The sequence below is a fragment of the Xanthobacter flavus genome (genome assembly GCF_017875275.1).
GTDB classification, from domain to species: Bacteria; Pseudomonadota; Alphaproteobacteria; order Rhizobiales; family Xanthobacteraceae; genus Xanthobacter; species Xanthobacter flavus_A.
The window spans coordinates 4,870,610-4,985,071 of sequence record NZ_JAGGML010000001.1 but is presented as its reverse complement, the minus strand read 5'-3'; the positions used below and the strand labels follow the sequence as shown (position 1 = coordinate 4,985,071).

The following is a 114,462-nucleotide window of genomic DNA, read 5'->3' as shown; positions in this document are numbered from 1 at the left end:
GATAATGTAGCCCTGGCCGAGGTTGGGGCTCACATTGTCGATCTGCGAGAGCGCCACGCCCGCGATGCCGGCGATGCCCGACCCGAGGCCGAAGGTGAGCGCATCGATGCGCCCGGTGCGGATGCCCATGGCGGCGGCCATGCGCCGGTTCTGCGTCACCGCCCGCACATAGAGGCCGAGCGGCGTTCGCCTGAGCACCAAAAGCAGGGTGAAGAACACGATCAGAGCGAAGCAGATGATCCAGAGCCGGTTGTAGGTGATGGACAATTGCCCGATCTGGAACGCGCCCGACATCCAGGAAGGGGCGCCCACCTCCTGGTTGGTGGGGCCGAACACGCTGCGCACCGCCTGCTGCAGGATGAGCGAGACGCCCCAGGTGGCGAGCAGGGTTTCCAGCGGACGACCGTAGAGGAAGCGGATCACCGTGCGCTCGATGAGGATGCCCACCAGCGCGGTGAACAGAAAGGCCAGCGGCAAGGCGATGGTGAGCGACCAGTCGAACAGATACGGCGCCTTCTGACGAATGAGTTCCTGCACCACGAAGGTGGTGTAGGCGCCCAGCATCACCATCTCGCCATGGGCCATGTTGATGACGCCCATGACGCCGAAGGTGATGGCGAGGCCGATGGCGGCCAGCAGCAGCACCGAGCCGAGGGAGAGGCCGTACCAGACGTTCTGCGCGATGCCCCAGAGCCTGAGGCTCTCCTCCGCTTTGGTGATGCCGGCCTCCGCGGCGGCCTTCAGGGCCGGAGGCGAGTTCGCGGGCAGGCTGCGCAGCAGGCTGATGGATTCCTGATCGCCACGGGCGGCGATGAGCTGGATCGCGGCGCGGCGCTCGGTTTCCGGGGCGTCGGCCATGCCGATGAGGATGGCGGCGCGGGCCTGCGCCAGCGCAGCCTTCACGGCCGGAACGGTTTCCTTGGCGATGGCCGCGTCCACCGTCGGCAACGCGGCGGCATCGCGCGACTTGAAGACGGCACCGGCGGCGTCGAGCCGCTTCGCGGGATCGGGATTGAGCAAAGTCAGCGCGCCGGCCGCGGCATCCAGGGCGCGACGCACCCGGTTGTTGGCGCGTACCGGCGAGAGCGGGGCGGGTGCGTTGCCGACGATGGTGCCGGTCGCCGCGTCGGCCATGCCGGCGGGGGTGCGGATGAACACCGCCTTGGTCGACGGATCATAGAGCAGATTGCCGGACGCAAGCGCCTCGACGACTGCGGCGGCCTGCGGGCTGCCCGAGGTGGCTAGCGCGGCGACCGCATCGGTCGTGTCGGAATAGCTGTCGTTGCCGAATTTGGCGACGATGCCGGAGATGTCCGGCTGGCTTTGCGCGCGGACGGGGGCCGAGGCGACGATCCCGGCCATCAGCACGGCCAGAAAAGAGAGAAACAACGTCCGCAGGGCGCGCAAAGGCGAGACGTGAACCGTCGGGACGAAAAGGGGCAGCCGCATCATTCAGATCATCCGCTCCGGCGCGGCCGGCCATGCCGGCGGCCCTTAATCGGGAGTGCAGCAGGGCTCCCCCTCCCCTTGCGGGGAGAGGGAGAGGCGCCCCGAAGGACGGTACGAGAGGTCGAGATGAAAACCTTAAGAGGCCTCGGAAAGGCCGCGGGGACCAACGATCCCCGCGCAATGACAGCCGCTTACTTGGCGGCGGCGCCCAGGCACTTGTTGGTGGTGGTGTCGTAATTGCCGCAGTTATACTTGACCCAGTCGGCAACAAGGTTCTTCGAGCCGTCCAGATACTTGGACCAGGCTTCGCCGGGGATCAGGTCCTTGGTCTTCCACACCACGTCGAACTGGCCGTTGTCCTTGATCTCGCCGATGAAGACCGGCTTGGTGATGTGGTGGTTCGGCAGCATCTCGGAGGTGCCGCCCGTGAGGTTGGCCTGCTTGATGCCGGGCAGCGTCGCGATCACCTTGTCCGGATCGGTCGTGCCGGCCTTCTCCACCGCCTTCACCCACATGTTGAAGCCGATGTAGTGGGCTTCCATCGGGTCGTTGGTGACGCGCTTCGGGTTCTTGGTGAAGGCGTGCCACTTCTCGATGAACGCCTTGTTCTCGGGCGTGTCGATGGACATGAAGTAGTTCCAGGCCGCGAGGTGGCCGAGGAGCGGCTTGGTGTCGATGCCGGCCAGCTCTTCCTCACCCACCGAGAAGGCGACGACCGGGATGTCGGTCGCCTTGATGCCCTGGTTGGCCAGCTCCTTGTAGAAGGGCACGTTGGCGTCGCCGTTGATGGTCGACACCACGGCGGTCTTCTTGCCGGCCGAACCGAACTTCTTGATGTCGGAAACGATGGTCTGCCAGTCGGAATGACCGAACGGCGTGTAGTTGATCATGATGTCCTCGGCCTTCACGCCGCGGGACTTCAGATAGGCCTCAAGGATCTTGTTGGTGGTGCGGGGATAGACGTAGTCGGTGCCCGCGAGCACCCAGCGCTGCACCTTCTCCTCGTTGGCGAGGTAGTCCACCGCCGGGATGGCCTGCTGGTTCGGCGCGGCGCCGGTGTAGAAGACGTTGCGCTCGCTCTCCTCGCCCTCGTACTGCACGGGGTAGAAGAGGATGTTGTTCAGCTCCTTGAACACCGGCAGCACGGACTTGCGCGACACCGAGGTCCAGCAGCCGAACACGGCCGAGACCTTGTCCTTGGTGATCAGCTCGCGCGCCTTCTCGGCGAACAGCGGCCAGTTGGAGGCCGGGTCCACGACCACCGCCTCGAGCTTCTTGCCGAGGAGGCCGCCCTTCTTGTTCTGCTCCTCGATGAGCATGAGCATCACGTCTTTCAGCGTGGTCTCGCTGATGGCCATGGTGCCCGACAGTGAATGCAGGATGCCGACCTTGATGGTCTCCTGCGCCTTCGCCGCGCCAACTCCCATCGTGCCCGCGACGACGGCGGCAGCGGCGAGCGCGCCGAATCCCCTCCTGGTCGTCCGTCCCAGCAATCCGAGCATGCGCTCTCTCCCTTATCCGACGGCCCCATCGGGCCGACCAGCGGAGAGTGAGCAAGGCGCGTGCCAAGGGCATGCGAGCCAGCGCTTACGGCAAAGCACAACAGCTCGACCTCACCCGCAACCGCCGGCAGGTAGAGAGATGAAAGCAAGCGATGAATTTTTGGGCACCGAAGAACGCCGACGCTGGGCAGTTTCTGGGCAGATCTGCCGGGCGACTGATGAAGGCGCCACAAAACGGACTTTGATACCTCCATTCTTAACCAAATCTTACCGCCTTAGCGAAGCTGTGCGATCTGACTGAGTGGCGCCAAATTAATCAGTCCCCGGCTCGCGACCGGCACGGCCCTGGGCACGGAGACAGCCAGAGCACGTTGAACAGGTCGAGCAGCAGGGCCGGACGGAACGCTCATGGCTCATCACAATGGGGGCGCGTTCCTGACCCCACACGGTTTCAAGCTGCTGTGCTGAGGACCTGCGGTCAGGACGCCGGCGATCCGCGCATGCTCTTGACTTGTTTGCCAAGCTCAGACTTCCGTTGCCCACCAAGCGCAGGGAGCGATCGCGTGGACGAACTGATCTCCGGCTACCAACGGTTTCGCGAAACGGCTTGGCCCGAACGCAAGTTGCTGTTCGAGCAACTTGCGGCGCGCGGCCAGAAGCCGGAAACCCTCGTGATCGCCTGCTCGGACAGCCGCGTCGACCCGCAGATGATCTTCGATGCGGGCCCAGGCGAGATGTTCGTCGTGCGCAACGTCGCCAATCTCGTCCCGCCCTTCATGCCGGACTCCAATTACCACGGCACCTCGGCGGCCATCGAGTTCGCGGTGCGGGTGCTCCGCGTGAAGGAGGTGGTGGTGCTGGGGCATGCCCAGTGCGGTGGCATCCATGCCCTTCTCGACGGCGCCCCTCCCGGCGCCCGTGACTTCGTGGCCGGGTGGATGAAGATCGCCGAGCCGGCGCGGCTGATGGCCGAGGACGCAAACCTCCCGCCCGACGAGCGCCAGCGCTTCTGCGAGCAGTGCTGTGTCAAGCTCTCGCTCGCCAACCTCGCCGGCTTCCCCTGGGTGGCGGAGCGGGTTGCGGAGGGCGACCTGAAACTCCAGGGCGCCTATTTCGGCGTCGCCACCGGGCGCCTGGAGATTCTCGGCGACGACGGCACCTTCTCGGCCGTCTGAGGCGTCTCGGCGCGCCTGCGGCCGGGTGACCCAAGGGCGTGCCGCGAGGTCAATGTGGCCGGTTGTCCCGGTCGCGTTTCATCCCCTTGTATTAAATGGCGATTATCCGATATGGGTCGGCTGGACCGGCACCTTGCATTCGACAGGGCCGTTTCTGCTTGAACATCCCTCAAACCGGGGACACCCATATGACCGACGCGGCACTCGCTTCGCGGCTCGGGCACGAGCACGTCGCTGACATCGTCGAATTTCTGAATGGCAAGACCGCCGAGGAAGCGATCGGCGTGGTCTCGCACATGCCGCTCAAATGGGCGGTGGAGGTGCTGGACCAGCCTCAGTTCCACGATGCCTGCGAGGTCATCGAAGCGCTGCCTCAGGAAAAGGCCGTGAGTATCCTTGAGGGCATGTCTGCCGACCGCGCGGCCGACGTGCTGCGCTGGATCGAGGAGCCGGCCAAGGGTCGGCTGCGGGATGCGCTCAATCCAGAGACGCGTACGGCGATCGACCACCTGCTGACCTATCCGGAGGGCACGGCCGGGGCGCTGATGACCACCGAGTTCGTCTCGGTGCCCTCAAACTGGACGGTGCAGCAGACCCTCGACCATATCCGCGAGGTGGAGCGCAGCCGCGAGACGGTCTATGCGATCTACGTGCTTTCCCCCGGCACCCGCCGTCTGGTGAACACGGTTTCGCTGCGCCGGCTGATCTCGGGCAATCCGGGCGATTCGATCCTGTCGGTGGCGAACCCCTACACCCCGATCACCGTGCCGCCGAATCTGCCGCAGGAGGAGGTGGCGCGGACCATCTCCAAATACGATTTCCTTGCCGTCCCCGTCGTGGACACCACGGGCCACGTTCTCGGCATCGTCACCGTCGACGACGTGATCGACGCGATGATCGAGGAGCAGACGGAAGACGTCCAGCGCATGGGCGGCATGGAGGCCATTGACGAGCCCTATCTGGAAATCTCCTTCAGGGAGATGATCAAGAAGCGCGCCGGCTGGCTGAGCATCCTGTTCATCTCCGAGATGTTCACGACGAGCGCGATGCAGTTCTTCTCCGACGAGCTGGAGAAGGCCATCGTGCTGGCCCTGTTCATCCCGCTGGTGATGAGCTCGGGCGGCAACTCGGGCTCGCAGGCCACCTCTCTCATCATCCGCGCCCTCGCGCTGCATCAGGTGCGGCTGCGCGACTGGTGGCGCGTCGCGCTGCGCGAGCTGCCCACCGGCCTCACGCTCGGCGCCATCCTCGGCGTCATCGGCGTCATCCGCATCATCGTGTGGCAGCAGGCGGGATTCTTCGACTATGGCGAGTACTGGAAGCTGCTCGCCGTCACCATCGGCGCCGCGCTGGTCGGTATCGTCACCTTCGGATCGCTCGCCGGCTCTCTGATGCCCTTCGTGCTCAAGCGCCTGGGCTTCGATCCGGCCTCCGCATCGGCGCCCTTCATCGCGACGCTGGTCGATGTGACCGGCATCGTGATTTATTTCTCGGTGGCATGGCTGTTCCTCCACGGCACCATTCTGTGACGCCTCAGGACTGCCGGACGAAGCGCATGAGCGCGCAATAGCCGTCCTCCTCCTCCGCGTCCGCCGGCGCCTGCGTGTCGCTGGCGGCGGCGGCGAGGTCGGATGAGGTCACCTCGAATCCTCGCGAGGCGAGGAACCGCACCGCATCGTCGGTGGAGGAAAACCCCTCCACCGCCTCCGCGAGCACGGCGCTGAGGCCGGTGTTGCCGGAGGCGTCTGCCTTCAGGCGCTCGATGTCCGCATTGGTCATTTCAGTCCCTCTCGGTGGATATGCGTTCTCAAGCGGAACACGGGACCCACCGCGAAGTTCCGCCCTCCCTCTCCATCGGTCGCTGCCGGCTTGCGTTCTGGACCGCTTTCCCGTCTTCTTGCGCCTGTTTCCGCAGAGTGATCCCCGACCCGCCATGGTTAAGCTTGCCTTCCTCCTAGTGGGAGCCCGTGCATTGCGCGACCGCTGGTGGGTTCTCACCTTGCTCTCGGCCGCGCTTTTCTTCGTCGCCACGCTGATTCTCCTTGACGCCATGGACGGCACCATGTCGGTGGCGACGCAGGTGTTCGGCGGGGTATTCCTGTTCGAGGGGCTGCTGGGGCTTGTCACCGCCTTCGCCTTTACGGGCGCGCGCAGCAAGGTGCTTGCGCTGGGACGGGCGGCCGCGCTGATCTTTTTCGGAACGTTCATTCTCGATTACCCCTCGCGGAACGGCATGGCGCTCTCGCTGCTGTTCGGGGCCGCCTTCTTCGTGGATGGGATCGCGCGCATCGTCACCTCGGCGGTGGTGCGGTTCCGGCTGTGGCGGTCGACCGTGGCGGTGGGCGTGATCGAGCTGTTCCTGGCCCTGTTTATCGGTAGCCATTGGCCACTGGCCCATGAACTCAAGGTGCCGCTGGCGGTGGCCCTGCTCACCCTGATGTCCGGATGGATCATGCTGCGGGTGAGCCTGATGCTCCGCGCCCACCTCGCCGAGGTCGCCATCCTGAGCCTGCCCATCTATGGCGGGCGTCAATGGTACGACAACGCGCCGGTCATCGTGGACGACAGCGGCCCCCTGCCCCCTTGGGAAGGCCCCATGATCGTCCATGTCTGGACCCCCACCGGATCGGCGGACGTGAAGGAGCACCGCCCGGTGATCGATCGCTACATCGCGGCGGTGGACCGCAGCGGGGCGATCTCCACCGGCCATGCCTCCCTCGAGCTGAAGCCCGATCTCTACATCAGCCATTATCCGGCGGATGAGATCGAGCGCCCGCCGGAGGAGTTCGCCCGCATCCTGCGTGCAACGCACGATAACGACGTGAAGGGCCGGTTCCAGCCCTCCTACGCCTATGAGTGCGCCAATTGGTGCGAGGCGGATCAGAAGGTGGAGTTCACCCGCTTCGACGTGCGGCGGCTGATGGCGTTCTGGGCCGGCTACCGGCAGGTGGACACCTACAACCTCACCGACCGCAATTGCTCAGTCGCTGTGGCGGCGGCGCTCGATTCAGCGCTGGAAGGAAGCCTTGCGAGCCGCATGCCCTGGGCGCGGGTGGCGACCCTGATGTTCAATCCCGACATCTGGGCCGCCGCCTACATCCGCTCCCGGGCGGAAGCGATGAGCTGGACCCCGGGCCTCGTCCTCGACTACGCCCGGACCATGAAGCGCATCATCGAGCCCGCGCCACCGCCCTTCGCCCACCGCCTGAGGGACTTCCTGCGCCAGTTGTCCCTGCACAAGGGCGGCGCGGCGTCCCCTTCCTCAGCCCCCGATTCCACCCGGCCGGCGGAGCCTGCGCGCCCGTGACCCACCAGCGCATCGAGCCGTCCCCAGCCGCGCCCACCGAAGCCTCGACCGTGCTGGCGCGGGGCGCGGTGATCGCGACCGCCATGGTCTTCGGGCTCACCTATTCCCTCAGCGCGCCCCTGATCGCCTTCGATCTTGCCGCGCGGGGCCTCAGCGAGGCGCTCATCGGCGCCAACGCCGCCATGCATGCGGTCGGCGTGCTGGTGACCGCCGTGGCGCTGCCGCGCATGGTGGCGACGCTGGGGCCGCGCCGTCTGATTCTCATGTCGATCGGCCTCTCCGCGCTGACGCTCGCAGCGTTTCCGGTGATGCCGGCCGTATGGCTGTGGTTCGTGCTGCGCCTGTTTCTCGGCATGGCGGCGGAGGCGCTGTTCGTCACCTCGGAGACGTGGATCAACGCGCTCTCCACAGAGAAAACCCGTGCAAGGTCCATGGCGGCCTATACGGCGGCGCTATCGGTGGGGCTTGCCCTCGGCCCGCTCATTCTGTCGCTGGTGGGCACCGAGGGCGCGGCACCCTATCTGCTGGGCGCCGGCGTCGCGCTGACGGCGGCCGTGTTCGTGGCGTCGCCGCGCGTCACCGCCCCGCATTTCGACGAGCCGACCATCGGCAATCCGGTCCATTTCGTTCGGCTCGCGCCCCTCGCTTTGTCCGCCACCATGCTGAATGCGGCCATCGAGACGGCGGGCCTGTCCTTCCTCGCGCTCTATGCCGTCGGGCTCGGCTGGGCGGAGGAACACGCCACGCGACTGATGTCGGTGATGATGATCGGCGCGATCCTGCTCCAGCTGCCGATTGGCTGGCTGGGCGACAACATGGACCGCCGCCGGCTGGTCATCCTGCTCGCCCTGGTCTCGGCGGTCGGCGCGGCCGTCTGGCCGCTGGCGCTCGGCAGCGCGATCGCGACCTATGCGCTACTGTTCGTCTGGGGCGGCGCCTTCGTCGGCATCTACACCATCATGATCACGCTGGTCGGTAGCCGCTTCAAGGGAGGCGACCTCGTGGGCATCTACGCCGTCTCCGGCCTGTTCTGGGGGCTCGGCGCCCTCGTCGGGCCGCTGGGGGCGGGATTCGCCATGCAGGTGCATCCCCACGGGCTTGCGGCGTTCGCAACCCTGGCCTGCGCGCTGTTCGCCGCCGCGGCCTGGCGGCTGCGCGGAAGTGCATGAGCCGGCCGTGAAATCAGAGGGCGGAAGGCGCTCCACAGTGGATCCGTGCCCACGCGCCATCCGCGCCGTTCCTTTACGGGCACTCAACGAATCCCGAGGCGTCCTATCCCCGCCAGGAAGCCCACCAGTTCGGCCTGACGGTGCATCCCCGACTTGCGGAGTACCGTCTTGAGATGAGTTCGCGCAGTTTCCACCGTAACACCACTTTCACCCGCAATCTCTTTTAGGCTGAGCCCCTGCGTCAGACGCTGCGCCAGCCGTGCCTCGGCGGGCGTCAAATCGAAGAGGGTATTCAGCATATCGAAGGGGGGCGCAGCGGGCGCCCGCACGGGCATGGCGATAACCAGAGCCGTGGCGGCCCGGAACAGATCGTGTGCCTGACGGCGCAAAGGCAAGACGTGAATGACCAATGCGTCGTGGTTCACGCCGGCAGGCATCGGGATGGAACGCGGCGCGGCATGTCCACGGGCAGCCTCGTCGATCGCTGATACCAGCAGCGCATTGGTCGGCCCGTGGGCAAGGGCCAATCTTCCAAAGGCGCGTGCGATCAGGGCCAGGGCGAGCCCGGAGAAGGACGCTCCTGACGCGAGCACCCTTTGGTCAGCCCCAACCACGGCGGCAGGCAGACCGATGGCATCAAGGCCCGATACGGTGCTTTTTAACTGCTCAAGATGAAGCCGCGCGGCCATGATTGCGGCCCGCGCCAGATGCGGCCGGGCCTGATCGAGCATCGCGACGACAGCTCCGGGTACAGGCCCACGACGGTAATCCTGCTCGAAACTGATGACGACCATTTCCCCGGTGTGGATCGGAACCGCCGTCCCCACCGAAGCGCCACAGCCACGCGGATACATGAATTCCCGATAGACGGGCTCGTTCGCGCGCTCCTCTTCGCTCAGGAAGTCCGAGTCGCGGGTGAAGCCGGGGTGATTGAGGGCAATTCCCTTGGAGATCCGGGGATTGCGCAGCATCCACCCCTCAGCGACGAATGCCGTGATCGTCTCGCGAAAATTGTCGGTTGCGGCCCACGCGTGTCTGTCGCGCGCGCCGACGAAGATCACCCCGCCAGTCGTTCCAGAAAGCGAATCGAGACGCGCCAGCGCCTGCGGCCACAATTCCGGCAGCAGAGCCGCCTCGTAGATCTGGTCCAAAACGTCGTCGAGCAAATCCACCTGGCCCCCCGGTGTTTTGCAAGCACGCGAAACCTTCGCCCCGCACGTCTTTCGTATCGCCGATGTGTCGGGGCATGAAGACAAAATTATGGGACGCAGGACCGGGTCGAAAACCCGAAATCATCTGGTCGGAGTGGCAGGATTTGAACCTGCGACCCCCACGTCCCGAACGTGGTGCGCTACCAGACTGCGCTACACTCCGATCCAGAGGCGCCGCATCTAGCATCCGCTCCGGGGGGATGCAAGGGGTACGACGCGGCAGCTTCGCTTGAACGGTGGATGGCCCCATGCCATAGGAAGCGCGCTCATGGTGCGTCTTCCGGCAGGACCATGGGTTTCAATGGCTTGAGCATGTGGAGTTGGGTCTATGGCGACGGACGGTTTCGCGAGCGGTCTTCTGAAGGGCAAGCGCGGGCTGATTCTCGGTGTCGCCAACAATCGATCCATCGCCTATGGAATCGCCAAGTCGGCCCGCGCCCACGGTGCCGAACTCGCCCTCACCTATCAGGGTGAAGCGCTGAAGAAGCGGGTGGAGCCACTGGCGGCCGAACTGGGCGGTCATCTGGTCGGCCATTGCGACGTGACCGAGCCGGAGACGCTGGATGCCATCTTCGCCGAGACCGAGCGCCTGTTCGGCACGCTGGATTTCGTGGTTCATTGCATCGCCTTCTCCAACAAGGACGAGCTGGACGGCCGCTACGTGGACACCACGGGCGACAATTTCACCAAGACCATGTTCATCTCCTGCTACTCCTTCACCGCCGTCGCGCAGCGGGCCGAGAAGCTGATGACCAATGGCGGCTCGCTCATCACGCTCACCTATTACGGTGCGGAGAAGTGGATGCCCCACTACAACGTCATGGGCGTGGCCAAGGCGGCGCTGGAGGCCAGCGTGCGCTATCTTGCCGCCGACCTCGGCCCCAAGGCGATCCGCGTGAACGCCATCTCCGCCGGTCCGATCAAGACGCTGGCCGCCTCGGGAATCGGTGATTTCCGCTACATCCTGAAGTGGAACGAGCTGAACTCGCCGCTGCGCCGCACCGTGACCACCGACGAGGTGGGCGACACCGGCGTTTATCTGCTCTCCGATTTGTCGCGCGGTGTGACCGGCGAGGTGCATCATGTGGATGCCGGGTACCATATTGTGGGCATGAAGCACCCCGACGCGCCGGACCTCGCCCTCGTCCGCGACTGAGACCGGCGCCCGCGCGCTCTAGGAGAACGACGATGACGGCGCTTAATCTCCAGGTGGCACGTCGCCCGCTTGCCGGCCTTGCCACCCTCGCCGTGGCCATATCGGCCGGAATGCTCCCGACGGCTGGCGGCGCGCTGGCGCAGAGCCCGCCCTCCTTCGAGCAGTATCCGCTGCGCGACCGCGTGTTCGGTCCCGGCGGCGCGGTTTTCCCGGACTATGTGACGCCGCCGGAATATGGCGTCAGCTTCATGATCGGCGGCGGCGGCAGCCGCAGCGCGCTCTTCGCTGCCGGCACGTCCGACTACAACTGCCAGCAGACGCAGATTCCCGCCATCCAGGTGCTCTCCGCGCCGCCCGGCGGCAAGGTCGGCATCCAGTATGGCCGCTTCGTCGCCACCGGCATCGACGGCGGGCACACGACCCGGTGCCTCGGCCAGCCAGCCAAGGGGCTCATCGTGAGCTTCAAGGGCAAGGCGGCGCCGGGCTCCACAATTGCGCTGCGCGTCACCTACCCGCCGCGCGGCGCCTGGTACGATCACGTAATCACCATTCCGCCGCGGTGACTGACGCCGCGCCCGAGGGGGCGGGCCGGAGAGCGATGACCACGCGACGCTTTTTCCTCGTCCGCCATGGCGAGACAGACTGGAACGTGGTGGGCCGGCTGCAGGGGCGCCGCGACGTGCCGCTGAACCCGCTCGGCCGGATTCAGGCGGGACAGGTGGGCCGCGTCCTGGCCCAGCTCGCTGGCGACACCCGCGCGCTGGCCTATGTCTCCAGCCCCCTGTCCCGGGCGGTGGAGACCATGCGCATCCTGCGCACCGGCCTCGATCTGCCGGTTGGTGACTTCAAGACCGACATCCGCTTCGCTGAGATATCCTTCGGCATCTGGGAGGGGCAGACCTGGCCCGAGTTGCGCCGCCGAGACTATGACGCGGTGCGCCGGCGCGATCTCGACCCCTGGAACTTCGCGCCCCCCGGTGGCGAGAGCTACCGCACCCTCTGCGAGCGCGTCAGCGCGGCCTGCACCGAGATCGATCAGGACACCGTCATCGTCACCCACGGCGGTGTCATCCGCGCCCTTCTGCATGTGAAGGCCGGGATGCCCGAGGCCGAGGCCTCAAACCTGCCGGTGCGCCAGGGCGCGGTCTACGTCGTCGCGCAGGGTGGGTTCGAGGTCGCGGACTGAGGCGCCGCGCCGCCCGCACCCGCCATTTCCCTTGGCATTTTTCTTGCTGTCTCAACCGGGTAGAGCCGGCGCCTGTGTCGTGAACGCGACGGGCGGCGTCTTTTCTTGACGCCTTTTCACCCGAGCCCGGGGGGACATTTCATGACCGACATGGCCGAATTGCAGAAGCGGAAGATGCCGCTCAACCTCGCCATCGTCCATGTGGATCCGGACGCCTTCATCGCCCACTACATGGGCTGGCTGGAAATCACCAAGTTCATCTCCGCCCTGCGCGCCGGGGATGCGAGCGTGCCGGCGGATGGCAAGACCCCCATCCTGACGGCGGCGGACCTCGCCAATGGCGGTGTCCACAATGTCGCGAACGACGCCATGTTCGCCTTCTGCATGACGGCCGCGCTGAAAGGCGACAAAGCCGCCGTGGACAAGGTGGAGGCGGCCTTCATCGAGGCGTGGGGCAAGGAGTATCCGGGCAATTTCGCCCTCTGGCATTTCCGCACCAACATCGAGACGCCCATCACGCTCGAGGATTTCGTGGGTCAGGCCGGCAAGAAGATGCTGCTGGGCGACATCCCGCCCCCGCCGCTGCGTGCCAAGGAGAACTGGAGCGCGGGCCTGCGCTTCTTCGAGAAGGCGCGCAAATCCAACTTCGTCCACGAGATCATGTACCCGCTGGCCCTGTGGCACCGCGCGAAGTGGACCGAGACGCTGGAAAAGGGAATCGCCTTCCTCAAGCACATCGAGGACACGGTGCCCGTGCTGCGGGACACGCTGGACGAGAAGCGCAACGACCAGCCCTTCATCGCCAACATCCTGCTGAAGAATGCCTTTGGCGTGGATATGGAGCTGACCGAGGAATACGAGGGCTTCCTGCGCTCCCTCGCCCGTCGGGATTGAAGCCAACAGGCGCGGGCGGGGCCTCAGCCCTGCCCGGCAACCTCCTGCCGGTGCAGGACGCGGGGTCGCGACACCAGTAGCTTGTCGATCCGGCGGCCGTCCATGTCGACGATCTCGAACCGCCAGCCGAGCGCGGTGAAGACCTCGCCTTCCTCCGGCAATTCCTTGAGGTGGGACAGCGCGAAGCCGGCGACCGTGTGATAGCCCTCGTCCGTGGGCAGGGCGACATCGAGCAGATCGCGCAGCTCGTCCACCGGCGTGTCGCCGGCCACGAGATAGCTGCCGTCGTGCCGCTGGACCACATGGCGCTCGACATGAACCTCGCCGGGCTCCGATCCGGCTTCCACCGAGCCGGTAATGGCGAGGAGGAGATCGTATCCGGTTACTACGCCAGCCATGTCGCCATACTCGTCCACCACGATGGCCATGGGCACCTCGGCCCCGCGCAGGATGCGCATGGCCTCCAGCGCCCCGACATTCTCCACGATGAAAGGCACGGTCTGCACGTACTGCCGCGGGTCCGGCCGCTCGCCCTTCAGATAGGCGTCGAGGATGCGCTTGGCCTGGATGACGCCGATGGTCTCCTCCGGCGAGCCGTCGCAGGCGGGCAGGCGCGAATGAGGCGTGGTGAGGAGGACATGGCGCACCTCTTCGGCGTCCTTGGAGATGTCCACCCATTCCACGTCGGGCCGCGGCGTCATGATGGCCGTCACCGGCCGGTCGGCCAGCCGCATGACACCAGAAATCATGCGGCGCTCGGCCGGATCGATGACGCCGGCGGTCTCCGCCTCGGTGATGATGGCGCGGATCTCCTCGTCGGTGACCGAACTGGAGCGATCGCCCCGCCGGCCAAGCAGCGCCAGCACGGCACGGGTCGAAGCGTCCAGCAGCCAGACGGCCGGGGCCGCGACCTTCGACAGGCCGATCATAAGCGGCGCGAGGACGGAGGCGAGCGGCTCGGCATTTTGGAGCGCCAGCCGCTTGGGGATGAGTTCGCCGATCACCAGCGAGACATAGGTGATGGCGGCCACCACCGCCGTATAGCCCAACGGATGGGCGACGCTGACTGGCAGGCCGGCCCCCTCCAGCGCCAGGCCGAGCTGGTCGCCCAGGCTTGCACCGGAAAAGGCACCGGCCAGGATGCCGATCAGCGTGATGCCGATCTGAACCGTGGACAGAAAACGCCCGGGGTCCTCACCCAGCTTGAGCGCTGCCTTCGCGCCCTTGTTGCCGCGGTCCGCAAGGGACTGCAGGCGGGCCGGCCGGGAGGAAACGATGGACAATTCCGCTGCTGCAAGAACCGCGTTGAGCAACACCAGAACGATGACGATCAGGATCTCGAGTAAGGGCATGGCGGGGAATGAGTGCTCCGTCGGCGCTCCTCATAGCACAGGATGGCCGTGCTGTGTGACGACCGGGCCACAATTGCGCCGTGAGTCGCAGGACGTTTCCTTGCTGCCCGTCCTCGTCTATTGAGCCGGGAGCATCTTTAGGACCCCAGGGCGCCATGTCGTTCAATACCTTCGGCCACATGTTCCGCGTCACCACCTTCGGCGAAAGCCACGGCGTCGCCATCGGCTGCGTGGTGGACGGCTGCCCGCCCAACGTGCGCTTCACCCTCGATGAGGTGCAGGCGGCCCTCGACCGGCGGCGGCCGGGCCAGTCGCGCTTCACCACCCAGCGCCGCGAGCCGGACGCGGTGAAGGTGCTCTCCGGCACCCTGCCCCATCCCGAGGGCGGCCTGGTCACCACCGGCACCCCCATCGCCCTGCTGATCGAGAACGTGGACCAGAGGTCGAAGGATTACGCCGACATCGCTGGCGCCTACCGGCCCGGCCATGCGGATTTCACCTACGACATCAAATACGGCATCCGCGACCATCGCGGCGGCGGCCGCTCCTCGGCGCGCGAGACGGCGACGCGGGTCGCAGCCGGCGCCATTGCCGCGAAGGTGCTGCCGGGCGTGACCGTGCGCGGCGCCGTGGTGCGCATCGGCGAAATCGAGATCGACCGCAGCCGCTGGGACTGGGATGAGGTGGGCAACAACCCCTTCTTCTGCCCGGACCCCGGCACCGTACCGCTGTTCGAGGACTATCTCGACGCCATCCGCAAGGCCGGCTCCTCGGTGGGGGCGGTGATCGAGCTTGTGGCGGAGGGCGTTCCGCCCGGCCTCGGCGCGCCGCTCTATGCCAAGCTCGACGGCGACCTCGCAGCGGCCCTCATGGGAATCAATGCCGCCAAAGGCGTCGAGATCGGCGAGGGCTTCAACGCCGCGCGGCTCACCGGCGAAGAGAATGCGGACGAGATGCGCCTCGGCAATGAGGGTCGGCCGCACTTCCTCGCCAACCATGCCGGCGGCATCCTCGGCGGCATCTCCACCGGCGCGCCCATCGTCGCGCGATTCGCGGTGAAGCCGACCTCCTCGATCCTCACCCCGCGCCAGACCGTGGACCGGACGGGGCAGGAAGCGGACATCTTCACCAAGGGCCGCCACGACCCGTGCGTCGGCATCCGCGCCGTGCCGGTGGGCGAGGCCATGGTGTGGTGCGTGCTGGCCGATCACCTGATCCGCCATCGCGGACAGGTGGGCCAGAGCCCGGCCTGGCCGTTCCCTGAAGGATGACGGCGGAGGCGGCATGACGCGGAGAGGCCACCTCCCTCGCCTCCTGCTGGCGGCGTCCCTGCTCCTCTGCGCGCCCGGCCCGGCGCTCGCCTGCGGGCCGGAGGCGCTGGGCACCGCGCGGGTGATGGAGATCGCCCCCAAGGGCCTGCGCGTCGGCAAGAAATCCTTCCCCGATACCTTGCCGCTGGCGCCGAAGGAGGTCGTGCTGACCTTCGACGACGGGCCATGGCCGACCACCACGGCCGCCGTGCTCGACGCGCTGAAGGCGGAATGCGTGCGCGCCACCTTCTTCCTCATCGGCGAAAATGCCCGTGCCCGGCCTCAATTGGTGAAGCGGGAACTGGCCGAGGGCCACACCGTCGCCCATCACACCATGACCCATCCGTCGGCGACGCTGGCGAAAATCCCCTTCGACGCCGCTGTGAAGGAGATCGAGCGTGGCTTGGCGGCGGACGATGCGGCCGCCTATGGCGCGGCCGGGACGGCGCCGCGCGTGCCCTTCTTCCGCTTCCCGGGATTCGCCTCGACGCCGCAGCTCTTGGAGTATCTCGACCGCAAGGGCATCGCCGTGTTCGGCGCAGACCTGTGGGCCAGCGACTGGAACGTGATGACGCCGGAGGCCGAGCTGGACCTCGTGATGAAGCGGCTTGAAGCGACGGGCGGCGGCATCGTGCTGTTCCACGACACCAAGCCCTATACCGCGTCAATGATTCCCGCCTTCCTCAAGGCCTTGAAGCAGAACGGCTACAGCGTCGTTCACATGGTGCCCAAGCCAGCCTCCTGATCGGCGATGCGCGGTGAAGGTTCGTCCTCTGTCGCAACGGCATCCAGCGTTTGAGGGAAGCGCTTGTGGCATCTGGGTGTGCATATCCCTCCGCACGAAATGCGGAGACGATGGCATGTCCGATGCACCGCCTGCCCTTATGGTCTTCGCAGGCACCTATGCGGCCATGGTCCTGGTGCCCGGCGCCAACTTCCTGGTGGTCAGCCGCGCCAGCCTCGCGGGCCGGCCCATCGGACTGGCGGCAGCGCTCGGTGTCTCGGCGGGTGCCACGGCCAATGTCACCGCGGTTGTCATCGGCCTCCTCTTCCTGAGCGGCATTAATCCATCGGGCGACCTGGGGTGGCTCCAGCTGGCGTTCTGCCTCCTTTACGCCGTGCTCCTCCTGCGGGCGGGAATCAGCTGCCTGCTTGAGGTCTGGAGCTCACGCGGCCACGCAGGGATGGCACCTCAGGCCGTGGTGCAGCGAACAGGGCGCGAAGCCTTCCGCCTCGGCTTCCTCACGGCAGCGACCAACCCTATGTCGCTGTCGTTCTTCCTGGCCTCGGGCGGACTGCTCGCCGCGGCGGCCGGACGGGAAGCGATGTTCGCCAGCCCCGTGCTGGTGTTTTCCGTGGCCGCCGGTTGGTTCGGTATTCTCGCCCTGCTCTTCTCGGCTCCGCCTGCCCGCCGCCTCTACCTGAAGATGCGCCTGGCGGCGGACACCTGCATCGGCGGCCTGCTCGCCGTCGCAGGCATCCTCGTGCTGCTGCGGGTGTTCTCCCGGCTCTGAGCGACAGATGCGGAAAACGAAAAAGGCCCTCGCCGAAAACCGGAGAGGGCCTTTTTCAAAAGCCAGATCAACCTGGTGCGGACGAGAGGACTCGAACCTCCACGGGTCTCCCCACTAGCACCTCAAGCTAGCGCGTCTACCAATTCCGCCACGACCGCAGTCAGGGATGGCACCGGCCTCAGGTTCCTCGGGAGAGGACCGCTTCCGGCCGGGGGCCATCGTCTAACAGATCGAATGTGCCGCCACAAGTGCCCGGCAAAGGTAAGCTGCACCACAGCGCCCGGCCTGTGGATGACGGTTCCGCGAACCCTGTGACGGCGGGGCTGGACCGGGCGCGCGGATGGATTAAAGCAGTTCGCATGAACGCCAGCGCCCCCCCAGCCGCCACCCGCGCCAGCCTAGAGACCGCCTTCCACCCCAGCGATTCCGCCGCGCCACCGGTGGAGTGGGTGGTGAGTGAGGGGCTCGTCGCCTATCCGGAGGCGCTTGCGGCCATGGAGGCGCGCGTCGCGGCCATCGCCGATGGTACGGCGGCCGAATGCGTCTGGCTGCTGGAGCACCCCCCGCTCTACACCGCCGGCACCAGCGCGCGGCCGGAGGACCTCGTGGACGCGCGATTCCCCGTCTACGAGACGGGCCGGGGCGGCCAGTTCACCTATCACGGTCCCGGCCAGCGGGTGGCCTATGTGATGCTCGACCTGAAGCGCCGGTCGCCGGACGTGCGGCGCTATGTGAGCGCGCTGGAGGCGTGGATCATCGGCACCCTATCCGCCTTCAACGTCACCGGCGAACGGCGTGAGGACCGGGTGGGCGTCTGGGTCAGGAGGAAGGGCGGCGGAGAGGACAAGATCGCCGCCATCGGCATCCGCGTGCGCCGGTGGGTGACCTTCCACGGCATCTCGCTGAACGTGGAGCCGGACCTTTCCCACTTCGGCGGCATCGTGCCCTGCGGCGTGAGGGAGCACGGCGTCACCAGCCTCGCCGACCTCGGCCTGCCGGTGACCATGGCCGAGGTGGATGCGGTGATGCGGGTGGCGTTCGAGGAGGTGTTTGGGGAAACGGTGCCAGGCAAGCCGCTCGGCTAAGGGCGGAAGCCATTCGGCCTCCCCTCTCCCCTTGGGGGAGAGGGGCCGGGGGTGAGGGGTAAGATTCTCTTCGCGCAAGCAACGCCGGCTCGTGGGGCACAATACCCCTCACCCCTACCCTCTCCCGCAAGGGGAGAGGGAGTTAGGGTCGCCCGGCGACAGCGCGCTTCTCCCCCTCTCTGAGAGAAGCGAAACCCCTCAGATCCCCAGCTTCGCCTTCAGGATATCGTTCAGCGCCTGGGGATTCGCCTTGCCGCCGGAGGCCTTCATGGCCTGGCCGACGAACCAGCCGAGCATGGTGGGCTTGGCCTGCACCTGGGCCACCTTGTCCGGATTGGCGGCGATGATCTCGTCCACCACCTTCTCGATGGCGCCGGTGTCGGTCACCTGCTTCATCCCGCGGGCCTCGACCACCACGCGCGGGTCGCCGCCCTCGGTGAAGACGATCTCGAACAGGTCCTTGGCGATCTTGGACGAGATGGTGCCCTCGGCGATGAGGTCCAGGATGGCGCCGATCTGGTGGGGCGTCACCGGCGAGGAGGTGATGTCCTTCCCCTCCTTGTTCAGCCGGCCGAACAGCTCGTTGATGACGAAGTTGGCCGCCGCCTTGCCGTCGCGCTTGGCGCCGCCGCCTTCCACCACCTGCTCGAAATAGTCGGCCGTCTCGCGCTCGGCCACCAGCACGCCGGCGTCGTAGGGCGAGAGGCCGTAGTCGGCGATGAAGCGGGCCTTCTTCTCGTCCGGCAGTTCGGGCAGGTCGGCCTTCAGCGCCTCCACCCACTCGGCCTTGATGTCGAGGGGCAGGAGATCCGGGTCAGGGAAATAGCGGTAGTCGTGCGCCTCTTCCTTGGAGCGCATGGACCGCGTCTCGCCCTTGCCGGGATCGAACAGGCGGGTTTCCTGGGCGATGGTGCCGCCGTCCTCGATGATCTCGATCTGCCGGCGGGCTTCCGCCTCCACCGCCTGGCCGATGAATCGGATGGAATTGACGTTCTTGATCTCGCAGCGGGTGCCGAGCGGGCCGCCGGGCCGGCGCACGGAGACGTTCACGTCGGCGCGGAGATTCCCTTTCTCCATGTCGCCGTCGCAGGTGCCGAGATAGCGCAGGATGGTGCGCAGCTTGGTCACATAGGCCTTCGCCTCGTCCGCCGAGCGCAGGTCGGGGCGGGAGACGATCTCCATCAGCGCCACGCCGGAGCGGTTGAGGTCCACGAAGGAGAGGGTCGGCGACAGATCGTGGATGGACTTGCCGGCGTCCTGTTCCAGATGCAGGCGCTCGATGCCCACGGTGAAGCTCTCGCCGTCCGGCAGGTCGACGATCACTTCGCCCTCCCCCACCACGGGCTGCTTGTACTGGCTGATCTGGTAGCCCTGCGGGAGGTCCGGATAGAAATAGTTCTTCCGGTCAAACACCGAATGCAGGTTGATCTCCGCCTTCAGCCCAAGGCCGGTGCGCACCGCCTGCGCCACGCACTCCTTGTTGATGACGGGCAGCATGCCCGGCATGGCCGCATCCACCAGCGACACATGGTCGTTCGGCTCGCCGCCGAAGGCGGTGGAGGCGCCGGAGAACAGCTTGGCATTGGAAGCGACCTGGGCATGCACTTCCATGCCGATCACCACCTCCCAATCGCCGGTGGCGCCGGAAATGAGCTTCTTGGCCTCCGAGGGCCGGGTGTGAAGGGTCATGGTCGTCCTATCGTCGTGCGCGGATGGCCTACGCTGCCTGATCCTTGCGGCAGCGCCGCAATCTGGTCGGTGTCGTACCCCTAGGCGACATAGCAGGCAACGGCCATGGGGTGCCGCAAGGTCAAGATACACTTTGTTACACTAAGTTATCGGCGCCTCATTTCACCCGCAAAACCGCCGCGCTCCCGCTCTCAGTATACCCAAATTCCGCTCTGCCCGCCTTTAGATTGGGCCCCGGGCTTGTAGGAGTAGGGCAGATGAGGCTGGCGGGGGTCTCCGTCGTCCGCGATGAAGCGGATATAATCGAAGCTTGGGTGCGTCATAATCTATTTTTCTTAGACCACCTTTACATTGTAGACGACGGGAGCACGGACCAGACCACTCGCATCCTCGACATCCTGGTCTCCGAAGGTCTTCCCGTATCGGTGACTTCTGAAAAGTCACTGGCGGCTTATCATCAGGGCGAGCGCACCACGGCCCTCATCGCCTACGCAATGGCAGCATCATCCTGGGACTTCGTTTTCCCGCTGGATGGCGATGAGTTCATTGTCGCCGAGGACCGTGCAGCCCTTGAGACGGACCTCGCAGCCATCGGTGGCTACCGGCTCGGCGGGCTGAACCCGCGTCACTACCTGATGACCGAGCAGGACGATCTCGAAGAGCCCTGCCCGCTCACCCGGCTGCGGCATGTGGCGGTGCATGAACCCTACATTTTCAAGGTGATCGTGCCGGGCGCGCTCGCCTGCGAGCGCGGCTTCGCCATCGTCGATGGCAACCACCGCGCCACCAAGTGGGATGTCACCCTGCCGACCACACTGCTTCCCAACGTCCAGCTCGCCCATTTCCCGGCCCGCTCGGAAGCGCAACTGGTGAGCAAGGGCATCGCCGGCTATCTCCGCTGGACCGCGCGGACGGACTTTTCCCATGGGGCGCCGGACCGGCTCCTCGAAGGGGTCGGCATCCTGAAGGAAGAGGACGACATCAAGGTGCGCGCCATCGGCCGACTGGCCGAGGCGCTGGGCGCCGACCGGGGCGGCCGCACGGCGCGGCTGCAGCCCTTCGTCGAACGCAGGGGCGAGGTGCGTTATCCCGAACTGGCGCGTATCTTCCCCTACCGCAGGGTGCTCTCGGCGACCGACGATCTCGTCCATGCCTTCAAGGCAGCGCTCGACGAGAACAGGGAACTGCGGCAGGGCGGCGCGACGTTCCAGTCCCGCCTCTTCGGGGCATTCTCACGGCATCAGAAGTCGCTGCGCAGACGCCTCACGGCGCTCCGCCACGGCCAGGATGTGCCCAAAGAACCGATTGGATACTATTGAGCCGAGCGGCTCCGGTGGCCCGCCTCAGAGCTTGGTCGCCCGCTTGAGCTGCTGCGGGCAGCTTTTCTCGAAACTGTCTTTGGCGCCAAGCGCCTGAGGACTGGGGGCGCCGATGCCGCGGTAACACGCGGGGCGGGGGATCTTTCGCGGGTGCGGAACCGGAGCAAGGCCCCGGTTCCGCTTGGAAGCGATCTCAGCTCTTCCACCACAGGTCTTCGACCGGGAAGCGGCCCGCCGCCTCCTCTATCACCTCGGCGAGGGAGAACAGCGTCTCTTCCTCGAACGGCCGGCCAATGAGCTGAAGGCCCAGCGGCAAACCATCGGCGGAAAGGCCGGCGGGAACGGAGATGCCCGGCAGGCCGGCCATGTTCACGGTTACGGTGAACACGTCGTTGAGATACATCTCGACCGGATCAGCCTTCAGCTTCTCGCCGATGCCGAAGGCGGGCGAGGGCGTCGCCGGGGTCAGCACGGCATCCACGCCCTGCGCGAAGGCGAGGTCGAAGTCGCGCTTGATGAGGCTGCGCACCTTCTGCGCGCGCAGGTAATAGGCATCGTAATAGCCGGCGGACAGCACATAGGTGCCGATCATGATGCGGCGGCGCACCTCCGGGCCGAAGCCGGCGGCGCGGGTGTTCTCGTACATCTCCACCACGTCCCTGCCCGGCACGCGGGCGCCGTAGCGCACGCCGTCGTAACGGGCGAGGTTGGACGAGGCTTCCGCCGGAGCGACGATGTAATAGGCCGGCAGGGCGTACTGCGTATGGGGCAGCGAGATGTCGACGATCTCGGCGCCGGCCTCTTCCAGCCACTTGGCGCCCTCGCGCCAGAGGGTGTCGATCTCGTCGGCCATGCCGTCCATGCGGTATTCGCGCGGAATGCCGATCTTCTTGCCCTTGATGGAGGCCCCGACCGCCTCTTCATAGTCCGGCACCGGCCGGTTGACGCAGGTGGAATCCTTCGGGTCGTAGCCGGCCATGGAGCGCAGCAGCACGGCCGCGTCGTTCACCGTGCGGGCGAAGGGGCCGGCCTGGTCGAGGGACGAGGCGAAGGCGACGATGCCCCAGCGCGAGCAGCGCCCATATGTGGGCTTGATGCCCACCGTGCCGGTGAAGGCGGCGGGCTGGCGGATGGAGCCGCCGGTGTCCGTCCCGGTCGCGCCCGCGCACAGGAAGGCCGCCACCGCCGCCGCCGAGCCGCCGGACGAGCCGCCGGGCACGATGGGAGTGTCGTCGCCGTCGCGGTGCCAGGGCGACACAACCGGCCCGAAGGCCGAGGTCTCGTTGGACGAGCCCATGGCGAACTCGTCGTTGTTCAGCTTGCCGAGCATCACCGCGCCGTCCCGCCACAAATGGGAGGTGACGGTGGACTCGTACTGCGGCACGAAGTTCTCGAGGATCTTCGAGCAGGCAGTGGTGCGCACGCCCTCGGTCGCGAACATGTCCTTGATGCCGAGGGGAATGCCCTCCAGCGGCCCGGTATCGCCGGAGGCGATGCGCTTGTCGCTCTCGCGCGCCATCTCCAGCGCGATGTCCGGCGTCTCCAGCACATAGGCGTTGAGGGGACGCGCCTCCTCCATGGCCTTCAGATAGGCCTCGGTGAGTTCCACGGAGGTGAACTCGCCCTGGGCCAGCCCCTCGCGCGCCTGGGTGAGGGTGAGCTTGGTGAGCTTGGTCATTCCACCACCTTCGGCACGGTAAAGAAGCCACCCTCGGCGTCGGGGGCGTTGGCGAGCACCTTCTCCGGGCAGTTTCCGTCGGTAACGGCATCCTCCCGCATGGGCAGCTCCACGGGAACGACGCTGGTCAGCGGCTCGACCCCGGAGACATCGAGATCCGCCAGTTGCTCGACGAAATCGAGGATGGCGTTGATCTCGTTCTGAAGATGGCCGAGTTCCTCCTCGCGCACCGCGATGCGCGCGAGATGGGCCACCCGGCGGACTGTCGCCTGATCGACGGACATGAGTACGCTCCCAAAAGCTGCCCGCCGCTATAGCAAGGGGTATGCCGCGGTGGAAGGGTTTGGCTTGGGGGGCCCGATCAGACCGGCGCAGCGCATGAGCGCATGCCGCATCGAATGATGCTACTATTCGTGCCTAGAGAACTCACCAAAGGCTAACTCCAAATGCGGACGACCCTCGCCATAGATGACGAGCTCCTCTCGCGGGCGCAGGCATTGACCGGAGTGACCGAAAAGTCCGCCCTGGTGCGCGAGGCGCTGAAGGCGCTGATCGCACGAGAGAGCGCATTGCGCCTCGCACGTCTCGGCGGGAGCGAGCCCCAGCTGACGCCGATCCGCCGACGCCGGCCCGACGAATGATTCTGGTCGATACCTCCGTCTGGATCGACCACTTTCGCCAGGGGGATATGAGGCTGCAGCAGGTGCTGGCGGCGGGCGCCGCGATATTGCACCCCTTCGTCATCGGCGAACTGGCACTTGGAAACCTGCGCCGGCGGGACGTCATCCTGGAAGCCCTCGCAGCATTGCCGCAGGCTACCGTTGCCGAAACGGAGGAAGTGCTCGGCCTGATAGCGGCCGAGGCTCTCTATGGTCGAGGGATTGGCTACGTAGATGCGCACTTGGTCGCTGCGGTCCGATTGACGCCCGGAGCGGTTCTTTGGACTCGCGACAAGCGATTGGCAGCCGTCGCAGAACGCCTGGGAATCGCGTTCCAAACGTGACCCCCTTGCCCCGCCCGCCAATTCCTCTAACCCTCGCGCATGGCAGATACGCCCCTCCCCGCCCCCGTCGGTCCGCTCTCGGACATCGCCGCCCTGCTGCCGCCGCGCGGGGCGCTGATAGGGCTTGATCTCGGCACCAAGACCATCGGCGTCGCCGGGTCCGACCCCGACCGGCGCATCGCTACCGTGATCGAGACGGTGAAGCGCACGAAATTTACCGCCGAGGCCCAGCGCCTCGTCGCGCTGGCTGATGAACGGCGGGCGGTGGCCTTCGTGCTCGGGCTGCCTTTGAACATGGACGGCAGCGAGGGGCCGCGCGCGCAGGCGAGTCGGGCCTTCGCCCGCAATTTCGCGCGGCTCGCGGGACGGCCCATCGCTTTGTGGGACGAGCGCCTGTCCACGGCCGCCGTGGAGCGGGCGCTGATCTCGGCCGATATGAGCCGCGCACGCCGGGCCGAGGTGGTGGACCAGCACGCGGCGGCCTTCATCCTCGACGGCGCCCTGGGCTTTCTCGCCCGTCTCGCGGAGAACGCGACAGGAACCGAGTTCGAGGACTGATTCGGTCCACTTCAGTTCCCCGCAGGTTCACATGGCGGCGCCGTGGCGTCCCGATTCGGGACGGTGACGCTTTCCTTCTCGCGGCCACGGGCCTAAAGCGATCGCGCGGCGCATTCCTACCGTCGCGGAGGAATAATTGCCTGCGGCCAAACCGCGGGCACGGTAAGCGTCTGCCCCATGAGCCTCATCATCACGGCCCTCGTGCCGGTCTTCCTCATCATCGCCCTCGGTGCCGTCCTGCGCCGCATCCTGCTGAAGGATCCGGCCCATTGGGCGGCGCTGGAGAAGCTCACCTATTTCGTGCTGTTTCCCGCGCTGCTGGTGGTCTCGGCGGTAAAAGCGGACCTGAGCACCGTGAACGTCATCGCGGTAGCCGGGGCGCTGATCGGCACGGTGGTACTGCTCTCGGTCCTCATCCTCATCCTGCACAAGCCGCTCATTGCAGCGCTGGCGGCGGACGGGCCGGGCTTCACCTCCCTGTTCCAGGGCGCGGTGCGGTGGAACACCTACATCGTGCTGGCGGTGGCCGGGGGCCTTTACGGCGCGGCGGGAATCACCATCGCCGCCATCGCGCTCGTCGCCATGATTCCCGTGGTGAATGTGATCTGCGTTCTGGTGCTCGCCTCCTTCTCGGGCCGCCATCCGCCGACCTTCGCCTATGTGGCGGAACAGCTGGCGCGCAATCCCTATATCTGGGCCTGCTCGGCGGGGGCGCTGCTGAACGCGACCGGGTTTCCCGTCCCGAAGGTGATTCTGGAGTTCGGCGACATCCTGGGCCGCGCCTCGCTGGCGCTGGGGCTGCTGGTGGTGGGCGGCGGCCTCATTCTCGACCGGCTGAAGCGGCTCCGGCCCATCGTGTTCGCCAGCCTCGCGCTGAAACTGCTGGTGAAGCCGGCGATCGGCCTCGCTTTGGCGCTGGCGTTCGGCCTCAGCGGCACGGAGTTGGTGGTGGTCGCGATCACTGCTGCCGTGCCGTCAGCGCCCAACGGCTATGTGCTCGCGCGGCAGATGGGCGGCGATGCGCCGCTTCTCGCGGAGATTTTGACCGTCCAGATCATCGGCGCCGCCATTACCCTGCCGCTGGTGGTGACCATCGCCAAGATGCTGGCGTAACGAATGGAAGGGGCGGCCGAAAACCGCCCCTGAGCCATTCAGCCGTTCCTCAGCAGGGGGAGAAATAGCCCTGCCCGCCGGGGCCGGTGGCGATCCAGCAGCTGCGCGGGCGCGGCGGCGGTGCGGGTTCCAGATAGACGCGCGGCGCGGGCTGGTAATAAACGACCGGCGGCTGCTCGTAATAGACGACCGGGGGCGGCGGGGGCGCGGCCGCTGCGCCGGCAATGGCCGCCGCACCCAGCACGCCGATGGCGACGCCGGCCCCCAGCGCAGCGCCGTTGCCGCAGTTCCAGCAGCCGCCGCGATAATAGCGGCCGCGATACCAGTAGCCGACATCGGTGGCGGTCGCGGCCTTGGCCGGAGCCATGGCCAGCGCGCCGGTGCCGATGGCTGCGGCATGGCCCGTGGCAACGCCACCGGTCAGCAGCACGGCGACGCCGAGCGCCATGAGGCTTGTCCGCTTGAGAATGGACATGACGAGTAACTCCCAACCTCCCGGGGCGACGGTCTTTGGGCTCGCAAAAGCCCCACCGGTCCGGCTGCGTAAAGGCTCCGCGAGACTTCGTTCCAAAGTGTGGCGACGCTGGGGAATCACGAGGACCGCCCTTCACGGATGGTGAACGGCCGGTAAATCACAGCGATCATGGACTTGCGGCGCCTGCTCCCTTGCCGGGGCGGCGCTTGGGGGATATGCCTCCCGCCTGCCATGCAAGATGCTTCCGCCTTCACGCTCTCCGGCCGAGACCTCATCGGCATGGAAGGGCTTTCCGCCGGCGAGATCACGGGTCTGCTCGACCTCGCCGAGGAGTTCGTCGAACTCAACCGGCAGATCGAGAAGAAGCGCACGACGCTGCGCGGACGCACCCAGATCAACCTGTTCTTCGAGGCCTCCACCCGCACCCAGTCCTCGTTCGAGATCGCGGGCAAGCGGCTCGGCGCCGACGTGATGAACATGTCGGTCGCCTCCTCTTCGGTGAAGAAGGGTGAGACGCTGATCGACACCGCGATCACGCTGAACGCCATGCACCCGGACATCCTCGTCGTCCGGCATCATGCCTCCGGCGCGGTGGCGCTGCTGGCCCGCAAGGTGGATTGCTGCGTGGTGAATGCCGGCGACGGCGCCCACGAGCACCCGACACAGGCGCTGCTCGATGCCCTCACCATCCGCCGCAACAAGGGGCGCATCCAGGGCCTGACGGTCGCCATCTGCGGGGATGTGCTGCACTCGCGCGTGGCACGCTCCAACATCGCGCTGCTCAACACCATGGGCGCCAAGGTGCGCGTGGTGGCGCCCTCCACCCTGCTGCCCTCGGGCGTGGAGACCCTCGGCGTCGAGGTGTTCCGCACCATGGAGGCGGGGCTGGAAGGGGCGGACATCGTGATGATGCTGCGGCTCCAGCGCGAGCGCATGGCGGGCTCCTTCATTCCCTCGGTGAAGGAGTATTTCCACTATTTCGGCCTCGACGAGGCCAAGCTGCGCTACGCCGCGCCCGACGCGCTGGTGATGCACCCCGGCCCCATGAACCGCGGCGTGGAGATCGATTCCGCCATCGCCGACGGGGCGCAGTCCCTCATTCGAGAGCAGGTGGAGATGGGCGTCGCCGTGCGCATGGCGGTGCTCGATTCCCTCGCGCGGAAGCTTCCCAATGCGTAACGGCCGCTCCCATTCCAACGAAACCCGGCCGCTGCTGCTCGCCAATGCGCGGGTCATCGACCCCTCGTGCGGCGCGGACTTCCATGGCGATGTCTTCCTCGCCGACGGCATGGTGAAGGACGCCGGCTTCGGCATCGCCGCCGCCGGCATTCCCGACGGCGCGGAGGTGGTGGACTGCGCCGGGGCGGTGGTCGCTCCCGGCCTCGTGGACATGCGCGCCTTCGTGGGCGAGCCTGGCGCCGAGCATCGCGAGACGCTGGCCTCGGCGAGCCACGCGGCGGCGGCAGGCGGCGTCACCACCATCATCTGCCAGCCGGATACGGACCCGGCGGTAGATGATCCGGCCATCGTGGACTTCATCCTGCGCCGGGCGCGGGACACGGCGGTGGTGCGCGTGCACCCCATGGCCGCCATCACCAAGGGCCTCGAAGGCCACGAGATGACCGAGATCGGCCTATTGCAGGCCGCCGGCGCGGTGGCCTTCACCGATGGCCACAAGTCGATCATGAACGCCCAGGTGCTGCGCCGCGCGCTCACCTATGCCCGCGACTTCGACGCCCTCCTCGTGCACCACACCGAGGACGCGTCCATGTCGCAGGGGGCGATGAACGAGGGCGCCTTCGCCTCCCGCCTCGGGCTCTCGGGCAATCCGAAGGCGGCCGAGACCATCATTCTGGAGCGCGACGTGCGGCTCGTGGGGGCGGCGCGCTCGCGCTATCACGCGGCGGCGCTCACCTGCGCCGAATCGCTGGAGGTGCTGGAGCGGGCCAAGGCGGCCGGGCTGCCGGTAACCGCCTCCGTCAGCATCAACCACCTCTCGTTCAACGAGCTGGATATCGGCGCCTACCGCACCTATTTCCGCCTTGCCCCGCCCCTGCGCGGGGAGGAGGACCGGCAGGCGCTGATCCGGGCGCTCGCCTCCGGCCTCGTGGATGTGGTCGTTTCCGATCATCTCCCGCAGGACGTGGAAGGCAAGCGCCTGCCCTTCTCGGAAGCCGAGCCCGGCGCCATCGGGCTGGAGACGCTGCTCTCCGCCGCCCTGCGCCTCGTCCATTCCGATCAGGTGGACCTCGTGAACCTGCTCGCCGCCCTTTCCACCCGGCCGGCGGAGATTCTGGGGCTCGATGCCGGCACGCTCCGGCCCGGCGCGGCGGCGGACGTCATCGTGTTCGATCCCGGCCTGCCCTACGTGCTCGATCCCGCCTCCCTCAAGTCGCGCTGCCGCAACACGCCGTTCGACGAGGCGCGCCTCGACGGTCGGGTTCTGCGTACCGTCGTTGCCGGGCGCACCGTCTACGAATACGTTTGACCGACCGTGACCTGAGCCGTCCCGCCGCGGCGGCGCGGCGAGACCGTTCGAGGTGCGCATGCCTGATACCCCGCCCGCGCTCGTGCTGCTGATCGCCCTCGCGTTCGGCTACCTGCTCGGCTCGGTCCCGTTCGGGCTCCTCCTGACCCGCTTCGCCGGCACCAAGGACCTGCGCTCCATCGGCTCCGGCAACATCGGCGCCACCAACGTGCTGCGCACGGGGCGCAAGGATCTCGCAGCGGCCACCCTTGTGCTCGATGCGCTGAAGGGCACCGTCGCGGTCCTCGTCGCCCGCCACTTCGCTGGCGAGACGGCCGCCATGGCGGCGGCGGTCGGCGCCTTCCTCGGCCACATCGCGCCGGTATGGCTGCGCTTCAAGGGCGGCAAGGGCGTCGCGACCTTCCTTGGCGTCACCATCGGCCTGTTCTGGCCCGCCGCCATCGCCTTCGCGGTGGTGTGGCTGGGGGCGGCCTATTACACGCGATATTCCTCCCTGTCCGCGCTCATGGCGTCGGTGGCCACCGTGGTTGCGGCCATGGCCCTCGGGAACAACAATCTGGCCGTTCTGCTCGCCGTGCTCGCCATCCTGCTGTGGCTGAAGCATCACGAGAACATCCGCCGGCTGCTGGAAGGCACCGAGGGCAAGATCGGCGCGAAGGGCTGATCCGCCATGGCGCGGGGGAAGGCACAGGGACCCGCCAAAGGCGAATTGCTGGGGCCGGAGCAGCGCCGCGACTGGCTGCGGCTGATCCGCACCGAGAATGTCGGCCCGCGCACCTTCCGCGCCCTCATCAACCAGTTCGGCGGTGCCGGCGCGGCGCTGGAGGCGCTGCCCTCCCTCGCCCGACGGGGCGGACGGCTGATGCCGCCGCACACCCCGACCCTCGCCGAGGTCGACGCCGAAATGGAGGCGCACGCCCGCATGGGCGCCCGGCTGGTTGCGCTCGGCGAGCGTGACTACCCGCCGGCCCTCGCCGCCCTCGACGACGCGCCGCCGCTGATTTCCGTGCGCGGACAGGCCGAGGTGCTGCGCCGGCCCATGGTCGGCATCGTGGGCGCCCGCAACGCCTCGGCCGCCGGCCGCACCTTCGCCGCCCGGCTCGCCCGCGATCTCGCGGCCGGGGGATGGGTGGTGGTGTCCGGCCTCGCGCGCGGCATCGATGCCGCTGCCCATGAGGCGAGCCTCGAGGGTGGCACCGTCGGTGTGTTCGCCGGGGGGCTCGCCAAGCCCTATCCGCCGGAAAACCTCGGCCTGATGGAAAAGGTGGCCGCGACGGGAGCGCTCGTCTCCGAGATGCCCGTCGGCTGGGAGCCGCGCGCCCGAGACTTCCCCCGGCGCAACCGTCTCGTGTCGGGCATGAGCCTGGGCGTGGTGGTGGTGGAGGCGGCGGAGCGCTCCGGCTCGCTGATTACCGCGCGGCTCGCAGCCGAGCAGGGACGCGAGGTTTTCGCCGTGCCCGGCTCACCGCTCGATCCCCGCGCGGGCGGCACCAACCGCCTGCTGAAGCGCGGGGCGACCCTCGTCACCGAAGCGGCGGACGTGATCGAGGTGCTCACCCCCATCGCCGGGCGGCGGGAGGATCCGGTGGTGGAAGCGGAAGCCCCCTTCGTCCCCTCCGGACCGGCAACGCCCGGCGACGATGCGCGCGCCCGCGTCGTCTCGCTCCTCGGACCGGTGCCGACACCCATCGACGATCTGGTCCGCCTCTCCGGCTGCACGGCGGCGGAGGTGCAGATCGTGCTGCTGGAGCTGGAACTGGCGGGGCGGCTGGATCGCCCGGGCACGGGGCGGGTTGCGCTCAAATAGGAGGAAGTGGCCTACCGTGGCCCGGCGTCGGCACTGCCTGGACCGCGCGAGGAGACGCTGTCAGCGAGGACGCGGGCCTCCTGGCGTGCCATGTCAAGCACATAGGCGAGGGTTGAAAAGCCATGGTTGCGGGCGAGACGCGCCAGCTCGGCGGTGATGGCCGCGACATAGGCGGCCGTCGCAGCCGCATCGCCCGCGACATCGGCGGGAGACCGTTCGGTCATGTCGTTTGCGAAGCCCCGTTTGGTATCTGAAATACCGTCTTAAAGATTGAATTTGATATTAAAACATACTCTGGGTTGTACTTTCATCAAAGGCGTTGCCGCGCCTTGGACGGGTGGACGATTTGACAGGCGACCCGACGCTCCCCATGTTGCGGCGCTCCCGGTGTCTTGGTCCGCTCATGCTGGGTGACGGATCTCGATCAGGCGCCGGGCGCCGGAGCCGGAGCGTCTTGCTTCGCCCGCCGGGGAGCCGATCGGAACTCCGGCTGCTCCCTCCCCTTTCCAAGGCCGCGCAATGGGGCGGCGGCCCTTGATTGAGACACGGTTCGTCATGCAGGTCGTCATCGTCGAATCGCCGGCCAAGGCGAAGACGATCAACAAATATCTCGGTCCCGGCTACGAGGTCATCGCCTCCTACGGCCACGTTCGCGACCTGCCGTCGAAGGACGGCTCGGTGGATCCGGACGCCGACTTCCGCATGCTGTGGGACGTGGACCCCAAGGCGCAGAAGCGGCTCAACGAGATCGCCGCCGCCGTGAAGGGGGCCGATGGCCTGATCCTCGCCACCGACCCGGATCGCGAAGGCGAGGCCATCTCCTGGCACGTGCTGGAGGTGCTGCGGCAGAAGAAGGCGCTCAAGGCCCAGAAGGTCGAGCGCGTCGTCTTCAACGCCATCACGAAGCAGGCGGTGCTGGAGGCCATGAAGGCGCCCCGCGCCATCGACACCGCGCTGGTGGACGCCTATCTCGCCCGCCGCGCCTTGGACTATCTCGTCGGCTTCACCCTCTCCCCCGTGCTGTGGCGCAAGCTGCCTGGCGCGCGGTCCGCCGGCCGGGTGCAGTCGGTGGCGCTGCGCCTCGTCTGCGACCGCGAGCGGGAGATCGAGACCTTCGTCCGGAAGGAATACTGGTCCATCCTCGCCAAGCTTGCGACGCCGCGGAGCGAGGAGTTCGAGGCGCGGCTTTCCGGCGCCGACGGCAAGAAGATCACCCGCCTCTCGGTAGGCACGGAGGAGGAGGCCAAGGCCTTCCGCGCGGCGCTGGACAGCGCGGCCTTCCGGGTGCGCTCGGTCGAAGCCAAGCCCATGAAGCGGCATCCCCAGCCGCCCTTCACCACCTCCACTTTGCAGCAGGAGGCGAGCCGCAAGCTCGGCCTTGCCCCCGCCCGCACCATGCAGATCGCCCAGCGCCTGTATGAAGGCGTGGACGTGGGCGGCGAGACGGTGGGTCTCATCACCTATATGCGAACCGATGGCGTGGACATGGCGCCGGAGGCGGTGGCCGCCACCCGCAGCGCCATCGGCAAGCAGTTCGGCCCGAAATACCTGCCCGGCGTGCCGCGCAAGTACACCACCAAGGCCAAGAACGCGCAGGAGGCCCACGAGGCCATCCGCCCCACCGACCCCTCGCGCCATCCCCGCGAGGTCGCCCGCTATCTCGATGGCGAGCAGGCCAAGCTCTATGAGCTGATCTGGATTCGCACGGTCGCGAGCCAGATGGAATCGGCCGAGCTGGAGCGCACCACGGCGGACATCGAGGCGAAAGCCGGTGCCCGCACGCTGGACCTCACCGCCACCGGCACCGTGGTCAAGTTCGACGGCTTCCTCACCCTCTACCGCGAGGGCAAGGACGACGAGGACGACGACGAGGAAGGCCGCCGCCTTCCGGCCATGAGCGCCAACGAGGCGCTGGCGAAGCGCGACATCTCCACCACCCAGCACTTCACCGAACCGCCGCCGCGCTATTCGGAAGCCTCGCTGGTGAAGCGGATGGAGGAGCTGGGCATCGGCCGGCCCTCCACCTATGCCGCCGTGCTCGCGGTGCTGCGCGACCGCGAATATGTGAAGCTCGAAAAGAAGAAGCTGGTACCCGAGGACAAGGGCCGGCTCGTCACCGCCTTCCTCGAAAGCTTCTTCAAGCGCTACGTGGAATACGATTTCACCGCCGACCTGGAAGAGAAGCTCGACGAAGTGTCGGCGGCGGAACTGGACTGGAAAGAGGTGCTGCGCGCCTTCTGGCAGGATTTCCACGCCGCCATCGAGGCCACCAAGGACCTGCGCGTGTCGCAGGTTCTGGATGCGCTCGATGAGATGCTCACCGCCCACATCTTCCCGCCCACCGAGGATGGGACCGACCCACGCCTGTGCCCCACCTGCGGCACCGGCCGGCTGTCGCTGAAGATGGGCAAGTTCGGCGCCTTCATCGGCTGCTCCAACTATCCCGAGTGCCGCCACACCCGTCCGCTCACCGGCGACAATGCGCAGGAAGGCGACGGCACCCGCGTGCTCGGCCTCGATCCGGATTCGGGCGAGGAAGTCACCATCCGCTCCGGCCGCTTCGGCACCTATCTCCAGCTCGGCGAGGGCAAGGAGGGGGAGAAGCCCAAGCGCTCGTCCCTGCCCAAGGGCCTCGCCCCGGCCGACGTGGATCTGGAAACGGCGTTGAAGCTGCTCGCCTTGCCACGGGAGATCGGGCTCCATCCGGAGGATCGCGAGCCCATCCTCGCCGGCATCGGGCGCTATGGCCCCTATGTCCAGCACGGACGCACCTACGCCAACATCGAGGACGGCGACGACATTCTCGCCATCGGCCTCAACCGGGCGGTGGCGCTGATCGCGGAGAAGCAGTCCAAGGGCCGTGGCGGCCGCGGCGGCACGCCGGCCGGGCGGGTCGTCGGCGATCATCCGACGCTGGGCGGGCCAATCACGGTGCGGCCAGGCCGCTTCGGGCCTTATGTGAACCACGGCAAGGTCAATGCGACCCTGCCCAAGTCCACCGATCCCGAAGCGCTGACGCTGGAACAGGCGGTGCAGCTCATCGACGCCAAGGCGGCGTCTTCGCCGGCCAAGCCCGCGCGGGGTGGCACTCGCAAAGCTGCCTCGGCGGACGGAGAGAAGGCCGCGCCGAAGAAGGCCGCCGCGAAGAAGACGGCCGCAAAGTCCACGGCGACCAAGAAACCCGCTGCCAAGAAGCCAGCCGCCAAAAAGGTCGCCGCAAGCAAGCCCGACGCGGCCGAATAGGCGCCGCGTCCTTCACGCCGGGGCAGCGTCACATGAGGCTGCCCTCGCCCTCGCTGGCGTGGACCGACGTGCGCAGCGGCCGCTCCGGCAGGAATGCCAGCGCCACGGCCGCCAGCGCAACCACCACCGTCATGGTGAGAAACACCCGGCTGAACGCGCTGGCGAGGCGCGCCGGGTCCGCGTTGCGCGCCAGGGTCTCGATATCCCCCGCCCCGCCTCCGGCCAGCACGGCCAGAAGCACGGCGCCCAGAACCGCCACCGAAAGCGCGCCGCCGAGCTGGCGGAAGAAGGTCATCACGCCCGTGGTGGTGCCCATGAGACGCGGCTGCACCGCGTTCTGGATCGACACGGTGCAGACCGGCAACGGCGTGCCCATGCCCACGCCGATCACGACGAACAGCGCCAGTGCCAGCGGCAGCGGCATGCCGGGGAACAGCGCGATCGCGAGGAGCCCGGCCGTCGCGAGCGTCAGCCCGGCGAGGGCCGGGCGCTTGTAACGGGCGAGGCGCGCCATGGACCGGCCGGAGAGCACCGCGCCCATCACCACGCCACCCATGAAGGGGATCAGCCCGAGCCCGGACTGGGTGGCCGAAAGCCCCCGCCCCGTCTCAAGATAGAGGGGCACGAAGATGGAAAGCCCGACCATGCCCCCGAAGGCGAGGAATGAGGCGATCATCCCCCAGCCCACCACCTTGTCCGCGAGGAGCCCGAGAGGCAAAAACGGCTCCTCCGCCTTCCGCATCCGCCAGATGAACAGGGCCACGAACGCCACCGCGCCGGCGAACAGGGCGAGGATGAGCGGCGAGCCCCAGGGATAGCGCACGCCGCCCCAGCCGAGGGCGAGCAGGAGAAGCAGGCTTGCCACCGCCATGAGCGCCGCGCCCAGATAGTCCATGGCGTGGCGACGCTCGTGGCGCGGCAGGTCGCGCAGCCGCCGCTCGGTGATGAGCAGAGCCGCGACGCCGATGGGCAGGTTGATCCAGAAGATCAGCGTCCAGTCGAGATATTGCGCGAACAACCCGCCCAGCACCGGCCCGGCGATGCTGGAGGCGGCGAACACGCCCGCGATCTGGGCCTGATAGCGCCCGCGCTCGCGGGGCGAGACCAGATCGGCGATGATGGTCTGGGACAGGGAGATCAGGCCCCCGCCGCCCAGCCCCTGCACCGCCCGCGCGATGATGAGCGCGAGCAGGTTCGGCGCCAGCGCGCAGGCCACCGAGGCGGCCGAGAACACCGCGACGGCGGTGAGCAGCATCACCCTCCGCCCGTGGATGTCGCTGAGCTTGCCGTAAAGCGGCGTCGCCACCGTCGCGGTGAGGAGATACGCCGTCACCACCCAGGAGAGGTTGGCGAAATCGCCGAACGCATCGCCGATGGTCGGCAGCGCGGTGGCGACGATGGTCTGGTCCAGCGCCCCCAGCAGCATCGCCAGCATCAGGCCGAAGATGATGCGGCGGATTTCGGCATGGTCCGGCGGTGCGGACGGGGCGCGGTTCGGCTGCGGATCGGTGTACTGCATGAGGGGAATCGGGAACCCGGCGGGAGACGCCCATGGGCACCCCACGGGCGGGCGAACGCAAGGACGCCGATGCGGAAGGGGACACGCCGCCCCCTTCCGCCAAGCTTCACGACTGCGTGAAGATATCAGGCCACCGCGGCGACCGGGCTGCCCTCGGGTGCGTCGGCGGCGTTTTCCCCGCGCCCCGGCGGCACCTCCTCGGGCACCGTGTCCGGCACCGGGTCCGCCTCTACCAACCGATGGGCCAGATTGTGGATGAAGCCGATCTTTTGGATCACGCCCGGCCCGAGGATGAACGGATAGGCGTCCGACATGCCGAGGCAGCGGTTGAGATTGTTGAGCGCGAACGAGATGGGCAGCCAGGAATCGACCATCTGCTGGATGGCGCAGGCGCGATAGGGATTGAAGTCCACCTCCGCGCCGAGTTCGCCCGTCCGATCGAGACGCGGCTGAACGCGCATGCCGAAGGCGGAGGCCATCTCCAGCGTGTCCACGATGTGGATGTAGTGCTTGAACGTCTCGGCGAAGTCTTCCCACGGGTGGGCGGTGGCATAGGCCGAGACGTAATTGACCTGCCAGTCGGGAATGGGACCATTGGCGTAATAGGCCTGAAGGGCCTCACCATAATCCGCGGTCTCGTCGCCGAACAGGGCACGGAACGCCTGCAGCCGGCCGGCGTCGCGCACCAGGCGGTTCCAGTAATAATGCCCGGTCTCGTGGCGGAAATGGCCGAGCAGGGTGCGATAGAGCTCGCCAAGCTCGCCCTTGCGATGCTCGCGCTCGGCGTCGTCAGCCTCGGCCAGGGCAATGGTGATGAGGCCCTCATCGTGGCCGGTCATGATCTTCGGCGTGGTGCCATCCGGATCATCGGCGAGGAAGTCGAAGCACAGGCCGCCCTCGCGGTCCTTGTTGCTCTCCAGCGGCAGGTTGAGGCGCAGCATTGAATAGATGAGCCGGTGCTTGGCGATCTCCACCTTCTGCCACTTGCGCAGGTTCTCCGGCACGGTCAGGTCCGGCACCATGCGGTTGTGGCGGCAGGCGAGGCAGAATTCCTCCTCCTGCTCCTCGGGCACGAGCCAGTTGCAGGCGTCCTGGGCGGCATTGGCGCAGAAGCGGTAGCGCTGCTCGTTCCGGCCGACGGGGCGCCACAGCCCGCTTTCCGGTTCCCCCTCGCGCTCCAGCGGAACGAGCGCGTTGGCCTCGGGAATGTAGCCAAGGTCGTGGCCGCACTTTTCGCAGCGACGGTTCTCGAAATACAGGAGCTGATCGCAGGCGGCGCAGCGAAACAGACGCATTGTGGGTTCTCCCCCGGGAAAACAAACTCATGCAGACGGCCGTCATGCGACGCCCGTCCGGGTGGCCTTTGAACCCGTTGGGCGCCGCACGGTTCCCCACAGATCGCTCGCCACCCCAAGAAAGTGGCCCTTTCCCGACGGCAAGTCCATTTCGCACCTGCGAATACCGCCGCGCGGGATGACGGGTCGCCCCGCAGGGGGCATGATCGCCTCCATGACCAGCCGCGCAGATACCGCCCTCTTCACCATCGGCTATGAGCAATCGACGCCCTCGGCCTTCCAGGCGGCGCTGGACGAGGCGAAGGTGGGCCTCCTGGTGGACGTGCGCGCCGTCGCGGCCTCACGCCGGCCGGGATTCTCCAAAACGGCGCTGGCGGCGGGTATCGCGGAGCATGGGGTCGCCTATGTCCACCTCAGGGCGCTGGGCACGCCCAAGGAGGGCCGGCTCGCCGCGCGCAGCGGCGACCATGATGCGCTGATGCGCATCTACGACGCCCACCTCGCCAGCGATCCGGCCAAGGCGGCGCTGGAGGAACTCGCCGAGCTGGCGCAGGGGCGGCGCATCTGCCTCATGTGCTTTGAGCGCCATGTGGAAGGGTGCCACCGCCTGCGGCTGGCCGAGTTCCTGTGCGAGCGGCTGGACCTCGGCGTCACGCACCTTCAGCCGGCACCGTTCTGAGCGTTTGCTCGCCCTTGCCGGCCGCCTCGCGCGCCTCGGCGAGGAGGCGCGGCGTGTCCACGTCGAGGAAAGCGCCCTCCTCCGCCGTCACCGGCACTTCGGCCACCAGCTCGGCGTTGGCGGCGAGGATGGCACGGGCGCCGACATCGCCCTCCAGCGCGGAAAGCTCCCCGAAGAAGCGGCGTGACCACAGCACCGGATGGCCGCGCTGCCCGCCCTCCACCGGCGCGGCGATGAGCCGGCCGGCGGCGGGCGCATGGGCATCCATCAGCCGGTCGAGCAGTCCGGGCGCGAGGAGCGGCATGTCGCCGAGCACCACCAGCGCCCCCGCCACGGTCTCCGGTACGGCGGCAATACCGGCGCGCAGAGAGGAGGCCATGCCCGTCGCATGGTCGGGATTGTGGACGAAGATCACGTCGAGTCCCGCCAGCGCCGCCTCCACGCGGGCGCGCTCATGCCCGGTGACCACGAGGACCGGCCGCGCCCGCGAGGCCAGCGCCGCTTCCGCCACCCGGCGGATCACCGGCCGTCCGCCCACCTCGGCGAGCAGCTTGTTGATGCCCTCTCCCATGCGCGAAGAGCGCCCGGCGGCGAGGATGACGGCGGCGAACCCCTCCTCCGCCTCGTCAGTTTCGGCACGGGGTTGGGGACGGGCGGCGATCTCCTGCAGCAGCCCGCCGGACCCGAGCCGGGCGATGTCGCGTGCGCTCACCTCCAGCCCGGCGAGGAGACGGTGGAGAATGAAGTCGAAGCCGTTCTCCTTGGGGCTGCGCGCGCACCCCGGCGCGCCCAGCACGGGCACGGGGCCGAGCCGCCCCAGCATCAGGAGGTTGCCGGGGTCCACGGGCATCCCCAGCCGCTCAACCTCGCCACCCGCCGCCATGAGGCCGGCGGGGATCACGTCGTTGCGGTCGGCGATGGCCGAGGCGCCGAAGACGATGACGAGTTCCGCCCCACTTGCCACCGCATCCTTGAGCGCGGCGGCGAGGGCGGCCGTGTCGTGGGGCAGGGTCCGCTCCAACGCCACCTCGGCGCCAGCCGGCGCGAGACGGGCGCGGGTGATGGCGAGCGTCTTCGCGACAACCTTGTCGGCGAGGCCCGGCAGCAACGTGGAGAGCACCGCCACGCGCTTCAGCCGGAACGGCGCGATGGAGATCACACCCCGTGCAGCGGAGGCGGCGGCTTCAACCAGTGCGCCCGGCACGGCATAAGGAATGATCTTGACCGTCCCCACCATGTCCCCGGCCGCCACCGAGCTGAAATCGCGCAAGGTGGCGAGGGTGATGGCCTCGTCCACCGCATTGAAGGCATCGAGCGCCGCATCCGAGATGCGCAGCACGCCGGCTGCCCCCGCATAAAGATTGGCCCGGCCGGTAAAGGCGGTGTCGGGCGTGACATGGGCGCCCGCGACCGCCTCCGCGAGACGACGCGCGGCGGCATCTTCCGGGACGTCCTCTGGCTCCATGCGCGCGGCGACCACCTCCGTGAGACCGGCGGCGGCCAGGCGGGCAATGTCGGCGGACGCGAGATGCGTGCCCTTCTTGATGGTGCCGCCGGGAAGCCGCACGGAATGGGCGGCGATGGCGCCTTCGGCCTCGGCGAGCGGCAGGGGGCCAAATTTCACGCGGCCGCTCCGGCCGTAGCGCTCGAGCCGGTGCGCAAGGCGCGGATCACCTCGGCCAGCACCGCGACGGCGATCTCGGCGGGGCTGGAGGCGCCGATGTCCATTCCGATGGGCGCGTGGATGCGCGCCAGGGCCTGCTGGGACAGCCCCGCCGCCGCCAGCCGCTCCACGCGCTTGGCATGCGTGCGGCGCGAGCCCAGCGCGCCCACGTAGAAGCACTCGGCCCGCAACGCGGCGGCGATGGCCGGCTCGTCGATCTTGGGATCGTGGGTGAGGGCCACCAGCGCGGTGAAGGGATCGAGCGCATAGGCCGGCAGCGCCTCGTCCGGCCATTCGGCGATCACCGGCACGTCGGGGAAGCGCTCGGGCGTCGCGAAAGCGGTGCGCGGATCGAGGATCGTCAGGTCGTATCCCGCGAGGCGCGCCATGGGGGCCAGCGCCTGCGAGATATGAACGGCACCGATCACCAGCATGCGCGGCGGCGGCGCATCCACCGCGAGGAAGACGCTGCCCTCCGCCGCCTTGCCGCTGCGCCGGGCGGCGAGCGCCGCCGCGATCTCCGCGCCGAGCGGATCGGTGGCGAGCGTCGCGGCGGTGGCGAGGCGCTGGGCGCCAGTGGCCAGCTCGGTCACGACGACCGCGGCGCGGCGGGCGGCGCGCTCCGCATTCAGGGCGGCGAGCAGGTCGAGACGCATGGTGGTCCTCCCTCAGGGAGCATCCGGATCATCTTCCCCACTGAATATAACGCCGCGCGCCCCGCGTCACGACGCGCGTCATTCAGTCCACCGGCTCCACATAGACGGCGATCTTGCCGCCGCAGGAGAGTCCGACCTTCCAGGCGGTCTCGTCGGCGACGCCGAATTCCAGCGTGCGCGGTGTTCCGGCCGCGATCACCTCCGCCGCCTCGCTCACCACGGCGCCTTCCACGCAGCCGCCGGAGACAGAGCCGAGGAAATTGCCCTCCGCATCGATGACGAGGCGGCTGCCCACCGGGCGCGGGGCCGAGCCCCATGTTTCCAGCACGGTGGCGATGGCGACCCCCCGCCCCTCGCGGCGCCAGCGCTCGGCGGCGGCGAGAACATCGCTGTCGGTCACGTCCATGGGCGGCTCCCGTGTTCATTTGGCAGGGCGGCTGGCTTCCCATATAGCTGTCGCGAAGCCGATGCCGAACCCTCTCACCAAACTTGTGTCCTTGGCCGCCCGCGATCAAGGGACGCTGCGCACCGCCGATGACCTCATCGGCGCTGGCCTTGCCGCGCCTGACGCGCGCCCGGTGTTGGAAGAGGTGGCCGCCCGTTATGCCGTGGCGGTCACGCCCACGCTGGCGGCCGCCATCGACCCGACGCACGAAACCGACCCCATCGCCCGCCAGTTCGTACCCGATCCGGCCGAGCTGAAGGTGCGTCCGGAGGAACTCGCTGATCCCATCGGCGATGACGCCCACAGCCCCGTGCCGGGCGTGGTGCATCGCTATTCCGACCGGGCGCTCTTGAAGATCGTGGGCGTCTGCGCCGTCTATTGCCGCTTCTGCTTCCGCCGCGAGATGGTGGGGCCGGGTGCGGCCTCCCTGCTCTCGGACGATGCGCTGGAGCAGGCGTTCGCCTATTTCGCCGCCCATCCGGAGATCTGGGAAGTCATCCTCACGGGCGGCGATCCCTTCATGCTCTCGCCCCGGCGCATGGGCGAGGTGGTGGGGCGGCTGGCCGCCATTCCCCATGTGAAGATCGTGCGCCACCATACCCGCGTGCCCATCGCCGCGCCGGAACGGGTGACGCCGGCCTTCGTCGCCGCGCTCAAGACGCCGGGCATCACGCCCTATGTGGCGGTGCATGTGAATCATGCGCGCGAACTCACCCCCGACGCCCGCGTCGCGCTGGCCCGGCTCGCCGATGCGGGCATCCCGCTGCTGTCGCAAACCGTGCTGCTGCGCGGGGTGAACGACAGCGCGCAGACGCTGGCCGAACTCTTCCGTGCGCTCGTGGAATGCCGCGTGAAGCCCTATTACCTGCACCATCCCGACCTTGCCCCCGGCACCGGCCATTTCCGCCTGCCCATCGCCGAGGGGCAGGCGATCGTGCGCGCGCTGCGCGGGCGCCTCTCCGGCATCGCCCAGCCCACCTACGTGCTCGATATCCCCGGCGGGGCCGGGAAAGTGCCGCTCACGCCGGGCCATCTGGCCGCGACCGGGGGCGGCTATCAGGTGAGCGACAATTGCGGCGGCCTGCACGCCTATGCCGATGAGGGAACGAATGGCTGAGCTTCGCCGCATCACCCAGCCCGGGCCGGTCGCGGCCGAGCGCATCGAGAGCGCAGTTGGCATGCTGAAGGTACTCGATTTCACGCTCCAGGCCGGCCTCACCATCAATGCCGCCATCTGCGGCCCGCTTCTGGAAGCCGGCATGGGCGCGGCGCAGGTGGAGATTTCCGGCGGCGCGTTCGGACCGTTCACCTATGTGATGCCCGCTGCCTCGCCGGATGCCACCCACGCCGCCTGGTACAGCCGCGCCTTCTCGCCGGAGGGCGTGACGAAGCTGGAGCGCGGCAATGTGACCTTCGGCCGGAAGGAGGGCGCGCCGTTCATCCATTGCCACGCCTTCTGGATCGAGCCGGACGGCAGCCGCCACGGCGGCCATGTGATGCCCCACGAAGCCGTGGTGGCCGAGCCCATCCGTGCCCGCGCCTATGGCGCCGCCGAGGTGGAGACCACCGCCGATTTCGACCCCGAGACCAATTTCCCCCTCTTCACCCCCCATGCGGTGAATGCCCCGGCCGATGGCCCGCGCATCGCCTTCGCGCGGGTGCGGCCGAACACGGAGCTGTTCGGCGCGGTGGAGGAGATCTGCCGCCGCCACGGCTTCAAGGGCGGGCGGCTGCGCGGAGGGGTCGGCAGCATCATCGGCGCGCGCTTCCATGATGCGCCGCCGGTGGAAGACTACGCCACCGAGGTGTTCGTGACCTCCGGCGTGATCGCCCCCGATGCGTCGGGCACGCTGGCGGCGGATATCTCCCTCTCCCTCGTCGGCCTCTCCGGCGTTCTGGCCGAGGGACGGCTGGTGCGGGGGGAAAACCCGGTTCTCATCACTTTCGAACTGGCGGTGGAAGAGACCACCGGCTGATGGGGCCGGACAAAGCCGCCACCAAGCTTTCGAGGCTTTTCAGATCGTGGACGGGGCGCATCTCGTCCACCTGCGGCAGCATGGCGGCGACGCCCTGCGCCTTCGGCTCGAACCCCTCGTAGCGCAGCAGCGGATTGAGCCAGACGAGCCGGCGGCAGGAGCGCTTCAGGCGCGCCATCTCGCCCGGCAGCGTGTCGTCCACCTCCCGCTCCAGCCCATCGGTGAAGAGCAGGACGACCGGGTTCTGCGCCGTCACTCGCCGCGACCACTCCACATTGAAGGCGCGCAGCGAGGCGGCGATGCGGGTGCCGCCCGCCCAGTCCCGCGCCGACGCGGACACCGCCGCCAGCGCCGCATCGGGATCGCGCCGCGCAAGTTGCCGCGTGACATTGGTCAGGCGCGTGCCGAACAGAAAGACGGACACCTTCCGCCGCGCCGCCAGCGCGTGAAGGAAGGACAGGATGGGCCGGGAATAGTCGGCCATGGAACCGGAGATATCCACCAGCGCGACCACCGGTGGCGGCTTCTCCCGCTCGCCGCGCCGCTTCAGCAGCACGAGATCGCCGCCGGTCGCCACCGCCGCGCGTAGCGAGGCGCGCAGATCGAGCCGGCGGCCCTTCGGGTCGGGGACGAGCCGGCGGGTGCGGGCGCGGTCGTCCGGCATCCGCAAATGCGCGATGCGGCGGCGCGCCTCGGCGAGTTCGGCCGCGGACATCTGCGCGAAATCCTTGGTGCGCAGCACGTCCTCGACGGAGGCGGAGAGGCGCGCCTCCACCTCCACGCGGGGCTTTTCCACCTGCCGCTCGGTGCCCACCCCGGCGAACAGGGCCTCCTCCACCCGCCGGAGCACGCTTTCGCGCTTCTGCTCGCGCTGCGGCACGGCCACCGGCGAGAGCATGGCAATCAGCCGTTCCTGATGCGCCCGGCGGCGCCAGAACAGGCGGAAGGCCTGGTCGAACACCACACTGTCCTCGTGGCGCGAGACGAAGAGGGCATGGAGGGTCCAGTAGAAATCCTCGCGCGCGCCGACGCCGGCCATCTCCACCGCCGCCACCGCGTCGAGGATGCGCCCCGGCCCCACCTTGAGGCCTGCGGCGCGCAGGGCGCGGCCGAACCAGGCGATGTTCTCGGCAAGCCGCCCGTCCTCAGCGGCGGTCGCGGTGGTCACATACGTGCCGATCACTCCGCCGCGCGCGAGGCCTGCCGCGCCTCCTCGATGAGGCGCTCGATGCGGGGCGCATCGGTGCGGGCGATGTCGTCCTGATACTTCAGCAGCACGCCCAGCGTGTCGCCGACGAGGCCGGGATCAAGCGATACCGCGTTCAGCTCCACCAGCGCGGAGGCCCAATCCAGCGTCTCGGCGACGCCGGGCACCTTGAACAGGTCTTCCTTCCTGAGCGCCTGCACGAAGGCCACCACCTCGGCGGACAGGCGCGCAGGCGCATCCGGCAGGCGGGCGCGCAATATCTCCATCTCGCGGGCGGCGTCGGGATAATCCACCCAGTGATAGAGGCAGCGCCGCTTGAGGGCGTCGTGGATTTCGCGCGTGCGGTTGGAAGTGAGGATCACGATGGGCGGGGCCGCCGCCTTGATGGTGCCCAGCTCCGGGATCGTCACCTGATGGTCGGAGAGCACTTCCAGCAGGAAGGCCTCGAACGCCTCGTCCGTGCGGTCCAGCTCGTCCACAAGCAGAACGGGCGGGCCTTCGGCGTGGGGCTCCAGCGCTTCCAGAAGGGGGCGGCGCAGCAGATAGCGGTCAGAAAAGATATCTGCCGCGATGGCGCCCTTTTCGCTCTCGCCGGCGGCTTCCGCGAGGCGGATGGCGATCATCTGGGCGGCGTGGTTCCACTCGTAGACGGCGGCCGAAAGGTCCAGCCCCTCATAGCATTGCAGGCGGATGAGCCGGCGGCCCAGCGCCGCCGCCAGCGTCTTCGCCACCTCCGTCTTGCCGACACCGGCCTCGCCTTCCAGCAGCAGCGGGCGGCCCATGCGCAGCGCCAGGAAGACGACGGTGGACAGCGCCCGATCGGCCACATAGCCCTGCCCGGCCAGCAGCCGGCCGGTGTCATCGATGGAGCCGGGCAAGGCGCCCCGTGTCGCGTCCGCGGTCATGGCGCGAGTAGAGCATGGGGGAAGGGATGGGCCAAGCGGGGGTGGCTCGGTCTCCTTTTCCCTAGCGGGAGCAGAGAGCCATGGCTCTAAAGCCCCTTCTTCTTCGCGAGGTCAGCCAGCTTCTTCAGCACGGTCAGAGTGCCCTTCAGCCGGTGCTCGGCGTTCGGCCAGTCGCGCAGGAAGACGACCTTGAAGTCGGGCCGCACCTTGGCCTGCGCGCCCTCGTTGGCGATCAGCTTCACGAGGCCCGAGGGGTCGGAGAACTCGTTGTTGCGGAAGGTGAGCACCACGCCCTTGGGGCCGGCATCCACCTTCTCCACATTGGCCTTGCGGGCGAGCGCCTTGATCTGGGTGAGCTTGAGCAGCTGGCCCACCTCCTCCGGCGTGGGGCCGAAGCGGTCCACCAGCTCGGCGCCGAAGGCGTCGATCTCGGCGTCGTCCTGGATGTCGGCGAGGCGGCGGTAGAGGGCGAGGCGGACATGCAGGTCGCCCACATAGTCCTCGGGGATCAGCACCGGCATGCCGATGGTGATGTTGGGCGACCACTTGTCGTCGACGTAATCCGTGATGCCGGCCTTGATGTGGGCGATCGCCTCCTGGAGCATCTCCTGGTACAGTTCGTAGCCCACTTCCTTGATGTGGCCGGACTGCTCGTCGCCCAGCAGATTGCCGGCGCCGCGGATGTCGAGGTCGTGGCTCGCCAGCTGGAAGCCGGCGCCCAGAGTCTCCAGCGATTGCAGCACTTTCAGCCGCCGCTCCGCCTGCACCGTCACGGGCTTGGTGGCCGGAACGGTGAAGATGGCGTAGGCGCGCGCCTTGGCCCGGCCCACCCGCCCGCGCAGCTGGTAGAGCTGGGCGAGGCCGAACATGTCGGCCCGGTGGACGATGAGGGTGTTGGCGTTGGGCACGTCGAGGCCCGATTCCACGATGGTGGTGGAGAGCAGCACGTCGTACTGCCCATCGTAGAAGGCGGTCATGATGTCTTCGAGGGCGCCGGCGGCAAGCTGGCCATGGGCCACCGCCACCTTCACCTCGGGCACGGACGCGGCCAAAAACTCGCGCACCTCGGCGAGATCCTCGATGCGCGGCACCACATAGAAGCTCTGGCCACCGCGATAGCGCTCGCGCAGCAGCGCCTCGCGCACCACCAGCGCGTCGAACGGCGTGATGAAGGTGCGCACCGCGAGGCGGTCCACCGGCGGGGTGGCAATGATGGAGAGTTCGCGCACGCCGGTCATGGCCAGTTGCAGGGTGCGCGGGATGGGGGTGGCGGTGAGGGTCAGCACATGCACCTCGGCGCGCAGCTGCTTCAGCCGCTCCTTGTGGGCGACGCCGAAATGCTGCTCCTCGTCCACGATGACGAGGCCGAGATCCTTGAAGGCGATGGCCTTGCCCAGCAGCGCGTGGGTGCCGACCACGATGTCCAAAGTGCCGTCGGCAATGCCCTTCTTCACCGCCGTGAGGTCCTTGCCCGTCACCATGCGGGAGGCCTGCCCCACCTGAACGGGCAGGCCCTTGAAGCGGTCGGAGAAAGTCTTGAAATGCTGGCGGGCGAGGAGCGTGGTGGGCACCACCACCGCCACCTGCTTGCCGGAGAGCGCCACCGCGAAGGCGGCGCGCAGGGCCACTTCCGTCTTGCCGAAGCCCACGTCGCCGCAGATCAGGCGGTCCATGGGGTGGCCGGAGGCGAGGTCGTCCAGCACCGAGTCGATGGCGGCTTCCTGATCGTCCGTCTCCTCATAGGGGAAGCGGGCGCGGAATTCGTCGTAGAGGCCCATGGCGGGCACCAGCTTCGGAGCCTCGCCGAGCTGGCGCTGGGCGGCGATCTTGATGAGTTCGGACGCCATCTCGCGGATGCGCTTCTTCATCCGCGCCTTGCGCTGCTGCCAGGCGCCGCCGCCCAGCTTGTCCAGCTGGGCCTCGGTCTCCTCCGAGCCATAGCGGCTCAGGAGTTCCAGATTCTCCACCGGCAGGAACAGCTTGTCGCCGCCCGCATAGTGCAGTTCCAGGCAATCGTGGGGCGAGCCCATGGCTTCCACGGTCTTGAGGCCGATGAAGCGGCCGATGCCGTGGTCCACATGCACCACGAGGTCGCCGGCGGTGAGCGCGGTCAACTCGGTGAGCACGTCCTGCGGGCGGCGCGCCTTGCGCTTGGGCCGCACGAGGCGGTCGCCGAGGATGTCCTGCTCGCCGATGACGGCGAAGTCCGGCGTCTCGAAACCCGCCTCCAGCCCGAACACGGCGAGCGCCGCCTGGTTCTTCGGCAGGGCGGCGAGGCTGTCGAAGCGGGAGATGGCGGCGCAGCCCTTCAGGCCGTGGTCCGCCAGCACCGTGCCGAGGCGCTCGCGCGAGCCTTCCGACCACCCGGCGAGGATGACCTTCTTCGATTTCTGCAAGTCCCGCACATGGGCGATGGCGGCATCGAAGACATTGGCATCGGGGTCCGCCCGCTCGGCGGCGAAGGAGCGGCCCTGCATGCCGCCGAGGTCGATCACCTTCCCTGCCCCGCCGTCCGGCACCGCGAAGGGCGAGAGGCGGGCGAGGCGCATGCCGGCGAGGCATTTCGACCATTCCGGGCCCTGCAGATAGAGCCGGTCCGGCGGCAGCGGATTGTAGGTGGCGCCGCCGTTCAGCTCCTGCGCCTGCCGGCGGGCGTCGTAATAATCGGCGATCTGGGCGATGCGCTCGCCGCCGGCTTCCTCGGCGAGCGGATCGAGCAGCAGCGTGCCGCCTTCGAGATAGTCGAAGAGGGTGTCCATGCGCTCGTGGAACAGCGGCAGCCAATGCTCCATGCCGGCGTGGCGGCGGCCCTCGCTCACGGCCTCATAGAGCGTGTCGCCCTTCTGGGCGGCACCGAACTGGGCGATGTAGGCCATGCGGAAGCGGCGCATGGTGTCGGTGGTCAGCTGGAACTCGGCCATGGGCACCAGTTCCAGCGCGCGCAACTGCGAGGTGGTGCGCTGGGTCTCGGGGTCGAAGGCGCGGATGCTCTCCAGCGTGTCGCCGAAGAAGTCGAGGCGGATGGGCGCGTCGAGGCCGGGCGGGAAGAGGTCGATGAGGCCGCCGCGCACGGCGTATTCACCGGTGTCGCGTACCGTCGGGGTGCGCAGGAAGCCGTTCTGCTCGGCCCATTGGGTGACGCCATCGAGCGCGATGGCATTGCCCGGCGCCGCCACCAGCGACTGCGCTGCCACCAGCCCCTTGGCCGGCACGCGCTGCACCGTGGCGTTGACGGTGGTGATGAGCACGCTCGCCGCGCCGCCCTTGATGCGGGCAAGCTTCGCCAGCGCCGCCATGCGCCGCGCCACGATCGAGGCGTTGGGCGAGGCGCGGTCGTAGGGCAGGCAGTCCCACGAGGGAAAGGAGATCACCTCCAGCTCGGGGGCGAAGAAGGCGAGGCCCCGTTCCAGCGCGGCCATGCGCTGCCCGTCGCGGCACACCACCGTCAGGCTCGGCCACGGCGCATTCTTCTGCGCGGCGAGGGAGCGCGCGAGGTCCGCGACCACCATGCCCTCCATGCCGTCGGCGACGCGCGAGAGGGTCAGCGGCCGGCCTTCGGCCAGCACGTCGGCGATGGGCTGGGGACGCTTCAAGACAGGAACTCCGGAAGGACGGCGGGGGGCGCAAGATCAGCCCGGCAAGATCAGCCCGGCAGCCCGCGGCCCGAGAAATGGAATGCGCGGATCTTGCGGAACAGCTCGGTGTCGAACTCCGGCGGGATCGGTTCGGTGCCGCTCACCCAGGAGAAGACCTTCTGGTCCTCGGGCTCCAGCAATTCCTCGAAATCTGCAAGCTCCGCGTCCGACAGCGCGGTGATCTCGGCATCGGCGAAGCCACCGAGGATGAGGTCCATCTCGCGCATCCCGCGATGGCGCGCCCGGAACAGGATGCGGCGGCGCCGCTCGTCGAGGCCGTCGCTGGACCTGATGATGCCGGACATGAGGAGACCTCCAAAGCATGCGAACGGCCGGGCCAAAAGGCCCGTCCGTTTGGCGCATATAGGGTCATCGCCCCCGCTTTGGCCAGTGGGGACCGGGATGGCGGCTGGTCGCGGTGGGTTTTGGGCGGCGAAGACCGCCGCTAGTAGCCGGGCGCCACCGCGCCCCCTCTCCCCTTGCGGGAGAGGGCGGGGTGAGGGGTATCGTCCCCTTTGACCCAAAGCCCGGGAAAGCGGCGCCAGCCCCCTCACCCGTCTCGCGGCAAAGCCGAGATCCTCTCCCCTCGAAGTCGGCTGTTGCCGACTTCGACCCTAAAGACTCGAACTCGGCAAAAGCCGAGTTCGAGGGGAGAGGGGAAAATACCGGGATCCGCCTGTCCTCAGCCCGCCGCCCGCGCGATGGCGAGGAAATCTGCGGCCTTCAGGCTGGCGCCGCCCACCAGCGCGCCGTCCACGTCAGAGACGGCGAGGAGGGCGGCGGCGTTGTCCGGCTTAACCGAGCCGCCGTAGAGGATGCGGATGCCGTTGGCCTCCGCGCCGAAGCGTTCGGTGAGGATATGGCGGATGGCGCCGTGCACCTCGGCCACGTCGTCGGTGGTGGGGGTCCGGCCGGTGCCGATGGCCCAGATGGGCTCGTAGGCGATCACGAGGTTCGCCGCCGTCGCGCCCTCCGGCACGGACTGGCGCACCTGCCGCGTCACCACGGCGCAGGCCTCGCCGGCGTCGCGCTCCACCAGCGTCTCGCCGACGCAGACGACGGGCAGCAGGCCCGCCCGCCACGCCGCCTTCACCTTGGCCTTGATGATGGCATCGCCTTCCTGATGGTCGATGCGGCGCTCGGAATGGCCGAGAATCACCGCCACCGCGCCGGCATCGCGCAGCATCTCGGCGGAGATGTCGCCAGTATGGGCGCCGCTCTCGGCCGGATGGCAGTCCTGCCCGCCGATCATCAGCTGCGTGCCCGCGACATCGGAGGCGAACGCGCCGATGAGCGTAAAGGGCGGACAGATCATGGTTTCCGCGGAAATACCGGCAAGGCCGGCCGCCACAGCCCGCAACTCGGACTTGGCTGCACGCAGGCCGTTCATCTTCCAGTTGCCTGCGATCAGCGGGCGGCGCTCGGCCGTCATGTCGGTTCCTCCAGGGTTTGAAACAGCAGCATGGCTCACGTAGGGCCTCACCTACCAGAGCGGTGCGCCCGCTGGAAAGGGGTGCGACCATGCGCCGTTGCGAGGCCCCCTCCCCCTCCCTATGATGCGCCGCTTCCGCGCCGGGGCCTCCGGCGCTCTTTGAACGAATGAGCGATGGTCCTTCAGACACTCCGCAAGGGCGCCTCCGGCTGGGTCGCCAAGATTTTCCTCGTCGTGCTCACCCTCAGCTTCGTGGTGTGGGGCATCGCCGACGTGTTCCGCGGCATGGGCGCGTCATCTGTCGCGAGCGTTGGCGGCACGGAGATTTCGGCCCAGGTGTTCCGCCAGGAGTATCTCGACCAGCTCCAGCGCATCAGCCGTCAGGCTGGTCGCGCGATCACGCCCGAGCAGGCCCGCGCCTTCGGGCTTGACCGGCAGGTGCTGAACCAGATGATCGCCGACGCGACGCTGGACGCCGAGGCGGCCCGCCTCTCCCTCGCCGTGTCCGACGCGCAGATCGCCCGCGAGATCGCCGAGAATCCGAACTTCCGCGCGCCCGGCGCCAAGGCGTTCGATCCCGCCTATTTCCAGCAGTTGCTGCGCTCCAACGGCCTGACGGAGCAGCGCTACGTCGCCAGCGAGAAGCAGCGGCAGGTGCGGGACCAGCTGTTGCAGTCGCTCGGTGCCGGCGTTTCCGTGCCGCAGGTGCTGCTGGAGGCGGTCAACCGGTTCGAGGGCGAGACCCGCACCGCCTCCTACATCCGCGTGACGCCCGCCGCCGCCGGCACCCTGCCTGCGCCGACCGAGGAGGCGCTGCGCACCTATTTCGATGCGCACAAGCTGACCTTCCGCGCGCCCGAATACCGCAAGATCAGCGTGCTCGCGCTCACTCCCGCCACCCTCTCGGCCGGAATCACCGTGACCGACGAGGAGGCCAAGGCCGAGTACGACCGCACCCTCGCCCGCTTCGGCAAGCCGGAGATGCGCGAGGTGCAGCAGATCGTCTTCACCAACGCCGCCGATGCCACGGCCGCCGAGGAGAAGATCAAGGGCGGCGCGACCTTCGCCGACATTGCTGCGGCCCGCGGCCTGACACCCAAGGACACCGACCTCGGCCTCGTCGCCAAGTCGGCCATCCTTGATCCGAAGATCGCCGATGCCGCCTTTTCCCTCGCCGACGGCGCGGTGAGCGCCCCGGTGGAGGGCCGCTTCGGCACGGCGCTGGTGCATGTCACCAAGATCGTGCCTGGCGCCTTCCAGCCGTTCGAGCTGGTGAAGCCGCAGGTCGTCGCCGAGCTGCAGCTGGACCGCGCCAAGCGCATCATCCTCGACATGCACGACAAGGTGGAGGACGAGCGCGCCTCCGGCGCCACGCTCGCGGAGACCGCGCAGAAGCTCGGCCTCAAGCTCGCGAGCTACGACGTGGACCGCTCCGGCCGCGATACGGCCGGCGCCGCCGTGGACGTGCCCGGCGGCGCGGACGTGATCTCCGGCGCCTTCGCAGCCCAGCCGGGCGTCGAGACCGACACGGTGCAGCTGCCGCAGGGCGGCGGCTTCGTGTGGTACGAGACCGCCGCCATCACCCCCGCCCGCGACCGCACCTTCGAGGAGGCCAAGGAGGCCGTGACCGCCCGCTACACCGAGGCGGAGACCGAGAAGGCGGTGGAGGCCAAGGCGAAGGAACTGCTCGACAGGGCCAAGGCCGGCACGCCGCTCGCCCAGGTCTCGGCCGAGGCCGACATCCCGCTCCAGATCGCCGAGGGGCTGCGCCGCGGGCGCGCCGAAGGCCCGTTCAGCGCCGAGAGCGTGACCTCCGTGTTCGACGTGAAGGACGGCGGCTTCGGCATCGCCCTCGGATCGCCCGAGCCGGACCGAATCGTGTTCCAGGTGACCAAGGTCGAGATTCCCCAGCAGATGCCGCCGGACACCAGCCGCGTCACGCAGGAGCTGTCGCGCCAGCTGGAGAACGACGTGCTGGTGCAGTACCTCGGCGCCATCCAGAAGGAGCTGGGCGTGAAGATCAACGAGCGCCTGTTCGCCCAGGCGGTCGGCGGCAGCCCGGCGAACTGAGGCCGGCCCGTGAACGCACCCACCGACTTCGACCTCTTCGCCTCGCGCTATATGCGGGGCGAGGCTCAGGTGGTCTCCACCACCCTCGTCGCCGATCTTGAGACGCCGGTCTCGGCCTTCCTCAAGCTCGCCGGCGACCAGCCCAACGCCTTCCTGCTCGAATCCGTCGAGGGCGGGCAGGCGCGCGGGCGCTATTCCATGATCGGGATGAAGCCCGATCTCATCTTCCGCGCCTCCGGCGACCTCGCCGAGATCAACCGCACGCCGGACGCCGACAAAACCGCCTTCGTGCCCTGCGGGGAGCCGCCGCTGAAGGCCCTGCGCACGCTGCTGGCCGAATCCGCCATCGAGCTGCCGGAGGGCGCCCCGCCCATGGCGGCCGGCGTGTTCGGCTATCTCGGCTACGACATGGTGCGGCAGATGGAGAAGCTCGGCCCCGCCAAGCCCGATCCCATCGGCGTGCCCGAGGCGCTGCTCATCCGCCCCACCGTGATGGTGGTGTTCGACGCCGTGAAGGACGAGCTGACCGCCGTTACCCCCGTGCGGGCGAAGGAGGGCGTCTCGCCCCGCGCCGCGTGGGAAGCGGCGCTGGAGCGGCTCGACCAGGTGGTGGCGGACCTCGACCGCGCCATCGCCCACCCCGCCCCCGAGCCGTTCCACGGCGAGGTCTCGCAGGTGTCCAACACCGGCGCAGAGGAATTCTGCGCCATGGTGGAAAAGGCGAAGGACTACATCCGCGCCGGCGACATCTTCCAGGTGGTGCTCTCCCAGCGCTTCGAGAGCCCGTTCACGCTGCCGCCCTTCGCCCTCTACCGGGCGCTGCGGCGGGTGAATCCGGCGCCGTTCCTCGTCTATCTCAACTTCGACGGCTTCTCGGTGGTGTGCTCCTCGCCGGAGATCCTGGTGCGGCTGCGCGACGGCAAGGTCACCGTGCGCCCCATCGCCGGCACCCGCAGGCGCGGCGCCACCCATGCCGAGGACGAGGCGCTGGCGGCCGAACTGCTCGCCGATCCCAAGGAGCGCGCCGAGCATCTGATGCTGCTCGACCTCGGCCGCAACGATGCCGGCCGCGTCTCCCGCGTCGGCACGGTGAAGGTGACGGATTCCTTCTTCATCGAGCGCTACAGCCAGGTCATGCACATCGTCTCCAATGTGGAAGGCGCCATCGACAAGCGCTTTGACGCGGTGGACGCGCTGGCGGCGGGCTTTCCGGCCGGCACGGTCTCCGGCGCGCCCAAGGTGCGGGCCATGGAGATCATCGACGAGCTGGAGAGAGACAAGCGCGGCATCTATGCCGGCGCCATCGGCTATTTCGGCGCCAATGGCGAGATGGACACCTGCATCGTGCTGCGCACGGCGGTGGTGAAGGACGGGCGCATGTTCGTCCAGGCCGGCGCCGGCATCGTCTACGACTCGGTGCCCGACAGCGAGCAGCAGGAATGCGTGAACAAGGCCAAGGCCCTGTTCCGCGCCGGCGAGGAAGCCGTCCGCTTCGCCGCCCGCGCCGGGAAGGGGCAGTGAGGGGATGGGGATGACACGTCGCGAGCGATGGTGAAGCGGGAGCAGCCCTGACTCCCTCTCCCCTTGCGGGAGAGTGCCGGGGTGAGGGGTTCGCGCCGCTTGCACGAGGGCCGGGACGGCTGAGCCGCCCCCTCACCCCCGACCCCTCTCCCGCAAGGGGAGAGGGGAGCTACGCGAGTTACCTGCCCATCACCATTGACCGTCCGTCATTCCTCGCCTTAACACCCGCTATTCCCGCTAAAGCGGCGCGGGGCCGGAGTTCCAGATGTCCGCCACCCAGGTTTCGGCCAATCCCTCCCCGAAGGTCACGCTGATCGATAATTACGACAGCTTCACCTACAACCTCGTCCATTATCTGGGCGAACTCGGCGCCACCGTCACCGTCCACCGCAACGACACCGTGAGCGTGGAGGACGTGCTGGCCGAGAAGCCCGACGCCATCGTGCTCTCCCCCGGCCCCTGCACGCCCAACGAGGCGGGCATCTGCCTCGATCTCATCGCCAAGGCGGGGGACACCGTGCCGATGTTCGGCGTGTGTCTCGGCCATCAGGCCATCGGGCAGGTGTTCGGCGGCGACGTGGTGCGCGCGCCCTCCCCAATGCACGGCAAGATGAGCGAGATTCTGCACGAGGGCAAAAGCGTCTTCCGCGGGCTCAACCATTCCTTCCAGGCGACGCGCTACCACTCGCTGATCGTCGAGCGGGACACCCTGCCGGACGCGCTGGAAGTCACGGCCCACACCGGAGACGGCCTCATCATGGGCCTCGCCCACAAGAGCCTGCCCATCCACGGCGTGCAGTTCCATCCCGAGAGCATCGCCTCGGAGAACGGCCACGCGCTGATCCGCAATTTCCTCGAGATCGCCGCCGCCTTCAACGCGCAGAAGGCCAAGGGCTGAGAACGGGGACGAGGACACACCATGGACCAGTTCAAACCCCTGCTCGGCAAGGTGGCCACCGGCGCAAGCCTCAGCCGCGACGAGGCCGCCTTCGTGTTCGACCGCATGATGTCCGGCGAGGCGACGCCCTCCCAGATGGGCGCGCTGCTCATGGGCCTGCGCGTGCGCGGCGAGACGGTGGAGGAGATCGCGGGCGCGGTCTCCGTCATGCGCGCCAAGATGCTGACCGTGGAAGCCCCGGACGAGGCGGTGGACGTGGTGGGCACCGGGGGCGATGCCTCCGGCTCCTACAACATCTCCACCTGCGCCAGCTTCATCGTCGCGGGCGCCGGGGTGCCGGTGGCGAAGCACGGCAATCGGGCGCTCTCTTCCAAGTCCGGCGCGGCGGATGTGCTCTCCGCGCTGGGCGTGCGGCTGGATCTTGATCCGGCCGGAATCTCCCGCTGCATCGGCGAGGCCGGCATCGGCTTCATGTTCGCCCCCTCCCACCATCCGGCCATGAAGCATGTGGGCCCGACGCGGGTGGAGATGGGCACGCGCACCATCTTCAACCTGCTCGGCCCGCTCTCCAATCCGGCCGGCGTGAAGCGGCAGATGGTGGGTGTGTTCGCGAAATCCTGGATCGTGCCCCTAGCCGAGGTGCTGAAGGCGCTGGGCTCGGAGAAGGCGTTCGTGGTCCACGGCTCGGACGGGCTCGACGAGATCACCATCTCCGGCGGCACCGACATCGCCGTGCTGGAAGACGGCCGCATCCACACCTTCACCCTCAATCCGGAAGATGTGGGCCTTTCCCGCGCCCCGGCCGAGGCGCTGAAGGGGGGCGATGCCGCCTACAATGCCGCCGCCCTGCGCGCCGTGCTGGACGGCGCCCCCGGCGCCTATCGCGACGTGGCGGTGCTGAACGCCGCCGCCGCGCTCGTGGTGGCCGGACACGCGAAGGACCTCACCGAGGGCGTCGCCTTGGCGCAGACGAGCCTCGATACGGGCTCCGCCCGCGCACGGCTGGAACGGCTCGTCACCCTCTCCGCCTCTCTCGCCCCGGAGGCCGCGCAATGAGCGACATCCTCACCAAGATCGAGGCCTACAAGCGCGAGGAAATCGCCGCCGCCAAGAAGGCCCGCCCGCTGGCGGAGATCGAGGCCGCCGCCCGCTGCGCGCCCCGGGTGCGGCCCTTCGCCGGGGCCATCGAGCAGAGCCTCTCGGAAGGTCGCACCGCGCTGATCGCCGAGATCAAGAAGGCCAGCCCCTCCAAGGGCCTGATCCGCGCGGACTTCGATCCGCCGTCGCTTGCCCGCGCCTACCAGCGCGGCGGCGCCACCTGCCTCTCGGTGCTCACCGACACGCCGTCCTTCCAGGGCGCGCCGGACTATCTGAAGGCCGCCCGGACGGCGGTGAGCCTGCCGGTGCTGCGCAAGGATTTCATGTACGACACCTACCAGGTGGCGGAAGCCCGCGCCTGGGGGGCGGACTGCATCCTCATCATCATGGCCGGCGTGGACGACGCCCTCGCCCGCGACCTCGCGGATGCGGCGGCAGCGTATGGCATGGACGCCATCGTTGAAGTCCATGACGACGCCGAGCTGGACCGCGCGCTGGCGCTGCCCTGCCGGCTCATCGGCATCAACAACCGCAATTTGCGCACCTTCGAGACCACGCTCGAAACCTCCGAGCGCCTCGCGCCCCGCGTGCCGAAGGATCGCATCGTCATCGGCGAGAGCGGCATCTTCACGCCGGCCGACGTTGCGCGGCTGGCGCAGGTGGGCATCGGAACCATCCTCGTCGGCGAGAGCCTGATGCGTCAGGAGGATGTCGCATCCGCGACGTGCCAGCTGCTCGCCGGCTAGGCTTGCCGTATACGTGAAGTTACGCCTTAATACGTGAGGCGGCCCGAGAAGAGGCCGCAGCACCGGCCCCTGCGTCGCCGGTGCCTCACGGGAGGAACAGCTTCATGAGGACCACGCTTTTCACGGCGCTCGCCGCCGCCCTTCTCGCCACCCCCGCCTTCGCGGCCGACCCGACGGGCCTGTGGCAGACCCCCACCCGCAGCGGGCAGGTGGAAATCTCCAAATGCGGCGCCAGCCTCTGCGGCCGCCTCGTGTCCTCGGAAGGGCTGAAGGCCGATCCGGCGCTGAAAGACGTGAACAATTCCAACGCCTCGCTGCGCGGCCGGGCGCTGAAGGGCCTCACCATCCTCACCGGTTTCTCCGGCGGGCCACAGGAATGGACCGGCGGCAGCATCTACAATGCCGAGGACGGCAAGACCTATTCCGGCACCATCACCATGGACGGCGACAACACGCTGAAGCTGCGCGGCTGCGTGGTCGTTCCCCTCTGCAAGACGCAGGTGTGGACCCGCCTGCGCTGAGCGCCGACCCGCGCCGGCAACACAGCCTTTCCGCCGCCCTGCGGCTGCGGCGGTGGACAGGCGCCGCCGCGGACGCCATCTTCCCGTCCGACATCGAATCCGGGAAGACCGCGACGGCCATGGCCAGCCTGACCCATCTCGACGACCAGGGCGCCGCCCGCATGGTGGACGTCTCCGACAAGGACGCGACCACCCGCGAGGCGCTCGCCGAGGGCCGGGTGGCGATGGCACCGGAGACGCTGGACCTCATCCTCTCCGGCAACGCCAAGAAGGGCGACGTGCTGGGCGTGGCGCGCATCGCCGGCATCATGGCCGCCAAGCGCACCCATGAGCTGATCCCGCTCTGCCATCCGCTGATGCTGACCAAGGTGGAGGTGGAGGTGGTGCCCGACCCCGCTTTGCCCGGCCTTCACGTCACCGCCCGCGCCAAGGTCACGGGCCAGACCGGCGTGGAGATGGAGGCTCTGACCGCCGTCTCCGTCGCCTGCCTCACCATCTACGACATGGCCAAGGCCGCCGACCGCGGCATGCGGATCGAAGGCATCCGCCTCTTGGAAAAATCCGGCGGCCGCAGCGGCCATTTCCGCGCCGACGCCGGAGCGGCCTGAGCCTTTTCCGCTAATCACAGCACGTCCAGAGTGAGGGAGCCGCGCCATGGCGCTCATGACCGTCGAGGAGGCCACCGCGCTCATCACCCAGGGCGTCGTCGCGCTCGGCATCGAGGAGGTGCCGGTGCAGGCCGCCGCCGGCCGCGTGCTGGCGCGCGATCTCGTGGCCCGCCGCACCCAGCCGCCGGCCGACATGTCGGCCATGGACGGCTATGCCGTGCGCGGCGCCGACATCGCCGAGACACCCGCCCACCTGACGGTCATCGGCGAATCCGCCGCCGGCCGGCCCTTCGCGGGCACGGTGAGCACCGGGCAGGCCGTGCGCATCTTCACGGGCGCGGTGGTGCCGGAGGGCGCCGACACGGTGGTGATCCAGGAGAACGTCACCCGCGAGGGCGACACCATCACCACCACGGCGCCGACCGCAGCGCTCCGGAATGTGCGCAAGCGCGGCTGCGATTTTTCCGAAAGCACGCCTGGCCTCTTTGCCGGCCGCCGCCTGACCGGACGCGACATCATGCTCGCCGCCGCTATGGACCATGCGACGCTGCCGGTCGCCCGCCGCCCGCGCGTCGCGCTGCTGCAGACCGGCGACGAACTCGTGCTGCCGGGCCAGGGCACCGGCAAGGACAGCGAGATCGTTGTCTCCAACGCCTTCGGCCTCGCCGAGCTGGCCCGCCGCGCCGGGGCGGAGGTGACCGACCTCGGGCTCTTCAAGGACGATCTCGCCGCCATCCGGGCCGTGGTGGCGCGGGCGCTCTCCGGTGAATTCGATCTCGTGGTGTCCTCGGGCGGCGCCTCGGTGGGCGATCATGACCTCATGGCGCCGGCGCTGAAGGCCGAGGGGGTGGACCTCTCCGTCCACAAGATCGCGCTGCGCCCCGGCAAGCCGCTGATGTTCGGCCATCGGGGCGATGTGCGGGTGCTGGGGCTGCCCGGCAATCCGGTCTCCTCCCACGTCTGCGGGATGATCTACCTCGTCCCCCTCGTCCGCGCGCTCCAGGGCGATTCCCGCCCCGGCCCCGAGACCGTGCCGGCGCGCCTCGCAGCCAACCTGCCGGCCAATGACGTGCGGCGGGATTTCATGCGCGCCACCCTCGAACGCCGGCCGGACGGCACGATCCACGCCACGCCCTCACCCTCGCAAGACAGCGCCATGCTGAGCATTCTCGCTGCCGCCGACTGCCTTCTGGTGCGCCCGCCTTTCGCGCCCGAAGGCCGCGTCGGCGATGCGTGCGAGATTATTCTCCTCGACGATTGAGCGCTTAACGGGGCCTTCACCACTTGCGGAACACAAAAGGAACAGATAAAGACTGTTCATGATTTGTTTCGCGGCGCACCGGGCTGGATGCGCCTGAAATCGGGACCGGCCAGAGGCGCTGGCTCCAGACGGTGCGTGCAAGGAACGGGGCCAGGGAATGCTCACTCGGAAGCAATACGACCTTCTGCGCTTCATCCATGAGCGGCTGAAGGAAACCGGTGTTCCCCCCTCCTTCGACGAGATGAAGGAGGCTCTGGACCTGCGCTCCAAGTCCGGCATCCATCGTCTGATCACCGCTCTGGAAGAGCGCGGCTTCATCCGCCGCCTGCCCAACCGCGCCCGCGCGCTGGAAGTGGTGCGCCTGCCCGACAGCGTGGCGCCGGGCCTTGCCTCCGCCCGCTCGGCGGGGCGTGGCTTCTCCCCGTCCGTCATCGAGGGCAGCCTCGGCAAGGTGCGCCCGGTGCCCGAGGATGATGAGGCGGGCCAGGTGGTCTCGGTGCCGGTCATGGGCCGCATCGCCGCCGGCACGCCCATTTCCGCCATCCAGAGCCGCAGCCACACCCTGAACATCCCGCCCGAGATGCTGGGCAGCGGCGAGCATTTCGCCCTTGAGGTGCGCGGCGACAGCATGATCGAGGCCGGCATCCTCGACGGCGACACGGTCCTCATCCGCAAATGCGATTCCGCCGACACCGGCGACATCATCGTCGCGCTGGTGGACGACGAGGAAGCCACCCTCAAGCGCCTGCGCAAGAAGGGCGCCTCCATCGCGCTCGAGGCCGCCAATCCGGCCTATGAGACGCGCATCTTCGGTCCCGACCGCGTGCGCATCCAGGGCCGCCTCATCGGCCTCATGCGCCGCTACTGATCCTTATTTCTCCTGCGGGAGATCCGGAACGGGGTGAGGGGCGCGGCGGTCCACGCTCAACGGGCGCCTGCGCTTTCCTGAAGGCGTTGCCCCTCACCCCGACGCTTTGCCGGCATGTCACGGAGCCATTGCATCCGCCTGCGGATCGCCGGCATCGGCGGCGCCGGGTTCGGATGCGGGCTCCGGCGGCAAGGGCGCCATCCAGGGGCGGGATACGGCGGCCTTCCGGCTTGGCTCGGCGACGAGCGTGCCATCGCGGAGGGAGAAGGCGAGCGTTCCCGTCCGCACCAGCTTTTCCAGCGTCAGCACGTCCGCCGGGCACGCGCGCGGTGGGGCATCGCGGGTGACAACCATGCGGGAATTCAGGCAATCCGCCTCCAGGCTTTCGGCACGTCGGGACACGGCGATGGTGCCGCCGCCGGGCAGCGGCGCAGTGCAGCCCAGGGGATCGCAGGTGAAGCCGGCGGCAAGGTCCCTGGTTCCGGCCGTGCGGCGGTCCCCCTCCCGCGTCAGCCACTGCTCCACCACCAGCTTCTGGCCGGAGGCGCCGAGCACCGAGAGGCGTCCGTCCGGCATCCGCACCGCCACCGTCTGCGCATCGGGCGCGACGAGGAGATCCGGCCTCATCGGCGCACCCGCGACCAGTCCCGCGATGCCGAGGGGAACCAGCGCCGCGAGGGTGAGCACACCCCGCAGCAGGCAGAGGGCCAGCAGCGCGAGGGACAGCCACAGCAATGTTCCGGCGCCGATGAAGGCGGCGCGGACGTCGGCGCCCGGCAGGGTACCCACCCAGTCGGACACCGCCGTCATGATCTCGATGCCACGCCCCATCACGGGCCAGGCGAGATGATCCCAGCCGAACGGCATCAGCAGCACGCCCGCAAGTCCCGCCGGCATCACCAGGAAGGACACGGCCGGCATGGCCGCGAGGTTGGCGAGAAGCCCGTAGGGGGCAACCCGCTGGAAATGGAAGATGCCGTAGGGTGCCGTCGCAAGGCCCGCCACCAGCGAGGTGAGCGCCGTTCCCGCCACCAGCACCGCGACCCAGGAGACCACCGCCCCGGCGATCCCGTCCGGCCGGGGGATCGCCCGCAGGGGCTGCAGCCGCTCATAGGCGGCGACGAGGGCGAGGGTGGCGGCGAACGACATCTGCGTACCCGGATCCAGCGCCGCCTCCGGCGTCAGCGCCAGCACCAGCACCGCCGCGACACCCACCGACCGCAGCGAGAGGGACGGTCGCCCCACCATCACGCCGGCCAGCACCAGTCCGGTCATGACGAAGGAGCGCTGGGCCGGCACGTCATTGCCCGACAGCACGAGATAGAAGGCGCTGCCGGAAAGCGCGATCAGCGCCGCCATGGACTTGATGGGCCACGCCAGGGCCAGCCCCGGCACCAGCGCCAGCACGCCCCGCGCCAGCGCAAACAGGGTGCCGGCCACCAGCGCCATGTGCAGGCCGGAGATGGAGAGGATGTGCGAGAGGCCGGACACCCGCATGCTCTCCTCCACCGCATGGGGAATGCCGGAGCGGTCGCCCGCCACCAGCGCTACCGCCACCTCCGCCGGCACGCCGGAAAGCGAGGCGCGGATGCGGGCCGACAGGCTCTGGCGCACCCCGTCGAGCGCCATGGCGAGGCGCACGGACAAGGGCGGGTCGCGCGCCGGCGCCGCCTTCGGCCGGCCGAGCCCGTAGCCGATGGCGCCGATGCCCTGAAACCACGGCGCGCGACCGAAATCATGGGCACCCGGCATGGCGGGGCCGGAGGGCGGCAGCAGCTGGGCGAGCTGCGTCACATGGCTTCCGACCGGCGGCGCCCAGCCCTTGCGCAGCGAGAGCCGCACCAGCGCCGGCGCCGTGGCGAGCCCGCGCACGGCATTGCCATCGAGCCGCAGCAGGATGCGGTCGCCGGTGGTGCGCCGTTCCACCCGCTCGATAAAGCCGGAAAGGCGCACCGGCGTCTTAGGCGGAACGATCGTTTCGTGGGCGATGAGCGCCGTCCGCGCCCCGCCCGCCGCAAAGCCGGCGACAGTGGCGAGAAGCACGGACGTTAGGGCGAACATCACCGGCCGCGCCCGCGCCGCCACCGCCGCCCCCGCCAGCAAGGTCACCAGAACAAGGCTGGCGGCCAGCGAGGGTTCAGTGGAGGCGCCGAAATACAAGAGAATCCCGGCGGCAAAGGCGGCCGGCAGCCACAGGATCAGCCGGCCGGATGCGGCCTCGGCCGCCGCGTCGTGGGCGATGCGGGCGGTCAGCGCGTCGGCGAGGCGGAGAAGCCCGCGCGCGGAGGGGAGCGGGAGCGTCCGCGCGCCCGCCCGTGATCCCGCCCGCGCGTGCCCCGAAGCCCGCTCGTCCATCCCCGCCCGCCCGGGGCACGGCCGGGCCGCGCCTGCCCCCGTGTTCCTTGTGCCCCGCCTCTATGCTACACGGGCGCCTCCCGCGCGCCATGTGGCTCGGTTTGCGTTCCGCAGGGCTGCCGCACGCGCGTTTCCCGTCCAAGCGGACCCAAGCCCGCCGAGCCCCGCCCGATGTCGCAGATCGTCACCCGCTTCGCCCCCTCGCCCACCGGCTTCCTGCATATCGGCGGGGCGCGCACGGCGCTGTTCAACTGGCTCTATGCCCGCCACACCGGCGGCAAGATGCTGCTGCGCATCGAGGATACGGACCGCCAGCGCTCCACCAAGGAAGCCATCGAGGCCATCCTCGAAGGCCTTTCCTGGCTGGGCATCGAGTGGGATGGCGATCCCATCTACCAGTTCGCCCGCGCCGAGCGGCATCAGGCCGCGGTGGCGGAGATGCTGGCGAAGGGCAACGCCTATCGCTGCTACGCCACGCCCCAGGAGCTGGACGAGATGCGCGAACTGGCCCGCAAGGAGGGCCGCCCGCCGCGCTATGACGGCCGCTGGCGCGACCGCGCCCCCTCCGAGGCGCCGGCGGACCGCGCCCCCGTCATCCGCCTGCGCGCGCCGCAGGAGGGCGAGACGGTGATCGACGACATGGTGCAGGGCACCGTGACCTTCCCCAACAAGGATCTCGACGACCTCGTGCTGCTGCGCTCGGACGGCACGCCCACCTACATGCTGGCCGTGGTGGTGGACGACCACGACATGGGCGTCACCCACGTCATCCGCGGCGACGACCACCTCACCAACGCCGCCCGCCAGACGCAGATCTACCGGGCGCTCGGCTGGGACGTGCCGCGCATGGCGCATATCCCGCTCATCCACGGGCCGGATGGCGCCAAGCTCTCCAAGCGCCACGGCGCGCTCGGCGTCGATGCCTATCGCGACATGGGCTATCTGCCGGCCGCGCTGCGCAACTATCTCGTGCGCCTCGGCTGGAGCCATGGCGACCAGGAGGTGTTCTCCACCGAGGAGATGGTCGAGTTCTTCGATCTCGACAAGGTCGGCCGCTCGGCCGCGCGCTTCGACTTCGCCAAGCTCGAAAGCCTCAACGGCCATTACATGCGCGCCTCCAGCGATGCGGAACTGCTCGCCGCCATCGACGCGCTGGTGCCCTACCTGCCCGACGCCGAGCACCGCCTGCCGCGCATGACCGACACGCGCCGGACCCAGCTCGCCGCCGCCATGCCGGGCTTGAAGGAGCGGGCGAAGACGCTGGTCGAACTGCTCGACAATGCCGAGTTCATCTTCGTCGAGCGGCCCATCCCGCTGGATGAGAAGGCGACGACCCTGCTTTCGCCCGAGGCCCGCGCCCATCTCGCCCGCCTCGTGCCGCTGCTGGAAGCCGTGGAGTGGACCGCCGCCGCCACCGAGGCCGTGGTGCGCAGCTATGCCGAGGCGCAGGGCGTGAAGCTCGGTGCCGTCGCCCAGCCGCTGCGCGCCGCGCTCACCGGCAAGTCCACCTCCCCGCCGGTGTTCGATGTGCTGAGCGTGCTCGGGCGCGAGGAGAGCCTCGGCCGGCTGAAGGACCAGATCGCGGAGGCTGTGGCTTGAAGGCGGCCGCCGTCACCGTCGCGCTGGATCTGAAGGGGCTGAAATGCCCCCTGCCCGCCCTGCGCACCCGCAAGGCGCTGGCGCAGTCGGCGGCGGGCACGCGGCTCGTCGTCACCTGCACGGACCCCATGGCGGTGATCGACATCCCCCATCTCGCGCACGAGACGGGCGCGGTGCTCGAAAAACAGGAGGTCGAGACCGGCCTCCTAACCTTCGTGCTGGTGAAGGCGTAGCGCTGCCTCGCTCAGGCGCCGCGCGGGCGCTTTGCCTCGCTCAGGCGCCGCGCGGGCTTGGAGGCCTTACGCCGTGAGCGGCAGCGCCCGCTCCACCAGCCGCACCCAGTAGGATGCGCCATAGGGAATGGCCGCATCGTCGAAATTATACTGCGGATGATGCAGTCCGGCGGACGGGCCATTGCCGATGAAGATGTAGGCGCCGGGCTTCTCTTCCAACATGTAGGCGAAGTCCTCGGCCGCCATCAGCGGCGGTGCGGCTGCGTCCACTTCCGAAGCGCCGGCCACCTCGCTCGCCACTTCGGCGGCGAAGGCCACCTGATCGGCGTGGTTGCTGGTGACCGGATAGCCTTCCTTGAAGCTCACCGTCGCGGTGGCGCCATAGGCTGCCGCGACGCCCTCGGCCACCTGCCGGATGCGCTCGCGCAGCTGCGCGCGGACACCCTGATCGAGCGTGCGGGCAGTGCCCACGAGGGTGGCCGAAGGGGGCAGCACGTTGTCCGCCTCGCCCGCGTGGAACATGGCGATGGAGACCACCGCCGCCTCCAGCGGATCCACATTGCGCGAGACGATCTGCTGCAGCGCCATCACGATGGCGGCGCCGGTGAGCACCACGTCCACGCCCTGGTTGGGCCGCGCCGCATGGGCGCCGCGCCCGTCCACCACGATCTCGATATGGTCGGCGGAGGCCATGATGCCGCCCGGCCGCATGGCGAAGCGGCCCACGTCCAGCCCCGGCAGATTGTGCATGCCGTAGACCTCGCGGACCGGGAAGCGCGTGAACAGGCCATCGTCGATCATGGCCTTGGCCCCGGCTCCCCCCTCTTCCGCCGGCTGGAAGATGAGCACCGCCGTGCCGGAAAAGGCCCGCGTCTCCGCCAGATGCTGCGCGGCGCCGAGCAGCATGGCGGTGTGGCCGTCATGGCCGCAGGCGTGCATCTTGCCGGGGGTTTCAGAGGCATAGGCGGCGCCGGTCTTCTCCAGAATGGGCAGCGCGTCCATGTCGGCGCGCAGGCCGATGAGCGGGCCATCTCCCTTGCCACGCACGATTCCCACCACGCCGGTGCGGCCGATGCCGGTGATGACCTCGTCGCAGCCGAAGGCGCGCAGTTTCTCCGCCACCGAGGCGCTGGTGCGGTCCAGGTCGTACATCAGCTCGGGATGGCGGTGGAAATCCTGCCGCCAGGCCGCGATTTCTTCGGCGCGGGCGGCGATGTGGTTGTTGACCGGCATGGCAATTCCAGAAGCAATGGGACGGCCATGGTGCGGAAGCCGTCCGGCCCGGTCAATGCCCCGCCCGCGCCGCTCCCCGCTGAAATGCCGGGACATCCCGCCCTCCCGGCCTTGACCCCGCCGCCTTCGCACCCTAACCAACGCGTCAAGTGAGCCCGTAGCTCAGCCGGTAGAGCACGTGACTTTTAATCATGGGGTCTCGGGTTCGAATCCCGACGGGCTCACCACCTCTTCCGTCTCGCGCGTCGCAGCACCCGTCATCCGCCCCGCGCGCGGGCACGGGCGACATTCCGGCGCACCCGCACCATGATCGCCAGGTGGACCGCGATGGCGATGGCGAGCGCGAGCAGGTGCTGCGCGGCGCTGGCCGGCACCGCCATTGCGGTGGAGAGGCCGAAGGGGATGAAGATCAGGGCGCCTGTCGCAAGGCCCGGATTGTAGCTGCGAAAGCGCGCCGCCATGCCGAGATGTGCGATCCCGTTCACCAGGATGAGATAGGCGGCCGCGAGGCCCCAGCCGGGGCCGGCGAGCCAGGCGGCGTAGAGCGCCAGAAGGTTGAGGCCCCACACTCCGGGCAGGTTGATCCACAACACGTCGCCGACCGTGAGCGCCTCGGCTCCGCCGAACACCACCCTGTTCACATACGAGCGGAAGCGGTCCCCGGCGTGCTCCTCGATCTGGTGGAGCATGTAGACCGGCGAGGCGAGGAAGATGGCGAGGACGCCCCAGCCCGCCCCCGCCACCAGCGGGGCAACCAGCAGCAGGGCGCCGGCCATGAAGCCCGCGCCGCTCACCCAGACGCGTGCGAGCCAGTCCTTCATCGGCGGCGCTCTCCTCAATCCGTCGCCGCCATCATCTTGCGCAATACCGCCTGAGCCAAGCATCGGCCGCGACGACCATCGCAGCCCGGTTAGTGGATTCTGCCGCCCAGTGCCTTCAGAGCCTGATGCTCCCGGCGGAGAGGGTGGTTGTGTTGTTGAGGGCGATGAGGAGGTCGGCGGTGCCGTCGCCGTTGGTGTCGCCCTGGAGCTGGCCGCCGGAGAAGCGCAGTTCCCCCGCCGTGCCGGAGAAGGCGGCCGCGCCCACATAGATGAAGGCGTCGTCCGCCGTGCCGCCCACGGCGTTGGCGTCGATCGCCGACAGGTCGATCAAATCGCCCTCGCCCGCCGAGAAGTCGGCGATGGTGTCGAACAGGCCCGCGCCCGACTGCGCCGCATCCGTGTAGACGAACACGTCCGCCCCGGTCCCGCCGGTGAGCGCATCCGCGCCGAGCCCGCCGATCAGCGTGTCGTTGCCGGCCGCCCCGTTCAGCAGGTCGTTGCCCGAGCCGCCGGTGATGACGTTGGCCGCGGCATTGCCCGTGCCGGTGAAGTCCCCGGCCCCGGCGAAGGTCAGGTTCTCCACCTCCGCCGCCAGCGTGAAGCTCGACGCCGTGGAGAGCGCCGTGTCCGTTCCCCCGCCGGAATATTCGGTGATCACGTCCAGCGCGCTGTCCACCAGATAGGTGTCGTTGCCCGAACCGCCGATCAGCGTGTCCGCGCCCGTGCCGCCGTCCAGCGTGTCGTTGCCGGACAGGCCATAGAGCGTGTCGTTGCCCGCGCCGCCCGTGAGCACGTCATGGCCCGTGCCGCCCTTCAGCGTGTTGGCGAGGCCGTTGCCCGTGCCGGCGAAGTCCGTCGTGCCCGTATAGGTCAGGTTCTCCACCTCGGCCCCGAGCGTGTAGGCCGACAGGCCCGTGCGCACCTGGTCCGCCGTGCCGCCCCCGGCCGCCTCCACCACCACGTCGCCCGCCGCGTCCACCACATAGGTGTCGTTGCCCGAACCGCCGATGAGCGTGTCGTTGCCCGCCTTGCCGTCCAGCGTGTCGTTGCCCGAACCGCCCGTGATCACGCTCCCAAGGCTGTTGCCCGTGCCGGTGAAGCCCGCGCTGCCGGTGAACGTCAAATTCTCCACCTCGCCCGCCAGCGTGTAGGTGGCGAGCGCCGTGCGCACCGTGTCGGTGCCGCCGACCGCATATTCGCTCACCACGTCCCCGGAATTGTCCACCACATAGGTGTCGTCCCCCGAGCCGCCGATCAGCGTGTCCGCACCCGAGCCGCCGTCCAGCGTGTCGTTGCCGGTGAGGCCATAGAGCGTGTCGTTCCCCGACCCGCCGGAGAGCACGTCATGGCCCGCGCCGCCCTTCAGCGTGTTGGCGAGGGTGTTGCCCGTGCCGGTGAAGGCCGCCGTCCCGGTATAGGTCAGGTTCTCCACATTGTTGCCGAGCGTGTAGGCGGCGAGCGCCGTCTTCACCAGGTCCGTCCCCCCGTCGGCGGCTTCCGAGACGCTGTCGCCCGTGTCCACCACATAGGTGTCGTTGCCCAGCCCGCCGATCAGGGTGTCGTTGCCCGCCCCGCCGTCCAGCGTGTCGTTGCCGGCCCCGCCGGTGATGACGTTGTTCGCCGCATTGCCCGTGCCGGTGAACGATCCGGTGCCGATGAAGGTGAGGTTCTCCAGTTCGGCGCCGAGCGTGTAGGTCGCGCGGGTGGTGCGCACCGTGTCGGTGCCGCCGCCCGCCGCCTCCACGATCACGTCGCCCGCAGAATCCACCACATAGGTGTCGTTGCCGGCCCCGCCGGTCAGCGTGTCGTTGCCCGTGCCGCCGTCCAGCGTGTCGTTGCCCGCACCGCCGATGAGGCTGTCGCTGCCGGCACCGCCGATGAGCGTGTCGGCCCCGTCGCCGCCGTCCAGCGTGTCGTTGCCCGACCCGCCGGTGATGATGTTGGCCGAGGCATTGCCGGTGCCGGTGAACGCCCCCGTGCCGACGAAGGTGAGGGCCTCCACCTCCGCCGACAGGGTGTAGCTCGACGCCGTCGCGCGCACCGTGTCGGTGCCGCCGCCGGAATATTCGGTGATCACGTCCAGCGCGCTGTCCACCAGATAGGTGTCGTTGCCCGAACCACCGATCAGCGTGTCCGCGCCCGTGCCGCCGTCCAGCGTGTCGTCGCCGGAGAGGCCATAGAGCGTGTCGTTGCCAGACCCGCCGGCGAGCGCATCATTGCCCGTGCCGCCCTTCAGCGTGTTGGCGAGGGCGTTGCCCGTGCCGGCAAAATCGCCCGTGCCGATGAAGGTGAGGTTCTCCAGTTCCGCCCCAAGCGTGAAGCTCGCGGTGCTCGCGCGCACCTGGTCGGCCGTCCCGCCGCCGGCCGCCTCCACGATCACGTCCCCGGCCGAATCCACCACATAGGTGTCGTTGCCGGCCCCGCCGATCAGGGTGTCGTTCCCCGCCCCGCCGTCCAGCGTGTCGTTGCCCGCGCCGCCCGTGATGGCATTGGCGAGGGCGTTGCCCGTGCCGGTGAAATTGCCCGACCCGGTGAAGACGAGGCTCTCCACCTCATCCCCGAGCGCGTAGGACGAACGCGACGTGCGCACCGTGTCGATGCCGCCCCCCGCCGCCTCCACCACCACATCGCCCGCCGCATCCACCACATAGGTGTCGTTGCCGGACCCGCCCACCAGCGCGTCGTTCCCCGAGCCCCCGTCCAGATAGTCGTTCCCGGTGCCGCCGGTTAGGGTGTCGTTACCGGATCCGCCATACAGCTTGTCGTCGCCGTCATCGCCGAACAGGAGGTCGTCGCCGCCACCGCCGTTGAGCGTGTCGTTGCCGGCACCGGCCCAGATGCCGTCGGCACCCGCCGTGCCATTGAGGGTGTTCGCCCCCGCATCGCCGATCAGGACGGAGGGCGGCTCGGCGAAGTCCGTCACCGTGAGGGCGAGCGCCTGCTGCGTGGTCAAGGCGCCGTCGCTGGCGGTGAGGATCAGGTCATAGACATTGTCGCCGCCGGCATCCGCCGGCGCCTCGAAGTTCGGCGGGCTCTTGAAGGTGAGCCGGCCATCGGCGGACATCTCGAACAGCGCCGCATCCGTGCCCGAGATGCCATAGGTGAGCGCATCGCCGTCCGCGTCCGTGGCGCTGACCTGGAGGACGAGGCCCGAACCATTCTCCTCGAAGCCCACCGCCGTGGGTGCGGTGATGACGGGGGCGTCGTTGATGTTGGTGAGGGTGACACTGACGGACTGCGTGGTGCTGTTGCCGTGGCCGTCGTCGAGGGTGAGGGTGAAGACCTCGACCCGCGTCTCACCGCCCTGGAGACCGGAGAACTGCGCCTGATCGATCGTGTAGTTCCAGTCCACGCGGTCGGGACCGGATGGCCGGTCGACCACGATGGCCGTCAGCGTGCCGAGCGTGCCGGCTTGAGGCGTGATGGAGACGGTGTGGGTGTCGCCGGCATCGCTGTCGCTGAAATAGATCCGCCCCTCGGCCGCAAGCCCCTGCGCACCGCCGGCTTCGGTGAGGCTCCTGGACGTGACGCTCTCGTCGCCGAGTTCCTTGATGAAGATGTCCTGGGCGCTGTTGGTGTCGCCCGGGACGAGGCTCGGGGCATAAGACGTGAAAATCACGCTCGTCCCGTCCGCCGAGAACGACGCGTGCATGTCGGTGTATCCCAACTGGACATTTGCCGCGCTGGAGGACACGCGCTCCACATCTCCGGTGATGAGATCCTTGATGTAGAAATTTGCCCCAGACTGCGAACCGGGCACCAGATTTTTCGCATTGGACCGGAACAGGATCTTGGTGCCGTCCGGCGAAAATTGCGGCTGCTCGCTCGAATTATTGCCCGCCACGCCTGATGCGCTCGTGGACACGCGGGTGATTTCCCCCGTCACCAGATCCTTGACGAAGACATCGACCGAATTATTGGTATCATTTGGGACGAGATTGCTCGCGCGCGAGGAAAACGCCACCTTGGTCCCGTCGGGTGAGAAGACCGGATCCAAATTGAGATAGTCGTTTGCGGCGCCGCCGGCGGCATTGGTCGAAACGACGGAGAGCGCGCCCGTCGTCAGATCTTTGACAGTCACCCGGCCACTGCCGTCGACAAAAACGATCTTCGTGCCGTCCGGGGCAAATGAAAAATCCCGCTCCGAACTATCACTGACGTAGCTATTGCCCTCGGTCACGAGGGTGAGCTCTCCGGTTGAGAGGTCCCGGATGTAGAGGTCCTCCGAACCGTCCGTATCGGAGGCGGTCAATGCGGACGACGAGATGAAGGCGACCTTCGTACCATCCGGCGAAAAGCGCGGCTCCCGGCTGTTGGAGGTCCCGAAACCACCCGTGTCGGTGCCCGAGACCAGCGTCACCGCTCCCGTCGCAAGATCTTTGACAAAGATATCCGCGGACCAATTTCCGTCCCCGTCGACCAGATTGCCGGCAGTGGAGGCGAAGGCGACCTTGGTGCCGTCCGGCGAGAAAACGGCATCGGTCGAGCCGCCGATGGCTGGCGCGCCGCTGGACGTGGCGGACACGATCGACACCGCGCCCGTCGTCAGATCCTTGATGAAGACGTCGTAATTCCCGTTGGTGTCGCCCGGCACATAGGCGTTGGACCCCGAATAGAAGACCACTTTCGTGCCGTCCGGCGAAAATTCCGGTTTCAGGCTATCGTTCGAGACCTGCGCGCCTGCGGAGGTGGTCGAGACGCGGGTGATGCCGCCGCCCGGCTTGCCGTCGAGAAATTGTGGAGCGGCGTTGCCGGTCTCGACCACGTCACCGACGGTCACGGTGATGGCCTGCGTCCCGCTCTGCGTTCCGTCCGTGGCCGTCACCAGAAGATCGTAGACATTGTTGGCGCCCGCGTCCCCCGGGGCCTCGAAGTTCGGCGGCGCCTTGAAGCTCAGGGTTCCATCCGGCGCAAAGTTGAACAGCGCAGCGTCCGTTCCCGACAGGGTGTAGCTGACCGGAAGGCCCTCGGGATCCGTGGCCACCACTTTCAGCACCGCCCCGCCGCTGTTCTCGCTGACCGTCACGGCCGCAGGCGAGGAGAAGGCGGGGGCGTCTTCGATGCCGTTCACCGTCACGGTGACGGTCTGGGTAATGGTGCCGCCCGGGGTGCCGTCGCTCAGGGAGAGGGCGAAGGTCTCGGTCCGGCTCTGTCCGGCTCCCAGCGAGGCGACCAGTGCGCTGTCGATGGAATAGCTCCAGTCGATGCGGTCGGGACCATCGGCGCGCGGCACGACGCTCGCCGTCACCGAGCCCAGCGCGCCGGCCTGCGGCGCAACCGAGACGGTGTGGATGTCGCTCGCATCCGCATCGGTGAAGTAGAACCGCCCGGCGGCCGTCAGTGAGGGTTTGGCGGCATCGTCGGTGACGATTGCGGACGAGACGGTCGGGGGCGTGGCGTCCTTGATGAAAATGTCCATCGCGGCGTTGGTATCGCCCGGCACCAGGTTGGACGCGTAAGATGAAAAGACGACCGATTTTCCATCAGGTGTGAAGGCAAGGCTGGCGCCGAGCAGGCCGTTTGCTTCAACTCCGTCAGCCGAGGTGCTGACCCGTGTGATCTGGCCGGTGGCAAGATCCTTCACGAAAACGTCGTTCTTGGCGTTGGTATCGCCTTCGACCAGATTGGAGGAGGAGGAGATGAAAGCGAGCTTCGTTCCGTCCGGAGAGTATGCCATGAGGGAATAAGTGGACGGAGCGACGAACTCTATTGCCCCAGTCTGGATATCCTTGATGTAAATGCCGCTGTTGGAGATGCCCGGCATCAGATTTGTGGCGCTCGAGTAGAAGGCCACCTTCGTTCCGTCGGGAGAGAAGACGCCGCCCTGGCTCCCATAATTTCCCGGCGCGCCGGCTGCGGACGTGGAAAGGAGCGTAACTGCGCCGGTGGTGAGATCTTTCAGGAAAACATCCGACTGTCCGTTCGTGTCGCCGGACACGAGATTTGTCGCGTAGGACCAGAAGACAATCTTGGTGCCATCTGGCGAGACGACAGCATCGTGGCTGCCAAAATAGTTATTCGGAACGCCGATTGCCTCCTGACCGGAACTATTCGTCGAAATGCGACTTATGGCCCCCGTGTTCAGGTCCGTTACAAAGATATCCGGAATATTGTTTGTATCTCCGGAAACAAGATTGGAAAAACCAGATGAATACACGACCTTTGAGCTATCGGGCGTGAAGGTGGGATTGTAGTAGCCGAGCGCGTTTCCACCGGTGCCCTCCGCCCCCGAAGCGCTGGTGATGCGCGTCACCGCCCCGTTTGTCAGATTGAGCACGAAGATGTCATACTGGCCGTTGGTATCGCTGCCGACGAGGTTTGTGGCCTGCGACGCAAAGGCGATCTTGGTCCCGTCCGGCGACAAGGAGAGGTCGTAGGCGCCGCAATCGTTCAGCAGGCGTGTGGTTTGCCCGGTGGCCAGGTCCTTCACATAGAGATCCGCGACGTTGCCCGTGCTGCCGGGAACAAGGTTGCTGGCACCCGAGACGAAATAGAGCTTCGTCCCGTCCGCCGAAAGCACGCCCTCCGAGCTTGCGCCGTTCGCCTGCGCCCCCGCGGATGAGGTGGAAACACGGGTGATGCCGCCCACGCTCGCCCACTGGGGCGCGTTCTCGCCCACGTCCGTCACGCTCACCGCCACGTCCTGGGCCGTGGACAGCGCCCCGTCGCTGGCGGTGATGGTGACGTTGTAGATGTTGTCGGCGCCGGCATCGGCCGGGGCTTCGTAGTCGGAGGCGGACTTGAAGCTGAGGGTGCCGTCGGCGGCAAGGTCGAAGAGCGCCGCATCGGCGCCGGAGAGGGCGTAGGTGAGCGCCGCGCCCTCCGGGTCCTGCGCGGCCACTTGCAGCACCGGGCCGGTGGCGGCCTCGGCGAAGCTCACAGTCGCGGGCGAGGTGAAGACGGGCGCGTCGTCGATGCCGTTCAGCGTCACCGTCACGTCCCGGGTGGCGGTGCCGCCCTGCCCGTCGTCGAGGGTCAGGGTGAAGGTCTCGGTGCGGCTCTGGCCAGTGCCGAGGGCGGCGATCAGCGCCGTGTCGACGCTGTAGCTCCAGTCCACATGGCTCGCGCCGCCGGCGACCGGCACCACGACCGCCGTCAGCGCCCCCAGCGCCCCGGCCTGCGGCGCGATCGAGACCGTGTGGCTGTCGCCCGCATCGGCATCGGCGAAGAAGATCTTGCCGGCGCCCGTGAGGGCGGATTTGGCGGCGGCGTCGGTGAGGGTGGCCTTGGCGACGGAGAGGTCTTTGACGAAGATGTCGGTGGTGTAGTTGGTGTCGTCAAGAACGAGATTGGGTGCGCCGGAATTGAAAACCACTTTGTTTCCGTCCGGTGAGAACACCGGAGAATCACTATAGCCATTCCCCTGCGCGCCGGCCGCATCGGTGGACAGACGGGTGACGATACCCGTGGTCAGATCCTTCACGAAGACGTCGGGGGTGTTATTAGTGTCCCCCGGAACGAGGTTGGTGGCATAGGAATAGAATGCCAGCTTGGTCCCGTCGGGTGAGAACTGTGGGGAATAGCTATCGCTGTCTGCCTGGACGCCTGTGGCATCAGCCGTTACTAGTGTGACCATCCCCGTCGTCAGGTCTTTAACAAAGACATCAACAATGCCGTTGGTGTCTCCGGGAACGAGGTTTGTGGCAACAGATGTGAAAGCCACTTTGGTCCCGTCGGGCGAGAACACTGGTGTATAGCTGGAGCTGTTTCCCTGAATGGCTGCCGCGTCAGTTGACACTAGCGTGACGGCCCCGCTGTTGAGGTCCTTTATGAAAATATCGGCATTATTGTTGGTATCGCCCGCAACCAGATTGGAAGCATATGAATAGAATGCCACCTTGGTCCCATCGGGCGAGAACACTGCCTGATAGCTATAGTCATTTCCCTGAGCCCCGGTCGCATTAGTGGCAATGCGGATCGTTTCGCCCGATAGAAGGTCTTTAACGAATATATCGATGGCACCGTTTGTGTCGTTAGGAACAAGGTTGGATGCAAGGGAGTAAAATGCAACCTTAGTTCCGTCCGGCGAAAACACCGGGCCGTAGCTGGAGCTATTCCCCTGAGCGTCCGTTCCGTCAGTGGAGACCAGGGTAATGACTCGTGTGGTCAAATCTTTGACGAATATGTCGTTGGCGCCGTTGGTGTCGCCAGGAACGAGATTCGAGCCATAGGAATAAAATGCCACCTTCGTTCCGTCGGGCGAAAACACTGGCCGATAGCTAGAGCCATTCGCCTGCGCGCCGCTCGCGTCCGTCGAAATACGCGTAATGACGCCTGTGGTGAGGTCCTTCACGAAGATATCGCCAGCGCCGTTGCCGTCGCCCGGCACGAGATTTGACGCATAGGAATAGAACGCCACCTTCGTCCCATCCGGCGAAAAGACCGGACCGTAGCTGTCGGAATCCCCCTGCCCCCCCGCCGCATCCGTCGAGACGCGCGTGATGGACCCGCTCTCGGTGAATTCCGGTGCCGTATTCGCCATGTGCCGCCCCCGACCAGACCGCGGCGCCCAGCGGGGCGCACGCCGCGCGCGTAGCCGCGCACGTTTTCATTCTGGACCGTAGCGGGTTCCGGTCCGGCGGACATACTCCATCTAGGGTAGGTGTTCCGAAAAGGCGGGCTCGGCCCGCGGAGCATTCACCATCACCGAACACCACTCGGCTTGAGGCGCTCCACAAATTTCATTGTCACTGAAATTCGCCCTGCTATGCTTGTCCCATGAAGCTCGCGGAATGGCTCTCGGCAACCGGAACGAAGCGCAGTGCGTTTGCGCGGCAGGTGGGCATGTCCCCGGCCAGCGTGACGGCGTTGTGCAATGACGAGCGCGCCTGGATCTCCCGCGAGACAGCCGAAAAGATCGCCGAGGCGACCGGGCAGCAGGTGACGCCCAACGATTTCCTCGGCCTCGTCCCGCTCATCCGAGGTTTGCCCGTGACCGACACCACCCAGACCCGCGTCCAGTCCGCCATCGAAGCCATCGCGCGCGGGGAGATCATCGTCGTCACCGACGACGACGACCGCGAGAACGAAGGCGACCTCATCCTCGCCGCCTCGCTGGCGACGCCGGAGAAGATGGCCTTCGTCATCCGCAACACCTCCGGCATCGTCTGCACGCCGCTGCCCCCATCCGAGGCGAAGCGGCTGCGGCTCGATCCCATGGTGTCGAACAATGACGCGCCAATGGGCACGGCCTTCACCGTCTCCATCGACGTGCGCCACGGCACCACCACCGGCATCTCGGCGGAAGAGCGCACCAACACCGTGCGGGCGCTGGCCAACCCCAACATGGGCGCCGGCGATTTCGTTCGGCCCGGCCATGTCTTCCCGCTGATCGCCCGTGAGGGCGGCGTGCTCATCCGCTCCGGCCACACGGAAGCGGCGGTGGATCTGTGCCGCCTCGCCGGCCTGCCGCCCATCGGCGTCATCGCCGAGCTGGTGAACGATGACGGCACGGTGCAGCGCGGCCCGCAGGTGACCGCCTTCGCCGAGAAGCACAACCTCACGCGTATTTCGGTGGCGGACCTCATCGCTTATCGCCAGGCCCGCGAGAAGCTGGTGAGCCGCGCGGCGGAATTCCCGGTGCCCACCATCGTGGGCGAGTTGCAGGGCTATTCCTACGTGACGCCGTTCGATCCGGTGAACCACCTGGCCCTCGTCAAGGGCCGCATTGGCGACGGCGAGAAGGTGCTGGTGCGCCTGCATCGCGCCGACCCCATCGGCGATGCCTTCGGCGGCGGCAAGGTGTTGCAGAAGAGCCTGCAGCTGATCGAGGCGGAAGGCCGCGGCGTGCTCGTCTACCTGCGCGACGGCACCAGCGGCGTCCCGGCGGTGGCCATGGGCCAGTCGACGGAGAAGAGCTCCAGCGAGCTGGAGCGGGATCGCTACTGGCGCGAGGTCGGCCTCGGCGCGCAGATCCTGCGCGATCTCGGCATCCAGTCGATTCGGCTCCTCACCTCAAAGACCCGCACCTATGTGGGCATCGCGGGCTTCGGCATCGAGATCGTCGGCACCGAAACGCTGGATTGAGCCGGTGACGGCCGCGGCCGGGGTGCCGCGGCTAACCCCTTGTGACGATTCGAAGACATCTGCGTGACGGGCGCGGCACACGCGCCTGCAATGATTCCGCCGCAAAACGTGACAGGCCTGAAGGCGGCAAATCTCTTCTCCCGGCACGGGAACGGTGTCAGCATTTCTCGGACGTGATGCCGCACCGTTCCTTCCCCGGGAGGAGGCCGTCCATGTCTCTGCATTCGATGTCTTCGCACTCGATGTTTTGGCGCCCCGTTTTCAGGCGCGTCCCTCCCCTGCGTCCCGCCGCTCTGGTCGCGGCCGGGCTTCTCGCCCTCGGACTTCTTCACGCCGCGCCAGCCAAGGCCGGCGGCGCGGGCCGGCTCCCGGTGGATGTGGAATTGGTGCTGGCCGTCGATGTCTCCTACTCGATGGATGCGGACGAGCTGGCCCTCCAGCGTGAGGGCTATGCGTCGGCCATCGTCTCGAAGGAATTTATCGACGCGCTCCGCCTCGGCCCCAATGGCCGCATCGCCGTGGAATATGTGGAGTGGGCGGGCGAGAACGAACAGAAGATCGTGGTGGACTGGCGCGTTATCGATGGGCCGGAAAGCGCGAAGGCCTTCGCGGATGCTGTCCTGGCGGCACCCATCCGGCGCATTTACCGCACCTCGATTTCCGGGGCTCTGCTGTTCGCGGCCGACCAGTTCGATCTCAACGGCTTCAAGGGCCTGCGCAAGGTCATCGACGTGTCGGGCGACGGGGTGAACAATCAGGGGCCGCCGGTGGCGCTGGCGCGGGATTCGGTGGTCCGCCGCGGCATCACGGTGAATGGCCTGCCGCTGCTGATGAAGCGCTCCACGGCGTCGGCGCTCGATATTCCGGAACTCGACGTCTATTACGAGGACTGCGTGACCGGCGGGCCGGGTTCCTTCGTCATCCCCGTGGAGAAGATGGAGGAATTCGCCCGCGCCATCCGCACCAAGCTGGTGCTGGAGGTGGCCGGCGTGGTGCCGAAGCCGGGGCCGGGCCTCATCCAGCATGCCTCCGCCGAGCAGCCCCGCATTTCCTGCACCATCGGCGAGAAGATCTGGATGGATCACTGGTCGAATTGAGGGATGGGCTGCATGCCCTCACATTTCGGCCCGCCGTCGCCCCCTGCTTGACGGGCAGCCCATCCCGCCGCCTCTGCAAGCTTTCGGGGTCAGGGACAAATGGCGCCGTGGGTCCTCCGGTCAAGCCGGAGGACGACGGCATTGACGTTTCTCACCGCGCCTCGACCAGCGGCACGCCCCGCAGCGCCGCGAGATTGCCCGCGCCGGCGGCGAAGGCGGCGATGCGCAATTGCTCCACGAGCACCTCGAAATGGGCGATGACCGCCTCGGTGGAGGTGACGGCCGCCTTCAGCGTCGCCGCGGCCTGTCCCACCAGATCGGCCCCGAGGCGGATGGCCTTGGCGGCGTCCACGCCGTCGCGGATGCCGCCGGAGGCGATGATCGGGATGTCCGGCAGCGCCGCCCGCAGGTCCACCACGGCGTCGGCGGTGGGAATGCCCCAGTCGGCGAAGGCGGAGGCCAGCGCCTGCGTGCGGCCGGACCCGCGCGCGCCCTCCACCAGCGCCCAGTTGGTGCCGCCCGCCCCGGCCACGTCGAGGCCGGCCACGCCGCAATTCACCAGCCGGCGCCCCACGGCGGCGGAGAGGCCGAAGCCCACCTCCTTCACCACCACCGGCGCACGAAGCGTGGCGCACAGGCCGGTGATGGCATGCAGCACGCCGTGCCAGTCGCGGTCACCGCCCTCCTGGATCGCCTCCTGAAGCGGATTGAGATGGATGACGAGCGCATCCGCGCCGATCATCTCCACCGCGCGCCGCGCATGATCGCGCCCGCTGGGGGAGAGAAGCTGCGCGGCGCCGAGATTGGCGAACAGCAGGGCGTCCGGCGCCCGCCGCCTCAACTCGCCGCCGAGCCCCGCCGCCGCGCCGGTCTCGACCGCGATGCGCTGGGAGCCGACCCCGAGCGCGATGCCCAGCGCCTGCGCCGCCTCGGCAAGGTGGGCGTTGATGGCCTCGGAGCGCGCCGGCCCGCCGGTCATGGCGCTGATGAGCAGCGGCGCCTTCAGCCGCCGCCCGAGCATCCGGGTCGAAAGATCGATGGCGTCGAGGCTGAGTTCCGGCAGTGCGCAATGGACGAAGCGCCAGCGATCGAACCCCGCGTCCACGCGGGAGGCGACGCGATCGCCGGACAGCACGATGTCGATGTGGTCTTCCTTGCGCCGACCGGCTGCGTTCTCGTTCATGCGCCTGCGGCACTCCCCGTCCTGCGCGCCCGCCCGCGCCCGGCCGCCCTCGCGGCACGCGCGCCACACGCGAGCAAAATGTGCGGCGCACCACGGGCCGCGCACTGGCATGATTGTGTAAGCGGTGATCTAAAGTCATTCAAGGCAACGTATGTGCCTGTTGTGAGGGGATTGTCGCCCCCGGGCGGCCAACAACAGAGTGAGGGGGCGTATGGGGCAGAAGGGCGGACGGGACCGGCGGACCGAAGCTTCGGCGGCGGCGTCCCGGGAGGCGCTGTCGGCAGCGGCCGGCGGTATCGCGCTCGCCGTTGCGGCGCCGGACATGGAGGCTGCGCCGGCCCACGATGACGCCCTGCCGGACTTTCCGCCCCGTTCCCGCGACCTCTCCTACCTCCGCGCGGTGGTCGACCGCCGGCTCGGCCTGCTGGTGCCGCCCGCCGCCTCCCATCCGGCGGTGCTGCATTCCGCCATGCGCCACATCCTGCTCGCGCCGGGCAAGAGGCTGCGTCCGCTGCTCGCCATGGCGGCGGCCATGCAGCTCGACGCCTCCGAGCACGCCGTGCTGGATTTCGGCTGCGCGCTGGAGATGATCCACGCCTCCTCCCTCATCATCGACGATTTGCCGTGCATGGACGACGCCATGGTGCGTCGGAACCAGCCGACGACCCATGTGAAGTATGGCGAGGATGTCGCCGTGCTGGCGGCCGTCGCGCTGCTGTCGCGGGCGCTCGGCGTCGCCGGCGCGGCGCCGGGCACGAGCGACCCTGTGCGGCTCGACGCGGTGTGCATCCTCTCGAAGGCGGTGGGCTCCCTCGGCCTGTGCGGGGGGCAGTATGACGATTTGCGCCCCAGCCCCGGTCGCTCGCTCTCGGCGACCGAGGATGTGAACCGCCGCAAGACCGGCGTGCTGTTCTCCGCCGCCGTGGAGATCGCCGGCCGCGCCGCCGGAGCGGACGAGGCGCAGGCCGGCCACCTCCGGGCGCTCGCCGGACATGTGGGCAGCGCCTACCAGATTCTCGACGACATCCTCGACACCTCGAGCTCGGCCGCAACGCTGGGCAAGGATGTGGGCAAGGATGCCAACAAGGCGACGGTCATCGCCTCCCTCGGCGCGCCGCGCGCGCGCAAGCTGTTGTCGGAGCACTTGGCGGGGGCGCTCGCAGCCTCTAAAGACATCGGGCCCAACAAGGAGGGCCTGCAGCCCCTGCGAGACTTCATGACCGCTGCCTTCGGTGAACTGATGGGGCCGCTGGCGCCGTGAGCGCCGCTGCCCGCCATTACGACGACCCGATAGACGAAAGCCCGGCACCGCCCCTCGCCATTCTCGGCCTCACCGCAGGCTATGGCGCGCGCACGGTGCTGGCTGGCGTGGACCTCGTTTTGCGTGCGGGAACGGTGACCGCCCTTGTCGGGCCCAACGGTGCCGGCAAGAGCACGCTGGTGCGTGCCATCTGCGGCCGCATCCCGCCCCGCACCGGCATCATCCGCATCTGCGGCATCCCCGCCGCCGAGAGCGAGGCGCGCGCCCGCATCGGCCTCGCGCCGCAGGACATCGCGCTGTATCGCGCCCTCACCATCGCCGAGAATCTCGCCGTCTTCGCCCGCCTCGCCGGGGTCCGCCGCGCCGATGTGCCCGCCTGCGTCGCCGGCGTCATGGCGCGCACCGGCATCGAGGAGCGCGCCAACGAGCGCATCGACCGGCTCTCCGGCGGCTGGCAGCGCCGCGCCAACGTCGCCGCCGCACTCGTCGGCAATCCGCGTCTCCTGGTGCTGGACGAACCGACCGTTGGCGTCGACGCCCCCGCCCGCGCCGACCTCGCCGCGCTGGTGCACCGGCTGGCGGCGGACGGGCTGGGCATCCTCGTCATCACCCACGATTTCGCCTTCGCCGAGGCGATCGCCGAGCACGTCGCCATCCTGTCCGAGGGGCGGATCGCGCTGGAGGGGCGGCTCGCCGCGCTCATCGCCGCCCGCTTCCCCAACCAGCGGCGCGCCGCCGTGACCTTCGCCACGCCCCCCTCGCCCGCCGGCCGGCAGGTGCTTGCCTCGCGCGGGCTCACCGGGGACGAGGGCGGCACCTCCTTCAGCGGCGTCGTCTCCGACACGCCGGAAGGCGCGGGCGGCCTCATCGCCGCGCTCAAGGTGGCCGGCCTCGTGCCGCGCACCATCGCCTTCGAGGCGGCGGGCCTCGACGCCCTCTATGCCGACGTGACCGGGAGCGACCATTCATGATGGGCGCCATCGTCCGGGCCATGGCGCTGACGCTGATGCGCGACCGCGGCGCGCTGATGATGACGTTCGTGCTTCCGCCGATGCTGTTCATCCTGTTCGCGGCGGTGTTCGCGGGCACCGGGGGCGAAACCTCGGTCATCAAGGTGGCGGCGGCGAAGGCGACGCAGGCGGCCTCCGCCGACGCCTTCCTCAAGGCGCTGGGCGGCACGGCGGATGTGGATCTCGTCACCGTCACGCCCGAGGAGGTCCGCGCCCGGGTGGCGGACGGCCGCGCCGACGTGGGGCTGGTGGTGCGCGGCGACGTGGCCGCCGCAACCGACAAGCCGCCGCTCCTCCTCGTCACCGACCCTGCCCGCAACGTGGCCGCGGCCCTGCTCTCGGCGCGCATCCAGCGCGTGTTCACCGAGGATCTGCCCGGCCTCGCCATCCGCCGCGTGGCGGCGCAGATCGAGGTGCTGGTCGGCCCCTTCTCGCAGACGCAGACGTCGCGGCTGGAGCAGTCCATCGCCCGCGCGCCAGAACTGGTGGCGGGCGGCGGCGCGGATCTGCTGGAGCGCCAGCCGCTCACCCGCCGCCGCTCCGAGCCGGGCGTGAGCTATTATGCCGGCGCCATCGCCATGCTGTTCCTGCTGTTCTCGGCGGTGCAGGGCGCCGGCAGCCTGGTGGACGAGCGACGCTCCGGTGTGTTCGACCGCATCGTCATGAGCCGGGGCGGCGTGCTGGCGCTGGTGGGCGGCAAGCTCGCCTTCCTGATTCTCCAGGGTCTCGCGCTCACCGCCGTGCTGTTTGCCGTAGCGCAGGCGGTTTACGGCGTGGACGTGCTGGAGAATTTCTGGACCTTCGCGACCGTCGCCGTCGCAGCCTCCGCCTCGGCCGCCGGCATCGCGCTGCCGCTCGCGGCGGTGTCGCGCACGCGGCAGCAGGCGCAGACGCTCTCCACCTTCGCCGTGCTGCTGCTCTCCGCCGTCGGCGGCAGCATGGTGCCGCGTTTCCTCATGCCCGAATGGCTCCAGCATGCGGGCGTTCTCACCCCCACCGCCTGGGGCATCGAGGCCTTCCAGGGCGCGCTCTGGCGCGGCGAGGGCATGGCGACGCTGGCGCCGTCCCTGCTGATCCTGCTCGGCTGGGCCGCCGCCGGGGCGGCCGTGACGCTCTGGTTCATCCGGCGACAGGTCCGGCTCGCCTGAAGCCGCACCGGCGGACCCTGCGACACGAAATCCTGAACGTCCTCGGCGCTTCCATCCGACGCCTGCCCGCACTAGAACGCCTCCATGGCGATCCTCGACCTTGCCAATCCGGTCCGCTTCCTCAGCCTGTCCGCGCGCATCCTGCCCTGGATCGCCGCCGCGGCGGTGGTGACGCTCGCAATCGGCTTCACTCTCGCCTTCCAGGCGCCGCCCGATTACCAGCAGGGCGAGACGGTGCGGATCATGTACATCCACGTCCCGTTCGCGTGGCTGGGCCTGTTCGGCTATTCCATGATGGCCGCCTCCTCCATCGGCATCCTCGTGTGGCGGCATCCTCTGGCGGACGTGGCGCACAAGGCGGCCGCGCCCGTGGGCGCCACCTTCACGGCTCTCTGCCTCATTACCGGCGCGCTGTGGGGCCGGCCCATGTGGGGCACCTATTGGGTATGGGATGCGCGGCTCACCTCCATGCTGGTGCTGCTGCTGCTCTATCTCGGCCTGATGGCGCTGCGCGCGGCCATCGACGATCCCAACCGCGCCGGCCGGGCCGCCGCCGTGCTCACGCTGGTGGGCTTCATCAACGTGCCCATCGTGAAGTTCTCGGTGGATTGGTGGAACACCCTGCACCAGCCGGCCTCGGTGTTCCGCATGGGCGGCTCGACCATCGATTCCAGCCTGCTCTGGCCGCTGCTCATCTGCGCGGTGGGCTTCACGCTGGTGTTCATCGCTTTGCACATGCTCGGCATGCGCACGGAAATCCTCCGCCGCCGCGTGCAGGCGCTGGAGGCCCGCGCCGCTGCGGAAGCCCTGGCCTGAGCCCGCGCGCATGACCCATTTCGTCTTCATCGCCGCATCCTACGGCGTCTCCCTCCTCGCCCTCGGGCTCCTCGCCCTCTGGCTGATGCTCGATTACCGCAGCCAGCGCCGCGCCCTGTCGGAGCTGGAGGCGCGCGGCGTCGGCCGCCGCAGGGCCAACCGCACGGGAGAGGCGGAATGAGCGAGCCCGTCGATACCCCCGCCCGTCCGCGTCGCCGCCTGTGGCTGGTGGCGCTGCCGCTGGTGGTGTTCCTCGCGCTGGCGGCGCTGTTCTTCTCGCGGCTGGAAACCGGGGGCGACCCCTCGCGCATTCCCTCCGCGCTGGTGGGCCGGAAGGCGCCGGTCGTCACCCTGCCGCCGCTCGCCGGGCTCAAGGGGCCGGATGGCCAGCCCCTGCCCGGCATCGACCTTGCCGCGCTCGGCGGCAAGCCGGCGCTGGTGAACGTGTGGGCCTCCTGGTGCGGCCCCTGCCGCGAGGAGCATCCCCTGCTGATGCAGCTCGGCAAGGACCCCCGCTTCAGCCTCGTGGGCATCAATTACAAGGACGCGCCGGACAATGCCCGCCGCTTCCTCGGCCAGTTCGGCCTGCCCTACAAGGCGGTGGGGGTCGACCCCAACGGGCGCGCGGCCATAGAATGGGGCGTCTACGGCGTGCCCGAGACCTTCGTGGTGGCGAAGGACGGCACCATCGTCCACAAGTTCGTGGGGCCGCTGACACCCGAGGCGGTGACGGGCACGCTCCTGCCGATGATGGCGCGCCTCTCCGGCGGCTAAGGCGACGCGCGAGGCGTTGCCCGAGGATGATCGATGGCCTTCTCCCCCGAAGAGATCGAGCGCTACGCCCGCCATATCGTGCTGCACGACGTGGGCGGGCCGGGCCAGCAGAGACTGAAGGCGGCCACCGTGCTGGTGATCGGCGCCGGGGGCCTCGGCGCGCCGGTGCTGCTCTATCTCGCGGCGGCAGGCGTCGGGCGGCTGATCCTGGTGGAGGACGACGTCGTCTCTCTCTCCAACCTCCAGCGGCAGGTGATTCACCGCACGCAGGACGTGGACCGGCCGAAGACCGATAGCGCCCGCGACGCGGTGGCCGCCCTCAATCCCCATGTGGAGCTGGTGACGCATCCGGTGCGCATCGATGCCGGCAACGCTCTGGACCTCATCGCGCAGGCCGATCTGGTGGTGGATGGCTCGGACAATTTCTCCACCCGCTATCTCGTCTCCGACGCCTGTGTGCTGGCGAAGAAGCCGCTGGTGACGGCGGCGCTGGGGGCTTTCGACGCCACCGTCACCACCATCCGCGCCCATGAGAGTGGGCCGGATGGCACACCCAACCCCACCTATCGTTGCCTCTTCCCCGAGCCGCCACCGGCCGGCACCGTGCCCGCCTGCGCCGAGGCCGGCGTGCTGGGCGCGCTCGCTGGGGTGGCGGGATCGCTCGCGGCGCTGGAGGCCATCCGGGCCATCGTCGGCTTCGGCGAAGGGCTGGTGGGGCGCCTCCTGATGATCGACGCCCGCTCCATGCGCTTCGAGACGCTGAGCTACGCGTGGGACCCGGAGAACCCGCTCACCGGCGAAGGGCCGCGCATCACCGACCTCTCCGCGCACAGGCGCAGCGCGGCGGCCTGAGGCATGATGGCACCGACCGGGCGCGCGTGCGTCTATACCTGCCTGATCGGCGGCTACGAGGCGCTGAACGAGCAGCCCATGGCCGCGGCCTCCGGCCTCGACTTCATCTGCTTCACCGACGATGCGGAGCTGACCAGCGCGAGCTGGCAGATTCGCCGCCTCGACCCCGCCTTCCCGCTCGATCCCGTGCGCAGCCAGCGCATGGCCAAGCTCTCTCCCCATGAGCTGCTGCCGGATTACGATCTCTCGCTCTACATCGACAACAGCGTCATCCTGACCGCGCCGCCGGAAGAGGTGATCGCCCGCTACCTCCCCGGTGGCGTCGCCGTGGCCATGCCGGGCCACAGCTTTCGCGCCAGCGTCCGCGACGAGTTCATGGAAGTGCTGCGCATGGGCCTCGACGATGGTGGGCGCGTGCTGGAGCAGCTCAACCATTACATGATGAGCGATCCGTTGGTGCTGGAGGCGGTGCCCTTCTGGTCCGCCATCATCCTGCGTCGGCACCACGACCCCACGGTCGCTGCCGCCATGCGCCTCTGGCTGGCGCAGGTGCTGCGCTACTCCCGCCGCGACCAGCTCTCCGGAACCCATGCCTTGGGACGCTCTGGGCTGGAGGTCGCGCGGTTCGAAGTGGACAATCTGGGATCATGGTTCCACCGCTGGCCGGTGACGCAGGCGCGCGACCGGGACGCCTTCCCCTTCTCGCCCATCCTCAGCCAGCTGCCCGCCGGTCTCCTGGCCGACGACTGGCGCCGCGAGCGTGCGGCGCTGGTAGCGCGAATCACGGCGCTGGAGACGGAGCTGGTAACGGCGCAGAGCGAGCGGGTGATCGTGGCGGAGACACCGCCGGTCGGCGACGCCCCGGAGAGCGATCTCGGAAGGCAATTTAATACCGCCGCTAACGTCAGCCCCGCAGCTGACCGCGCGTTCGAACCTGAGTGCACCTCGAACCCGCCGATATCGGCCCCGAACGGCACCCGAACCGCATCGACATCGACGCCTTTCGGGTGGCTCGTCGAGGTCGCGGCCCGCCTCAAGGGCGACCGCGACCGCTGACGGTGCTGCCCGCCTCAGAGCATCGCGGGCAGCACCCGATCCGGCGGCCGGTGGCCGTCCATGAAGGTCTTGATGTTGACGATGACCTTCTCGCCCATGTCCACGCGGCCTTCCAGCGTCGCGGAGCCAAGGTGCGGGAGAAGCACGACTTTTCCCTGCCGGGCGAGGCGGATCAGCTTGGGGTTAACCGCCGGCTCGTGCTCGAACACGTCGAGGCCGGCCCCGGCGATCTCGCCGGCTTCCAAGAGGCGCGTAAGGGCGTTCTCGTCGATCACCTCGCCGCGCGCCGTGTTCACCACATAAGCGTCTGGCTTCAACAGCTTAAGGCGGCGAGCCGAGAGCAGATGGTAGGTCGCGGGGGTGTGCGGGCAGTTCACGGACACGATGTCCATGCGCGCCAGCATCTGGTCCAGGCTGTCCCAATAGGTGGCGTCGAGCATTTCCTCGATGCCGGAATTGAGGCGGCGGCGGTTATGGTAATGAATCTGCAGGCCAAATGCCTTCGCCCGCCGCGCCACCGCCTGGCCGATGCGCCCCATGCCGATGATGCCGAGGCGCTTGCCCCAGATCCGCCGGCCAAGCATCCAGATGGGGGACCAGCCGGCCCACTCTTCCTTGTCCGCGATCATCACCTGCGCCCCCTCGGCCAGCCGCCGGGGCACGGAGAGGATGAGCGCCATGGTCATGTCCGCGGTGTCCTCGGTGAGGACGCCGGGGGTGTTGGTGACGGTGATGCCCCGGTTCAGCGCGCTGGCGACATCGATGTGGTCGACGCCGTTGGAGAAAGAGGCGATCAGCCGCAGGTTTTCCCCAGCCTGCGAGAGCACGGCCGTGTCGATCCGATCGGTCACGGTGGGCACGAGCACGTCCGCCATCTTGACCGCTTCCACCAACGCGGCCTGATCCATGGGCACGTCGTCGATGTTGAGTCTGGCATCGAACAGCTCACGCATCCGAGTCTCGACCGAGTCGGGCAGCTTGCGCGTGACGACGACGAGGGGCTTGCGACGCACCATCGTTACTCCCCATTCCCCATTTCTTAACGGTTCTGGTCCCGTCTATCAGACAGCCGGGGAAACACAAGGCGCGCCGAGACGCAGGGCCTTGACGTGCCCGCCGCGGCGGCGCACCCCTCCGGTCTGTTAGGTGCGATGCGAAAGGACGGTCCCATCATGCCCGCAAAACGAACTCATCTGAAGCGAAGCCTCGACAGCCGGTCGGTGAAAGCCCTGGCCCTTGCGGCGGCGATGATGGTGGGAACGGCTGCGGGTGCAGTCGCCGCCGAGCCCGGCACCTCCGGCCTGCCGGTTCCCCGCTTCGTCTCGCTGAAGGCAGACAAGGTGAACGTCCGCAACGGTCCAAACCGGGACCAGGACGTGGCCTGGGTGTTCAACCGCGCCGGGCTGCCGGTGGAGGTGACCGCCGAATATGAGACGTGGCGCCGCATCCGCGATGCCGACGGCGCGGAGGGATGGGTCTACCACTCCATGCTGTCCCTGCGGCGGACGGCCCTCGTCGCCCCCTGGCTGAAGGGCGAAACCGTGCCCCTGCGCAGCTCGGCGGATTCCGATGCCAAGGTCGTGGCCAAGCTGGAGCCGAGCGTGCTGGGCGTGGTGAAGGCCTGTGATGGCAAGGTCTGCCGCATCACCGGCGACGGCTTCGACGGTTATGTCCAGCAGAACCAGCTGTTCGGCGTCTATCCCGGCGAGAAGGTGGACTGAGAGGAGCGCAGCTCCCCCCAGGATCCGACCTCAGCCCTGGTTTTCGGGCGTGTGGAGCACCAGGCCGTCCAGCGCCGCTGTCAGCTTGATCTGGCACGACAGACGGGAGGTGGGGCGAAGGTCGGTTGCGAAATCGAGCATGCCCTCCTCCATCTCGGAGGGCTGGCCGACCTTCTCAATCCACGCCTCGTCCACATAGACATGGCAGGTCGCGCAGGCGCAGGCGCCGCCACATTCCGCAACGATGCCCGGAACGCCATTGCGCACGGCGGTTTCCATGGCGGTAGCGCCTTCCGGCCCGTCGACCTTATGGACAGCGCCGGTGTGTTCGATGAAGGTAATGGCAACCATAGAGTGTCGCTTCCCGGCTTCCGCCGCGGGCGCGGCGGTGGCTTGATTTGACGGCTCGCAAGCCTCAGCCCGAAGGCCAAGGCGGAGCCGCTTTCCGGCCACTGGCTATAGCGGCTTGTCCCGCGCCGCACCAGCGCGGGCGCCGATTGTCGCGGATCCCGTCCCCTCACCGGGAATGCCCAAGCTGAAGCCAAGCCGCTCGATATTAACGATATCTTCATTAATGCGGCACGGGCGGTTCAAACGGAGGCGAGGCCTGTCTAGGATAAGAAACGGTAAACCATCTTCGTCCGGCGTGGCCGGATGATGGGGGCGTGTACGGGTATCGGAGCCATTGGCGGCATCATGCCCCGGCACCGAAAGCGGGCAGAGGCGACAGCGAGATGAAGAACCCGAAGAAGATCCAGGATCCGACCGAGGCGGCTCTGTCGGCCATCCAGGAGGCTCTGACGCTCGAGCTCGACAATGCCGAGGCCAATGCGGCAGCGGCAAAAGGAGGCGAAGCGCCCCTGCCGCCGGATCGCGGCACCCCGCTGGACCGCCCGCCCTCTCCCGATCGTGTCATGACCGGCCCCGGACAGCAGCGCGAAGGACGCCCCATCAATCGTCGCCCCCGTCCCTCGGAGGGCGGTGAGGTGCGTGTCGACGGCGGCCGCCGCGAGGGAGCGCCCCGCCCGCGCAGCGAGGCCGAGCGCCGCGCCGCCAACGACGATCGCCAGCCCATCGGCCAGCTTCTCGGCCAGTTGCAGAAGAAGCCCCCCGTTACGCCCTTCTATTGGGCAACGGGCGCCTCGCTGGTCTGGATCGTGGTCGGCATCATCTTCGCCTACACCGTCCATCATGGCCTGATGGCGAGCTCCAACGGGCTGCAGTCGCTGGGCGACTCCCCGGCCCTGCTCGGCATCTTCGCCGGCATCCTCATTCCCCCGCTCGCCTTCTTCGGCATGGCCAGCATCGTGCGCCGGTCGCTGGAGCTGCAGGGCATCGCCCGTTCCATGACCGAGGTCGCCCTGCGCCTCGCCCAGCCGGAGTCCATCGCCACCGAGAGCGTCGTCACCGTTGGCCAGGCGGTGCGCCGCGAGGTGGCCGCGATGGGTGACGGCATGGACCGCGCCGTCGCCCGCGCCGGCGAGCTGGAGGCCATGGTCCGCGCCGAAGTCTCCACCCTCGAGCGCGCCTACGAGGAGAACGAGACGCGCATCCGCACGCTCATCGACGACCTCCAGGCCGAGCGCCACAATATCCAGATCGAGACCGAGCGCCTGCGCGAGGGCATCATCGCCGCCGAGACGGTGCTCTCCAGCGAGGTGAAGGACGTCGCCTCCCGCATCCACACCACCATGCTGGAGGCGAGCGAGCAGGTCACCGAGATCCTCGGCCAGAAGGGCGAGCACATCACCGCCGCCCTCGCCCGCGTGGGCGACAGCATGATCGACAGCCTCACCGCCAAGGGCGGCGAGCTGATCGACCGCCTGCAACTCACCGGCTCCGACATCCGGCAGGATCTCTCCGAGTCCGGCGATCTGCTGGTGGAGACGTTGCGTTCGCGCACCGACGACCTCGCCTCCAACCTGCTCGCCACCACCACCGACGTGTCGCAGCTCGTCGAGCGCTGGGGCGACGAGGTGAACAGCAACATTGACCGCCTCAAGCAGGGCATCACCGAAACGCTGGCCGAGAACGTGGGCCGCTTCGCCGACGACATCGACGTGCGCGTGGCCGAGGTGAACTCCGCCTTCCGCGCCACCAGCGAGAGCGCGGTGGTGGAATTCTCCACCCGCGGCGGCGAACTCGTCCGCAAGCTGGAGGAGACCGGCGAGCGGGTCGCGGAGACGCTGGCCGTGCGCGGCACCGACCTCGCCGACCGCATCGAGGCCACTGGCAACCGCATCTACGAGGCCGTCGCCGTGCGCGGCGAGGACCTCCAGCAGCGCCTCTCCGAGACGGGCGAGCGCATCACATCCTCCCTCGACCGCTCCAGCAACCAGGTCGTCACCGCGCTGGTGGACAAGGGCAACGAGGTCGCCGCGTCCCTCAACGGCGCAGGCGAGGACATGACCGAACGCCTGTCGCGCGTCGCCACCGAGGTCACGCAGGCCATCGGCGCCCGCGGGTCCAAGGTCACGGAAGCCTTCCGCGAGACCGCCGACATCCTGGTCGCCACCATCGGCACCAAGAGCGACGCCATCAAGGAGATGCTCACCGCCCGCCTGAAGGCCATGGAGGAGACCATCACCGTGCGCGGCGCCGAGCTCGCCGATCGCATGCAGCATGACTCCTCGCACCTCGCCCGCGTCATGCAGGACGGCGTGAAGAACTTCGACACCACGGTGAAGGTCCACGCCCCCGAGCTGGTGGACCAGATCACCCACCGGGTGGCGCTGGTGAACGAGAACCTGCGCCTCGCCACGTCCACGCTGGACGAGCGCCTCTCCGCCACCACCGACACGGTGGCGACCATCATGGACCAGCGCTTCTCGCGCATCGAGCAGACGCTGGACCAGCGGGCTCAGAGCCTCACCGAGACCCTGGCCACCCGCACGGTCAACTTCGCCCGCACCATCGCCGAGGGCACGAAGAACGCCACGGACTCCCTCGACAAGTCGGTGGAGACGCTGGAGAACTTCTTCGCCACCCGCTCCAAGGCGCTGGGCGAGGTGCTCACCGACCGTGCCGACGCGGTGAACCGCAACATCGGCGTCCGGGCGCAGGAGATCGCCTCCGTGCTGGATGGCCGCGTCCATCGCATCGAGGAACTGGTGCTCGGCCGCCTCGACGGCGTCGCCACCTCGCTTGAGGTGCGCGGCACTGCCATCGCCGATGCCCTTGTCGGCCGCATCGAGACCGTCTCCGGTGCCCTGCGCGCGGAGGCGAGCCAGGTGGAGCGCTCGCTCACCACCCTGTCGAGCAACGTCAGCCGGACCCTCACCGAGCATTCGGAGAAGGTGGCGGACAACCTCGGCACACGCCTGACCGAGATCGCCCACCTCATCGACGACAAGAACGGCACCTTCCTCTCCGCGCTGGAGCGCACCAGCCAGCGCGCGGTGACGGAGATCACCGCCACCAACAGCGCCCTGCGCACGGACGTGGGCGTCATCATCGAGCGCCTCGACGACGCCAACGCCACCTTCCAGGGCGCCCTCACCCAAGCGGTGTCCAACCTCGACGCCTTCGCCGGCTCCTTTGCCCGGCAGGTGGAAGGGTTTGGGGGGACGGTTGCGGGCATCGCCCTCAGCGCCGATGCCACCGCCGATCGCTTCCAGTCGCAGATCGGCTCGCTCAAGGAAGTCTCCGCCAGCGCGCTGGCGCAGATGTCCTCCCTGTCCGAGCGGCTCGACCAGAACCGCCGCCTGATGGACGAGGCGACCCAGACGCTGGCCTCCACCCACGATCAGGTGGACAGCACCCTCGCCGCGCGCCGCGAGGCGATGGAGCAGCTGGCCAGGTCTTTGGCGCAGCGGGTCGGAGACGTGGAGAGCCGGCTCGCCGCCTTCCACACCATGCTCGACGAGACCTATACCGCCTCCCAGCAGCGGGCCGGCGAGATCGCCAACGTCATCGCCGCGGCCACGTCGGGCTCCACCGAGGCGGTGTCGCAGCAGCTCGCGCTGGTGCGCCACGCGGCCGAGGCCGAGCGGGAGCGCTCCGCCGCCGCCCTGCGCCAGACCTACGAGGCCGCGCTCAACGACGTGCACACCCTGTTCGGCGAAACCGGCAACCGCTTCACGGCCGTGGCCACCGACCTCAAGCGGGTGGCAGAGGACGTGCAGCAGGCCATCACCCTCGCCCGCGAGGAGATGAAGCGCGGCATCCTCGAACTGCCCGCCGAGACCGAGGCGAGCGCCGCCACCATGCGTCGCGCCGTGGCCGAGCAGATCAAGGCCCTCGCCGAACTCAACGAGATCGTCGCCCGCCAGGGCCAGGCGCTGGACGTGGTGGAAGCCTCGGCCCGCGCCGCCCAGCAGGACAGCGCCCGCGCCAGCCGCGAGACGGCCTCCGCCCTCCGCAGCCGACCCGAGCGCGAGCCCCGCGCCGAGAACACCCGCTCGGACATCCAGCGCGCTGAACCGACCCGCGGCGAAACGAGCCGTAGCGAGACCGGCCGGCAGGACCTTGCCCGTGGCGACCTCGCCCGCGGCGAAACCGGCCGCACCGAGCCGGCCCGCAGCGAAGGCGCCAGCCTGCTCCAGGCCGAACTGCGCCGCGCCCCCGCCACCCCGGCGAGCCGCCGCGCCGAGCCTGCGGAACGTCCCGCAGCGCGTCCGGCCAGCCGCGCCGAGAACACCGGCGAGGAGCGTGACAGCTGGCTGAGCGAGCTGCTCGCCCGCGCCTCCGGCGATATCGACGAGGAGGCGCCGCGCTCTACCCGCGCGGCGGCCCCAGCTCCCGTCGCGGCCCCGGACAGCCTCGACGACCTCTCGTCCGACATCGCCCGCATGGTTGATCATCAGGCGGCCGTCGAGATGTGGGAGCGCCACAACAATGGCGATAGCCACGTCTTCTCCCGCCGGCTCTACACCCTCCAGGGCCAGCAGACCTTTGACGCCCTCAAGCGCCGCTACCGCGCCGACGCAGGCTTCCGCGAGACCGTGGACCGCTATGTCGCCGAGTTCGAGCGGCTGATCGATCAGGTGTCGGGCGACAACCGCGGCAGCACGCTGGCGCGCACGTACCTGACCTCCGACACAGGCAAGGTCTACACCATGCTCGCCCACGCCTCCGGTCGTCTCGACTGAGGAAGGCGCTCGCCCATCCCGGACCAAGTGCCGGAAGATCAGAACCGCGCCGGGCCGATGACGCCCGGCGCGGTCTTTTTTATCCCGTGCCCTGTCGTATCGTCGGCCGAACGCCGTCCAGCCTGAGGAGCGCGCGCTGCGCAATCTGATTACCGACGTCCCCGGCCTCCTGGTCGGCAACGCCACCGAGCCGCACATCGGCACCGGCGTCACCGTGATCCTCGCCGAGGAGCCGGCGGTAGCGGCGGTGGACGTGCGCGGCGGTGGGCCGGGCACGCGGGAGACCGACCTCCTCGACCCCGCGGCGACCGTGGAGCGCGTGGACGCCATCACGCTGTCGGGCGGCTCGGCCTTCGGGCTGGATGCCGCGTCCGGCGTCATGGCGGGGCTGGCGGCGCGCGGACGGGGCTTCGCGGTCGGCACCGCGCGTGTGCCCATCGTGCCCGGCGCCATCCTGTTCGACCTGCTCAACGGCGGCGACAAGGGCTGGGAGGGCCATCCGCCCTACCTCCAGCTCGGCCGCGACGCTCTTGAGGCGGCGGATGTAGACTTCCACCTCGGCTCGGTCGGCGCGGGCACGGGCTGCACCACCGCGACGGTCAAGGGCGGACTGGGTTCGGCTTCGGCGATGACGTCCACCGGCCATGTGGTCGGGGCCATCGTCGCGGTGAATGCCGCCGGCAGCCCCCTCTTCGGCGACGGCCCGCATTTCCGCGCCGGCCACTATGAGCGGGATGGGGAATTCGGTGGACTGGGCGTACCGGCGCGGGTTCCTGACGAGGCCGGCGATCCCCGGCTGAAGGGCGGCATCTCTCGCTTCGCCACCACCATCGCCGTTGTGGCGACGGATGCGGTGCTCTCCCCCGTGCAGGCGCGCCGCCTCGCCATCATGGCGCAGAACGGATTGGCGCTCTCGTTGTTTCCCGTGCACACGCCGCTGGATGGCGATGTGGTGTTCGCCATGGCCACGGGACGCAAGCCGCTGGAAGCGCCGCTGCCCGATCTCGCCCGGCTGGGTGCGCTCGCCTCCATCGTGCTGGCGCGGGCCGTGGCGCGGGCGGTCTACGAGGCGCGGCGGCTGCCCTTCGCGGATAGCCAGAAGACCTGGCGCGACCATTTCGGCGCCTGACACAGCTTGCAGCGTGTCAGGCCGGGGTTGCCGGGTGCATGGCGAGCGGGATCGTCTATAAGCCGGAGGATCCGAGGATCCTCATGACCGCTCCCTCCATGCCCCAAGTCCCGCCCCGCGCCCCCGCCCCGCCCACCGACCCGGCCCAACGCCCGGCCCGTCTCGGCGGGCCGCTGGCCTTCCTGTTCTGGTGCGCCTGCGGCATCGCCGCTTTGCCCTTGGCCGGGCTCTTCACGCTCATTTCGGCGCTAGGCGTCACCGGCGCGCGCTCGGCGTTGTTTGATTCATTCGCTGGCTCCGGGGTGCCGCAGCAGGTGATGCGGCTGGGGCTGATGCCGCAGGCGGTGCTGTTCGGCTGGGCGGTGACCATGGTGGTGCTCACCGTCGCCCGCGCGCGCATCGCCCTGCTGGTCCTGCCGTGGCTGCTTGTGCTGTGGCTGTTCACCACCGGCTACTGCCAGTTCGCCATCCGCGACGCCATTGCTCCGGACGGCGCCGATCTCGGCGCGTTCGCGGCGCTGATGCCGGGGCTTCTGGCGCAGGCGGCCGGTGTGGCCGCGTTCTTCGGCTATTTCCGCGAAGGCACGCGCCCGCAAGCCTTCTATCGCCGCTGAGGCGGTGCCTCCTCGTCCGGCTCTCCATGCGGATCGAGTCCGTCCGGACGACGGCGGCGGCGGGTGCGCTCCAGAGCGGCACGCTCCGCGAGAGCGGAGGCCCAGCCGGACGCCGCATGCAGCGCCGCGCGCGCCGCGTGACGCGAGGCCGAGGCGGCGGAGGCGAGGCTGCGGCGCACGAGGGCGCCTGCCGTGGCCGGCGTCGGCAGAGGCTGCGAACCGTCCGCCGCCTGCGCTGGCGCCGATACCGGCGCGGCCTTGTCCAGATGCAGGCGGGCAGCGAGGCGGACGTGCCAGAAGGAGGCGAAGCGCGCCGCGCGACCCGTCCAGCCGGTCAGCCCGCCCGTCGCGAATGGCTGGAGGAGCGCGATCCGATCATCGCGCTCGGCGATAGCGCCGACAATGAGCCGGGCGGCCAGGAACTCCAGCCCCAGCGATCCCGCCCCCGGCGCAAGCGCGTACCAGACGCCCCGCTCCCCCTCATATAGCAACGGCATGCCGCCGGGATCGGGCACATTGCGCCCCCGTGCGCCCTCCACCAGCCCGGTGCCGACCGGATAGACCTCGGCCGCATGGCGCCGCAGCACGCGCGCGGCACCGACCCGTGTCATCACCGGCAAGGCGCATTGCGCCGCCAGCGCCAGCCGGTCGCCGTCGAAATGGTAGGCGAGCCCCGACAGGCCGAATTCCTCGACGAGGCCCCCATACGGTACATTGCTGTTCGGCAGGCGAAATCCGCCGGACACCCACGGCGCGCGCGGCAGACGGGCAACGCCGGACCCGAGGCGGGCAAAGGCCGCCGCGCCGCAGACCGCGACCTGAAATGCGCGCACCCGCTGGTTTGACGTATCTAGATACTTCCGAACGCCCTTGAGATCGACCGAAAGCGCGCTCTCCACGCTGAAGAAGCGGACGCCGGCGGTCCGTGCCGCCTCTTCCAGCGCGGCGACCAGCGATGTCGTGCGGACGCGCTCGGCCGGCACGACGCCGATGCCGGCGGCAAATGCATCGGTCCCGAGAAGGGCGGCGAGATCCTCCGCGCCGACGAAGACGGTGGTATCCGGCACCAGCTCCTGGCGCAGATCCTGCTCGCGATGAAGGTCCTCGGCGGCGTGTGCGCGCGCCACGGTCAGCCGGCCGCGCGGGCCGATATCCACCCCGAGTCGCTCGGTCAGCGACAGCCCCGCCTCCGCGGCCTGGGCGGACAGAATGAGCAGCTCCTGAGCGTCATCGCGGCCAATGCGTGCGACAAGCTCGCGCGTCGAAAGCGGAAACCCCGCCGCGATGACCCCATCGAGCGACCACGACGGAACGGCAGCGGACGGCCCGGCCATTGCCAGCAGCACCACGTCGCGGCCGCGCCGCGCGAGATCTCCGGCCAGAACGAGACCGGCGACATCGCCTCCCACCACGCAGACGTCGCAGTCGATAATCCGTTTGGGGCCGGAGGAGGCGCGTTCGGACCCCATCGCATCGTGCGCTTGGGGCCGGGGCGCGGACGACTGGCTCATGAATTGGTCCAATGAGAGACAGGCGATGCTGACGCCGCCAGCTTGAGAAAGCGTTTATTTGCGGCGCTCTAATGACGTTTCCGTCATCGCCGTCCGTGGGGGCGTGACGCTGCGGCGCGGCAGCAGGCGTTGCGCTGCACTAGCCGCGTGCTTCATAAGGGTCCGCCTTTCGTCCATCGGTTGGTAACCATGCGCCGACTCATCTTGCTGCGCCATGCGAAGTCGGACTGGCCGAACGGCATCGCCGATCCGGAACGCCCGCTTTCGGCGCGGGGCCGCAACGCAGCGCCCCGCATCGGCGCCTATATCGGGCAGGAACACCTGCTGGCCGACCGCATCCTGGTGTCACCCGCCCGCCGCACGCGGGAAACCTGGGATCTCGTCGCCGCGCGCCTGCCGCCGGCCAAGGTGGTGGCCAGCGAGCCGCGCATCTACGACGCCTCGGCCGCGCGTCTCATGACCGTGCTGCGCGAGCAGCCCAAGGACGCACACAGCGTGATGTTTGTGGGCCATAATCCCGGCCTCGAAGACCTCGCCGAGCTGCTTGTGGCTTCCGGCCCGGCCCCCCATGTTGCAAGCATGGCAGAGAAATTCCCGACCGGCGCCCTCGCCGTCATCGACCTTCCCGTGGACGAGTGGAGCGCCGCAGCCCCTGGCATCGGCCGGCTCGACCGCTTCGTCACCCCGCGCGATCTCGGCGGAACCGACTGACGATGGCGTTCTTCACGGACGCCGTGGACGATGCGCGCATCGCGCTTCAGGCCCTGGCGGACCGGGTGGAGGGAATCGCCCATCCCACCCTGCGTCTTGGTGTGACCGGCCTCTCACGGGCGGGAAAGACCATCTTCACCACAGCGCTCATCCATGCCCTCACCAAGGGGGCGCGGATGCCGGTGTTCGAGCCCTACCAGTCCGGCCGCATCGCCCGCGCCGAGCTGCAGCCCCAGCCGGACGACGCGGTGCCGCGCTTCGCCTATGAGGGCCATCTTGAGATGCTGGGAGCGGAGCGGCGCTGGCCGTCCTCCACCACCCGCGTCAGCGAGCTGCGCCTCGCCATTCGCTACGCCAACCGGCGCGGCAGCCTGAGGACGCTGACCCTCGACATCGTGGATTATCCCGGCGAGTGGCTGCTGGACCTGCCGCTGCTCAACATGTCCTACGCCGAATTTGCCCGGCAGAGCTTGGCTCTGGCCCGCGCTGGCGTGCGGGCGGAGGTTGCGGCGCCGTTCCTGGCGGCAGTGGCCGACGCGCCGGTGGACGGCCCCGCCGACGAGGCCCGGGCGCGGGAGGTGGCGGCGCGGTTCACGGACTATCTCGCCGCCTGCCTGAGCGAGCGGCTGGCCATGAGCCTGCTGCCGCCCGGCCGCTTCCTCATGCCCGGCGACCTCGAAGGCTCGCCCGCCCTCACCTTCGCCCCTCTGGACGTGCCGGATACCCCCGCCCGCGCGAATACGCTGGGCGCGATGATGGAGCGGCGCTTCGAGGCCTACAAGAACGCGGTCGTTCGCCCCTTCTTCCGCAATCACTTCGCCCGGCTCGACCGGCAGATCGTGCTGGTGGATACGCTCTCCGCCCTGAATGCGGGGCCGGCCGCCCTCGCCGATCTGGAGCGGGCGCTGGATGGCATCCTCGCGGCATTTCGTACCGGCCGGAACAGTCTGGTGAGCGCGCTCTTCCGGCCCCGCATCGAGAAGGTGCTATTCGCCGCCACCAAGGCAGACCACCTCCATCGCGCCAGCCACGACCGGCTGGAGGCGGTGCTGGGGCGGCTTGTGGAACGGGCCCGCGAACGGGCGCAGGATCACGGCGCGGCCCTCGACGTAGTGGCGATCGCCGCCATCCGCGCCACGCGCGAGGCGCGTGTGCGGCGCGGTGGGCATGAACTCGACGCCATCGTGGGCACGCCGGAGGCCGGGCAGGACGCCGGCGGACATGTGTTCGACGGTGAGGAGGAGGTGGCGGTGTTTCCGGGCGAGCTGCCGGCCAATCCCGATGCGCTGTTCGATCCCTCCGGCACCGGTTTCCGGGGGCTCTCATCGTCCATGGCGGGCGAGGCGGAGGGGGATGTGGACTTCCGCTTCCTGCGCTTCCGTCCGCCGTCCGGCATCGGCGACGGGCCGATCCCGCATATCCGGCTCGACCGGGCGCTTCAGTTCCTGCTCGCCGACCGGCTCACCTGAACCGGCGGGGGCTCCGCTCAGAACTTGGCCCGCTCAGAACTTGGCCGAAGCCCAGCGCACCATCTGCACCAGAACCTGTTCCTGCGCCTGATCGAGCGCGGCCGTCGCGTTGGCACCGGCGGACGACGCCGCAGGCACGGCGGCGCGGAACACCTGCGCGGCAAGGATGCGGCCGCTCTGGGTGCCGATGAGCTTGGCGGAGACCTCCACCACGGCCACCGGCCCCTGATCGGTGATGCGCAATGCGAAGGTGCGGATATCCGTCACCAGCGTGTAATCGGCGTTCACGCCATCACCGGGGCGGGCGACACGGCGCAGTTTGCTGGCGTTCTCGAACGCCTGGATGGTGCGGGCGTGGAGCAGCGCCGGAAGATTGTCGCTCCATTGGGCGTCGGCGAGATAGGCCACCTGCCCCGCGCCCGGCTCCACCATGATCTTGTCAGTGTTGAGCACAGCGAGCGCCGTCGGCGCCACCACCACCAGCTGCCCGTTGCCGCTGCCGCCGGCGGTAAAGCCGCTGGGGGCGGAGAGGTTGTAGGTCGGCAGAGGGGTGGAACCACATGCGGCGAGGGACAGCGCGGCGGCAAGGAGCAGAACCGCGCCAGCGACCCCGCGCGCGAGGGCGGAGACGCTACGGACCAGCAGTTCGGTACGGAGGGCGAAACGGTCGCTCATGATCGGCTCATCGCCCGTATTTCGGAATGGAGTTGCCGCCGCCCAGGATGAACTGCTGCGGATTGCGCTCGATGCCCCTCAGCACTCGATCGATCTCGCCGAGGGTGCGGCGTCCGTCGGTCGCCAGCGCCTCGAACTGCTTGAGGCCCGGTCCGGTGAAGCGGCTGATCTCGTTGGTGAGGAGCGCGGTCCGCTGGTCCAGATTGTCGGCGAGCTTGCGCACGGACGTCGCCGCCTCGGTGGCCTGGTTGAGCAGGCCGTTCTTGTCCTCGGTCGCGGACTTCAGGTTCACCACCACCTCGTCCACCCGCTGGGCCACGCCGTTGAGCTGCTTCACGAGGGCGTTCGCCTGCTCGATGACGCTCGCCACGTCGTCGGACTTGGAGGCAACGGCCTGCGAGAAGGTGTCGATGTTGCGGATGATGTTCTTGATCTCTTCCGGGTTGATGGAGTCGAGGACCACCTCGATCTTCTTCGCAACGCCCTGCGCGGTGTTGATGAGCCCCGACATGCCCGCACCGCCGTCCGCCATGATGCGCGGGTAGCCATTCGGTCCGGGCGGAAGCGGCGGCGCGTCGGGCTTTCCGCCGCGGATGGACACCGCGATGATGCCGGTCAGACCTTGCGACTCCAGGCCGGCGCGCGCATCCGCCAGCACCGGAACCTTGTTGTCGATGCCGACATGGACGAGCACCTGTCCCGGCTGACCCGGCACCAGGCCGAGGCTGGTCACCTGGCCCACGGGAATACCGTTGAACAGTACCGAGTTGCCTTGGCGCAGACCGGCCACGGACCCGTCGAAGACGATCTCGTAAATCTTGCGGGCCGTGGAATCCTGCGGCCTCGCGAACCAGTACACGAAGCCGAACGCAGCCGCGATAACGGCCATCGTGAAGGCTCCGATGATGGTGTAGTTGGCCCGTGTTTCCATGCCTCATCCCGGTTTCGTTGCAACCTGCCCCGCTTGACCGGCCCACTCCTTGTCCCGGCGCGCCAGACGCGCGCGATTGGCCTCGATTGCGCCTAGCGGCGCACGTTCTGTACCGCCCTTGCCCGCGTGCCATGGAAATAGGCCCGCAGCCAGGGATGTTGTTCCGCCATCATGTCCTCGATCGTCCCCTGCGCGATCACCTTGCCATCGGCGAGGGCCGCGATCCGGTCGCACACGGTATGCAGGCTGTCGAGATCGTGGGTTACCATGAAAACCGTAAGCCCCAAAGTCTGTTGCAGCGTCCTGATCAGCTCGTCGAAGTCGCCGGCACCGATCGGATCGAGACCCGAGGTCGGCTCGTCCAGAAAGAGGATTTCAGGGTCGAGCGCCAGAGAACGGGCCAGAGCGGCACGTTTTATCATGCCGCCGGAAAGCTCGGAGGGTAACTTTTCGGCCACATCGCATTTCAGGCCGACCATCTCGATCTTGGTGAAGGCGATCTCGTCGAGCAACCGCTGCGACAGCTTGAGATTTTCCCTGAGCGGGAACTGGATGTTCTGCTTGACCGTGAGCGACGAGAACAGCGCGCCCTGCTGGAACAGCACACCCCAGCGCCGTTCCAGCGCGGAACGCTCGCGCTCGGAGAGGTCGTCGAGATTCTGCCCGAACACCTCCACGGTGCCGGATGTCTTCGGCACGAGGCCGAGGATGGTTCGCGTCAGCACCGACTTGCCGCCGCCGGACGTGCCCACGAAGCCGAGGATCTCGCCGCGATACACGTCGAGATTAAGGTGGTTGAGCACCACCCGGTCGCCGAATCCGACCACGATGTCGCGCACCCGGATGATGGCTTCGCGGCCGCTGGTCTGGAGGGTGGAGGGTAAGGTCTGTGCGTCCATGGCCGCTCACATGTCGATCGCGGCGAAGAACATGGCGAACACACCGTCCATCACAATGACGAGGAAGATGGCCTTCACCACCGAGGCGGTCGTGTGCGCGCCGAGCGATTCCGCGCTGCCGCCGACCCTCAGGCCTTCCATGCAGGCGACCAGGCCGATGGTGGCGGCCATGAAGGGCGCCTTGTACATGCCGACCTTGAACTGATCGAGGTCAATGGCGAGCTTCAGCCGGTCGAGGAACACGTCCGGTGTGATGCCACCGTAACCCCAGGACACGAGACCCGCGCCGAAGATGGCCGACATGGAGCCGATGAAGGTGAGCAGCGGCAGGGCGATGATCAGCGCGAGGATGCGCGGCACCACCAGCACCTCGATGGGATCAAAGCCCATCACCCGAAGCGCGTCGATCTCCTCGCGCATGCGCATCGAGCCGAGCTCCGCCGTATAGGCGCTGCCCGAGCGGCCGGCGATCATGATGGAGACGATGAGCACGCCAAGCTCGCGCAGCACCAGCACGCCCACCATGTCCACCACATAGATGTCGGCGCCGAACCTGCGGAAATTGAAGATGCCCTGCTGGGCCAGGATGCAGCCGATCAGAAAGGTGATCAGCAGGATGATCGGCACGGCGCGAAAGCCCACGCGGTCGATCTGGTTCACCATGGCGGTGAAGCGGAAGCTGCGCGGGCGGGCCACCACCCGCAGCATGGCTGCAACCGTCGCGCCGATGAAGTTCAACAGCGAGAGCGCATCCTTGGCGGCATTGACGACCTCGTGGCCGAACCGCTCCAGAATGCCTTCGTGACGGCGCGTGGGCGGCGCCGGCTCGTGGCCCATGCGCGCCAGCTCTTCCAGGAGAACCTTGTAGCGCGGCGCCAGCCCGACCACCGTCGGTTCGATGCCCGCGCCGGCCCAGGCGCGGCGCAGCCGCTCCAGCAGCAGGGCGCCGAAGGTATCCATGCGCTCGACAGAGGCGAGATCGATCTCCACGCCCTTGGGCTTGGCATAGGCATGGGCGGTGTCGTTGACCGCCGCTTCCAGTTCGTCGGCATATTCGGATGTCCACGCACCGCGACCGGCCACTGTCAGGCGGTCGTCCTGGCTGTGCACGGAAATCAACGAGGCGTGCGGCAACGCGGCGTCTCCAACGGCGACCGGCGCGACGCACCGGCTGGTCTCAACCTCAAACAGGCATTCGGGCCGATAGACCCGACGCCCTACCACGGCACCAGCCGCGGTCAAGTCCGACGCCCCGCTTGATCCACCGGCGGCGCAGGCCTCCTGCGGATGCGCCCGCACCGGAGGCGTGGGCACAAACTAGCCATACAGATACGCGGTGGCGGCGTCGAGATCAGCCAGGACACACCGCGCCACCATCGTCACATGCCCGGCGATGGGGCGTCCGGAATCGGCTATTAAGCTTAATCCATGGCCGAACTGTCCCTCAGCGTCGAACGCTTCCCCATCGCCGGAACCTTCACCATTGCCCGCGGCTCCAAGACCGAGGCGGTGGTGGTCGAGGCCCGCATCACCTCGGGCGGCATCACCGGCCGAGGGGAATGCGTGCCCTATGCCCGCTATGGCGAAACCGTGGAGGGCGTCCTCGCCGCCATCGAGTCCCTGAGGGCGGATCTCGCGTCGGGCCTCAGCCGCGAGGCGCTTCAGCACCGCCTGCCGGCAGGCGCCGCCCGCAATGCCGTCGACTGCGCCCTGTGGGATCTCGAGGCGAAATCCTCCGGCATGGGCTGCGCCGAGCTTGCCGGCCTGCCCACCCTGCGACCGGTGGTCACGGCCTACACGCTGAGCCTCGACACGCCAGAGGCCATGGCCCGCGCAGCGGCCGCCGCGACAGACCGCCCCCTGCTCAAGCTCAAGCTCGGCGCGCCCGGTGACCGCGAGCGCCTCTCCGCCGTGCGGGAGGCGGCGCCCGACACGCGGCTCATCGTGGATGCCAATGAGGGATGGAAGGCCGCCGACCTGCCCGGCTTGCTGGATGCCTGCGCGGCCGTCCGGGTCGAACTCGTCGAGCAGCCGCTGCCGGCGGATGACGACCGCCGCCTCGCCCGGATCGATCGGCCGGTCCCCGTCTGTGCCGATGAGAGCGTTCACGACCGGGCCGGGCTTGCCGATCTGCGGACGCGCTACGACGCCATCAATGTGAAGCTGGACAAGGCGGGCGGCCTCACCGAGGCGCTGGCCTTGGCCGAGGTGGCGCACGGCCTCGGCTTTGGCGTCATGGTGGGGTGCATGCTGGCGTCGTCGCTGGCCATGGCCCCTGCCCTGCTGGTGGCTCAGCGGGCGAAATGGGTAGACCTCGATGGGCCGCTTCTGCTCGCCCGCGACCGCCTGCCCGGCCTTCACTACGAGGGTGCCGTGGTCTCCCCGCCCGAGCCGCTGCTGTGGGGCTGAAGCCGCGCGGCGGCGAGGGCCGCGCCCACGCCCGCGAGGCCGAGCGCGCAGCCGGCCAGATACGCCAGCGGGCCGAACGCCGCCCAGAGCGGTCCCGCGGCCACGTTCGCCGCCGATGACATGAGGCTTGAGGTCCAGGCGGCGGTGGTCTGCCCCGTGCCGGAGCGATGCTCGCTCACGCCCCGCGCCACGAGATCCACCATGGCGAGGTAGGTCGCGGCGAAGGTCAAGGCGTGCAGCAATTGCAGGGGCAGCAGCACTGCCAGCGGTGGATCGCTCGCCATCACCGCGAAGCGCAGCACCGCCCCCGCGCCGCCCATGGCGATCATGCCATAGGGACCGACCCGGCCGAGCAGTGGACGGCCGAAGCGGAACAGCACCATCTCGGCCGCGACCCCCACGGCCCAGAGCACGCCGACGACCGACAGCGAGATGCCTTCCGAGCGCCAGTGGACCGTCGCGAAGAGGTAGAGCACCGCGTGGCTCGCCTGCACGAGGCCGGCGGCGACGATGCCGGCCAGGAAGCCGAGCCGCGCGCGCCGCCCCACAAGGGGCGAGGGCTTCGGCTCGGCGCGCGGCAGTTCCGGCAGGGCGAAGGTGGCGAGCACATAAGTGACGTGCCCGGCGATCATCAGCAGCACGACCGAATCCGCGCCGAGCGCACCAATGATCACGCCACCGGCGAGATTTGCGGCGAGGAAGCTCGCCGAGCCCCATTGCCGCGCCCGCCCATATTCCGCGCGTCCCGCCCGGGCGAGGCGCGAGGTGTAGGAATCCAGCAGCGAGAAGCCGGGAAACCACACCGCCGACATGACGCCGAGGATCAGGAGAATGGCCGGCAGGCTGGACGTGAAGGCCAGCAGCGCCATGGCCGCGACCGTGGCCATGCCCAGGAGGGTCAGCAGCGCCCTTGGACGTCCCAGCCGGTCGGAGAGGAGGCCGAGAAGAGGCGTTGCGGCAAGACGGCTCAGCATAGGCACGGCGAGGACGAGGCCGATAGCCTCGGGCCCCAGTCCACGCGCCTGCAGCCACAACGGCAGATAGGGCTGGAAGATGCCCAGGGCGACGAAGAAGGCGCCGTAGGTCGCGCCAAGCCTCAGCGCGAGCGAACGCGGTGATAACGACCCCCGCCCGGTCTCCTCTCCTCTGCCCTCCACGATGCGTCAGGCGGCGGCGAGGCAGCGGGCGAAAGTTTCCGCATCCACATTGCCGCCGGACAGCACGATCACCGCCGTACCGCCGGAGACGCCGAGCCGCCCCTCCAGCAGGCTCGCCAACGCCACGGCGCCGCCCGGCTCCACTACGAGCTTCAGCTCGCGGAAGGCATATTCGACTGCGCGCGCCACCTCGGCGTCGGTTACGGCCGCAGCCTCGCCGACGATGCGGCGGGTGATCTCGAAGGTGATGGCGCCGGGCGTCGGGGCCAGCAGTGCGTCGCAGAACGAGCCGTCCGGCTGGGCATTGCGCTCGCGCACGCCGGAGCGGAAGGAGCGGGCGTGGTCGTCGAAGCCGGCCGGCTCGCAGACCACCACCCGCGCCTGCGGCGCGACGCGCTTCACGGCCAGCGCGATGCCGGCCACGAGGCCGCCGCCGGAGGCGTTGGCCGCCACAAGGTCCGGCACGCGGCCGAGCGCGGCGAGATCCTGCACGATCTCCAGACCCACCGTGCCCTGCCCGGCGATGATGTGGGGATCGTCATAGGGCGGCACCATGATGGCTCCGCGCTCGGTGGCGATGGCGCGGGCGATGGCATCGCGATCCTCGGTGCGGCGATCGTAGCCAACCACCTCCGCGCCAAGCGCGCGGGTGCGGTCGCGCTTCAGCGCCGGGGCGTCGTGGGGCATGACGATGACGGCCGGCATGCCGAGGATCTTCGCCGCAGCGGCGACGCCCTGCGCGTGGTTGCCGGAGGAGCAGGCGACGACGCCGGCGGCGCGCGCCTCTTCCGGGATCTGCACCATGCGATTGAAGGCGCCGCGGAACTTGAAAGAGCCCGTGCGCTGCAACGTCTCGGGCTTCAGGAAGACATCCGCGCCGGCGCGCTCGCTCAGCACCGGCGAGAACACCAGAGGCGTACGCACGGCGAAACCGAGCAGCCGCGCGGCGGCTGCATCGACATCTTCGGCAGTGGGAAGCGGGGCGGGCTGAATCTCTGAGGCGCTCATGCGCCGGAAGCTACCCGACGCCGCCGCCGAAGGCGATAGCGCCGCGCGATGGGCCCGATATCGTGGGCAATCAGCACGTTGTCGAGGAACTGGCGGGCGCTCTCCCGCCATGTGTAGCGCAGCGCGAAGCGGCGGGCGGCAGCGGGCGACAGCTCCAGCGCCTTCAGGCAGGCGGTGCGCAAATCCTCGTCGAGAACCCCCACGGGCTCGGTGGCGTCGGCCAGCACGTCCGTCGGCCCGGTTACCGGATAGGCAGCCACCGGCAGGCCGCTCGCCATCGCCTCCAGCAGAACGATGCCGAAGGTGTCGGTGCGGCTCGGAAAGCAGAACACGTCGCAGGCGGCATAGACCTGCGCCAGATCCTCGCCTTCCTTGGCACCGAGGAAATGCACGGCCGGAAAGCGTTCTTTCAGGCTGGCGAGGGCCGGACCATTGCCCACGACCACCTTGGAGCCGGGCAGGTCGAGATTGAGGAACGCCTCGATGTTCTTCTCCACCGCCACGCGGCCGACGAAGAGATAGACGGGGCGCGGCAGGTTCAGCGTGGCCTCGGGGCGCGGGCGGAACATGTCCGCATCCACCCCACGCGACCACCGCATCAGCCGCTTGAACCCGCGCGCCTCAAGGTCCCGCTCCAGCGTGGCGGTCGACACCATGACACCGCCGCCGGCATTGTGGAAGGAGCGCAGCCACGCATAGGTCAGCCGCTCCGGCACCGGGGCGCGGGCGGCCAGATATTCCGGAAACTTGGTGTGGTACGAGGTGGTGAAGGTGCGTCGCGAGGCGATGCAGGCCCGGCGCACCAGGATGCCGATCGGCCCCTCGGTGGCGATGTGCACGAAGTCCGGCTGCAGGGCCTCGATGCGCCGCATGATCATGCGCGGCGTGGCGAGGGCGAGCCTGATCTCGTTGTAGGTGGGCAGCGGAACGGTGCGGAAGCCCTGCGGAGTCAGGAACTGCATGTCCGCGCCAAGGCCCTCGGCCTCGCGGGCGGTATGCTCCAGGGACCGCACCACGCCGTTGATCTGGGGATGCCACGCATCGGTGGCGACAAGAACCCGCATCAGGCCGCCGCGCGCGCCCCCTCGACCACCTCGCCCTCCTGGGCCGGGCTCTTCTTCTCGACCTTGCGAGTCCAGGAGATGATCTCGAGGCGTCCGTCCTCATGCTCGGCGACGGCGGTGCAGCTCTCCACCCAGTCGCCGCAGTTCACATAGCGGACGCCGAACTGGTCATGGATCACGGCGTGATGGATATGGCCGCAGATCACGCCATCCACCTGATGGCGCTTGGCCTCCTCGGCCACCGCCTCCTCGAACTTGCCGATGTAATTCACCGCATTCTTCACCTTGAGCTTCGCCCACTGGCTAAGCGACCAATAGGTGAGACCGAGGCGACGGCGAACCTTGTTCAGGTACGTGTTGATGCCGAGCGCGGCCGTGTAGGCCCAGTCGCCGAGGAAGGCGAGCCAGCGGGCGTGGCGCACGACCAGATCGAAAACGTCCCCATGGATCACGAGGTAGCGCTTGCCGTCCGCCGCTTCGTGGATGGCCGTCTCCACCACCTCGATGCCGCCGAAGTGGGTGCCGTAATAGTCGCGCAGGAATTCGTCATGGTTGCCGGGCAGGTAGACCATGCGCGCGCCCTTGCGGCCCTTGCGCAGCAGCTTCTGCACCACGTCGTTGTGCTTCTGCGGCCAGTACCAATTGGCCTTCAGCCGCCAGCCATCGACGATGTCGCCGACGAGATAGACGGTATCGGCGTCATTGTACTTGAGGAAGTCGAGGAGCAGTTCGGCCTGGCACCCCTTGGTGCCGAGATGAACGTCCGAGATGAAAAGGGCGCGAAAGCGGCGCGTTTCAGGACTGTCGCTCACGCCCGATACCTCCACTTTCCCGCGGCCCGACGGAGAAGCCATGACGGCTCAACCGGCTAAGGCGGCATCGTGGCACCGATGTGGCGCCCCGTTCGAGATCGCCGGCGGGCTTGCCGGATGGCCTTCCCCAGGGTCCGGCACGCTTGCCTTGCACGCTCCGGACTTAGCCGGAGTCGTGTATCCCTTTTATGACGCCGGCCCTTGAATTGGAAGGCCGCCTGCCCAATCAAACGTCTTGCACAGATTAGATGCAGGTCCCGCACGCACAGGGAAGACGGCTAATAGTCGAAGGCCGAACGCGATCAAGTCGAACCCGCCACATCCAGAGGCGGCAACCTGTCGAATCGCGCCGCTTCATCTCTGGCTGCCATCGCCTGCGAGGAGGCACCGGCCGCGGCATATTGGCCGTGGACGCAGCTGGATGGCCCCGCATCGCTGTCGCGGGCGCGCGGTCCCCCGACGGCGAAAAATGTGGCCGGCGCCATTGACCTGAGCCCAAGTCCGCGCGAGCGTGCGCCGCCCTGGACGGAGCGGCGTTCGCCACGCGCCGCCCGCACAAGAACAACGCCATACAATTCGATCAGGAGTTTCCCGATGAAGCTGGTCCGCTTCGGCGATTTTGGACAAGAGAAGCCGGGTCTAATCGATTCAACCGGCAAGGTCCGAGACCTGTCCGGCGTCATCGCGGATCTCAACGGCGAAACCCTCGCCCCCGAGAGCCTGAAGAAGATCGCCGCGCTCGATCCCGCCTCCCTGCCGCTCGCGCCCGAGGGGGCGCGCCTGGGCTCCTGCGTCGCCCGCCCCGGCAATTTCGTCGCGGTCGGCCTCAATTTCGCGGACCACGCGGCCGAGACCAACAATCCCATCCCCGAGGAGCCGGTGCTCTTCAACAAGGCGCCGAACTGCATCGTCGGCCCGAATGACGACGTGATGATCCCCAAGGGCTCGCTGAAGCTCGACTGGGAGGTGGAGTTCGCCTTCGTCATCGGCAAGCGTGCCCGTTACGTGGAAGAGCAGGACGCCCTCGATCACGTTGCCGGCTATTGCATCTGCAACGATGTCTCCGAGCGTCATTTCCAGATTGAGCGCTCCGGCCAGTGGATGAAAGGCAAGGGCTGCGAGACCTTCGGGCCGCTCGGTCCGTGGCTCGTCACCACCGACGAGATCGCCGATACCTCCACCCTCGCCATGTGGCTGGAAGTGAACGGCGAGCGCGTGCAGAACGGCTCCATGAAGACCATGATCTTCCGGATCCCGTTCCTGGTGCACTACATCAGCCAGTTCATGGTGCTGGATCCCGGCGACGTCATCACCACCGGCACCCCGCCCGGCGTCGGCCTCGGCTTCAAGCCGCCGCGCTTCCTGAAGGCCGGCGACGTGATGCGTGTCGGCATCGAGGGCCTCGGCGAGCAGCAGCAGACGGTGGTTCCGTTCAAGCTCTGAACCTTTCACGTCGCTTCGATGTAATTCACGGTCGCCGCTTCATCGGCGGCCGTTTTCATGTCCGATGGACGGTTGCAACGCCCATGGCATAGCGCTTCACCCGTTGCGCGCAGGCGAGATAGACGAGGGTGATGCCGGCAACCGCGGCAAGGGTGGTCGCCGGCAGCGGGACGAAGCCGAACCACCCCCCGAGGCCGCTGAGGGGCACCACGAACGCGACGGCCAATGCGCCGACGGCCGAAAGAACAAGCGTTCGGTCCGGCGGTGTCTCGCCAAGCGGCAGGCGGGTGCGGATGAGGAAGACCACCAGCACCTGCGTGGCGATGGATTCCAGGAACCAGGCGGTGCGGAACGCCTCCACCCCGTGTTGAGCACCAGAAGCAGCACGCCGAAGGTGAGGAAGTCGAACAGCGATGAGAGCGGCCCCATCACTGCCGCGAAGCGCACCAGCCCCGTCATATCCCACTGCTGCGGCGTCGCGAGATCCGCCTCGTCCACGGCGTCGAAGGGGATGCCGACCTCCGAGAGGTCGTAGAGCAGGTTGTTGAGCAGGATCTGGGTGGCGAGCAGAGGCAGGAAGGGGAGGAAGAGGCTTGCCGCCGCCATGGACAGCATGTTTCCGAAATTGGAGCTGGCGCCCATCCGCACATATTTGAGGATGTTGGCGAAGGTCCGCCGCCCCTCCTCCACCCCGTCCGCCACCACGTCGAGGTCGGGTGCCAGCAGGATCATGTCGGCGGCGGCGCGGGCGACGCCCGTGGCCCCGTCCACCGACAGGCCGACGTCCGCGAGCTTCAGGCCGGGCGCGTCGTTCACACCATCGCCGAGGAAGCCGACTGTCTCGCCATCGGCCATCAGGGCACGCACCACCCGCACCTTCTGGTTCGGCGTCATGCGGCCGAAGACGTTCACGCTGCGCACGCGCACCCGCAGCGCATCGTCGCTGAGGTGCGCGACTTCGGCGCCGGAGAGCATGTCGGCGGCATCGATGCCGAGTTGCCGGGCGACGTGAGCGACCACCGTGGGGTCATCCCCCGACAGCACCTTCACCTTGACCCCCGTCGCCGCGAGCCGTGTGAGTGCATGGGCAGCGGTGGGCTTGGGCGGGTCCTCGAACAGGCAGAAGCCTTCCAGCACGAGGCCGGACTCGTCCTCCGGCTCAAGGCTGCCGGTCCGGGCCATGCCGTCAGGGGTGCCGGCGCGCGTCGCCACCGCAATCGCCCGAAGTCCCTGTTCCCCGTGACGCTTCAGCTGCGCGGCCAGGGCGGCGCGGGCCTCGGCATCGAGATCGGCTATGGCGTCTCCGACCCGCCGGCTGGTGCAGACGTCCATCACCGCTTCCGGCGCGCCCTTGCAGACGAGGAGGCGCTCGGCGCCACCGTCCCCAGCGCGCTCCGCCAGCACCGAGCCCCGGCGGCGCTCGTAGCCGAAGCCGAGGCGGGAGGGCGCCGACCAGCCGTCGTCCGCATCCGGCGCGGCGGCGGCGAGCGCCGTATCCATCCAGCTGCGGTCGCCGGCCAACTCCGCGCACAGCGCGGCAAGCTCGGCGGGCCGGTGCGCCGCCTGCCCGCCCCCGTCCTCGCTGGCCGCGAGCACGATCTCGGCGGAGGTGAGGGTGCCGGTCTTGTCCGTGCAGAGCACCGTCATGGCGCCGAGGTCATGGATGGCGGTGAGACGCTTCACGATCACCTTGCGCTGGGCCATGCGCACCGCGCCGCGCGAGAGGGTCACGGTGGTAATCATGGGCAGCAGCTCGGGCGTGAGGCCCACCGCCAGCGCCACCGCGAACATGAGCGATTCCAGCAGCGGCCGACCCAGCACGAGGTTCACGGCCAGCACCGCCACGGACAGGACGCCGGCCGCCCGGGCGATGACGAAGCCGAGCGCGCGCAGATCGCGCTGGAAGGGTGAAAGCCCGCCATCCTCGGCCAGCAGCGCGGCTGCGGCGCCGAACAGGGTGGCGCGGCCCGTGGCCACGGCGAGCGCCACCGCCTCGCCGCTTTGCGCAACGGCACCCCTGAACAGCGCGTTCGTCGCCTCCGCCGCCACTGTGGACGAGACGGCCCCGGGCCGCTTCTCCACCGCGAAGGGCTCGCCCGTGAGCGCGGCCTCGTTCGCGGAAAAGCCATCGGCGGACAGGATGACGGCATCGGCAGGGATGATGTCGCCGGCGCGCACGCGGAAGACGTCGCCGGGCACGATCCGGTCGGTTGAGAGGGTACGGAAGACGCCGTCGCGGCACACCTCGGCGGTGAGCGCCACCTGCTCGCGCAACGCCGCTGCGGCTTTGGAGGCCCGAGCCTCCTGAACCGTGTCGAGGCCGATGGAGGCGACGATGACGAGGACGATGATGACCGCGCTCGCCGCATCTCCCGTCGCCGCCGAGACCCCGGCGGCGAGGAGGAGCATCAGCATCAGCGGCTCCAGCAGGCGCCGAAGCAAGGCGCGCAGGGGGCCGGTGCGGCTGGGAGGCTTGTCGAGGTTGGGGCCGAAACGGTCGAGGCGCTCTGCGGCCCCCGTGGAGGAGAGGCCCGCACTGCCGCAGCCGAGGCGCTGGCAGAGCAGCTCATGCGGTTCGGTCCAGAACGCCCCCGCACCGGCGTCGCCCGCGACCGTGGGGTTGGCGGATCGACGCGCCGCGTCCGGGAAGTGCTGTCCGGCGATCTCCACGGGGCGGCCTCCGGCCCTGTTCAAGCGGCCGGGAGCCTAGAGCATATTGTCGGCCGGCAGATACCGGCCTCGATCAAGAACGGCGGCGAAAATCGTTCCTTTCGCAGCGGCCTCATTGCACCGTCGTGGTGGCGAGCCAGCTCTTCACCGCGCCGAGGGCCTCGGTACGGTTGCCGGTGCGGTGCTGGGCCTCCTGGAAGACGGCGAGCTGCACGTCGGCGCTGGTACCCTCCTCGGCGATGGTGCGCACGCGCAGCAAGGCATCGAGACAGCCCAGCGCCTCGGCGTCGGACGACACGAGATTGACGAGCCCGTCCACCGCATCCCGCACCGCCACGGCGCGGCGCTGGGCGAGGTCCACGAACGACCCGTGCACGCCATAGCGCTGGGCGCGCCACTTGTTCTCGTCTGCGATGGCGCGATCCACCGGACCCACATCGCGATTGTGATGGGGATTGCGCACGAGGAAGCGCACGAGCGCGCGATAGAGGGCAGCGATGGCCACCGTATCACCCGAGCGGGTGCAACTGTCCGGCGCGCGCAGTTCGAGCGTGGGCAGCTGGCGCGATGGGCGGATGGCCCACCAGACATAGCTTGAGTCGGTGATGGCCCGCGCCGCGACCATGGCCTCCACATAGCGCTCGTAGTCGCCGCTGTTCTCGAACATCTCAGGCAGGCCGGTGCGCGGCAGCTCGTCATAGGCGGCGAGCCGGTAGCCCATCAGGCCGGTCTGCTTGGCGCCCCAGAAGGGCGAGGAGGTGGAGAGCGCGATGAAATGGGGGATGTAGGGCACCATGCGGCGCATCACATTCACCCGCTGGTCGGGGTCGGGCAGTTCCACATGGACGTGCAGGCCGCACACCATGTTGCGCTCGCCGAGCATCTTGAGGTCGTTCATCACCCCGTCGTAGCGATTGGCCCGCGTGGCGCGCACGCCGTCCCAGGTGGCGGTGGGATGGGTCCCGGCGGCGATGACGGCGAGCCCGTGCTCCCCCGCGACCTGCGACACCGCATGGCGCAGCCCGCGGATCTCATCCAGCGCGCTGCCGATGCCGGTGGTCGGCCGCGTAGCGATCTCAAGCTGCGACTGGAGCATTTCCACGGAGACGGATTCGCCCAGCCGGTCCTTCAGCTCATCGAAGAACCCAGCCGGCATGCGCCTTTGCACCGCCTTGGTGTGGGCGTCGACGACGAAGAACTCCTCCTCGATTCCAAAGCTGTAATCGTTCGACACGGAGCCCTCCACAGAACCTGACGCTACGGCGAGCGAGTAACGCTCATCCCATTGCGAAGTTCCGGGAGACTGACGCGAAATCAGTCCAAATTTGGGCAGTGAATCTCGCCGCTCAATGCGCGTGGAAGCTCAATATGTTCCCGCACCGCACGCGAAATGGACAAATGCGAAAGTACATTGCATGCGATTCGCAAGAATAGATTTATCGAAACCAACTGGAACAAAACCGCCCCAATGGCGTTTAATGCCCCTTCACGGCCGCGCGGCATTCACCAGAGCCAGCGCCGCGACGGCGGCGGTGTCGGCGCGCAGAATGCGCGGGCCGAGGCTGAGGGTGAGCCCACGGGGGGCGATACGCGCGCGCTCCTCCGGGCTGAACCCGCCTTCCGGCCCGATGAGAACGCTGACCGGCCCGGGGCGCGCCTGCCTGAGGGCGGCGATGGGGTCCTCGACCGCCGACGCTTCGTCGCAGAAGACCAGCAGGCGATCCTCCGGGAGGGACGCCAGCCATGCGTCCAGCGCGCGCGGCTCCTCCACGCGGGGAAGGCTCAGGACGCCGCACTGTTCGGCGGCCTCGATGGCATTGGCCGCCATGCGCTCCCCGTTCACGCGCGCAACCTGCGTATAGCGGGTGATGACGGGGCTCAGGATGCCGGCCCCCAGTTCCACGGCCTTCTGGACCATGTAGTCGAGCCGTGCATGCTTCAGGGGCGCGAAAGCGTATTCCAGGGTCGGCGCAGGCGGCTGGGGACGTGTCCCGCGCAAGACCTCGAGCCGCACCTCACGCTTGCCGCCCGCGATCCGTGTCGCCCGCCATTCGCCATGACGGCCGTTGAACAGCAGGATGTCCTCACCGACGCCGAGCCGGATGACGTTGGCGACGTAGTGCGCCGCCTCCCGCTCCAGCACGATCTCGGCGCCCGGCGTGAGATCGGCGGCGACATGCAGGCGTTGGGCGTGGAAATCGTGCTCGGGCATGGCGGCTCCTCTCGCGGGAGGGACACCACGGCTCGGCCCCGGTTGCAAGTCCAGGCGCCGAAAGCACGCCCGCAACGCAAACAGGCGGAGACCCGAAGGGCCCCGCCTGTCTCACCCCCCGAACGCCCCTCGGGAGACGACGCCCTGACCGGCGCACCAGCATAATCAACAAGCTTGACCTGCAGTTCCATCCCCCGAATGGAGGATGCGATGGCGCTGGTCCTGTGAAAATGCGCGGCGGCCTTTGACCGGGGCTTACGACCAGCGTCCTACTTGGAACCGTCCGCCTTGAACTGGGCGAGATAGGCGATCAGGTCCTTGCGCTCGTCCTCGTTCTTGATTCCGGCGAAGGCCATCTTGCCCTTGGGGGCCAGAGCCTTGGGATTGGTGAGGTAGGCGTCGAGCGTCGCCGCGTCCCACACCTTGCCGGCGGCGGCGCCGTCCTTGATGTCCTGGGAATAGGCATAACCCTCGAAGTGCGCCCACTTGGCGCCGACGATGCCGTTGAGCGGCGGGCCGACCTTCACCTTGGCGTCGGGGCCGATGGCATGGCAGGCCATGCACTTCTTGAAAGCGGTCTCGCCCTTGGCGACGTCGGGATCGGCATAGGCCGAGCCGGTGGCGGCGGCGAGGACAAGGGCAGAAGCCAGAACAAGACGCATTGAGCTATATCCTCTCTGTCGGCCGGGCCGCCGTGTGCAGGGCGTATGCTCACACCTGCAAAATCGCGGAAGCCAGATTGTGATGCTTTACCGGGCAGACGCCTCCGCCTAGGACACCCGTTGAAGGCCCGGCGAAGGGGTCGGGTTCCTTAGCATGTTTCCAACCCGGCCTTCGATGCGACCTTGAGACCTCCCGCCATGTGGGCTCCAGCGTGACCATTGTCGTGAAGATCGGCGGAAGCCTGACGCGGACGGGGCCGCCCCGCCGCCTGCTCGAACGCATGTGCGGCCGGCCGGGGGTGGTTCTGGTGCCGGGCGGCGGGGCGCTGGCCGATCAGGTCCGCGTGATGCAGCCGCAGATGGCCCTTTCCGATGGGGCAGCCCATCGCATGGCGATTCTCGCCATGGAGCAGATGGGCCACGCCTTCCTCGACATCGCGCCCGCGCTGTTCCCCGTGCGGACCTTGGCCGACCTAACGTCAGCCGGCGGCGGCACGGCCCTCTGGCTGCCCGCCGCCATGACCCTCGATGCGCCGGACATCCCACAAGGCTGGGACGTGACCTCCGACAGCCTGGCATTGTGGCTCGCGGCCCGCCTTGCCGCCGAGCGCCTTGTTCTGGTCAAAGCACCGGGCGTCGCCGTGCCGACGAGCACAGACCGCGCCCGTGACCTTGCTGCGTGGTCGAGGCAGGGGCTCGTGGATGCGGCTTTTGCGACCATGGCACTGGGCTATTCTGGCGATATTGTCCTCATCCCCGCAGACGACGGGGCGCTGCTGGACCGGGTGCTCGAACCGCCCCCACCGCAGGGCATCGAGGAAAACCAAGAAGGCCGACGCCGATCATGAGCGAGACCCGTTCCAGCAAGAAGCCGCCCCGCTGGGCCTGGGCCCTCACCGGCTCGGGGCACTATTTCACCGAGAGCATCGAGATCATCCGCGAGCTTCAGGACGTGGACCTGTTCATCTCGGACGCGGCGGACGAAGTGCTGCGCATGTACAAGCAGGACAAGGAACCTCTGCCCGCCCAGACGCAGGTGTTCCGCGACAATTCGGCCTCCTCCGCCTCCGTCGGCCGCTTCTATCACGGCGAGTATCACACCCTCGTCGTCTCGCCCGCCTCATCCAACACCGTGGCCAAGGCGGTGCACGGCATTTCGGATACGCTCGTCACCAATTGCTTCGCCCAGGCCGGCAAGTGCCGGGTGGCCTGCATCGTGTTCGCCTGCGACAGCCAGCCGGAGATGATCACCATGGCGCCGGAAGGCCCGGTGCCGGTCTATCCGCGCCGCATCGATCTCGAGAACACCGCGAAGCTCAAGACCTTCGACGATACCGTGGTGGCCGAGACGCTGGAGGAGCTGCGTCTCGCCATTGCCCGCCGCCGCGCCGAGCTGGCCGCCCTGTCCCCCGTCTCGGCCTGAGCCATGGCCGAGCGCGTCGCCCTTGTCACCGGCTCGCTGGCCGAGCCCCGCATCCGCCGCATCGCCGAGGAACTGGCGGACGGGACGCTGGAGCCGGTGGTGGTGAACATCGGCGTCAAGGTCGCGGCGCTGATGACGGCGGAGATCGTGGAGCGGCGCCTCAAGCTTCCCGAGGGCACGGACAAGGTGCTGATGCCCGGCCGCTTCCGCGGCGACCTTGAACGCCTCGCCGTCCGCTTCGGGCTCCCGTTCGAGCGCGGGCCTGACGAGGCGGCGGACCTGCCGGCCTATTTCGGCCGGGGCAAGGGCCGCAACGTGCCCCTGGACCGCCACGACGTGACGCTGTTCGCCGAGCTCGTGGACGCGACCCGCCTCACCATTCCCCAACTGCTGGAACGCGCCCGCTTCCTGAGGGGCGAGGGCGCGGACGTGATCGACCTCGGCGCCCTGCCGGACCAGCCCTTCCCGCATCTGGAGGAGGCCATTGCCGCCCTCAAGGCGGAGGGCTTCAAGGTGAGCGTGGACAGCTTCGACCCGGAGGAACTGCGTCGCGGCACCCGCGCGGGTGCGGACTATCTCCTCAGCCTCAACGAGACCAATCTCGCCATCGCGGATGAAGGCCCCGCCGTGCCTGTGCTGGTGCCGGCGCAGGCCGGCGATCTCGCCTCACTCCTCCGCGCCATCGAGGCCTGCGAGGCGTCT

At 68.5% G+C, this 114,462-nt stretch carries 96 protein-coding genes, 3 tRNA genes and 1 pseudogene (2 of these 100 only partly in view); 58 read left to right on the top strand and 42 right to left on the bottom strand.

What is annotated here, in order from left to right; genetic code table 11:
- Positions 1-1,362: the 5' portion of an urea ABC transporter permease subunit UrtB gene (gene urtB, locus J2126_RS23360; protein ID WP_209490501.1), read on the bottom strand. The gene continues 210 nt to the left of window position 1, outside the view; only the first 1,362 of its 1,572 coding nucleotides appear in the window; the start codon lies at positions 1,360-1,362; its stop codon lies off the left edge, out of view.
- Between the two features lie 278 nt (positions 1,363-1,640).
- Positions 1,641-2,876: an urea ABC transporter substrate-binding protein gene (urtA, locus tag J2126_RS23355; protein ID WP_394028719.1), complete on the bottom strand. Its 1,236-nt coding sequence runs from the start codon at positions 2,874-2,876 to the stop codon at positions 1,641-1,643.
- A gap of 638 nt (positions 2,877-3,514) precedes the next feature.
- Here urtA and J2126_RS23350 point away from each other — a divergent pair.
- Positions 3,515-4,126 carry a carbonic anhydrase gene (locus J2126_RS23350; RefSeq protein WP_209489168.1) on the top strand — a complete coding sequence of 204 codons (612 nt, stop codon included), beginning with the start codon at positions 3,515-3,517 and terminating at the stop codon, positions 4,124-4,126.
- Positions 4,127-4,314: 188 nt separating this feature from the next.
- Positions 4,315-5,655 carry a magnesium transporter gene (gene mgtE / locus J2126_RS23345; protein WP_209489167.1) on the top strand — a complete coding sequence of 447 codons (1,341 nt, stop codon included), beginning with the start codon at positions 4,315-4,317 and terminating at the stop codon, positions 5,653-5,655.
- Positions 5,656-5,659: 4 nt separating this feature from the next.
- Here the strand turns inward: mgtE and J2126_RS23340 are convergent, their stop codons facing one another.
- Positions 5,660-5,905 carry a hypothetical protein gene (locus J2126_RS23340; protein ID WP_209489166.1) on the bottom strand — a complete coding sequence of 82 codons (246 nt, stop codon included), beginning with the start codon at positions 5,903-5,905 and terminating at the stop codon, positions 5,660-5,662.
- A gap of 154 nt (positions 5,906-6,059) precedes the next feature.
- Between J2126_RS23340 and J2126_RS23335 the strand changes: the two genes are divergently transcribed.
- Both J2126_RS23335 and J2126_RS23330 read left to right on the top strand, forming a co-directional pair.
- Positions 6,060-7,433, top strand: coding sequence for an HdeD family acid-resistance protein (locus tag J2126_RS23335; RefSeq protein ID WP_209489165.1), 1,374 nt, complete (start codon positions 6,060-6,062; stop codon positions 7,431-7,433).
- Positions 7,430-8,602, top strand: coding sequence for an MFS transporter (locus tag J2126_RS23330; protein ID WP_432445346.1), 1,173 nt, complete (start codon positions 7,430-7,432; stop codon positions 8,600-8,602). Before J2126_RS23335 ends, J2126_RS23330 begins: the two co-directional genes overlap by 4 nt.
- Positions 8,603-8,685: 83 nt before the next feature.
- Here J2126_RS23330 and J2126_RS23325 read toward each other — a convergent pair whose 3' ends face one another.
- Both J2126_RS23325 and J2126_RS23320 read right to left on the bottom strand, forming a co-directional pair.
- Positions 8,686-9,774 carry a helix-turn-helix transcriptional regulator gene (locus J2126_RS23325; RefSeq protein WP_209489164.1) on the bottom strand — a complete coding sequence of 363 codons (1,089 nt, stop codon included), beginning with the start codon at positions 9,772-9,774 and terminating at the stop codon, positions 8,686-8,688.
- A gap of 125 nt (positions 9,775-9,899) precedes the next feature.
- Positions 9,900-9,976, bottom strand: a tRNA-Pro gene (locus J2126_RS23320).
- Positions 9,977-10,141: 165 nt separating this feature from the next.
- Between J2126_RS23320 and fabI the strand changes: the two genes are divergently transcribed.
- The 4 genes from fabI (at position 10,142) to J2126_RS23300 (ending at position 13,049) form a co-directional block, all read left to right on the top strand.
- The gene (fabI, locus tag J2126_RS23315; protein ID WP_209489163.1) at positions 10,142-10,969 is read left to right on the top strand and encodes an enoyl-ACP reductase FabI; all 828 of its coding nucleotides are present in this window, start codon (positions 10,142-10,144) and stop codon (positions 10,967-10,969) included.
- A gap of 32 nt (positions 10,970-11,001) precedes the next feature.
- Entirely contained in the window at positions 11,002-11,532 is a 531-nt protein-coding gene (locus J2126_RS23310; RefSeq protein WP_209489162.1) for a hypothetical protein, read from the top strand.
- A 35-nt stretch (positions 11,533-11,567) separates the two neighbouring features.
- On the top strand, positions 11,568-12,155 hold the full coding sequence (locus J2126_RS23305) for a histidine phosphatase family protein (RefSeq protein ID WP_209489161.1): 588 nt from the start codon (positions 11,568-11,570) through the stop codon (positions 12,153-12,155).
- A gap of 141 nt (positions 12,156-12,296) precedes the next feature.
- The gene (locus J2126_RS23300) at positions 12,297-13,049 is read left to right on the top strand and encodes a hypothetical protein (RefSeq protein ID WP_209489160.1); all 753 of its coding nucleotides are present in this window, start codon (positions 12,297-12,299) and stop codon (positions 13,047-13,049) included.
- A 23-nt stretch (positions 13,050-13,072) separates the two neighbouring features.
- Here J2126_RS23300 and J2126_RS23295 read toward each other — a convergent pair whose 3' ends face one another.
- Positions 13,073-14,401, bottom strand: a complete 1,329-nt coding sequence (locus J2126_RS23295) for a hemolysin family protein (protein WP_209489159.1) — start codon at positions 14,399-14,401, stop codon at positions 13,073-13,075.
- A 155-nt stretch (positions 14,402-14,556) separates the two neighbouring features.
- Here J2126_RS23295 and aroC point away from each other — a divergent pair, with 155 nt between their 5' ends.
- The 3 genes from aroC to J2126_RS23280 all read left to right on the top strand — a co-directional run bounded on the left by aroC (position 14,557) and on the right by J2126_RS23280 (position 17,225).
- Positions 14,557-15,672 carry a chorismate synthase gene (gene aroC, locus J2126_RS23290; RefSeq protein ID WP_209489158.1) on the top strand — a complete coding sequence of 372 codons (1,116 nt, stop codon included), beginning with the start codon at positions 14,557-14,559 and terminating at the stop codon, positions 15,670-15,672.
- 13 nt (positions 15,673-15,685) lie between these two features.
- The gene (locus tag J2126_RS23285) at positions 15,686-16,456 is read left to right on the top strand and encodes a polysaccharide deacetylase family protein (protein WP_209489157.1); all 771 of its coding nucleotides are present in this window, start codon (positions 15,686-15,688) and stop codon (positions 16,454-16,456) included.
- A 115-nt stretch (positions 16,457-16,571) separates the two neighbouring features.
- Positions 16,572-17,225, top strand: a complete 654-nt coding sequence (locus J2126_RS23280; RefSeq protein ID WP_209489156.1) for a LysE family transporter — start codon at positions 16,572-16,574, stop codon at positions 17,223-17,225.
- A 73-nt stretch (positions 17,226-17,298) separates the two neighbouring features.
- Here the strand turns inward: J2126_RS23280 and J2126_RS23275 are convergent.
- A tRNA-Leu gene (locus J2126_RS23275) sits at positions 17,299-17,383 on the bottom strand.
- A gap of 201 nt (positions 17,384-17,584) precedes the next feature.
- Here J2126_RS23275 and lipB point away from each other — a divergent pair.
- Positions 17,585-18,310, top strand: coding sequence for a lipoyl(octanoyl) transferase LipB (lipB, locus tag J2126_RS23270; protein WP_209489155.1), 726 nt, complete (start codon positions 17,585-17,587; stop codon positions 18,308-18,310).
- A 198-nt stretch (positions 18,311-18,508) separates the two neighbouring features.
- On the opposite strand, the gene gatB is transcribed toward lipB, so the two are convergent.
- Positions 18,509-19,999 (bottom strand): Asp-tRNA(Asn)/Glu-tRNA(Gln) amidotransferase subunit GatB, encoded by a 1,491-nt coding sequence (gene gatB, locus J2126_RS23265; protein ID WP_209489154.1) that lies wholly within the window; start codon positions 19,997-19,999, stop codon positions 18,509-18,511.
- A 257-nt stretch (positions 20,000-20,256) separates the two neighbouring features.
- Here gatB and J2126_RS23260 point away from each other — a divergent pair, with 257 nt between their 5' ends.
- Positions 20,257-21,318 (top strand): glycosyltransferase family 2 protein, encoded by a 1,062-nt coding sequence (locus J2126_RS23260; RefSeq protein WP_209489153.1) that lies wholly within the window; start codon positions 20,257-20,259, stop codon positions 21,316-21,318.
- A 193-nt stretch (positions 21,319-21,511) separates the two neighbouring features.
- Here J2126_RS23260 and gatA read toward each other — a convergent pair whose 3' ends face one another.
- Both gatA and gatC read right to left on the bottom strand, forming a co-directional pair.
- Complete coding sequence (gene gatA, locus J2126_RS23255; protein WP_209489152.1) at positions 21,512-22,996, bottom strand: Asp-tRNA(Asn)/Glu-tRNA(Gln) amidotransferase subunit GatA; 1,485 nt, start codon at positions 22,994-22,996, stop codon at positions 21,512-21,514.
- Positions 22,993-23,280, bottom strand: coding sequence for an Asp-tRNA(Asn)/Glu-tRNA(Gln) amidotransferase subunit GatC (gatC, locus tag J2126_RS23250; protein ID WP_209489151.1), 288 nt, complete (start codon positions 23,278-23,280; stop codon positions 22,993-22,995). The genes gatA and gatC overlap by 4 nt, the downstream gene beginning before the upstream one ends.
- A 162-nt stretch (positions 23,281-23,442) precedes the next feature.
- Here gatC and J2126_RS23245 point away from each other — a divergent pair, with 162 nt between their 5' ends.
- The 4 genes from J2126_RS23245 (at position 23,443) to J2126_RS23230 (ending at position 25,670) form a co-directional block, all read left to right on the top strand.
- Entirely contained in the window at positions 23,443-23,637 is a 195-nt protein-coding gene (locus J2126_RS23245) for a type II toxin-antitoxin system VapB family antitoxin (RefSeq protein WP_209489150.1), read from the top strand.
- Positions 23,634-23,999, top strand: a complete 366-nt coding sequence (locus J2126_RS23240; RefSeq protein ID WP_209489149.1) for a type II toxin-antitoxin system VapC family toxin — start codon at positions 23,634-23,636, stop codon at positions 23,997-23,999. Before J2126_RS23245 ends, J2126_RS23240 begins: the two co-directional genes overlap by 4 nt.
- A 39-nt stretch (positions 24,000-24,038) precedes the next feature.
- The gene (gene ruvX, locus J2126_RS23235) at positions 24,039-24,557 is read left to right on the top strand and encodes a Holliday junction resolvase RuvX (protein WP_209489148.1); all 519 of its coding nucleotides are present in this window, start codon (positions 24,039-24,041) and stop codon (positions 24,555-24,557) included.
- Between the two features lie 177 nt (positions 24,558-24,734).
- The gene (locus J2126_RS23230; protein WP_209489147.1) at positions 24,735-25,670 is read left to right on the top strand and encodes an AEC family transporter; all 936 of its coding nucleotides are present in this window, start codon (positions 24,735-24,737) and stop codon (positions 25,668-25,670) included.
- A 49-nt stretch (positions 25,671-25,719) separates the two neighbouring features.
- On the opposite strand, the gene J2126_RS23225 is transcribed toward J2126_RS23230, so the two are convergent.
- Complete coding sequence (locus J2126_RS23225) at positions 25,720-26,145, bottom strand: hypothetical protein (RefSeq protein ID WP_209489146.1); 426 nt, start codon at positions 26,143-26,145, stop codon at positions 25,720-25,722.
- Positions 26,146-26,376: 231 nt separating this feature from the next.
- Between J2126_RS23225 and J2126_RS23220 the strand changes: the two genes are divergently transcribed.
- Genes J2126_RS23220 through dprA form a run of 4 tightly spaced genes read left to right on the top strand, consistent with a single transcriptional unit; the run spans position 26,377 to position 30,440 of the window.
- Complete coding sequence (locus J2126_RS23220) at positions 26,377-27,324, top strand: aspartate carbamoyltransferase catalytic subunit (protein ID WP_209489145.1); 948 nt, start codon at positions 26,377-26,379, stop codon at positions 27,322-27,324.
- A complete protein-coding gene (locus tag J2126_RS23215) occupies positions 27,317-28,633 on the top strand; it encodes a dihydroorotase (protein ID WP_209489144.1) in 1,317 nt (438 codons plus the stop codon). Before J2126_RS23220 ends, J2126_RS23215 begins: the two co-directional genes overlap by 8 nt.
- Before the next feature lie 58 nt (positions 28,634-28,691).
- Positions 28,692-29,297 (top strand): glycerol-3-phosphate 1-O-acyltransferase PlsY, encoded by a 606-nt coding sequence (plsY, locus tag J2126_RS23210; protein WP_209489143.1) that lies wholly within the window; start codon positions 28,692-28,694, stop codon positions 29,295-29,297.
- 6 nt (positions 29,298-29,303) lie between these two features.
- On the top strand, positions 29,304-30,440 hold the full coding sequence (gene dprA / locus J2126_RS23205; protein WP_209489142.1) for a DNA-processing protein DprA: 1,137 nt from the start codon (positions 29,304-29,306) through the stop codon (positions 30,438-30,440).
- A gap of 11 nt (positions 30,441-30,451) precedes the next feature.
- On the opposite strand, the gene J2126_RS23200 is transcribed toward dprA, so the two are convergent.
- On the bottom strand, positions 30,452-30,664 hold the full coding sequence (locus tag J2126_RS23200; protein WP_209489141.1) for a hypothetical protein: 213 nt from the start codon (positions 30,662-30,664) through the stop codon (positions 30,452-30,454).
- Positions 30,665-30,995: 331 nt separating this feature from the next.
- On the opposite strand from J2126_RS23200, the gene topA reads away from it, so the two are divergent.
- On the top strand, positions 30,996-33,683 hold the full coding sequence (gene topA / locus J2126_RS23195) for a type I DNA topoisomerase (protein WP_209490497.1): 2,688 nt from the start codon (positions 30,996-30,998) through the stop codon (positions 33,681-33,683).
- A 28-nt stretch (positions 33,684-33,711) separates the two neighbouring features.
- Here the strand turns inward: topA and J2126_RS23190 are convergent, their stop codons facing one another.
- The gene (locus tag J2126_RS23190) at positions 33,712-35,202 is read right to left on the bottom strand and encodes an MDR family MFS transporter (protein WP_209489140.1); all 1,491 of its coding nucleotides are present in this window, start codon (positions 35,200-35,202) and stop codon (positions 33,712-33,714) included.
- A 125-nt stretch (positions 35,203-35,327) separates the two neighbouring features.
- Positions 35,328-36,497, bottom strand: a complete 1,170-nt coding sequence (locus J2126_RS23185) for a zinc-binding metallopeptidase family protein (RefSeq protein ID WP_209489139.1) — start codon at positions 36,495-36,497, stop codon at positions 35,328-35,330.
- Between the two features lie 214 nt (positions 36,498-36,711).
- Between J2126_RS23185 and J2126_RS23180 the strand changes: the two genes are divergently transcribed.
- A complete protein-coding gene (locus J2126_RS23180; RefSeq protein ID WP_209489138.1) occupies positions 36,712-37,176 on the top strand; it encodes a DUF488 domain-containing protein in 465 nt (154 codons plus the stop codon).
- Here J2126_RS23180 and J2126_RS23175 read toward each other — a convergent pair.
- The 3 genes from J2126_RS23175 to J2126_RS23165 form a co-directional block, all read right to left on the bottom strand.
- Entirely contained in the window at positions 37,148-38,800 is a 1,653-nt protein-coding gene (locus J2126_RS23175) for an NTP transferase domain-containing protein (protein WP_209489137.1), read from the bottom strand. The two genes, J2126_RS23180 and J2126_RS23175, sit on opposite strands and share 29 nt — an antisense overlap.
- Positions 38,797-39,495, bottom strand: a complete 699-nt coding sequence (locus J2126_RS23170; RefSeq protein ID WP_209489136.1) for an XdhC family protein — start codon at positions 39,493-39,495, stop codon at positions 38,797-38,799. Before J2126_RS23170 ends, J2126_RS23175 begins: the two co-directional genes overlap by 4 nt.
- An 82-nt stretch (positions 39,496-39,577) precedes the next feature.
- Positions 39,578-39,901, bottom strand: a complete 324-nt coding sequence (locus J2126_RS23165) for an XdhC family protein (RefSeq protein ID WP_209489135.1) — start codon at positions 39,899-39,901, stop codon at positions 39,578-39,580.
- Positions 39,902-39,962: 61 nt separating this feature from the next.
- Here J2126_RS23165 and J2126_RS23160 point away from each other — a divergent pair, with 61 nt between their 5' ends.
- Positions 39,963-41,057, top strand: a complete 1,095-nt coding sequence (locus J2126_RS23160) for a lysine-2,3-aminomutase-like protein (protein WP_209489134.1) — start codon at positions 39,963-39,965, stop codon at positions 41,055-41,057.
- A complete protein-coding gene (locus J2126_RS23155) occupies positions 41,050-41,916 on the top strand; it encodes a PCC domain-containing protein (protein WP_209489133.1) in 867 nt (288 codons plus the stop codon). The genes J2126_RS23160 and J2126_RS23155 overlap by 8 nt, the downstream gene beginning before the upstream one ends.
- Here the strand turns inward: J2126_RS23155 and J2126_RS25875 are convergent.
- The 5 genes from J2126_RS25875 to tpiA all read right to left on the bottom strand — a co-directional run bounded on the left by J2126_RS25875 (position 41,879) and on the right by tpiA (position 49,095).
- Positions 41,879-43,084: a vWA domain-containing protein gene (locus J2126_RS25875; RefSeq protein WP_209489132.1), complete on the bottom strand. Its 1,206-nt coding sequence runs from the start codon at positions 43,082-43,084 to the stop codon at positions 41,879-41,881. The genes J2126_RS23155 and J2126_RS25875 overlap by 38 nt on opposite strands.
- Before the next feature lie 11 nt (positions 43,085-43,095).
- Positions 43,096-44,028 (bottom strand): AAA family ATPase, encoded by a 933-nt coding sequence (locus tag J2126_RS23145; RefSeq protein WP_209489131.1) that lies wholly within the window; start codon positions 44,026-44,028, stop codon positions 43,096-43,098.
- An 86-nt stretch (positions 44,029-44,114) separates the two neighbouring features.
- Entirely contained in the window at positions 44,115-47,621 is a 3,507-nt protein-coding gene (gene mfd, locus J2126_RS23140; RefSeq protein ID WP_209489130.1) for a transcription-repair coupling factor, read from the bottom strand.
- 50 nt (positions 47,622-47,671) lie between these two features.
- Positions 47,672-47,968 (bottom strand): succinate dehydrogenase assembly factor 2, encoded by a 297-nt coding sequence (locus J2126_RS23135; RefSeq protein ID WP_209489129.1) that lies wholly within the window; start codon positions 47,966-47,968, stop codon positions 47,672-47,674.
- 377 nt (positions 47,969-48,345) lie between these two features.
- Positions 48,346-49,095, bottom strand: coding sequence for a triose-phosphate isomerase (gene tpiA / locus J2126_RS23130; RefSeq protein WP_209489128.1), 750 nt, complete (start codon positions 49,093-49,095; stop codon positions 48,346-48,348).
- Positions 49,096-49,269: 174 nt separating this feature from the next.
- Here tpiA and J2126_RS23125 point away from each other — a divergent pair, with 174 nt between their 5' ends.
- From J2126_RS23125 to lexA, 9 genes are all read left to right on the top strand, one after another.
- Complete coding sequence (locus J2126_RS23125) at positions 49,270-51,165, top strand: peptidylprolyl isomerase (protein WP_209489127.1); 1,896 nt, start codon at positions 49,270-49,272, stop codon at positions 51,163-51,165.
- A gap of 51 nt (positions 51,166-51,216) precedes the next feature.
- Positions 51,217-52,686, top strand: coding sequence for an anthranilate synthase component I (trpE, locus tag J2126_RS23120; RefSeq protein ID WP_209490495.1), 1,470 nt, complete (start codon positions 51,217-51,219; stop codon positions 52,684-52,686).
- 265 nt (positions 52,687-52,951) lie between these two features.
- Positions 52,952-53,584 (top strand): anthranilate synthase component II, encoded by a 633-nt coding sequence (locus J2126_RS23115; protein WP_209489126.1) that lies wholly within the window; start codon positions 52,952-52,954, stop codon positions 53,582-53,584.
- 21 nt (positions 53,585-53,605) lie between these two features.
- Positions 53,606-54,640: an anthranilate phosphoribosyltransferase gene (gene trpD, locus J2126_RS23110; RefSeq protein WP_209489125.1), complete on the top strand. Its 1,035-nt coding sequence runs from the start codon at positions 53,606-53,608 to the stop codon at positions 54,638-54,640.
- A complete protein-coding gene (gene trpC / locus J2126_RS23105) occupies positions 54,637-55,428 on the top strand; it encodes an indole-3-glycerol phosphate synthase TrpC (protein WP_209489124.1) in 792 nt (263 codons plus the stop codon). The genes trpD and trpC overlap by 4 nt, the downstream gene beginning before the upstream one ends.
- A gap of 104 nt (positions 55,429-55,532) precedes the next feature.
- Positions 55,533-55,949, top strand: coding sequence for a DUF2147 domain-containing protein (locus J2126_RS23100; RefSeq protein ID WP_209489123.1), 417 nt, complete (start codon positions 55,533-55,535; stop codon positions 55,947-55,949).
- A 119-nt stretch (positions 55,950-56,068) separates the two neighbouring features.
- Entirely contained in the window at positions 56,069-56,557 is a 489-nt protein-coding gene (gene moaC, locus J2126_RS23095) for a cyclic pyranopterin monophosphate synthase MoaC (protein WP_209489122.1), read from the top strand.
- Between the two features lie 46 nt (positions 56,558-56,603).
- Positions 56,604-57,818, top strand: coding sequence for a molybdopterin molybdotransferase MoeA (locus J2126_RS23090; RefSeq protein WP_209489121.1), 1,215 nt, complete (start codon positions 56,604-56,606; stop codon positions 57,816-57,818).
- Positions 57,819-57,975: 157 nt separating this feature from the next.
- Entirely contained in the window at positions 57,976-58,686 is a 711-nt protein-coding gene (lexA, locus tag J2126_RS23085; protein ID WP_168457927.1) for a transcriptional repressor LexA, read from the top strand.
- A 117-nt stretch (positions 58,687-58,803) separates the two neighbouring features.
- Here lexA and J2126_RS23080 read toward each other — a convergent pair whose 3' ends face one another.
- A complete protein-coding gene (locus J2126_RS23080; RefSeq protein ID WP_209489120.1) occupies positions 58,804-61,041 on the bottom strand; it encodes a ComEC/Rec2 family competence protein in 2,238 nt (745 codons plus the stop codon).
- Between the two features lie 171 nt (positions 61,042-61,212).
- On the opposite strand from J2126_RS23080, the gene gltX reads away from it, so the two are divergent.
- Together gltX and J2126_RS23070 are read left to right on the top strand one after the other, a co-directional pair.
- Entirely contained in the window at positions 61,213-62,640 is a 1,428-nt protein-coding gene (gltX, locus tag J2126_RS23075) for a glutamate--tRNA ligase (protein WP_209489119.1), read from the top strand.
- A complete protein-coding gene (locus tag J2126_RS23070) occupies positions 62,637-62,873 on the top strand; it encodes a sulfurtransferase TusA family protein (RefSeq protein WP_209489118.1) in 237 nt (78 codons plus the stop codon). The genes gltX and J2126_RS23070 overlap by 4 nt, the downstream gene beginning before the upstream one ends.
- 66 nt (positions 62,874-62,939) lie before the next feature.
- Here the strand turns inward: J2126_RS23070 and J2126_RS23065 are convergent, their stop codons facing one another.
- Entirely contained in the window at positions 62,940-64,106 is a 1,167-nt protein-coding gene (locus tag J2126_RS23065; protein ID WP_209489117.1) for a M20 aminoacylase family protein, read from the bottom strand.
- Positions 64,107-64,257: 151 nt separating this feature from the next.
- On the opposite strand from J2126_RS23065, the gene J2126_RS23060 reads away from it, so the two are divergent.
- A tRNA-Lys gene (locus J2126_RS23060) sits at positions 64,258-64,333 on the top strand.
- A gap of 30 nt (positions 64,334-64,363) precedes the next feature.
- Here the strand turns inward: J2126_RS23060 and J2126_RS23055 are convergent.
- On the bottom strand, positions 64,364-64,927 hold the full coding sequence (locus J2126_RS23055; RefSeq protein WP_209489116.1) for an HXXEE domain-containing protein: 564 nt from the start codon (positions 64,925-64,927) through the stop codon (positions 64,364-64,366).
- Positions 64,928-65,042: 115 nt separating this feature from the next.
- Entirely contained in the window at positions 65,043-72,503 is a 7,461-nt protein-coding gene (locus J2126_RS23050; RefSeq protein WP_245327528.1) for a VCBS domain-containing protein, read from the bottom strand.
- 1,142 nt (positions 72,504-73,645) lie between these two features.
- Between J2126_RS23050 and ribB the strand changes: the two genes are divergently transcribed.
- Positions 73,646-74,953, top strand: a complete 1,308-nt coding sequence (gene ribB / locus J2126_RS23045; RefSeq protein WP_209489114.1) for a 3,4-dihydroxy-2-butanone-4-phosphate synthase — start codon at positions 73,646-73,648, stop codon at positions 74,951-74,953.
- Between the two features lie 242 nt (positions 74,954-75,195).
- Positions 75,196-76,050, top strand: coding sequence for a DUF1194 domain-containing protein (locus J2126_RS23040; protein ID WP_209490493.1), 855 nt, complete (start codon positions 75,196-75,198; stop codon positions 76,048-76,050).
- A gap of 151 nt (positions 76,051-76,201) precedes the next feature.
- Here the strand turns inward: J2126_RS23040 and fni are convergent, their stop codons facing one another.
- On the bottom strand, positions 76,202-77,233 hold the full coding sequence (gene fni, locus J2126_RS23035; RefSeq protein ID WP_209489113.1) for a type 2 isopentenyl-diphosphate Delta-isomerase: 1,032 nt from the start codon (positions 77,231-77,233) through the stop codon (positions 76,202-76,204).
- Positions 77,234-77,444: 211 nt separating this feature from the next.
- Here fni and J2126_RS23030 point away from each other — a divergent pair, with 211 nt between their 5' ends.
- From J2126_RS23030 to J2126_RS22995, 8 genes are all read left to right on the top strand, one after another.
- Entirely contained in the window at positions 77,445-78,494 is a 1,050-nt protein-coding gene (locus J2126_RS23030; protein ID WP_209489112.1) for a polyprenyl synthetase family protein, read from the top strand.
- Entirely contained in the window at positions 78,491-79,465 is a 975-nt protein-coding gene (locus J2126_RS23025; protein ID WP_209489111.1) for an ABC transporter ATP-binding protein, read from the top strand. Before J2126_RS23030 ends, J2126_RS23025 begins: the two co-directional genes overlap by 4 nt.
- On the top strand, positions 79,462-80,652 hold the full coding sequence (locus tag J2126_RS23020) for an ABC transporter permease (protein WP_209489110.1): 1,191 nt from the start codon (positions 79,462-79,464) through the stop codon (positions 80,650-80,652). Before J2126_RS23025 ends, J2126_RS23020 begins: the two co-directional genes overlap by 4 nt.
- 84 nt (positions 80,653-80,736) lie before the next feature.
- Positions 80,737-81,468 (top strand): heme ABC transporter permease, encoded by a 732-nt coding sequence (locus J2126_RS23015; protein ID WP_209489109.1) that lies wholly within the window; start codon positions 80,737-80,739, stop codon positions 81,466-81,468.
- Between the two features lie 10 nt (positions 81,469-81,478).
- On the top strand, positions 81,479-81,649 hold the full coding sequence (gene ccmD, locus J2126_RS23010) for a heme exporter protein CcmD (RefSeq protein ID WP_209489108.1): 171 nt from the start codon (positions 81,479-81,481) through the stop codon (positions 81,647-81,649).
- The gene (locus J2126_RS23005; RefSeq protein WP_209489107.1) at positions 81,646-82,242 is read left to right on the top strand and encodes a DsbE family thiol:disulfide interchange protein; all 597 of its coding nucleotides are present in this window, start codon (positions 81,646-81,648) and stop codon (positions 82,240-82,242) included. The genes ccmD and J2126_RS23005 overlap by 4 nt, the downstream gene beginning before the upstream one ends.
- Before the next feature lie 33 nt (positions 82,243-82,275).
- Entirely contained in the window at positions 82,276-83,094 is an 819-nt protein-coding gene (locus tag J2126_RS23000; RefSeq protein WP_209489106.1) for a HesA/MoeB/ThiF family protein, read from the top strand.
- Positions 83,095-83,097: 3 nt separating this feature from the next.
- Positions 83,098-84,150, top strand: a complete 1,053-nt coding sequence (locus J2126_RS22995) for a glycosyltransferase domain-containing protein (RefSeq protein ID WP_209489105.1) — start codon at positions 83,098-83,100, stop codon at positions 84,148-84,150.
- A 14-nt stretch (positions 84,151-84,164) separates the two neighbouring features.
- Here J2126_RS22995 and J2126_RS22990 read toward each other — a convergent pair whose 3' ends face one another.
- The gene (locus J2126_RS22990; RefSeq protein ID WP_209489104.1) at positions 84,165-85,166 is read right to left on the bottom strand and encodes a 2-hydroxyacid dehydrogenase; all 1,002 of its coding nucleotides are present in this window, start codon (positions 85,164-85,166) and stop codon (positions 84,165-84,167) included.
- A 156-nt stretch (positions 85,167-85,322) separates the two neighbouring features.
- Here J2126_RS22990 and J2126_RS22985 point away from each other — a divergent pair, with 156 nt between their 5' ends.
- The gene (locus J2126_RS22985) at positions 85,323-85,871 is read left to right on the top strand and encodes an SH3 domain-containing protein (protein ID WP_209489103.1); all 549 of its coding nucleotides are present in this window, start codon (positions 85,323-85,325) and stop codon (positions 85,869-85,871) included.
- 30 nt (positions 85,872-85,901) lie between these two features.
- Here J2126_RS22985 and J2126_RS22980 read toward each other — a convergent pair whose 3' ends face one another.
- Positions 85,902-86,222, bottom strand: coding sequence for a 2Fe-2S iron-sulfur cluster-binding protein (locus tag J2126_RS22980; RefSeq protein WP_209489102.1), 321 nt, complete (start codon positions 86,220-86,222; stop codon positions 85,902-85,904).
- 383 nt (positions 86,223-86,605) lie between these two features.
- On the opposite strand from J2126_RS22980, the gene J2126_RS22975 reads away from it, so the two are divergent.
- The 3 genes from J2126_RS22975 to J2126_RS22965 all read left to right on the top strand — a co-directional run bounded on the left by J2126_RS22975 (position 86,606) and on the right by J2126_RS22965 (position 92,704).
- Entirely contained in the window at positions 86,606-90,961 is a 4,356-nt protein-coding gene (locus J2126_RS22975) for a hypothetical protein (protein WP_209489101.1), read from the top strand.
- A 136-nt stretch (positions 90,962-91,097) separates the two neighbouring features.
- Positions 91,098-92,090 (top strand): P1 family peptidase, encoded by a 993-nt coding sequence (locus J2126_RS22970; protein WP_209490491.1) that lies wholly within the window; start codon positions 91,098-91,100, stop codon positions 92,088-92,090.
- 83 nt (positions 92,091-92,173) lie between these two features.
- The gene (locus J2126_RS22965; RefSeq protein WP_209489100.1) at positions 92,174-92,704 is read left to right on the top strand and encodes a hypothetical protein; all 531 of its coding nucleotides are present in this window, start codon (positions 92,174-92,176) and stop codon (positions 92,702-92,704) included.
- Here the strand turns inward: J2126_RS22965 and J2126_RS22960 are convergent.
- Entirely contained in the window at positions 92,692-94,215 is a 1,524-nt protein-coding gene (locus tag J2126_RS22960; protein ID WP_209489099.1) for an NAD(P)/FAD-dependent oxidoreductase, read from the bottom strand. The genes J2126_RS22965 and J2126_RS22960 overlap by 13 nt on opposite strands.
- A 189-nt stretch (positions 94,216-94,404) precedes the next feature.
- Here J2126_RS22960 and J2126_RS22955 point away from each other — a divergent pair, with 189 nt between their 5' ends.
- Both J2126_RS22955 and J2126_RS22950 read left to right on the top strand, forming a co-directional pair.
- A complete protein-coding gene (locus tag J2126_RS22955; RefSeq protein WP_209489098.1) occupies positions 94,405-94,926 on the top strand; it encodes a SixA phosphatase family protein in 522 nt (173 codons plus the stop codon).
- A gap of 2 nt (positions 94,927-94,928) precedes the next feature.
- A complete protein-coding gene (locus J2126_RS22950; RefSeq protein WP_209489097.1) occupies positions 94,929-96,395 on the top strand; it encodes a YcjX family protein in 1,467 nt (488 codons plus the stop codon).
- Between the two features lie 33 nt (positions 96,396-96,428).
- On the opposite strand, the gene J2126_RS22945 is transcribed toward J2126_RS22950, so the two are convergent.
- The 4 genes from J2126_RS22945 to J2126_RS22930 all read right to left on the bottom strand — a co-directional run bounded on the left by J2126_RS22945 (position 96,429) and on the right by J2126_RS22930 (position 100,010).
- Positions 96,429-97,070 (bottom strand): ABC-type transport auxiliary lipoprotein family protein, encoded by a 642-nt coding sequence (locus tag J2126_RS22945; protein ID WP_209489096.1) that lies wholly within the window; start codon positions 97,068-97,070, stop codon positions 96,429-96,431.
- A gap of 7 nt (positions 97,071-97,077) precedes the next feature.
- Positions 97,078-98,001 (bottom strand): MlaD family protein, encoded by a 924-nt coding sequence (locus J2126_RS22940; RefSeq protein WP_209489095.1) that lies wholly within the window; start codon positions 97,999-98,001, stop codon positions 97,078-97,080.
- 92 nt (positions 98,002-98,093) lie between these two features.
- Positions 98,094-98,900 (bottom strand): ABC transporter ATP-binding protein, encoded by an 807-nt coding sequence (locus J2126_RS22935; RefSeq protein ID WP_209489094.1) that lies wholly within the window; start codon positions 98,898-98,900, stop codon positions 98,094-98,096.
- A 6-nt stretch (positions 98,901-98,906) separates the two neighbouring features.
- Positions 98,907-100,010: an MlaE family lipid ABC transporter permease subunit gene (locus J2126_RS22930; protein ID WP_348634368.1), complete on the bottom strand. Its 1,104-nt coding sequence runs from the start codon at positions 100,008-100,010 to the stop codon at positions 98,907-98,909.
- Positions 100,011-100,328: 318 nt separating this feature from the next.
- Here J2126_RS22930 and dgcA point away from each other — a divergent pair, with 318 nt between their 5' ends.
- Complete coding sequence (gene dgcA, locus J2126_RS22925; RefSeq protein ID WP_209489092.1) at positions 100,329-101,309, top strand: N-acetyl-D-Glu racemase DgcA; 981 nt, start codon at positions 100,329-100,331, stop codon at positions 101,307-101,309.
- Here the strand turns inward: dgcA and J2126_RS22920 are convergent.
- The 4 genes from J2126_RS22920 to J2126_RS22905 are packed head-to-tail and all read right to left on the bottom strand — an operon-like array spanning position 101,261 to position 105,392.
- Positions 101,261-102,466, bottom strand: coding sequence for an MFS transporter (locus J2126_RS22920; RefSeq protein ID WP_209489091.1), 1,206 nt, complete (start codon positions 102,464-102,466; stop codon positions 101,261-101,263). The two genes, dgcA and J2126_RS22920, sit on opposite strands and share 49 nt — an antisense overlap.
- 6 nt (positions 102,467-102,472) lie before the next feature.
- Entirely contained in the window at positions 102,473-103,474 is a 1,002-nt protein-coding gene (locus J2126_RS22915) for a threonine ammonia-lyase (RefSeq protein WP_209489090.1), read from the bottom strand.
- Positions 103,471-104,538 (bottom strand): glycosyltransferase family 4 protein, encoded by a 1,068-nt coding sequence (locus J2126_RS22910; RefSeq protein WP_209489089.1) that lies wholly within the window; start codon positions 104,536-104,538, stop codon positions 103,471-103,473. Before J2126_RS22910 ends, J2126_RS22915 begins: the two co-directional genes overlap by 4 nt.
- Positions 104,538-105,392 carry a UDP-2,3-diacylglucosamine diphosphatase gene (locus J2126_RS22905; protein WP_209489088.1) on the bottom strand — a complete coding sequence of 285 codons (855 nt, stop codon included), beginning with the start codon at positions 105,390-105,392 and terminating at the stop codon, positions 104,538-104,540. The genes J2126_RS22910 and J2126_RS22905 overlap by 1 nt, the downstream gene beginning before the upstream one ends.
- A gap of 552 nt (positions 105,393-105,944) precedes the next feature.
- On the opposite strand from J2126_RS22905, the gene J2126_RS22900 reads away from it, so the two are divergent.
- Positions 105,945-106,793: a fumarylacetoacetate hydrolase family protein gene (locus tag J2126_RS22900; protein ID WP_209489087.1), complete on the top strand. Its 849-nt coding sequence runs from the start codon at positions 105,945-105,947 to the stop codon at positions 106,791-106,793.
- 55 nt (positions 106,794-106,848) lie between these two features.
- On the opposite strand, the pseudogene mgtA reads toward J2126_RS22900, so the two are convergent.
- The 4 genes and pseudogenes from mgtA to J2126_RS22880 all read right to left on the bottom strand — a co-directional run bounded on the left by mgtA (position 106,849) and on the right by J2126_RS22880 (position 112,337).
- Positions 106,849-109,358, bottom strand: a pseudogene (gene mgtA, locus J2126_RS22895) (magnesium-translocating P-type ATPase).
- A gap of 217 nt (positions 109,359-109,575) precedes the next feature.
- A complete protein-coding gene (locus tag J2126_RS22890) occupies positions 109,576-110,697 on the bottom strand; it encodes a carboxylate-amine ligase (RefSeq protein WP_348634367.1) in 1,122 nt (373 codons plus the stop codon).
- A gap of 252 nt (positions 110,698-110,949) precedes the next feature.
- The gene (locus tag J2126_RS22885; RefSeq protein WP_209489085.1) at positions 110,950-111,675 is read right to left on the bottom strand and encodes a 16S rRNA (uracil(1498)-N(3))-methyltransferase; all 726 of its coding nucleotides are present in this window, start codon (positions 111,673-111,675) and stop codon (positions 110,950-110,952) included.
- Between the two features lie 269 nt (positions 111,676-111,944).
- A complete protein-coding gene (locus J2126_RS22880) occupies positions 111,945-112,337 on the bottom strand; it encodes a c-type cytochrome (RefSeq protein ID WP_209489084.1) in 393 nt (130 codons plus the stop codon).
- Between the two features lie 212 nt (positions 112,338-112,549).
- Here J2126_RS22880 and J2126_RS22875 point away from each other — a divergent pair, with 212 nt between their 5' ends.
- The 3 genes in view from J2126_RS22875 to J2126_RS22865 are tightly spaced (at most 3 nt apart) and all read left to right on the top strand, a layout consistent with a single transcriptional unit that may run on beyond the window.
- On the top strand, positions 112,550-113,185 hold the full coding sequence (locus J2126_RS22875; protein WP_209489083.1) for an aspartate kinase: 636 nt from the start codon (positions 112,550-112,552) through the stop codon (positions 113,183-113,185).
- Positions 113,182-113,760, top strand: a complete 579-nt coding sequence (locus J2126_RS22870) for a flavoprotein (protein ID WP_209489082.1) — start codon at positions 113,182-113,184, stop codon at positions 113,758-113,760. Before J2126_RS22875 ends, J2126_RS22870 begins: the two co-directional genes overlap by 4 nt.
- Positions 113,761-113,763: 3 nt before the next feature.
- Positions 113,764-114,462, top strand: partial view of a DUF6513 domain-containing protein gene (locus J2126_RS22865; RefSeq protein WP_209489081.1) — the 5' end (the start) only. The gene runs 723 nt beyond the window's last position; 699 of the gene's 1,422 nt are visible here — the first part of the coding sequence; its start codon is at positions 113,764-113,766; its stop codon lies off the right edge, out of view.

Bases quoted from the DNA above. Each gene is read 5' to 3' on its own strand.
- urtA (WP_394028719.1), bottom strand. From the start codon at position 2,876: ATGGGAGTTGGCGCGGCGAAGGCGCAGGAGACCATCAAGGTCGGCATC.
- dgcA (WP_209489092.1), top strand. From the start codon at position 100,329: ATGGCCGAACTGTCCCTCAGCGTCGAACGCTTCCCCATCGCCGGAACC.
- J2126_RS22945 (WP_209489096.1), bottom strand. From the start codon at position 97,070: ATGAGCGACCGTTTCGCCCTCCGTACCGAACTGCTGGTCCGTAGCGTC.
- dprA (WP_209489142.1), top strand. From the start codon at position 29,304: ATGGCGCGGGGGAAGGCACAGGGACCCGCCAAAGGCGAATTGCTGGGG.
- J2126_RS23145 (WP_209489131.1), bottom strand. From the start codon at position 44,028: ATGACCGCGGACGCGACACGGGGCGCCTTGCCCGGCTCCATCGATGAC.
- J2126_RS22940 (WP_209489095.1), bottom strand. From the start codon at position 98,001: ATGGAAACACGGGCCAACTACACCATCATCGGAGCCTTCACGATGGCC.
- gltX (WP_209489119.1), top strand. From the start codon at position 61,213: ATGTCGCAGATCGTCACCCGCTTCGCCCCCTCGCCCACCGGCTTCCTG.
- J2126_RS23160 (WP_209489134.1), top strand. From the start codon at position 39,963: ATGCCGAACCCTCTCACCAAACTTGTGTCCTTGGCCGCCCGCGATCAA.
- J2126_RS23125 (WP_209489127.1), top strand. From the start codon at position 49,270: ATGGTCCTTCAGACACTCCGCAAGGGCGCCTCCGGCTGGGTCGCCAAG.
- tpiA (WP_209489128.1), bottom strand. From the start codon at position 49,095: ATGACGGCCGAGCGCCGCCCGCTGATCGCAGGCAACTGGAAGATGAAC.
- J2126_RS23065 (WP_209489117.1), bottom strand. From the start codon at position 64,106: ATGCCGGTCAACAACCACATCGCCGCCCGCGCCGAAGAAATCGCGGCC.
- J2126_RS23020 (WP_209489110.1), top strand. From the start codon at position 79,462: ATGATGGGCGCCATCGTCCGGGCCATGGCGCTGACGCTGATGCGCGAC.
- J2126_RS23340 (WP_209489166.1), bottom strand. From the start codon at position 5,905: ATGACCAATGCGGACATCGAGCGCCTGAAGGCAGACGCCTCCGGCAAC.
- J2126_RS23040 (WP_209490493.1), top strand. From the start codon at position 75,196: ATGTTTTGGCGCCCCGTTTTCAGGCGCGTCCCTCCCCTGCGTCCCGCC.
- J2126_RS23225 (WP_209489146.1), bottom strand. From the start codon at position 26,145: ATGTCCATTCTCAAGCGGACAAGCCTCATGGCGCTCGGCGTCGCCGTG.
- J2126_RS23155 (WP_209489133.1), top strand. From the start codon at position 41,050: ATGGCTGAGCTTCGCCGCATCACCCAGCCCGGGCCGGTCGCGGCCGAG.
- J2126_RS23295 (WP_209489159.1), bottom strand. From the start codon at position 14,401: ATGCCCTTACTCGAGATCCTGATCGTCATCGTTCTGGTGTTGCTCAAC.
- J2126_RS23000 (WP_209489106.1), top strand. From the start codon at position 82,276: ATGGCCTTCTCCCCCGAAGAGATCGAGCGCTACGCCCGCCATATCGTG.
- J2126_RS22975 (WP_209489101.1), top strand. From the start codon at position 86,606: ATGAAGAACCCGAAGAAGATCCAGGATCCGACCGAGGCGGCTCTGTCG.
- J2126_RS23185 (WP_209489139.1), bottom strand. From the start codon at position 36,497: ATGCGTCTGTTTCGCTGCGCCGCCTGCGATCAGCTCCTGTATTTCGAG.
- J2126_RS23280 (WP_209489156.1), top strand. From the start codon at position 16,572: ATGTCCGATGCACCGCCTGCCCTTATGGTCTTCGCAGGCACCTATGCG.
- J2126_RS22905 (WP_209489088.1), bottom strand. From the start codon at position 105,392: ATGGCTTCTCCGTCGGGCCGCGGGAAAGTGGAGGTATCGGGCGTGAGC.
- J2126_RS22985 (WP_209489103.1), top strand. From the start codon at position 85,323: ATGCCCGCAAAACGAACTCATCTGAAGCGAAGCCTCGACAGCCGGTCG.
- J2126_RS22990 (WP_209489104.1), bottom strand. From the start codon at position 85,166: ATGGTGCGTCGCAAGCCCCTCGTCGTCGTCACGCGCAAGCTGCCCGAC.
- J2126_RS23055 (WP_209489116.1), bottom strand. From the start codon at position 64,927: ATGAAGGACTGGCTCGCACGCGTCTGGGTGAGCGGCGCGGGCTTCATG.
- J2126_RS23305 (WP_209489161.1), top strand. From the start codon at position 11,568: ATGACCACGCGACGCTTTTTCCTCGTCCGCCATGGCGAGACAGACTGG.
- J2126_RS23115 (WP_209489126.1), top strand. From the start codon at position 52,952: ATGTCCGCCACCCAGGTTTCGGCCAATCCCTCCCCGAAGGTCACGCTG.
- trpD (WP_209489125.1), top strand. From the start codon at position 53,606: ATGGACCAGTTCAAACCCCTGCTCGGCAAGGTGGCCACCGGCGCAAGC.
- J2126_RS23030 (WP_209489112.1), top strand. From the start codon at position 77,445: ATGGGGCAGAAGGGCGGACGGGACCGGCGGACCGAAGCTTCGGCGGCG.
- J2126_RS23215 (WP_209489144.1), top strand. From the start codon at position 27,317: ATGCGTAACGGCCGCTCCCATTCCAACGAAACCCGGCCGCTGCTGCTC.
- J2126_RS23310 (WP_209489162.1), top strand. From the start codon at position 11,002: ATGACGGCGCTTAATCTCCAGGTGGCACGTCGCCCGCTTGCCGGCCTT.
- J2126_RS23335 (WP_209489165.1), top strand. From the start codon at position 6,060: ATGGTTAAGCTTGCCTTCCTCCTAGTGGGAGCCCGTGCATTGCGCGAC.
- J2126_RS22960 (WP_209489099.1), bottom strand. From the start codon at position 94,215: ATGAGCCAGTCGTCCGCGCCCCGGCCCCAAGCGCACGATGCGATGGGG.
- J2126_RS23190 (WP_209489140.1), bottom strand. From the start codon at position 35,202: ATGCAGTACACCGATCCGCAGCCGAACCGCGCCCCGTCCGCACCGCCG.
- J2126_RS22935 (WP_209489094.1), bottom strand. From the start codon at position 98,900: ATGGACGCACAGACCTTACCCTCCACCCTCCAGACCAGCGGCCGCGAA.
- ruvX (WP_209489148.1), top strand. From the start codon at position 24,039: ATGGCAGATACGCCCCTCCCCGCCCCCGTCGGTCCGCTCTCGGACATC.
- plsY (WP_209489143.1), top strand. From the start codon at position 28,692: ATGCCTGATACCCCGCCCGCGCTCGTGCTGCTGATCGCCCTCGCGTTC.
- fni (WP_209489113.1), bottom strand. From the start codon at position 77,233: ATGAACGAGAACGCAGCCGGTCGGCGCAAGGAAGACCACATCGACATC.
- J2126_RS22995 (WP_209489105.1), top strand. From the start codon at position 83,098: ATGATGGCACCGACCGGGCGCGCGTGCGTCTATACCTGCCTGATCGGC.
- J2126_RS23260 (WP_209489153.1), top strand. From the start codon at position 20,257: ATGAGGCTGGCGGGGGTCTCCGTCGTCCGCGATGAAGCGGATATAATC.
- ribB (WP_209489114.1), top strand. From the start codon at position 73,646: ATGAAGCTCGCGGAATGGCTCTCGGCAACCGGAACGAAGCGCAGTGCG.
- J2126_RS23230 (WP_209489147.1), top strand. From the start codon at position 24,735: ATGAGCCTCATCATCACGGCCCTCGTGCCGGTCTTCCTCATCATCGCC.
- topA (WP_209490497.1), top strand. From the start codon at position 30,996: ATGCAGGTCGTCATCGTCGAATCGCCGGCCAAGGCGAAGACGATCAAC.
- trpE (WP_209490495.1), top strand. From the start codon at position 51,217: ATGCGGGGCGAGGCTCAGGTGGTCTCCACCACCCTCGTCGCCGATCTT.
- gatB (WP_209489154.1), bottom strand. From the start codon at position 19,999: ATGACCCTTCACACCCGGCCCTCGGAGGCCAAGAAGCTCATTTCCGGC.
- J2126_RS23220 (WP_209489145.1), top strand. From the start codon at position 26,377: ATGCAAGATGCTTCCGCCTTCACGCTCTCCGGCCGAGACCTCATCGGC.
- J2126_RS23050 (WP_245327528.1), bottom strand. From the start codon at position 72,503: ATGGTCACACTAGTAACGGCTGATGCCACAGGCGTCCAGGCAGACAGC.
- moaC (WP_209489122.1), top strand. From the start codon at position 56,069: ATGGCCAGCCTGACCCATCTCGACGACCAGGGCGCCGCCCGCATGGTG.
- J2126_RS22950 (WP_209489097.1), top strand. From the start codon at position 94,929: ATGGCGTTCTTCACGGACGCCGTGGACGATGCGCGCATCGCGCTTCAG.
- J2126_RS23090 (WP_209489121.1), top strand. From the start codon at position 56,604: ATGGCGCTCATGACCGTCGAGGAGGCCACCGCGCTCATCACCCAGGGC.
- J2126_RS23240 (WP_209489149.1), top strand. From the start codon at position 23,634: ATGATTCTGGTCGATACCTCCGTCTGGATCGACCACTTTCGCCAGGGG.
- mgtE (WP_209489167.1), top strand. From the start codon at position 4,315: ATGACCGACGCGGCACTCGCTTCGCGGCTCGGGCACGAGCACGTCGCT.
- J2126_RS22965 (WP_209489100.1), top strand. From the start codon at position 92,174: ATGACCGCTCCCTCCATGCCCCAAGTCCCGCCCCGCGCCCCCGCCCCG.
- J2126_RS23170 (WP_209489136.1), bottom strand. From the start codon at position 39,495: ATGCGTCTCGACCTGCTCGCCGCCCTGAATGCGGAGCGCGCCGCCCGC.
- J2126_RS23300 (WP_209489160.1), top strand. From the start codon at position 12,297: ATGACCGACATGGCCGAATTGCAGAAGCGGAAGATGCCGCTCAACCTC.
- J2126_RS23180 (WP_209489138.1), top strand. From the start codon at position 36,712: ATGACCAGCCGCGCAGATACCGCCCTCTTCACCATCGGCTATGAGCAA.
- gatC (WP_209489151.1), bottom strand. From the start codon at position 23,280: ATGTCCGTCGATCAGGCGACAGTCCGCCGGGTGGCCCATCTCGCGCGC.
- J2126_RS23015 (WP_209489109.1), top strand. From the start codon at position 80,737: ATGGCGATCCTCGACCTTGCCAATCCGGTCCGCTTCCTCAGCCTGTCC.
- trpC (WP_209489124.1), top strand. From the start codon at position 54,637: ATGAGCGACATCCTCACCAAGATCGAGGCCTACAAGCGCGAGGAAATC.
- J2126_RS23200 (WP_209489141.1), bottom strand. From the start codon at position 30,664: ATGACCGAACGGTCTCCCGCCGATGTCGCGGGCGATGCGGCTGCGACG.
- J2126_RS22915 (WP_209489090.1), bottom strand. From the start codon at position 103,474: ATGAGCGCCTCAGAGATTCAGCCCGCCCCGCTTCCCACTGCCGAAGAT.
- J2126_RS23285 (WP_209489157.1), top strand. From the start codon at position 15,686: ATGACGCGGAGAGGCCACCTCCCTCGCCTCCTGCTGGCGGCGTCCCTG.
- lexA (WP_168457927.1), top strand. From the start codon at position 57,976: ATGCTCACTCGGAAGCAATACGACCTTCTGCGCTTCATCCATGAGCGG.
- J2126_RS23080 (WP_209489120.1), bottom strand. From the start codon at position 61,041: ATGGACGAGCGGGCTTCGGGGCACGCGCGGGCGGGATCACGGGCGGGC.
- J2126_RS23245 (WP_209489150.1), top strand. From the start codon at position 23,443: ATGCGGACGACCCTCGCCATAGATGACGAGCTCCTCTCGCGGGCGCAG.
- J2126_RS22885 (WP_209489085.1), bottom strand. From the start codon at position 111,675: ATGCCCGAGCACGATTTCCACGCCCAACGCCTGCATGTCGCCGCCGAT.
- J2126_RS23005 (WP_209489107.1), top strand. From the start codon at position 81,646: ATGAGCGAGCCCGTCGATACCCCCGCCCGTCCGCGTCGCCGCCTGTGG.
- gatA (WP_209489152.1), bottom strand. From the start codon at position 22,996: ATGACCAAGCTCACCAAGCTCACCCTCACCCAGGCGCGCGAGGGGCTG.
- J2126_RS22910 (WP_209489089.1), bottom strand. From the start codon at position 104,538: ATGCGGGTTCTTGTCGCCACCGATGCGTGGCATCCCCAGATCAACGGC.
- J2126_RS23100 (WP_209489123.1), top strand. From the start codon at position 55,533: ATGAGGACCACGCTTTTCACGGCGCTCGCCGCCGCCCTTCTCGCCACC.
- lipB (WP_209489155.1), top strand. From the start codon at position 17,585: ATGAACGCCAGCGCCCCCCCAGCCGCCACCCGCGCCAGCCTAGAGACC.
- J2126_RS22980 (WP_209489102.1), bottom strand. From the start codon at position 86,222: ATGGTTGCCATTACCTTCATCGAACACACCGGCGCTGTCCATAAGGTC.
- J2126_RS23165 (WP_209489135.1), bottom strand. From the start codon at position 39,901: ATGGACGTGACCGACAGCGATGTTCTCGCCGCCGCCGAGCGCTGGCGC.
- fabI (WP_209489163.1), top strand. From the start codon at position 10,142: ATGGCGACGGACGGTTTCGCGAGCGGTCTTCTGAAGGGCAAGCGCGGG.
- J2126_RS22880 (WP_209489084.1), bottom strand. From the start codon at position 112,337: ATGCGTCTTGTTCTGGCTTCTGCCCTTGTCCTCGCCGCCGCCACCGGC.
- J2126_RS22955 (WP_209489098.1), top strand. From the start codon at position 94,405: ATGCGCCGACTCATCTTGCTGCGCCATGCGAAGTCGGACTGGCCGAAC.
- aroC (WP_209489158.1), top strand. From the start codon at position 14,557: ATGTCGTTCAATACCTTCGGCCACATGTTCCGCGTCACCACCTTCGGC.
- J2126_RS22870 (WP_209489082.1), top strand. From the start codon at position 113,182: ATGAGCGAGACCCGTTCCAGCAAGAAGCCGCCCCGCTGGGCCTGGGCC.
- J2126_RS23135 (WP_209489129.1), bottom strand. From the start codon at position 47,968: ATGTCCGGCATCATCAGGTCCAGCGACGGCCTCGACGAGCGGCGCCGC.
- J2126_RS22900 (WP_209489087.1), top strand. From the start codon at position 105,945: ATGAAGCTGGTCCGCTTCGGCGATTTTGGACAAGAGAAGCCGGGTCTA.
- ccmD (WP_209489108.1), top strand. From the start codon at position 81,479: ATGACCCATTTCGTCTTCATCGCCGCATCCTACGGCGTCTCCCTCCTC.